Annotated in this window: 80 protein-coding genes, 3 tRNA genes, 1 pseudogene and 1 riboswitch (2 of these 85 running past the window's edge); of the genes and pseudogenes, 27 read left to right on the forward strand and 57 right to left on the reverse strand. The window is 74.0% G+C overall.

Annotated features, from left to right (window positions below; genetic code table 11):
- The 3 genes from AB2U05_RS12825 to AB2U05_RS12835 all read left to right on the forward strand — a co-directional run.
- A protein-coding gene (locus AB2U05_RS12825; protein WP_369183252.1) for an SDR family NAD(P)-dependent oxidoreductase crosses the window boundary here: on the forward strand, positions 1 to 9,645 show its 3' portion. It extends 1,002 nt beyond the left edge of the window; only the last 9,645 of its 10,647 coding nucleotides appear in the window; its start codon lies beyond the left edge, outside the window; it ends in the stop codon at positions 9,643 to 9,645.
- A gap of 150 nt (positions 9,646 to 9,795) precedes the next feature.
- A complete protein-coding gene (locus AB2U05_RS12830) occupies positions 9,796 to 17,952 on the forward strand; it encodes a type I polyketide synthase (protein ID WP_369183253.1) in 8,157 nt (2,718 codons plus the stop codon).
- 4 nt (positions 17,953 to 17,956) lie between these two features.
- Complete coding sequence (locus AB2U05_RS12835; protein WP_369183254.1) at positions 17,957 to 19,117, forward strand: acyl-CoA dehydrogenase family protein; 1,161 nt, start codon at positions 17,957 to 17,959, stop codon at positions 19,115 to 19,117.
- A gap of 73 nt (positions 19,118 to 19,190) precedes the next feature.
- On the opposite strand, the gene AB2U05_RS12840 is transcribed toward AB2U05_RS12835, so the two are convergent.
- On the reverse strand, positions 19,191 to 19,382 hold the full coding sequence (locus AB2U05_RS12840; protein WP_031076542.1) for a hypothetical protein: 192 nt from the start codon (positions 19,380 to 19,382) through the stop codon (positions 19,191 to 19,193).
- A 49-nt stretch (positions 19,383 to 19,431) separates the two neighbouring features.
- A complete protein-coding gene (mca, locus tag AB2U05_RS12845; protein ID WP_045703087.1) occupies positions 19,432 to 20,340 on the reverse strand; it encodes a mycothiol conjugate amidase Mca in 909 nt (302 codons plus the stop codon).
- A gap of 241 nt (positions 20,341 to 20,581) precedes the next feature.
- Here mca and AB2U05_RS12850 point away from each other — a divergent pair, with 241 nt between their 5' ends.
- Together AB2U05_RS12850 and greA are read left to right on the forward strand one after the other, a co-directional pair.
- The gene (locus AB2U05_RS12850) at positions 20,582 to 20,995 is read left to right on the forward strand and encodes a DUF4307 domain-containing protein (protein ID WP_045703050.1); all 414 of its coding nucleotides are present in this window, start codon (positions 20,582 to 20,584) and stop codon (positions 20,993 to 20,995) included.
- A gap of 313 nt (positions 20,996 to 21,308) precedes the next feature.
- A complete protein-coding gene (gene greA / locus AB2U05_RS12855) occupies positions 21,309 to 21,809 on the forward strand; it encodes a transcription elongation factor GreA (RefSeq protein WP_045703053.1) in 501 nt (166 codons plus the stop codon).
- A gap of 72 nt (positions 21,810 to 21,881) precedes the next feature.
- Here the strand turns inward: greA and AB2U05_RS12860 are convergent, their stop codons facing one another.
- The 3 genes from AB2U05_RS12860 to ilvA form a co-directional block, all read right to left on the reverse strand.
- On the reverse strand, positions 21,882 to 22,703 hold the full coding sequence (locus tag AB2U05_RS12860) for an ABC transporter permease (protein WP_045703089.1): 822 nt from the start codon (positions 22,701 to 22,703) through the stop codon (positions 21,882 to 21,884).
- Positions 22,704 to 22,743: 40 nt separating this feature from the next.
- Entirely contained in the window at positions 22,744 to 23,763 is a 1,020-nt protein-coding gene (locus tag AB2U05_RS12865; RefSeq protein WP_369183255.1) for an ATP-binding cassette domain-containing protein, read from the reverse strand.
- Between the two features lie 209 nt (positions 23,764 to 23,972).
- A complete protein-coding gene (gene ilvA / locus AB2U05_RS12870; RefSeq protein ID WP_045703057.1) occupies positions 23,973 to 25,184 on the reverse strand; it encodes a threonine ammonia-lyase in 1,212 nt (403 codons plus the stop codon).
- 122 nt (positions 25,185 to 25,306) lie between these two features.
- On the opposite strand from ilvA, the gene AB2U05_RS12875 reads away from it, so the two are divergent.
- Positions 25,307 to 25,795: a MarR family winged helix-turn-helix transcriptional regulator gene (locus AB2U05_RS12875; RefSeq protein WP_045703059.1), complete on the forward strand. Its 489-nt coding sequence runs from the start codon at positions 25,307 to 25,309 to the stop codon at positions 25,793 to 25,795.
- On the opposite strand, the gene AB2U05_RS12880 is transcribed toward AB2U05_RS12875, so the two are convergent.
- Positions 25,792 to 26,946, reverse strand: coding sequence for a cystathionine gamma-synthase (locus AB2U05_RS12880; protein ID WP_045703061.1), 1,155 nt, complete (start codon positions 26,944 to 26,946; stop codon positions 25,792 to 25,794). The two genes, AB2U05_RS12875 and AB2U05_RS12880, sit on opposite strands and share 4 nt — an antisense overlap.
- 169 nt (positions 26,947 to 27,115) lie before the next feature.
- On the opposite strand from AB2U05_RS12880, the gene AB2U05_RS12885 reads away from it, so the two are divergent.
- The 4 genes from AB2U05_RS12885 to AB2U05_RS12900 all read left to right on the forward strand — a co-directional run bounded on the left by AB2U05_RS12885 (position 27,116) and on the right by AB2U05_RS12900 (position 31,301).
- Positions 27,116 to 28,771, forward strand: a complete 1,656-nt coding sequence (locus AB2U05_RS12885; protein ID WP_369183256.1) for a M48 family metallopeptidase — start codon at positions 27,116 to 27,118, stop codon at positions 28,769 to 28,771.
- Between the two features lie 144 nt (positions 28,772 to 28,915).
- Positions 28,916 to 30,040 carry a hypothetical protein gene (locus tag AB2U05_RS12890; RefSeq protein ID WP_369183257.1) on the forward strand — a complete coding sequence of 375 codons (1,125 nt, stop codon included), beginning with the start codon at positions 28,916 to 28,918 and terminating at the stop codon, positions 30,038 to 30,040.
- Positions 30,041 to 30,144: 104 nt separating this feature from the next.
- Entirely contained in the window at positions 30,145 to 30,810 is a 666-nt protein-coding gene (gene msrA, locus AB2U05_RS12895) for a peptide-methionine (S)-S-oxide reductase MsrA (RefSeq protein WP_045703066.1), read from the forward strand.
- 128 nt (positions 30,811 to 30,938) lie between these two features.
- Positions 30,939 to 31,301, forward strand: a complete 363-nt coding sequence (locus AB2U05_RS12900; RefSeq protein WP_045703068.1) for a cupin domain-containing protein — start codon at positions 30,939 to 30,941, stop codon at positions 31,299 to 31,301.
- 4 nt (positions 31,302 to 31,305) lie between these two features.
- On the opposite strand, the gene AB2U05_RS12905 is transcribed toward AB2U05_RS12900, so the two are convergent.
- The 3 genes from AB2U05_RS12905 to AB2U05_RS12915 form a co-directional block, all read right to left on the reverse strand.
- The gene (locus AB2U05_RS12905) at positions 31,306 to 32,574 is read right to left on the reverse strand and encodes an Ig-like domain-containing protein (protein ID WP_369183258.1); all 1,269 of its coding nucleotides are present in this window, start codon (positions 32,572 to 32,574) and stop codon (positions 31,306 to 31,308) included.
- Between the two features lie 184 nt (positions 32,575 to 32,758).
- Entirely contained in the window at positions 32,759 to 33,097 is a 339-nt protein-coding gene (locus tag AB2U05_RS12910; protein WP_045703072.1) for a hypothetical protein, read from the reverse strand.
- 437 nt (positions 33,098 to 33,534) lie between these two features.
- Complete coding sequence (locus tag AB2U05_RS12915; protein WP_045703074.1) at positions 33,535 to 34,935, reverse strand: cystathionine beta-synthase; 1,401 nt, start codon at positions 34,933 to 34,935, stop codon at positions 33,535 to 33,537.
- Between the two features lie 240 nt (positions 34,936 to 35,175).
- On the opposite strand from AB2U05_RS12915, the gene AB2U05_RS12920 reads away from it, so the two are divergent.
- The 3 genes from AB2U05_RS12920 to AB2U05_RS12930 all read left to right on the forward strand — a co-directional run bounded on the left by AB2U05_RS12920 (position 35,176) and on the right by AB2U05_RS12930 (position 38,773).
- Positions 35,176 to 36,258, forward strand: coding sequence for an SGNH/GDSL hydrolase family protein (locus tag AB2U05_RS12920; protein ID WP_369183259.1), 1,083 nt, complete (start codon positions 35,176 to 35,178; stop codon positions 36,256 to 36,258).
- A 62-nt stretch (positions 36,259 to 36,320) separates the two neighbouring features.
- Entirely contained in the window at positions 36,321 to 37,541 is a 1,221-nt protein-coding gene (locus AB2U05_RS12925) for an acetyl-CoA C-acetyltransferase (RefSeq protein WP_045710627.1), read from the forward strand.
- A 290-nt stretch (positions 37,542 to 37,831) separates the two neighbouring features.
- Positions 37,832 to 38,773, forward strand: a complete 942-nt coding sequence (locus tag AB2U05_RS12930) for a hypothetical protein (protein WP_052706666.1) — start codon at positions 37,832 to 37,834, stop codon at positions 38,771 to 38,773.
- Positions 38,774 to 38,829: 56 nt separating this feature from the next.
- On the opposite strand, the gene AB2U05_RS12935 is transcribed toward AB2U05_RS12930, so the two are convergent.
- The 3 genes from AB2U05_RS12935 to AB2U05_RS12945 all read right to left on the reverse strand — a co-directional run bounded on the left by AB2U05_RS12935 (position 38,830) and on the right by AB2U05_RS12945 (position 40,361).
- Entirely contained in the window at positions 38,830 to 39,162 is a 333-nt protein-coding gene (locus tag AB2U05_RS12935) for a hypothetical protein (protein ID WP_045703083.1), read from the reverse strand.
- 86 nt (positions 39,163 to 39,248) lie between these two features.
- Positions 39,249 to 40,139, reverse strand: a complete 891-nt coding sequence (locus AB2U05_RS12940) for a Bax inhibitor-1/YccA family protein (protein ID WP_045703085.1) — start codon at positions 40,137 to 40,139, stop codon at positions 39,249 to 39,251.
- A gap of 140 nt (positions 40,140 to 40,279) precedes the next feature.
- Positions 40,280 to 40,361, reverse strand: a tRNA-Leu gene (locus tag AB2U05_RS12945).
- A gap of 256 nt (positions 40,362 to 40,617) precedes the next feature.
- On the opposite strand from AB2U05_RS12945, the gene AB2U05_RS12950 reads away from it, so the two are divergent.
- A complete protein-coding gene (locus tag AB2U05_RS12950) occupies positions 40,618 to 41,457 on the forward strand; it encodes an ABC transporter ATP-binding protein (protein ID WP_369185944.1) in 840 nt (279 codons plus the stop codon).
- Positions 41,458 to 41,498: 41 nt separating this feature from the next.
- Complete coding sequence (locus AB2U05_RS12955; RefSeq protein ID WP_369183260.1) at positions 41,499 to 44,048, forward strand: ABC transporter permease; 2,550 nt, start codon at positions 41,499 to 41,501, stop codon at positions 44,046 to 44,048.
- Positions 44,049 to 44,362: 314 nt separating this feature from the next.
- On the opposite strand, the gene AB2U05_RS12960 is transcribed toward AB2U05_RS12955, so the two are convergent.
- From AB2U05_RS12960 to AB2U05_RS12990, 7 genes and pseudogenes are all read right to left on the reverse strand, one after another.
- A complete protein-coding gene (locus AB2U05_RS12960) occupies positions 44,363 to 45,733 on the reverse strand; it encodes an NAD(P)/FAD-dependent oxidoreductase (protein WP_045703567.1) in 1,371 nt (456 codons plus the stop codon).
- A 428-nt stretch (positions 45,734 to 46,161) separates the two neighbouring features.
- The gene (locus tag AB2U05_RS12965) at positions 46,162 to 47,097 is read right to left on the reverse strand and encodes a Ppx/GppA phosphatase family protein (protein ID WP_045711734.1); all 936 of its coding nucleotides are present in this window, start codon (positions 47,095 to 47,097) and stop codon (positions 46,162 to 46,164) included.
- Positions 47,098 to 47,279: 182 nt separating this feature from the next.
- Positions 47,280 to 47,795 (reverse strand): annotated as a pseudogene (locus AB2U05_RS12970) (DUF501 domain-containing protein); the annotation flags it as partial.
- Entirely contained in the window at positions 47,767 to 48,249 is a 483-nt protein-coding gene (locus AB2U05_RS12975) for a septum formation initiator family protein (protein WP_052706914.1), read from the reverse strand. The gene AB2U05_RS12975 and the pseudogene AB2U05_RS12970, both read right to left, overlap by 29 nt.
- Positions 48,250 to 48,438: 189 nt before the next feature.
- Positions 48,439 to 49,728, reverse strand: a complete 1,290-nt coding sequence (eno, locus tag AB2U05_RS12980; protein WP_369183261.1) for a phosphopyruvate hydratase — start codon at positions 49,726 to 49,728, stop codon at positions 48,439 to 48,441.
- Positions 49,729 to 49,976: 248 nt separating this feature from the next.
- Entirely contained in the window at positions 49,977 to 50,759 is a 783-nt protein-coding gene (locus AB2U05_RS12985) for a transglycosylase family protein (RefSeq protein WP_369183262.1), read from the reverse strand.
- 4 nt (positions 50,760 to 50,763) lie between these two features.
- A riboswitch (cyclic di-AMP (ydaO/yuaA leader) is annotated at positions 50,764 to 50,932 on the reverse strand.
- 226 nt (positions 50,933 to 51,158) lie between these two features.
- Complete coding sequence (locus tag AB2U05_RS12990) at positions 51,159 to 52,442, reverse strand: cytochrome P450 (protein WP_369183263.1); 1,284 nt, start codon at positions 52,440 to 52,442, stop codon at positions 51,159 to 51,161.
- Between the two features lie 267 nt (positions 52,443 to 52,709).
- Here AB2U05_RS12990 and AB2U05_RS12995 point away from each other — a divergent pair, with 267 nt between their 5' ends.
- Positions 52,710 to 53,135 (forward strand): SDR family NAD(P)-dependent oxidoreductase, encoded by a 426-nt coding sequence (locus tag AB2U05_RS12995; protein ID WP_052706803.1) that lies wholly within the window; start codon positions 52,710 to 52,712, stop codon positions 53,133 to 53,135.
- A gap of 10 nt (positions 53,136 to 53,145) precedes the next feature.
- On the opposite strand, the gene AB2U05_RS13000 is transcribed toward AB2U05_RS12995, so the two are convergent.
- The 4 genes from AB2U05_RS13000 to AB2U05_RS13015 form a co-directional block, all read right to left on the reverse strand.
- Positions 53,146 to 54,177, reverse strand: a complete 1,032-nt coding sequence (locus tag AB2U05_RS13000) for a MazG family protein (RefSeq protein ID WP_045703581.1) — start codon at positions 54,175 to 54,177, stop codon at positions 53,146 to 53,148.
- Between the two features lie 498 nt (positions 54,178 to 54,675).
- The gene (locus AB2U05_RS13005) at positions 54,676 to 56,274 is read right to left on the reverse strand and encodes a protein kinase (protein ID WP_369185945.1); all 1,599 of its coding nucleotides are present in this window, start codon (positions 56,272 to 56,274) and stop codon (positions 54,676 to 54,678) included.
- Positions 56,275 to 56,333: 59 nt separating this feature from the next.
- Complete coding sequence (locus tag AB2U05_RS13010; protein ID WP_369183264.1) at positions 56,334 to 56,828, reverse strand: hypothetical protein; 495 nt, start codon at positions 56,826 to 56,828, stop codon at positions 56,334 to 56,336.
- 1,010 nt (positions 56,829 to 57,838) lie between these two features.
- Complete coding sequence (locus AB2U05_RS13015) at positions 57,839 to 60,022, reverse strand: N-6 DNA methylase (RefSeq protein WP_369183265.1); 2,184 nt, start codon at positions 60,020 to 60,022, stop codon at positions 57,839 to 57,841.
- Positions 60,023 to 60,223: 201 nt separating this feature from the next.
- On the opposite strand from AB2U05_RS13015, the gene AB2U05_RS13020 reads away from it, so the two are divergent.
- Complete coding sequence (locus AB2U05_RS13020) at positions 60,224 to 60,808, forward strand: DUF4352 domain-containing protein (protein ID WP_045703586.1); 585 nt, start codon at positions 60,224 to 60,226, stop codon at positions 60,806 to 60,808.
- A 90-nt stretch (positions 60,809 to 60,898) separates the two neighbouring features.
- On the opposite strand, the gene mfd is transcribed toward AB2U05_RS13020, so the two are convergent.
- The 6 genes from mfd to AB2U05_RS13050 all read right to left on the reverse strand — a co-directional run bounded on the left by mfd (position 60,899) and on the right by AB2U05_RS13050 (position 73,070).
- Entirely contained in the window at positions 60,899 to 64,528 is a 3,630-nt protein-coding gene (gene mfd, locus AB2U05_RS13025) for a transcription-repair coupling factor (RefSeq protein WP_369183266.1), read from the reverse strand.
- A 691-nt stretch (positions 64,529 to 65,219) separates the two neighbouring features.
- A complete protein-coding gene (locus AB2U05_RS13030) occupies positions 65,220 to 66,635 on the reverse strand; it encodes a hypothetical protein (protein ID WP_369183267.1) in 1,416 nt (471 codons plus the stop codon).
- 269 nt (positions 66,636 to 66,904) lie between these two features.
- Complete coding sequence (locus tag AB2U05_RS13035; protein ID WP_369183268.1) at positions 66,905 to 69,565, reverse strand: SUKH-4 family immunity protein; 2,661 nt, start codon at positions 69,563 to 69,565, stop codon at positions 66,905 to 66,907.
- 70 nt (positions 69,566 to 69,635) lie between these two features.
- Positions 69,636 to 70,637: an SMI1/KNR4 family protein gene (locus AB2U05_RS13040; protein WP_045705562.1), complete on the reverse strand. Its 1,002-nt coding sequence runs from the start codon at positions 70,635 to 70,637 to the stop codon at positions 69,636 to 69,638.
- Between the two features lie 58 nt (positions 70,638 to 70,695).
- Positions 70,696 to 71,841 carry a DegT/DnrJ/EryC1/StrS family aminotransferase gene (locus AB2U05_RS13045; protein WP_369183269.1) on the reverse strand — a complete coding sequence of 382 codons (1,146 nt, stop codon included), beginning with the start codon at positions 71,839 to 71,841 and terminating at the stop codon, positions 70,696 to 70,698.
- A complete protein-coding gene (locus AB2U05_RS13050) occupies positions 71,838 to 73,070 on the reverse strand; it encodes a Gfo/Idh/MocA family protein (protein WP_369183270.1) in 1,233 nt (410 codons plus the stop codon). The genes AB2U05_RS13045 and AB2U05_RS13050 overlap by 4 nt, the downstream gene beginning before the upstream one ends.
- A 365-nt stretch (positions 73,071 to 73,435) precedes the next feature.
- Between AB2U05_RS13050 and AB2U05_RS13055 the strand changes: the two genes are divergently transcribed.
- Together AB2U05_RS13055 and AB2U05_RS13060 are read left to right on the forward strand one after the other, a co-directional pair.
- The gene (locus tag AB2U05_RS13055) at positions 73,436 to 73,897 is read left to right on the forward strand and encodes a YwqJ-related putative deaminase (RefSeq protein ID WP_045710786.1); all 462 of its coding nucleotides are present in this window, start codon (positions 73,436 to 73,438) and stop codon (positions 73,895 to 73,897) included.
- A 90-nt stretch (positions 73,898 to 73,987) separates the two neighbouring features.
- Positions 73,988 to 74,518: an SUKH-3 domain-containing protein gene (locus AB2U05_RS13060; protein ID WP_045710787.1), complete on the forward strand. Its 531-nt coding sequence runs from the start codon at positions 73,988 to 73,990 to the stop codon at positions 74,516 to 74,518.
- On the opposite strand, the gene AB2U05_RS13065 is transcribed toward AB2U05_RS13060, so the two are convergent.
- Entirely contained in the window at positions 74,519 to 75,814 is a 1,296-nt protein-coding gene (locus tag AB2U05_RS13065) for a sensor histidine kinase (protein WP_045704122.1), read from the reverse strand.
- Between the two features lie 282 nt (positions 75,815 to 76,096).
- Here AB2U05_RS13065 and ppc point away from each other — a divergent pair, with 282 nt between their 5' ends.
- Positions 76,097 to 78,910, forward strand: a complete 2,814-nt coding sequence (gene ppc, locus AB2U05_RS13070) for a phosphoenolpyruvate carboxylase (RefSeq protein WP_045704124.1) — start codon at positions 76,097 to 76,099, stop codon at positions 78,908 to 78,910.
- Positions 78,911 to 78,992: 82 nt separating this feature from the next.
- On the opposite strand, the gene AB2U05_RS13075 is transcribed toward ppc, so the two are convergent.
- The 8 genes from AB2U05_RS13075 to AB2U05_RS13110 all read right to left on the reverse strand — a co-directional run bounded on the left by AB2U05_RS13075 (position 78,993) and on the right by AB2U05_RS13110 (position 85,539).
- Entirely contained in the window at positions 78,993 to 79,946 is a 954-nt protein-coding gene (locus AB2U05_RS13075) for a hypothetical protein (protein ID WP_052707730.1), read from the reverse strand.
- Positions 79,936 to 80,457, reverse strand: coding sequence for a SigE family RNA polymerase sigma factor (locus AB2U05_RS13080; RefSeq protein WP_045704126.1), 522 nt, complete (start codon positions 80,455 to 80,457; stop codon positions 79,936 to 79,938). The genes AB2U05_RS13075 and AB2U05_RS13080 overlap by 11 nt, the downstream gene beginning before the upstream one ends.
- A 114-nt stretch (positions 80,458 to 80,571) precedes the next feature.
- Positions 80,572 to 80,895 (reverse strand): hypothetical protein, encoded by a 324-nt coding sequence (locus tag AB2U05_RS13085; RefSeq protein WP_157882270.1) that lies wholly within the window; start codon positions 80,893 to 80,895, stop codon positions 80,572 to 80,574.
- A 187-nt stretch (positions 80,896 to 81,082) separates the two neighbouring features.
- Positions 81,083 to 81,661 carry an aminoacyl-tRNA hydrolase gene (gene pth, locus AB2U05_RS13090; protein ID WP_045704130.1) on the reverse strand — a complete coding sequence of 193 codons (579 nt, stop codon included), beginning with the start codon at positions 81,659 to 81,661 and terminating at the stop codon, positions 81,083 to 81,085.
- A 108-nt stretch (positions 81,662 to 81,769) separates the two neighbouring features.
- On the reverse strand, positions 81,770 to 82,357 hold the full coding sequence (locus AB2U05_RS13095) for a 50S ribosomal protein L25/general stress protein Ctc (RefSeq protein ID WP_045704132.1): 588 nt from the start codon (positions 82,355 to 82,357) through the stop codon (positions 81,770 to 81,772).
- 313 nt (positions 82,358 to 82,670) lie between these two features.
- Positions 82,671 to 83,648, reverse strand: coding sequence for a ribose-phosphate diphosphokinase (locus AB2U05_RS13100; protein WP_045704133.1), 978 nt, complete (start codon positions 83,646 to 83,648; stop codon positions 82,671 to 82,673).
- 201 nt (positions 83,649 to 83,849) lie between these two features.
- Positions 83,850 to 85,316 carry a bifunctional UDP-N-acetylglucosamine diphosphorylase/glucosamine-1-phosphate N-acetyltransferase GlmU gene (gene glmU / locus AB2U05_RS13105; protein WP_369183271.1) on the reverse strand — a complete coding sequence of 489 codons (1,467 nt, stop codon included), beginning with the start codon at positions 85,314 to 85,316 and terminating at the stop codon, positions 83,850 to 83,852.
- 149 nt (positions 85,317 to 85,465) lie between these two features.
- Positions 85,466 to 85,539 (reverse strand) — tRNA-Gln (locus AB2U05_RS13110).
- A 337-nt stretch (positions 85,540 to 85,876) separates the two neighbouring features.
- Between AB2U05_RS13110 and AB2U05_RS13115 the strand changes: the two genes are divergently transcribed.
- On the forward strand, positions 85,877 to 86,881 hold the full coding sequence (locus tag AB2U05_RS13115; RefSeq protein WP_369183272.1) for an acyl-CoA desaturase: 1,005 nt from the start codon (positions 85,877 to 85,879) through the stop codon (positions 86,879 to 86,881).
- A gap of 209 nt (positions 86,882 to 87,090) precedes the next feature.
- Positions 87,091 to 87,693 (forward strand): TetR/AcrR family transcriptional regulator, encoded by a 603-nt coding sequence (locus AB2U05_RS13120; RefSeq protein WP_045710789.1) that lies wholly within the window; start codon positions 87,091 to 87,093, stop codon positions 87,691 to 87,693.
- Between the two features lie 52 nt (positions 87,694 to 87,745).
- On the opposite strand, the gene AB2U05_RS13125 is transcribed toward AB2U05_RS13120, so the two are convergent.
- Positions 87,746 to 88,564, reverse strand: a complete 819-nt coding sequence (locus tag AB2U05_RS13125; protein WP_369183273.1) for a methyltransferase domain-containing protein — start codon at positions 88,562 to 88,564, stop codon at positions 87,746 to 87,748.
- A 110-nt stretch (positions 88,565 to 88,674) separates the two neighbouring features.
- On the opposite strand from AB2U05_RS13125, the gene AB2U05_RS13130 reads away from it, so the two are divergent.
- Entirely contained in the window at positions 88,675 to 89,172 is a 498-nt protein-coding gene (locus tag AB2U05_RS13130; protein WP_045704139.1) for a MarR family winged helix-turn-helix transcriptional regulator, read from the forward strand.
- 21 nt (positions 89,173 to 89,193) lie between these two features.
- Here AB2U05_RS13130 and AB2U05_RS13135 read toward each other — a convergent pair whose 3' ends face one another.
- From AB2U05_RS13135 to AB2U05_RS13155, 5 genes are all read right to left on the reverse strand, one after another.
- Positions 89,194 to 90,216: a LuxR C-terminal-related transcriptional regulator gene (locus AB2U05_RS13135; protein ID WP_369183274.1), complete on the reverse strand. Its 1,023-nt coding sequence runs from the start codon at positions 90,214 to 90,216 to the stop codon at positions 89,194 to 89,196.
- 283 nt (positions 90,217 to 90,499) lie between these two features.
- Positions 90,500 to 91,462: a UDP-glucose 4-epimerase GalE gene (gene galE, locus AB2U05_RS13140; RefSeq protein WP_045710792.1), complete on the reverse strand. Its 963-nt coding sequence runs from the start codon at positions 91,460 to 91,462 to the stop codon at positions 90,500 to 90,502.
- 151 nt (positions 91,463 to 91,613) lie between these two features.
- Complete coding sequence (locus AB2U05_RS13145) at positions 91,614 to 92,282, reverse strand: LuxR C-terminal-related transcriptional regulator (protein WP_045704145.1); 669 nt, start codon at positions 92,280 to 92,282, stop codon at positions 91,614 to 91,616.
- A gap of 166 nt (positions 92,283 to 92,448) precedes the next feature.
- Positions 92,449 to 92,524: transfer RNA gene (locus AB2U05_RS13150), tRNA-Thr, on the reverse strand.
- 109 nt (positions 92,525 to 92,633) lie between these two features.
- The gene (locus AB2U05_RS13155; protein WP_078860946.1) at positions 92,634 to 93,095 is read right to left on the reverse strand and encodes a helix-turn-helix domain-containing protein; all 462 of its coding nucleotides are present in this window, start codon (positions 93,093 to 93,095) and stop codon (positions 92,634 to 92,636) included.
- A 178-nt stretch (positions 93,096 to 93,273) separates the two neighbouring features.
- Here AB2U05_RS13155 and AB2U05_RS13160 point away from each other — a divergent pair, with 178 nt between their 5' ends.
- Positions 93,274 to 93,870, forward strand: coding sequence for a flavodoxin family protein (locus AB2U05_RS13160; protein WP_045710793.1), 597 nt, complete (start codon positions 93,274 to 93,276; stop codon positions 93,868 to 93,870).
- Positions 93,871 to 93,895: 25 nt separating this feature from the next.
- On the opposite strand, the gene AB2U05_RS13165 is transcribed toward AB2U05_RS13160, so the two are convergent.
- The 4 genes from AB2U05_RS13165 to AB2U05_RS13180 form a co-directional block, all read right to left on the reverse strand.
- Positions 93,896 to 95,233 carry an MFS transporter gene (locus tag AB2U05_RS13165; RefSeq protein WP_369183275.1) on the reverse strand — a complete coding sequence of 446 codons (1,338 nt, stop codon included), beginning with the start codon at positions 95,231 to 95,233 and terminating at the stop codon, positions 93,896 to 93,898.
- Positions 95,234 to 95,417: 184 nt separating this feature from the next.
- Positions 95,418 to 96,710, reverse strand: coding sequence for a S8 family serine peptidase (locus AB2U05_RS13170; RefSeq protein ID WP_369183276.1), 1,293 nt, complete (start codon positions 96,708 to 96,710; stop codon positions 95,418 to 95,420).
- Positions 96,711 to 96,806: 96 nt separating this feature from the next.
- A complete protein-coding gene (locus AB2U05_RS13175; protein WP_369183277.1) occupies positions 96,807 to 98,423 on the reverse strand; it encodes a hypothetical protein in 1,617 nt (538 codons plus the stop codon).
- Positions 98,424 to 98,460: 37 nt separating this feature from the next.
- The gene (locus AB2U05_RS13180; protein WP_369183278.1) at positions 98,461 to 98,880 is read right to left on the reverse strand and encodes a hypothetical protein; all 420 of its coding nucleotides are present in this window, start codon (positions 98,878 to 98,880) and stop codon (positions 98,461 to 98,463) included.
- A gap of 515 nt (positions 98,881 to 99,395) precedes the next feature.
- Between AB2U05_RS13180 and AB2U05_RS13185 the strand changes: the two genes are divergently transcribed.
- Entirely contained in the window at positions 99,396 to 101,315 is a 1,920-nt protein-coding gene (locus tag AB2U05_RS13185; protein WP_369183279.1) for an FUSC family protein, read from the forward strand.
- Positions 101,316 to 101,344: 29 nt separating this feature from the next.
- Here the strand turns inward: AB2U05_RS13185 and AB2U05_RS13190 are convergent, their stop codons facing one another.
- The 7 genes from AB2U05_RS13190 to rsmI all read right to left on the reverse strand — a co-directional run bounded on the left by AB2U05_RS13190 (position 101,345) and on the right by rsmI (position 109,319).
- Positions 101,345 to 103,162: an ABC-F family ATP-binding cassette domain-containing protein gene (locus tag AB2U05_RS13190; protein WP_045696412.1), complete on the reverse strand. Its 1,818-nt coding sequence runs from the start codon at positions 103,160 to 103,162 to the stop codon at positions 101,345 to 101,347.
- 131 nt (positions 103,163 to 103,293) lie between these two features.
- Positions 103,294 to 104,208 (reverse strand): 4-(cytidine 5'-diphospho)-2-C-methyl-D-erythritol kinase, encoded by a 915-nt coding sequence (locus tag AB2U05_RS13195; protein WP_045709543.1) that lies wholly within the window; start codon positions 104,206 to 104,208, stop codon positions 103,294 to 103,296.
- Positions 104,205 to 105,086 carry a 16S rRNA (adenine(1518)-N(6)/adenine(1519)-N(6))-dimethyltransferase RsmA gene (rsmA, locus tag AB2U05_RS13200; protein ID WP_045696408.1) on the reverse strand — a complete coding sequence of 294 codons (882 nt, stop codon included), beginning with the start codon at positions 105,084 to 105,086 and terminating at the stop codon, positions 104,205 to 104,207. The genes AB2U05_RS13195 and rsmA overlap by 4 nt, the downstream gene beginning before the upstream one ends.
- Positions 105,087 to 105,208: 122 nt before the next feature.
- A complete protein-coding gene (locus tag AB2U05_RS13205; protein ID WP_369183280.1) occupies positions 105,209 to 106,087 on the reverse strand; it encodes a TatD family hydrolase in 879 nt (292 codons plus the stop codon).
- A complete protein-coding gene (gene metG / locus AB2U05_RS13210) occupies positions 106,087 to 107,706 on the reverse strand; it encodes a methionine--tRNA ligase (protein ID WP_045696406.1) in 1,620 nt (539 codons plus the stop codon). Before metG ends, AB2U05_RS13205 begins: the two co-directional genes overlap by 1 nt.
- Positions 107,707 to 107,788: 82 nt before the next feature.
- On the reverse strand, positions 107,789 to 108,160 hold the full coding sequence (locus tag AB2U05_RS13215) for a hypothetical protein (protein ID WP_244178766.1): 372 nt from the start codon (positions 108,158 to 108,160) through the stop codon (positions 107,789 to 107,791).
- A gap of 289 nt (positions 108,161 to 108,449) precedes the next feature.
- Positions 108,450 to 109,319: a 16S rRNA (cytidine(1402)-2'-O)-methyltransferase gene (rsmI, locus tag AB2U05_RS13220; RefSeq protein ID WP_369183281.1), complete on the reverse strand. Its 870-nt coding sequence runs from the start codon at positions 109,317 to 109,319 to the stop codon at positions 108,450 to 108,452.
- Between the two features lie 106 nt (positions 109,320 to 109,425).
- Here rsmI and AB2U05_RS13225 point away from each other — a divergent pair, with 106 nt between their 5' ends.
- Together AB2U05_RS13225 and AB2U05_RS13230 are read left to right on the forward strand one after the other, a co-directional pair.
- A complete protein-coding gene (locus tag AB2U05_RS13225; protein WP_369183282.1) occupies positions 109,426 to 111,204 on the forward strand; it encodes a dolichyl-phosphate-mannose--protein mannosyltransferase in 1,779 nt (592 codons plus the stop codon).
- A gap of 191 nt (positions 111,205 to 111,395) precedes the next feature.
- Positions 111,396 to 113,165, forward strand: coding sequence for a penicillin-binding transpeptidase domain-containing protein (locus tag AB2U05_RS13230; RefSeq protein ID WP_052706426.1), 1,770 nt, complete (start codon positions 111,396 to 111,398; stop codon positions 113,163 to 113,165).
- A gap of 32 nt (positions 113,166 to 113,197) precedes the next feature.
- Here AB2U05_RS13230 and AB2U05_RS13235 read toward each other — a convergent pair whose 3' ends face one another.
- Positions 113,198 to 114,607, reverse strand: a complete 1,410-nt coding sequence (locus AB2U05_RS13235; protein ID WP_052706427.1) for a glycosyltransferase 87 family protein — start codon at positions 114,605 to 114,607, stop codon at positions 113,198 to 113,200.
- A 128-nt stretch (positions 114,608 to 114,735) separates the two neighbouring features.
- A protein-coding gene (locus tag AB2U05_RS13240) for an amino acid permease (protein WP_244178764.1) crosses the window boundary here: on the reverse strand, positions 114,736 to 115,343 show its final stretch. 886 nt of this gene lie beyond the right edge of the window; only the last 608 of its 1,494 coding nucleotides appear in the window; its start codon lies beyond the right edge, outside the window; its stop codon occupies positions 114,736 to 114,738.

Consider the following 115,343-nt stretch of genomic DNA (forward strand, 5'->3'; position numbering starts at 1 on the left):
GTCGAGGGCCACGGGACGGGGACCAAGCTGGGTGACCCGATCGAGGCGCACGCGCTGCTGGCGACGTACGGGCGCGAGCGGGTCGGCGACGAGCCGCTGTGGCTGGGCTCGATCAAGTCGAACATCGGTCACACCTCGGCCGCGGCCGGTGTCGCGGGCGTGATCAAGATGGTCATGGCGATGCGCAACGGCGTGCTGCCGCGCACCCTGCACGTCGACGAGCCCTCCCCGCACGTGGACTGGGAGTCGGGTCGGGTCGAGCTGCTGACCGAGGCCAGGGACTGGCCGGCGGGCGAGCGGCCGCGCCGGGCCGGCGTGTCCTCCTTCGGCGTCAGCGGCACCAACGCGCACCTGATCGTCGAGGAAGCCCCCGCGGACGAGCCGGCCGAGACCCCCGAGGCCGAGGTCGTCCGGCCCGCCGGCACGGTGCCGGTGGTGCTGTCGGCGCGCACGGACGCGGCGCTGCGGGCGCAGGCCGAGCGGCTGCGGTCGCACCTGCTGGCGAAGCCCGAACTCTCGGTCGCGGACGTGGCGTTCTCGGCGACGACCAGCCGGGCGCTGCTGGAACGGCGCGCGGTCGTCGTCGCCTCCGGGCGCGAGGAACTGCTGGAGCGGCTGTCGGCCGTCACGGCGGGGACGCCGGGTGTCGGCGGCAAGTCGGCGTTCCTGTTCACCGGGCAGGGCTCGCAGCGCACCGGCATGGGCCTGGAACTCGCGGGCGCCTTCCCGGTGTTCGAGCGGGCGCTGACCGAGGTCTGCGCCGAGCTCGATGCCCGACTGGGGCGTTCGGTGCGGGAGTTGATCGCGGCCGGTGGCGAGGAGCTGAACGCGACCGAGTTCACCCAGGCCGCGCTGTTCGCCGTCGAGGTCGCCCTCTTCCGCCTGGCCGACTCGCTCGGCCTGCGTGCGGACTACCTGGTCGGCCACTCGGTCGGCGAGATCGCCGCCGCGCACGTCGCGGGCGTGCTCTCGCTCGCGGATGCCGCCGAACTCGTGGTCGCGCGCGGCCGGTTGATGGGCGCGCTGCCCGCCGGCGGCGCCATGGTCGCCGTCCAGGCCACCGAGGCCGAGGTCGCCGAGTCGCTGGCCGGGTTCGACGGCCGGCTGGAGATCGCCGCGATCAACGCACCCACCGCGATCGTCGTCTCGGGCGACGCGGACGCCGCCGACGAGTGGCTGCCCAGGGTCGAGGGCCGCAAGACCACCCGCCTGCGCGTCTCGCACGCCTTCCACTCGCCCCGCATGGAGCCCATGCTGGACGAATTCCGCGCGGTCGCCCAGAAGTTGACCTATGCGAAGCCGCAGATCCCGGTGGTCTCCAACGTCACCGGCGCCCTGGTCGAGGCCTTCGACGCCGAGTACTGGGTCCGCCACGTGCGCCAGGCCGTCCGCTTCGCCGACGGCGTGACCACCCTGTGGGGCCTGGGAGTTCGCCGCTTCCTGGAGCTCGGCCCCGACGCGGTGCTCACCGCCATGGCCCGCCAGTGCGTGCCGGACGACGCCGACGCCGCGTTCACCGCCGCCCTGCGCGCCAAGCAGGACGACCGCGAGACCTTCGCCGCCTTCGTGGGCCAGGCCCACACCGCCGGCACCGCCGTCGACTGGGCCGCGTTCTACGCGGGCACCGGCGCCGAAGTCGTCGACCTGCCCACCTACGCCTTCCAGCGCGAACGCTTCTGGATCGCCCCGACCGCCGGGACGGCGGACGCCGCCGCGGCCGGGCTCGGCCGGATGGACCACCCGCTGCTGGCGGCGGCGATCTCGGTCGGCGACCGCGACGAGTGGGTGTTCACCGGCCGGGTCTCCACCGAGACCCAGCCCTGGGCCGCCGAACACATCCTGCTCGGCACCATCGTCGTGCCCGGCGTGGCGCTGGTCGAGCTGGCCATCGCCGCCGGCCGCCGCCTCGGCGTTCCGGTCGTGGACGAGCTGGTGCTGGAGTCGCCGCTGATCCTGGAGGACGGCGTCGCCCGGCAGCTGCAGGTCACCCTCGGCGAACCGGACGCGGACGGCCGCCGCACCGTGGCGCTCTACTCGCGCCCGGAGACCGACGCCGAGGACGGCGAGCGCGACATCACTTGCCACGCCCGGGGTGTGCTGGGTGCCGACGCGGCGCCCGTCGCGGACTGGCCCGAGCAGTGGCCGCCGCAGGACGCCGAGTTGCTGCCCGTCGAGGACCTGTACACCCGCCTCGCCGACATCGGCTACGACTACGGCCCGCTCTTCCACGGCGTCGAGGCCGTCTGGCGCGACGGCGACGAGACCTACGCCGAGGTCACCCTGCCCGAAGGCCACGAAGGCTTCGGCATCCACCCCGCCCTCTTCGACTCCGCCCTCCAGAGCGGCGTCATCCTGCTCACCGAAAACAGTTCCGGCACCCACCTCATGCCGTTCAGCTGGAACGGCGTGCAGCTCGACCGCACCGGCGCCACCCGCCTGCGAGTCCGCTCCACCATGACCGGCGGCACCTCGCTGCGCCTGGACGCCGTCGACCCGGACGGCACCCCCGTCGTCTCCGCACGCTCCCTCATCGTCCGCCCCGTCCAGCAGGCGGCCATCGACGGCACCCAGCGCGGCCGGCAGAACGCGCTGTTCCGGCTCGACTGGGCCGCGGTCGCGGCCGAGCGCTCCGCCGCGCCGCTCGACCTCGCGCTGCTGGGCGCGGGCCGGGCCCACCCGGACCTGGCCGCGCTGGAGCAGGCACTCGCCGAGGGCGCCGAGGCGCCGCAGGCCGTCGTCGCCACGATCGACTCCCCCGCCGACGCCGCCGACCCGGCCGAGGCCGCGCGGGTGACCGCCGTCCGGGCGCTGGAGTTGGTGCAGCGCTGGCTGGCGAGCGAGCGGCTGGGCGACGCCCGGCTGGTCGTGGCGACCCGGGGCGCCGTCGCCGTGGGCGAGGAGTCGCCCGACGTGGCGCAGTCCCCGGTCTGGGGCCTGGTGCACAGCGCCCAGTCCGAGCACCCGGGCCGCTTCGTCCTGGTGGACGTCGACGGCTCAGACGGCGACGGCGAGCCGGACTGGAACGCCGCACTCGCCACGGACGAGCCGCAACTGGCCGTCCGCAATGGTGAGTTGCTGGCGCCGCGGCTGATGCGCGCGGAGACCGCGGCGCCCGGCGCCGGCTGGTCCCCGAACCCGGACGGCACGGTGCTGATCACCGGCGGCACCGGCGGCCTGGGTGCGCGCTTCGCCAAGCACCTGGCCGAGCGGCACGGCGTCAGGCGCCTGCTGCTGGTCAGCCGCCGCGGCCCGGCCGCCGAGGGCGTGGCCGAGCTGGTCGCCGAGCTCGCGGAGCTCGGCGCCGAGGCCCGGGTGGCCGCCTGCGACGTCACCGACCGCGACGAACTGGCGGGCCTGCTCGCCTCGTTGGAGCACCCGCTGACGGCGGTCGTGCACGCGGCCGGCGTCCTGGCGGACGGCGTCGTCGAGTCGCTGACCGCCGAGCAGGTCGAGCACGTCATGCGCCCGAAGGTCGACGCGGCCTGGCACCTGCACGAGCTGACGGCCGGCTCCGAGCTGACGGCGTTCGTGCTGTTCTCCTCGGTCGCCGCCCTGATCGGCAGCCCCGGCCAGGCGAACTACGCCGCCGCGAACTCCGCCCTCGACGCCCTCGCGGCGACCCGCCGCGCGGCCGGCCTGCCGGCCACCTCGCTGGCCTGGGGCCTGTGGGCCGACGCCACCGGCATGACCGGCGAGCTGGACGAGGCCGAGCTGGCCCGGCTGGAGCGGATGGGCGTCGGCGCGCTGCCGACCGAGCTCGGTCTGGAGCTGTTCGACCAGGCCCTCGCCGCGGACGCCGCCCTGCTGGCGCCGGTCCGGCTGGATCCGGCCGCGCTGCGGGACCAGGCCCGGTCCGGGATGCTGCCGGCCCTGCTGCGCGGACTGGTCCGGGTGCCGGCCCGCCGCGCCGCGGCGGGCGGGTCGCTGGCGCAGCGGCTCGCCGAGGTGGCCGAGGCCGACCGGGAACGCGTGGTGCTCGAACTGGTGCAGGCGCAGGTCGCCGCCGTCCTCGGGCACGCGTCCGCGGGCGCGGTCGGCGCCGAACGGACCTTCAAGGACCTCGGGTTCGACTCGCTCAGCGCCGTCGAACTGCGCAACCGGCTCACCCAGGCCACCGAGGTGCGGCTGCCCGCCACCCTGGTCTTCGACCACCCGAGCCCGGTGGCCGTCGCCCGGCTGATCCTCACCGAGGTCGGCGCGGTCGCCGAGGCCGCCCGCCCGGCGGCCCGGCCGCGGCGGCGCACCACCACCGACGAGCCGCTGGCGATCATCGGCATGAGCTGCCGCTACCCGGGCGGGGTGACCTCGCCCGAGGAGCTGTGGGAGCTGGTCGTGTCGGGCCGGGACGCCATCTCGGGCCTGCCGACCGACCGCGGCTGGGGCGACGTCTACGACCCGGACCCCGACCAGCTCGGCAAGGTGTCCACCCGCGGCGGCGGATTCCTGGACCGGGTGGGCGAGTTCGACGCCGAGTTCTTCGGCATCAGCCCGCGCGAGGCCCTCTCCATGGACCCGCAGCAGCGGCTGCTGCTGGAGACGGCCTGGGAGGCGTTCGAGGACGCCGGCATCGACCCGACCTCGCTGCGCGGCAGCGACACCGGTGTGTTCGCCGGCGTCGTGACCACCGACTACGGCGACGCGATGACGCCGGAGATGGAGGGCTACCGCCTGACCGGCAACACGACCGCCGTCGCCTCGGGCCGGATCTCCTACACCCTGGGCCTGGAGGGGCCCTCGCTGTCGGTGGACACCGCCTGCTCCTCCTCGCTGGTCGCCCTCCACCTGGCCTCGCAGGCGCTGCGCAACAACGAGTGCTCGATGGCGCTGGTCGGCGGCGTGACCGTGATGGCCGGGCCGTACCTGCTGACCGAGTTCAGCCGCCAGCGCGCGGTCTCGCCGGACGGCCGCTGCAAGGCCTACGCGGCCGCCGCGGACGGCACCGGCTTCGCCGACGGCGCGGGCCTGCTCGTGGTGGAGCGCCTGTCGGACGCCCGCCGCAACGGGCACCGCGTCCTGGGCCTGATCCGGGGCGGCGCGGTCAACCAGGACGGCGCGAGCAACGGCCTGACGGCCCCGAACGGCCCCTCCCAGGAGCGGGTGATCCGCCAGGCGCTGGCGAACGCCGGGCTGTCGGCCTCGGACGTCGACGCCGTCGAGGGCCACGGCACCGGCACCAAGCTCGGTGACCCGATCGAGGCCCAGGCGCTGCTGGCGACCTACGGCCGCGAGCGGACCGACGGCCCGCTGCTGCTCGGCTCGATCAAGTCCAACATCGGGCACACCTCGGCCGCGGCCGGCGTGGCCGGCGTGATCAAGATGGTCATGGCGCTGCGCAACGGCGTGCTGCCGCAGACCCTGCACGTCGACGAGCCCTCGCCGCACGTCGACTGGGCCTCCGGCGAGGTCGCGCTGCTGACCGAGGCGCGGCAGTGGCCGCAGTCGGAGCGGCCGCGCCGGGCGGGCGTGTCCTCCTTCGGCGTGAGCGGCACCAACGCGCACGTCATCCTGGAGGAGGCGCCGGCCGAGGACCGGGCTCCGGTCCAGGGCGCACGTCCGCTGCCGGCGGTGCCGGTGGTGGTGTCCGGCCGGAGCGAGGCGGCGCTGCGCGAGCAGGCCGACCGCCTGCGGGCGCACCTGCTCGCCCGGCCCGAGCTGTCGCCGCTGGACGCCGGTTTCTCGGCGGCGACGACGCGGGCCCAGCTGGAGCGCCGCGCCGCCGTGGTGGCCGCCGACCGTCAGGAGCTGCTCGCCGGGCTGGCGGCCCTCGCCACGGCGGAGCCCGCCGCCAGCGTCGTCGAGGGCCAGGCCATCGGCGGCAAGCCGGTGTTCGTGTTCCCCGGCCAGGGCGCGCAGTGGGTCGGCATGGCCGTCGAACTGCTGGACTCCTCGCCGGTGTTCGCGGCGGAGATCGCCGCCTGCGGCGAGGCGCTGGCCGAGTTCGTGGACTGGAGCCTGGAGGACGTCCTGCACGGCGTCGAGGGCGCCCCCACGTTCGAGCGGGTGGACGTCGTCCAGCCGGCCCTGTTCGCCGTCATGGTGTCGCTCGCGGCCCTGTGGCGCTCGTACGGCGTCGAGCCCTCGGCCGTGGTCGGCCACTCGCAGGGCGAGATCGCGGCGGCGTACGTCGCGGGCGGGCTGTCGCTGCGCGACGCGGCCCGGATCGTGGCGGTGCGCAGCCAGCTGGTGCGCGACAAGCTCGCGGGCCTGGGCGGCATGATGTCCGTCCCGCTGCCCGTCGACCGCGTCGAGGAGCTGCTCGCGCCGTACGCGGGCCGGCTCTCGGTGGCCGCCGTCAACGGCCCGGCCGCCGTGGTCGTCGCCGGTGAACCCGGCGCGCTGGACGAGGTGTTCGAGGCCTGCGAGCGCGACGGCATCCGCGCCCGCAAGGTCAAGGTGGACTACGCCTCGCACTCGCAGCAGGTCGAGATCATCGAGGCCGACCTCCGGAAGGTCCTCGCCCCGGTCGAGCCGACCAGTGGCCGGGTGCCGTTCTACTCCACCGTCGTGGGCGGGTTCATCGACACCTCGGTGATGGACGCCGACTACTGGTACCGGAACCTGCGCGGCCAGGTCGGCTTCGAGCCGGCCATCCGGGCGCTGATCGACAACGGCACCGGCTGCTTCCTGGAGATGTCCCCGCACCCGGTGCTGACCATGGCCGTGGAGGACACCGTCGAGGCGGCGGAGGCCAACGGCCGGGTCTCGGTGGTGGGTTCGCTGCGCCGCGAGGAGGGCGGCCTGCGCCGGTTCGCGACCTCGCTCGCCGAGGCCCACGTGAACGGCGTGGCCGTCGACTGGCGGGCGTTCTTCGCCGCCAGCGGCGCCCAGCAGGTGCAGCTGCCGACCTACGCGTTCCAGCGCGAACGCTTCTGGCTCACCCCCAGCGCCGGCTCCGGGGACGCCTCGGCGGCCGGCCTCGGCCGGGTCGAGCACCCCGTGCTGGCCGCCGCCGCCCAGCTCGGCGACCGCGACGAATGGCTGTTCACCGGCCGCCTGTCGATCGACACCCAGCCCTGGACCCGCGACCACGTCGTCTTCGGCATGGTCCTCGTCCCCGGCACCGCCCTGGTCGAGATGGCCCTCACCGCCGGCGACACGGTCGGCTGCCCCGTCCTGGACGAACTCGTCATCGAGGCCCCGCTCCTCCTCGACGAGGGCACCGCGCGGCACGTCCAGGTCACCGTGGGCCAGCCCGGCGAGGACGGCCGCCGCGAGGTCGCCGTCTTCTCCCGCCCGGAGAGCGGCGGCCAGGACGACCGGCCCGAGGCCACCTGCCACGCCCGCGGCTGGCTGGCCGTCGAGGCCCGGCCCGCGACCCCGTTCCCGCTGCAGTGGCCCCCGGCCGGCGCCCAGCCGATCCCGGTGGAGACGCTCTACGCCGGGGTGAACGAGCACGCGCACCTGACCGACCTGGGCTTCGACTACGGCCCCGCCTTCCGGGCGGTGCAGGCGGCGTGGCGCCTCGGCGAGGACGTCTACACCGAGCTGGTGCTGCCCGAGGTCGCGGGCTCCGCCCAGGGCTTCGGCCTGCACCCCGCGCTGTTCGACTCCGCGCTGCACGGCGGGCTCGGCATGCTCGACCAGGGCGACAACGCCCAGGGCGGGCTGCCGTTCTCCTGGTCCGGCGTGCGGATCGAGCGCCCCGGCCTCACCCGGCTGCGGGTGCGGATCGGCCTGGCCAATGAGAACGCGCTGCGGCTGGAGATCGCCGGCGAGGACGGCCTGCCGATCGCGAGCGTGGAGCGGCTCGACGTCCGCCCGGTGGAGCAGGCGCAGCTGGAGGCCGCCCGCCAGGGCGGGCAGCGTTCGCTGTACCAGGTCGACTGGGTGCCGGTGCCGGCCGGAGCCCCGAAGCCGGCCCGGGTGGCGATCCTCGGTGAGGTGGCCGATCTGGGCGAGCGGTTCGCGGACCTGGACGCGCTGGAGAAGGCCCTCGCGGACGGCGCGGCCGTGCCGGACGCGGTCCTCGCCGGGATCGAGTCCCCCGCCGACGCCGCCGACCCGGCCGAGGCCGCGCGGGTGACCGCCGTCCGGGCGCTGGAGTTGGTGCAGCGCTGGCTGGCCACCGACCGGCTGGGCGACGCCCGACTGGTCCTGGTGACCCGGGGCGCCGTCGCCGTGGGCGAGGAGTCGCCCGACGTGGCGCAGTCCCCGGTCTGGGGCCTGCTGCGCAGCGCCCAGTCCGAGCACCCGGGCCGCTTCGTCCTGGTGGACCTCGACGGCGCGGGCGAGCCGGGCTGGGAGTCGCTCCTCGGCCTGGACGAGCCGCAACTGGCGGTGCGCAAGGGCGAGTTGCTGGCGCCCCGACTGGTCCGCGCGGAGACCGCGGAGCCGGGCGCCGGCTGGTCCGTCGACCCGGACGGCACGGTGCTGATCACCGGCGGCACCGGCGGCCTGGGTGCACGCTTCGCCAAGCACCTGGCCGAGCGGCACGGCACGCGGCACCTGCTGCTGGTCAGCCGCCGCGGCCCGGCCGCCGAGGGCGTGGCCGAGCTGGTCGCCGAGCTCGCGGAGCTCGGCGCCGAGGCCCGGGTGGCCGCCTGCGACGTCGCCGACCGCGACGACCTGGCCAAGCTGCTCGTCGACCTGGACCACCCGCTGACGGCGGTCGTGCACGCGGCCGGCGTGATGGACGACAGCCTGGTCGAGTCGCTGACCGCGGAGCAGGTCGAGCACGTCATGCGCCCGAAGGTGGACGCGGCCTGGCACCTGCACGAGCTGACGGCGGGCACGGAGCTCTCGGCGTTCGTGCTGTTCTCCTCGATGGCCGCGATGATCGGCAACCCCGGTCAGGCGAACTACGCGGCCGCCAACGCCACCCTCGACGCCCTCGCCCACCAGCGGCGCGCGGCCGGCCTGCCGGCCACCTCGCTCGCCTGGGGCCTGTGGGCCGACGCCACCGGCATGACCGGCCACCTCGGCGAGGCCGAGCTGGCCCGCCTGGAGCAGATGGGTTCGGTCGCCCTGCCGACCGAGCTCGGGCTGGAACTGTTCGACCAGGCCGGGGAGTTCGACGCGGCGCTGCTGGTCCCGGTCCAGCTGGACACGGCCGCGCTGCGGGTCCAGGCCCGGGCCGAGCGGCTCCCCGCCCTGCTGCGCGGACTGGTCAGGATGCCGGCCCGCCGGCCGGAGCCGGTGGGCGCGTCGCTGGCCCAGCGGCTGGCCGGGGTGGCCGAGGTCGGCCGGGAGCGGGTGGTCCTGGAGCTGGTCCAGGCGCAGGTCGCGGCCGTCCTCGGCCACGCCTCCGCCGCCGCGATCGAGCCGGAACGGCCGTTCCAGGAGCTCGGGTTCGACTCGCTGGGCGCGGTCGCGCTGCGCAACCGGCTGAACCAGGCCGCGGGCGTGCGACTGCCCGCGACGCTGATCTTCGACCACCCGACGCCGTTGGCGGTCGCCCAGTTGCTCCTCTCCGAGATCGGGGTCGGGGCCGAGGAGCCGCTCATCGACCAGGAGTTGAAGAAGCTCGAAGGCCTGCTCACCGCGGCCGATCCCGGCGAGCAGCAGCGGGTCGCGGGACAGCTACGCGCCCTGCTGGCCACCCTCACCGACAACGGGGGCGGCCAGAGCCAGAACGAACTGATCGAGGCGGCCACCACCGCCGACGAGGTCTTCCGGTTGCTCGACGCCGAGTTCGGCGAGATCTGACGACACCGCCCGGGTGCGGTCGCGGTCCACGCGGCCGCACCCGGGCGTCGCCGACCGCGCACCATCGCTTATCTGCTTTTGGGGACGGGGAGTTCCGAACTTATGCACGTGAATGAGGCCGAGCGTCGGCCGGATGACCGGAGGATCCCGATGGACGACCGTGCCGTCGCCGTGGTCGGGATGGCCTGCCGCGTCCCGGGCGCCGACGACATCCACGCCTTCTGGCGGTTGCTGCACAACGGCGAGGACGCGATCACCGAGGCGCCCGCCGACCGGCGCTACGACGTCCCGGAGCTGGCGCCGTTCCGCCGGGGAGGGTTCCTCGACCGCGTCGCCGACTTCGACGCCGGGTTCTTCGGGATCTCCCCGCGCGAGGCCGCGGCGATGGACCCGCGCCAGCGCATGGTGCTCGAACTGAGCTGGGACGCCCTGGAGGACGCCTACCTCCCGCCGGACAGCCTGCACGGCAGCGCCACCGCCGTCTTCCTCGGCGCCACCGGCGACGACTACGCCTCGCTGGTGCACCGGCACGGCGCCGACGCGCTGTCCCACCACTCCATCGCCGGCCTGAGCCGGGGCCTGATCGCCAACCGCGTCTCGCACCGGCTCGGTCTGCACGGCCCCAGCCTGACCGTCGACACCGTCCAGTCCTCCTCCCTGGTCGCCGTCCAGATGGCCTGCGAGAGCCTGCGTTCGGGCGCCGCCCGGCTCGCCCTCGCCGGCGGCGTGCACCTCAACCTGGCGCCGGAGAGCACGCTGGCCTTCGCCCGCTCCGGCGCGCTGTCGCCGGACGGCCGCAGCTACACCTTCGACGCCCGCGCCAACGGCTTCGTCCGCGGCGAGGGCGCCGGCGTGGTCGTCCTCAAGCGCCTCGCCGACGCCGTCGCCGACGGCGACCCGGTCTACTGCGTACTGCTCGGCGGCGCCGTCAACCACGACGGCGCCGGCCAGGCCCTGACCGTCCCCGACCGCGACGCGCAGCAGGCCCTGCTGCGGCAGGCGTACGACCGGGCCGGGGTGGACCCGGAGCAGGTGGCGTACGTCGAACTGCACGGCACCGGCACGAAGGTGGGCGACCCGGTCGAGGCGAACGCCCTCGGCGCGGTGCTCGGCACCGCCCGCGACGCCGGACGGCCGCTGCTGGTCGGCTCGGTGAAGACCAACATCGGCCACCTCGAACCGGCCTCCGGCGTGCTCGGCCTGATCAAGGTCGCGCTGTCGATGAAGCACGGGGTCCTCCCGGCGAGCCTCAACTACGAGAGCCCGAACCCGGACATCCCGCTGGAGCAGTGGAAGCTGCGGGTCAACGCCGAGGCCCGGCCGTGGCCCGAGGGCCCGCGCCTGGCCGGTGTCAGCTCCTTCGGTGTCGGCGGCACCAACTGCCACCTCGTCGTCGCCGCCCCCGAGCCGCGGCCCGCCGCGGCCCCCGAGGCCCCGGCCCAGGAAGCCCCGGCGCCCGTCGTGGTCTCGGGCGCCTCCCCCACGGCCGTCCGGGCCCAGGCCGCACGGCTGCGGCAGTGGCTGGAGGCCCGGCCCGAGCTGCGCCCGGCCGACGTCGGCTACTCCACGGTGACGACCCGTTCGGCGCTCAAGCACCGCGGCGTCGTGGTCGCCGCGGACCGCGCCGAGCTGCTGGACGGCCTGGCGGCGCTGTCCGCGGGCGAGCCGTCGGCGACGGTCGTGGCGGGCTCCACCGCCGAGACCGGCCGCGGCGTGGTCTGGGTCTTCCCCGGCCAGGGCTCCCAGTGGGTCGGGATGGCCCGCGGCCTGTGGGAGTCGTCCCCGGTGTTCGCCGCCCGGATGGACGAGTGCGAGCGGCTGCTGGGCGGTCTCGTCGACTGGTCGCTGCGGGACGTGCTCGGTGACGAGGCGGCGCTGGCCCGGGTCGACGTGGTCCAGCCCGCCCTGTTCTCCGTCATGGTCTCGCTGGCCGAGGTGTGGCGCTCGGCCGGTGTGGTGCCCGACGCCGTCGTCGGACACTCCCAGGGCGAGATCGCGGCCGCCTGCGCGGCCGGCCTGATCTCCCTGGCGGACGGGCTCCGGCTGGTCGTCGGGCGCAGCCTGGCCATCGACGCCGGTCTCTCCGGGCGCGGGACGCTGGCCTCGCTGGCCATGCCCGCCGACCAGGTGGACCAGTCACGGGTCTCGGTCGCGGCGGTGAACGGCCCGAACGCGGTCGTGATCGCCGGCGCCGTCGACGCGGTGCGCGAGGTCGTGGCCGAGTGCGAGGCGAAGGGGATCCGCGCCAAGGTCATCCCGGTCGACTACGCGTCGCACTCCTCCCACGTGGAGGCGATCCGCGACGAGGTGCTGCGGGCCGCCGAGGGCATCACGGCGACCGACAGCGGTGTCGCGTTCTACTCGACGGTCAACGCCGCTCCGGCGCGGGCGGCCGAGCTGGACGCCGAGTACTGGTACCGGAACCTGCGGCAGCCGGTGCGGCTCTCGGAGACCGTCACGGCGCTGGCCGAGGACGGCTACCGCGTCTTCCTGGAGATCAGCCCGCACCCGGTGCTGACCACGGCCCTGGAGGACACCGTGGCCGCCGCGGGCGTGCCGGGCGCCGCGGTGGTCCAGGGCACGCTGCGCCGGGGCGAGGACGAGGCCCGCCGCCTGCTGCTGTCCATGGCCGAGCTGTTCGCGCTGGGCCTGCCGGTCGACTGGCGGCCGGCCCTGCCGGGCGCCCGGCGGGTGGAGCTGCCCACCTACGCCTTCGAACGCCGGCCGTACTGGGTCTCCGGGGCGCAGGGCTCGCTGCCCGTCCCGTCCTCGGCCGGCGGCACCCCGTCCGCCCAGTCCGACCAGTCCGCTGAGCCCGTCCGGGCGGAGCCCGCCGGGATGCGCGAGCAGGACCTGTGGAAGCTGGTCCGCTCGCAGGCGGCCGTGGTGCTCGGCCACCCCGACCCGGCGCTGATCGGGGCCGACCACACCTTCAAGGAGCTCGGCTTCGACTCGGTGACGGCCGTCGAGCTGCGCAACCGGCTGAACACCGCGGCCGGCCTGCGGATGCCGACCTCGCTGCTGTTCGACCACCCGACCCCGGGCGCGGTCGTCCGGCACATGCGCGAGCAGCTGTCCGGGCCCGACACCGACCGGCCCGCCCACGAGGCCGGCGCCGCCGGCCCCGCCGCGCCGGCCGACGACCCGATCGCGGTCGTCGGCATGGCCTGCCGGCTCCCCGGCGGCGTGAACTCGCCGGAGGACCTGTGGCGGTTGGTCTCCGAGGGCGGGGACGCGATCACCGGCTTCCCCGAGGACCGCGGCTGGCAGGTCGCGCCCGGCGCGGACTTCCCCCGCCGGGGCGGCTTCCTGGCCGGTGCCGCGGACTTCGACGCCGCGTTCTTCCGGATCAGCCCGCGCGAGGCGCTGGCGATGGACCCGCAGCAGCGGCTCGTGCTGGAGACGGCGTGGGAGGCGCTGGAGAGCGCCGGCCAGGACCCGGCGGCGCTGCGCCGCAGCCGGACGGGCGTCTTCATCGGCGCCATGGCCCAGGACTACCTCCCGCACCTGGCGGACGTCCCCGACAACCTCGGCGGCCACGCCCTGACCGGCAGCGCCACCAGCGTGGTCTCCGGCCGGGTCGCCTACGCGCTGGGCCTGGAGGGCCCGGCGGTGAGCGTCGACACGGCGTGCTCGTCCTCGCTGGTGGCGATGCACCTGGCGGCCCAGTCCCTGCGCTCGGGCGACTGCTCGCTGGCCCTGGCCGGCGGTGTGACGGTGATGTCGACCCCCGGCATGTTCATCGAGTTCGCGCGCCAGAACGGGCTCGCCGAGGACGGGCGCTGCAAGGCGTTCTCCGACGAGGCGGACGGCACCGGCTGGTCCGAGGGCGTCGGCGTGCTGGTCCTCGAACGCCTCTCGGACGCGCGGCGCAACGGGCACCGCGTGCTGGCCGTGCTGCGCGGCAGCGCGGTCAACCAGGACGGCGAGAGCAACGGGCTCACCGCCCCGAACGGCCCCTCGCAGGAGCGGGTGATCCGGCAGGCGCTGGCCGGCGGCGGCCTGTCCGCGGCGGACGTCGACGCCGTCGAGGCGCACGGCACCGGCACCTCCCTGGGCGACCCGATCGAGGCCCAGGCGCTGCTGGCGACGTACGGGCAGGACCGCGAACAGCCGCTGTGGCTGGGCTCGGTGAAGTCCAACATCGGGCACACCCAGGCCGCGGCGGGCGCCGCCGGCGCGATCAAGATGATCATGGCGATGCGGCACGGTGTGCTGCCGCGCACGCTGCACGCCGACACGCCGTCCCACCACGTCGACTGGTCGTCGGGCGCGGTGGAGCTGCTGACCGAGCAGCAGCAGTGGCCGGCCGCCGAGCGGCCGCGCCGGGCCGGCATCTCGTCCTTCGGGATCAGCGGCACCAACGCGCACGTCATCCTCGAACAGGGCGACCCCGTCGAGTCGGCGCGGCCGGCCGACGAGCCGGAGCCGACCGGCCTCGTCCCGTGGCTGGTCTCGGCGCGCGGCCGGCGCGCGCTGGCCGGGCAGGCGAAGCGGCTGCACGCCGCGGCGTCCGCCGAGCCGGCGCCGCGGGTGGCCGACGTGGCGCACTCCCTGGCCGCGGAGCGGACGGCGTTCGACCACCGCGCGGTGGTGCTGGGCGCCGGCCGGGAGGACCTGCTGGCCGGGCTGGACGCGCTGGCCCGGGGCGACCGCTCGGCGGCCGTGGTCACGGGCAGCGCGGCGACGGCGCCGGGCGTCGGCGTCCTGTTCTCCGGGCAGGGCAGCCAGCGGCTCGGCATGAGCCGCGAACTGGTCGCGACCTTCCCGGCGTTCGCCGCCGCCTGGCGCGAGGTCTGCGCCGAGCTCGACCCGCTGCTGGAGCACGCGATCGACGACGTGGTGGCGGCCGAGCCCGACTCCGAGCGGGCGTCGCTGCTGAACGAGACGGCGATGACGCAGCCGGCCCTGTTCGCCTTCGAGGTGGCGGCGTACCGGCTGCTGGAGTCGCTGGGCGTCACCCCCGCCGTCCTGGTCGGGCACTCGATCGGCGAGCTGGCCGCCGCGCACGTGGCGGGCGTCTTCTCGCTCGCCGACGCGGCGCGCCTGGTCGCCGCCCGCGGCCGGCTGATGCAGGCCCTGCCCCGGGGCGGGAGCATGCTGGCCGTCCAGGCCGACGAGGACGAGGTCATCGACGCGCTGGAGGGCTACGAGGAGTCCGTCTCGATCGCCGCGGTGAACAGCCCCACCTCCGCGGTGGTCTCCGGCGCCGAGGACGCGGTCGCCGAGGTCGAGACGACGCTCGCCGCGATGGGCCGCAAGACCACGCGGCTGCGGGTCTCGCACGCGTTCCACTCGCCGCTGATGGAGCCGATGCTGGACGGGTTCCGCGAGGTGGCGCGGTCGGTGTCCTACGCGGCGCCGCGCATCCCGGTGGTCTCCAACGTCACCGGATCGCTCGCCGAGGACGGCGCGCTGGAGCAGCCGGAGTACTGGGTGCGCCACGTCCGCGAGGCCGTCCGGTTCGCGGACGGCGTGCGCGCCGCGGTGGCGGCCGGGGCGGAGGTCCTGGTCGAGGTCGGCCCGGACGGCGTCCTGTCCGCCATGGCCCGGGAGACCCTGGCCGACTCGGCGCCCGACCTGCCCGTGGTCCCCGTCGTCCGCAAGGACCGGCCCGAATCCCGGGCGGCGGCCGAGGCGTTGGCGCAGCTGCACGTCGCGGGCGTGCCGGTCGACTGGCAGTCCTACCTCGGCGCCGTCGGCGCCGCCGGGCGTCCCGTCGACCTGCCCACCTACGCCTTCGACCGGCAGCGCTACTGGGCGCAGCCCGCGAAGCCGCAGGGCGACGTCGGCGGCGCCGGACTCGCCGCGGTCGAGCACCCGTTCCTCGCCGCCGCCACCGACCTCGCGGTCGGCGACCAGCTGGTCCTCAGCGGCCTGGTCTCGGCGACCGACGACCCCTGGCTGGCCGACCACGCCATCTTCGGCAACACGGTCTTCCCCGGGGCGGCCTTCGTCGAGGCGGCGCTGCAGACCCTGGACGGCGCCGGCTGCGGGAGCGTGGAGGAGCTGACCCTCCTGGCGCCGCTGGTCCTCGGCGCGGACTCCGTCCGGCTCCAGATCATCGTCGGCGCGCCCGAGGAGTCGGGCCGGCGCCCGATCGGCATCCACTCCCGTCCGTCCTCGGCGGCGGGCTCGTGGACCACGCACGCGACCGGCTTCCTGGCCACCGGGGCGGGCCCGGTGCCCGACGCGTCCGGCTCCGGGGTGTGGCCGCCCGAGGGCGCCGCGCCGGTCGAGCTGGCCGGCTTCTACCCGGAGCTCGTCGACCGCGGCTACGTCTACGGGCCGGCCTTCCAGGGGCTGCGCGCCCTGTGGCGGCGAGGCGACGAGGTCTACGGCGAGGTCCGGCTGCCGGACGACGTCCCCCGCGCCTCGGCCGGGTTCGCCGTGCACCCGGCCCTGTTCGACGCGGCGCTGCACCCGATGCTGTCGCTGCTGACCGGCTCGGACCCGAGTCAGGTGCTGCTGCCGTACGCCTGGTCGGGGGTGACCGGGCACGCGCCCGGCGGCACGGACCTGCGGGTCCGGATCGCCCGCAAGGACGCCCACGAGGTGTCGGTGCGGATCACCGGCCCGGCCGGCGACCCGGTGCTGTCCGTCGAGTCGCTGTCGCTGATGCCCGCGTCCGTCGAGCAGCTGTCCGGCGGGAGCGCCGCCGACGCCCTGTACGCCGTCGACTGGACGGCGCTGGAGGCGGCGGCCCCCGGCGGCACCGTGCCGGAGTTCGAGTTCGCCCAGGTGGCCCCGGCCGCCGGCGGGGACGTTCCCGCCGCGGCGCGGGCGACCGCGCAGCAGGTGCTCGACCTGGTGCAGAAGCGGCTGCGCGACGAACGGACCGACCAGCGCCCGCTGGTGATCGTGACGCGCCGCGCGGTGGCCGTCACCCGGGACGAGTCGCCCGACCTGTCCGCCGCGCCGGTCTGGGGCCTGCTGCGGTCGGTGCAGGCCGAGCACCCGGACCGGTTCGTCCTGGTCGACACCGACGAGGACCAGCGGTCGCTGCGGGCGCTGGAGACGCTGGACCTGTCCGGCGAGCCGCAGCTGGCCCTGCGCGCCGGCGCGGCGTACGTGCCGCGGCTGGCCCCCGCGCCGGCCGCGCGGGCCGCGGCCCCGGCGTGGGACCCGGCGGGCACGGTGCTGCTCACCGGCGCGACGGGCGCGCTGGGCGCGCTGTTCGCCCGGCACCTGGTGGCCGAGCACGGCGTGCGGAACCTGCTGATGCTCAGCCGGCGCGGATCGGCGGCACCGGGTGCGGCCGACCTGGCCGCGGAGCTGGCCGCGCTCGGCGCGGACGTCACCCAGGCGGCCTGCGACGTGTCCGACCCGGCCGCGCTCGCCGACCGGCTGGCGCGGATCCCGGCCGGGGCGCCGCTGACCGCGGTCGTCCACCTGGCGGGCGTGCTCGACGACGGCGCCGCCGAGTCCCTGACGCCGGACCAGCTGGGCCGGGTGTTCCAGCCGAAGGTCGACGCCGCCTGGCACCTGCACGAGCTGACCAAGGACCTCGGCCTGTCGGCCTTCGTCCTGTACTCGTCCGTCGTCGGGACGCTCGGCAACGCCGGCCAGGCCAACTACGCCGCGGCCAACGCGTTCCTGGACGCCCTGGCCGCGCACCGCGCGGCCGCCGGACTGCCGGCGGTGTCGCTGGCCTGGGGCCCGTGGGAGCTGGGCATGGCCGGCACCCTCGGCCAGGCCGACCTGGCGCGGTTCCGGCGCGGCGGCCTGGTGCCGCTGGACGCCGCGAAGGGGGCCGCGCTGTTCGACGCCGCGCTCGCCCTCGACACGGCGACGGCGGTGCCCGCCGTGCTCGACCTGGCGGCGCTGCGCCAGCAGGAGTCGGTGCCCGCGCTGCTGCGCGGCCTGGCCCCGGCCCGGCCGCGGCGCGTCGAGGACCGGACGGAACCGGCGATCGCCCAGCGGCTGGCGGCCCTGCTGCCCGACGAGCAGCGCACCCAGCTGCTGGACCTGCTGCTCTCCACCGCGGCCGTGGTGCTGGGCTACCCGGACGTCGACGACATCGACGCCGACATGTCCTTCAACGAGATCGGCTTCGACTCGCTGAGCGGGATGGAGTTCCGCAACCAGGTCAAGAAGGACACCGGGGTCCAGCTCCCCGCGACGGTGATCTTCAACTACCCGACGCCGGCGACGCTGGCGGTACGGATCCAGGAGCTGCTGTTCCCGGAGGACACGCCCGACGCGGAACTTCCGGCGGACGACGAGGACTTGGCAGCGGACCAGTTGGATGACGAGATCGACGGGCTGGACCTCGACGACCTCATCCAGCGTGCGATGAATGAGTAGTGGGATGATGAAATCTGAAGACCTGAAGGCCGTGCGCGCGTTCGTCAAGCAGCACCTGGACGGCCGGTACGCCGAGTTGGACGCGTTCGAGGAGAAGCCCTCGGAGGTCTACGAGCGGTTCCGGGAGACCGGGCTGGCCAACTGGTGGCTGCCCGAGTCGCTGGGCGGCCGGGGCCTGAGCCTGGAGGACGGCGTCGAGCTCGTCAACGAACTCGCCTACGGGGACGCCGGGGTGGCGTTCACGCTGTTCATCTCGGTGCTGGGCACCAGCATGGTGGAGCTGTACGGCTCCGAGGAGCTGAAGAAGCGCTACCTGGCGCCGATGGCCGAGCGCGGCTCGTTCTGCGCCACGCTCGGCAGCGAGCGGGCGGCGGGCAGCGAACTCGGCAAGATCGACACCGTGGTGGCCGTGGACGGGGACGAACTCGTCGTCACCGGCGAGAAGTTCTTCTCCACCAACACCGACTTCGCCGACTTCCTGCTCGTCGTCGGCCGCTCGGCGGAGGACCCGGAGCAGTCGGCGATGGTGCTGATCCCGCGCGACACCCCCGGCATCGAGATCGTCAAGCGCTGGGACGTCATCGGCGTGCGCAGCTCCTACACCTACCAGGTGAGCCTCCAGGGCTGCCGCGTCCCGGCGGCCAACCGCCTGGCGGGCTCGGGCCTGCGGCTGCTGGAGATCGGCCTCAACGCCAGCCGCATCCTGATCGCCACCACCGCGCTCGGCATCGCCCGCCGCATCCGCGACCTCTGCATGACCTACGCCAAGACCAAGCCGCTGCGCGACGGCGTCCTGCTGGACAACCCCGTGTTCGCGGCCAAGCTCGGCCAGATGGAGATGCAGATCGACGTCATGAAGAGCCACCTGCTGCGCGCGGGCCGCGACTACGACGCGGTCATGGCCAGCCCGGACGCCGCCGACCTGTGGCACCGGCAGGGCACCCTCAAGTCGGCGCTGACCGCCAAGATGTTCTGCGGCCAGACCGGTTGGGACATCGCCACGGTCGGCTCCGAGATGTTCGGCGGGCTCGGGTACACCCACGAGTCGCCGATCGGCAAGCTGATGCGGGACATGCGCTACATCTCCATCGTGGAGGGCGGCGACGACGTCCTGCGCGACCTGGTGTTCAGCCGCTACGTGATCCCGGTCCCGCGCCGCTCGTAGCCCCGGCCGGCCCGCACGTCCGACAGGCCCCCGGCCCCGCGCGCATCCGCCGCGCGGGGCCGGGGGCCTCTCGTCACTCCTTGGGAGCTTCCGGCTCCTCCGTGAAGTCGACCTTCTTGAACTGCCGGTTCATCGACTTGGCCAGGAACCAGGTGGCCACGCCGAGGGCGGCGAAGACCACGAAGCCGAGCAGGCCGGGGGTGACCTTGGCGTCGTCGACGGCGAGATCGGCGGCGAGGTGGACGAGGTTCACGGGGGCACTCATATCTCTATGGTGGCCCGGCTCACGGGGAGCCGGACCATCGGGGGGTGGTTCAGTCGCGCGTGTCGCCGGCGGCCTCGGCCGCCAGGGTGGGGGTGCGCACACCGGCGAACAGGTCGTCCTCCGGCAGGTCCACATCGATCAGGGTACGGGCGAGCTCGTAGTCCTCGGTGGGCCAGACCTCGCGCTGGACCTCCAGCGGCACGCGGAACCACGGGCCGTCCGGGTCGATCTGGGTGGCGTGGGCGATCAGCGCGCGGTCGCGGGTCTCGAACCAGTCGTCGCAGCGCACCCGGGTGGTGATCTCGCGCTCCTTGCGGCCGCTCTTCTCCCAGCCCTCGATCCACTCGCCGTACGGCGAGTCGTGCCCGTGCTCGGTGAGGTACTGGTGCAGGGCCCGGATGCGGCCCATCGGGAAGCCGTGGTTGTAGTAGACCTTGAGCGGCTGCCAGGGCTCGCCGGCCTCGGGGTACGCGTCCGGGTCGCCGGCGGCGTCGAAGGCCAGCATGGTGATCTTGTGGGTCATGATGTGGTCCGGGTGCGGGTAGCCGCCGTTCTCGTCGTAGGTCGTGATGACCTGCGGCTTGAACTCGCGGATCAGCCGGACCAGCGGCTCGGCCGCCTCCTTCACGTCCTGCAGGGCGAAACAGCCCTCGGGCAGCGGGGGCAGCGGGTCCCCCTCCGGCAGGCCGGAGTCGACGAAGCCCAGCCAGGCCTGCTTGACCCCGAGGATGGCGCGCGCCTCGTCCATCTCCTTGCGCCGCACCTCGTGGATGTTCTCCTCGATGTAGGGGTCCCCCTGCAGCTTGGGGTTGAGAACCGACCCGCGCTCGCCCCCCGTGCAGGTGGCCACGAGCACGTCCACGCCCTGCTCGACGTACATGGCCATGGTGGCCGCGCCCTTGCTGGACTCGTCGTCCGGGTGGGCGTGCACCGCCATCAGTCGCAACTGCTCAGTCAACGCCTTGCGTTCCTTCCACATGTTCGGGCGTCCCGCGAAGTCCGGACTGCCCACCGTTCGAACCGCTCCGTGCGGGGCCGCGCCGCCGCGGAACCGGCCGGCGAGCCGTCGTCGGCGCGGCCGGGCCCCGCCCCCACCGGACCGGCTTCGGGCGTGCCCCTCCTATAGTGACGGACTGGAGGCGCGTCGCATTCCCCCGCACCGCCCGCGCGGCCCCTCCCCCAGGAGAGGACGGAGTCCGATGACTGCAGACACCACCGCCCAGCGGCCGCCCGAGGGCCGCTACGGCCGCAGCGGCGACGGCGAGTCGGACCGCCGCCTGAAGGTGGTCGGCGCGGTGTGCGGCGTCCTGGCGCTGGGCCTGATCGCCTGGCTGGGCGGCTCCTACCTGCTGCGCGAGTCGAAGATCAACGGTTCGGTGCCGACCTTCCAGGTGGTCTCCGACTCCGAGGTGCGACTGCACCTGAGCGTGCGCAAGAGCGACGGGACGGCCGGCACCTGCACGGTCCGCTCCCAGGGGGACGACCACGGCGTGGTCGGCGTGGCGGACTTCCCCGTCCCGGCGGACGGCTCCGGCTACGAGGCCGACGTCGTCCTGCGCACCACCGCCCGCGGCACCACCGCCGAACTGCTGCACTGCACGCCCGCCGGCTGACCCGCCCCGGGCGGGCGCCACGCGCGGGTGTCGGGGCTCGGTGCATACTCGGCGGGAGGAGCGGGCATCCGTAGGAAGTCCCACCCCGCGACCCCGTACCGGCCGTTCCCGTACACCGTGGCGCAACGCCGCCGTCAACGGCGCGCCAACGGCCCTCCCGCTTGTCGGCAGGACTTGTTAGGCTCGTGGTTTCGCCCCTTCCGCACCGGATGGTACGGGAGCGGGCGTTGCTTTGTAGTTGAGACCGAAATCACCGACAACCCTGCTGACGACTCACACCCTCAGCACCGCCCCGCACCTACGAGGAGCACCCGTGACCCAGACCAGTGAGAACGTGACCTGGCTCACTCAGGCCGGCTACGACCAGCTCAAGGCCGAGCTGGACCATCTGACCGGGCCCTGGCGCATCGAGATCGCCGAGAAGATCGAGGCGGCGCGCGAGGAGGGCGACCTCAAGGAGAACGCCGGCTACCACGCCGCCAAGGAGGAGCAGGGCAAGACCGAGCTGCGCATCCGCCAGCTGACCCAGCTGCTGGAGCGCGCCAAGGTCGGCGAGGCCCCGGCCGACTCGGGCGTGGTCGCCCCGGGCATGGTCGTCACGGTCGCCTTCGACGGCGACGAGGACGACCTGATGGAGTTCCTGCTCGCCTCCCGCGAGGTCGCCGGCTCCGACACCCTCGACGTCTACTCGCCGCAGTCGCCGCTGGGCCGCGCGATCGACGGCAAGAAGATCGGCGACGAGGCCACCTACGAGCTGCCGAACGGCAAGCCGGCCATGGTGAAGATCGTCAAGGTCGTGCCGCACGCCGGCTGACCCACCCGCGCACCGCGCCGAGGGCGGCGGTCCGGAGTCCCACGGACTCCGGACCGCCGCCCTCCGGCGTGCTCAGCCCGCGGCGGAGCGGTACTTGCGCACCGACAGCCAGGAGAACACCGCCGTGATCACCACGGACCACAGCACCGACACCAGCGCCGCGTGCTGCATCGGCCAGGCGCTGTCCACCGGCCCGACCTGGTTGCCGAAGAGGTCCCGGCAGGCCTGGACGGTCGCGCTGAACGGGTTCCAGTAGGCGACGCCCTGCAGCCAGCCCGGCATCGAGGTGACCGGCACGAAGGCGTTCGACACGAAGGTCAGCGGGAACAGCCAGATCAGCCCGGCCGAGGTGGCCGCCTCCGGGCTGCGCACCGACAGGCCGATCAGCGCGCCGATCCAGGAGAAGGCGTAGCCGAGCAGGAGCAGCAGCCCGAAGGCGCCGAGCGCCTTGAGCACCCCGTCGTGGATCCGCCAGCCGACCAGCAGCGCGACCAGCCCCAGCACGACCAGGGTGAACGCGGTCTGGCACAGGTCGGCCAGGGTGCGCCCGGCCAGCACCGCCGAGCGGGCCATCGGCAGCGAGCGGAAGCGGTCCACCAGGCCCTTGGTCATGTCCTCCGCGATGCCGGCCGAGGCGCCGGCGACGGCGAAGGTGACGGTCTGGGCGAAGATGCCGGCCATCAGGAACTGGATGTACGTGTGGGAGCTGGAGTTCGCCCCGGGGATCTTGATCGCCCCGCCCATCACGTACGAGAACAGCAGCACGAACATGACGGGCTGCATCAGCCCGAAGACGACGATCTCGGGGATGCGGGTCATCCGGCGCAGGTTGCGCTTGGCGACCACCCAGGAGTCGTGCAGCGTGGCGGCCGGGCCCCGGCGCCGGGCGGGCATCGCCGCGCCGATGGCGTGTTCGGTGGCGGTGGCGGTCATCTCACTGCCCCTTCCCGGCCGCGACGGCCTTCTGTTCCTCCGGGCCCCGGACGTCGGCCTCCGCGCCGTTCTCCTCGGCCGTCTCCGCGACGTGCCCGGTGAGGGTGAGGAAGACGTCGTCCAGCGTCGGGCGGCGCAGCCCGATGTCGTCGATCTCCACCCCGCGCCCGTCCAGTTCGCGGATGGCGTCGGCGAGCACCCGGGCGCCGCCGCTGACCGGCACGGTGATCTTCCGGGTGTTGCGCTCCACGGTCGGCTCGCCGAGCGCGTACCGGGACAGCGCCGCGACGGCGTCGGCGATCTCGCCGGGCTCGTGCACGACGAGCTCGATCCGCTCGCCGCCGATCTGTGCCTTGAGCTGGTCGGCGGTGCCGCGGGCGATCACCCGGCCGTGGTCGACCACGGCGATGTCGTGGGCGAGCCGGTCGGCCTCCTCCAGGTACTGGGTGGTGAGCAGCAGCGTGGTGCCCTGCTCGACCAGGGTCTCGATGACCTCCCAGAGCGCGAGCCGGTTGCGCGGGTCGAGCCCGGTGGTCGGCTCGTCCAGGAACATCACCGGCGGCCGGACGACCAGCGCGGCGGCGAGGTCCAGGCGGCGTCGCATGCCGCCGGAGTACGTCTTGGCGGTGCGGTTCTTGGCCTCGGTGAGGTTGAACCACTCCAGCAGCTCCAGCGCCCGGGCCTTCGCGGCGCGGGCGCTCATCTGGTACAGCTCGCCGACCATGGTCAGGTTCTCGAAGCCGGTGAGGTACTCGTCGACCGCCGCGTACTGGCCGGAGAGGCCGATCAGGCTGCGCACCCGGTCGGGGTGCTCGAGGACGTCGACCCCGGCGACCACCGCGCGGCCGGAGTCGGGGCGGAGCAGGGTGGTGAGGACGCGGACGGTGGTGGTCTTCCCGGCGCCGTTCGGCCCGAGCAGCCCGAGCACCGTGCCCTCGGGGACGTCCAGGCTGACGCCGTCCAGGGCGCGTACGTCGCCGAAGGTCTTCACCAGGTTCTCGGCTTGGATGGCTGGCGCCATGACCTGCCTCATCTCATCGGACTAATCGTGCGATCTGTCCCACTCTGCCCCGTTTCCGGGCGCGCGGGCGACTCGGTTCTCGCCCACCGAACACAGAACGCGATGCATCGTGAGTCTGGCGACTCGCGATACATCGCGTCAAGGGAATTCCGGCGGAACGCTCGGATCCGGTCGGCGGCCGGTCGGCGGGCGGCCGGTCGGCGACCGGTTCAGTCGGAGACGACGTACCCCGCGTCCCTCAACTCCCCGACCACCAGCGCGCAGTGCTCCGGCCCCTTGGTCTCCAGGTGCAGGTCCACCTCGACCTCGGTCAGCCCCAGCCGCGGGTCGATCCGCACGTGGGCGACGTCCAGCACGTTGGCGTCCACCCTGGTCAGCACGCCCAGCAGGTCCGCCAGCGAGCCCGGCTTGTCCGCCAGCCGCACCCGCAGCGACAGGTAGCGCCCGGCCGCCGCCAGCCCGTGCCGCAGCACCCGCTGCATCAGCTGCGGGTCGATGTTGCCGCCGGACAGCACCGCGACCACCGGGCCCTCGAAGGACTCCGGCCCCTCCAGCAGCGCCGCGATCGGCGCCGCTCCGGCCGGCTCGACGACCAGCTTCAGCCGCTCCAGACCGAGCAGCAGGGCCCGCGACAGCGCGTCCTCGGAGACCGTGCGGATGCCGTCCGCCAGGGTGTTGACCACCTCGAACGGGATGTCCCCGGGCCGCCCGACCATGATCCCGTCCGCCATCGTGGCGAACCGCTCCAGCGACACCGGCCGCCCGGCCGCCAGCGAGGGCGGGTACGCGGCCGCGCCCGCCGCCTGCACCCCGACCACCCGGACGTCCGGCCGCAGCGGCTTGACCGCCGCGGCGATCCCGGCCAGCAGTCCGCCGCCGCCCACGCCGACCAGGATCGTGCGCACCTCGGGGCACTGCTCCAGGATCTCCAGGCCCACCGTCGCCTGGCCGGTGACCACGTCCCAGTGGTCGAAGGGGTGGATGAACACCGCGCCGGTCGCCTCCGCGTACCGCTGCGCGGCCTGCAGCGCCTCGTCCACGGTCGCCCCGTGCAGCCGCACCTCGGCGCCGTAGTCCCGGGTGGCGGCGACCTTCGGCAGCGGCGCCGCGAGCGGCATGAACACCGTCGAGCGGACCCCGAGCAGCGCGGCCGCCAGCGCCACGCCCTGGGCGTGGTTCCCGGCGCTCGCCGCCACCACCCCGGCGGCCCGCTGCACCGGGGAGAGCCCGGCGATCCGCACGTACGCCCCGCGCAGTTTGAACGAGCCGGTGCGCTGCAGGTTCTCGCACTTCAAGTGGACCGGCGCGCCGACCAGCCCGGACAGGTACCGGCTGCCCTCCATCGGGGTCACCCGGGCGACCCCCGCGAGCATCTTCTGGGCCCCGCGGACGTCGTCGAGGGTGATCGGCCAGGTGTGCATGGCGTCAGCCTAGAGCGGCGGAGGAGTGCGATCCGGGACGCCGGGCCTGTTCCCGGGCCCGCCCGGCCCGCGTACGCTGCTGCTCCTGAGCCTCCCTCACCGCACACCGATCGTGAGCCGCGATGACGACCACCTCGCCCCAGGCCACCGACCGAACCGACCCCCTGCACACCCAACTCCAGTACCAGCTGGCGGTGTTCTCCCGCCGGATGGAGCAGGTCCGGACGTCCGGCGGCGGCGGGACCCTGGACCGGGCCGCCTACCTGCTGCTCGACCGCCTGGAGCGGCACGGGCCGGCGAACGTCAAGGCGCTGGCCGACGCCCTCGGCGTGGACTCCTCGACGGTGACCAGGCAGGTCGCCCCGCTGGTCGCGGCCGGGCTGGTCGGCCGGGTGCAGGACCCGGCCGACCGCCGCGCGGTACGGCTCGCGCTGACCCCGGTCGGCTCCGGCCGGCTGGCCGAAGTCCGCGACGGCCGGGCCGAGTTGACCCGCCGGCTGACGGCCGGCTGGCCGCCCGAGGAGCAGCGCGCGTTCTGCACCCTGCTGGCCCGCTTCAACCTCGCGATGGAGTCGTACTCGGCGGACCAGCAGGGGCAGCAACAGGCCTAGCCCAGGGCCTGGGTGAGGTCGGCCAGCAGGTCGTCGATCGACTCGATGCCGACCGAGACGCGCACCAGGTCGGCCGGCACCTCCAGCGGCGAGCCGGCCGCCGAGGCGTGGGTCATCCGGCCCGGGTGCTCGATCAGCGACTCGACGCCGCCCAGCGACTCACCGAGGGTGAACAGCCGCGCGCGGTTGCACACCTCGACGGCCGCCTCCTCGCCGCCGGCGACCCGGAACGACACCATGCCGCCGAAGGCCTTCATCTGCTTGGCGGCGATGTCGTGGCCGGGGTGCTCGGGCAGGCCCGGGTAGAGCACCTGGCTCACCTTGGGGTGGCCGGTCAGCAGCTCGGCGACCTTCTCCGCGTTGGAGCTGTGCCGGTCCATCCGGACACCGAGGGTCTTGATGCCGCGCATGACCAGCCAGGCGTCGAACGGCCCGGAGACGGCGCCCATCGCGTTCTGGTGGTACGCGACCTCCTCGCCGAGGCCCGCCTCGGCCAGCACCAGCGCACCGCCGACCACGTCCGAGTGGCCGCCCATGTACTTGGTGGTGGAGTGCACGACCGCGTCCGCGCCGAGCGAGATCGGCTGCTGCAGGTACGGGCTGGCGAAGGTGTTGTCGACCACCAGCAGCGCGCCGGCGCCGTGCGCGACCTCGGCGAGGCCGGCCAGGTCGGTGATGCCCAGCAGCGGGTTGGACGGGGTCTCCACCCACACCGCGCGGGTGGTGGGGCGCAGCGCGGCGCGGACGTCGTCCAGGTTCTGGGTGTTGGCGACGGAGAACTCGACGCCCCAGCGGGTCAGCACCTTGGCGAACAGCCGGAAGGTGCCGCCGTAGGCGTCGTTGGGGATCACGATGTGGTCGCCCGGCTTGAGGATGGTGCGCAGCAGGGTGTCCTCGGCGGCCAGGCCGGAGGCGAAGGCGAGGCCGCGGGCGCCGCCCTCCAGCGCGGCGAGGCACTCCTCCAGCGCGGTACGGGTCGGGTTGGCGCTACGGCTGTACTCGTAGCCGCCCCGCAGGCCGCCCACCCCGTCCTGCTTGTAGGTGGACACCTGGTAGATCGGCGTGACGACGGCCCCGGTCTGGGGGTCTGCTTCCTGACCCGCGTGGATGGCGAGGGTCTCGAAGCCCTGGGGAAGCTGGTGCTCGGTCATGGCTCCGAGCCTAAGCCTTGAACGCCCGTGCGCTCGCTGGAACGGCCGAGTCGGATCCCCGGTGCGCCCGCCCCCGGCGCACCGCTACCATCTCCCCCTGCCGCACACCTGTTCACCAGGCAACAACCGCGCGCCGCCCTGCCGTCGCGCCCCGGGGAGGATCGACCGCATGGGCGCGCCCCAGCGTTCCACCGGCCTGAGCACGTCCGGGCGGGCCGCCACGGCCGTCGCCCTGCTGGCCGGCTTCTACCTGCTCGCCCTCGGCATCATCGGGGGCCTGCTCGCCATCGACGTCTCGCTGTACCAGGCCTCGGACCACATGCGCCCGGCGCTGGTCAAGATCTGGGCGCTGAGCGCCGCGATCGCCTACCCGGTGCTCCGGGTGGTCTTCCTGACCCGCCGTCGCACGGACGACGACGAGCAGCCCGGTGTGCTGCTCACCCGCGAGCGCCAGCCCGCCCTGTGGGTCCTGGTGGACCGGATCGCCGAGCGGACGGGCGTGCGCGGGCCGGCCGAGATCCGGCTCGTGCCCGAGGTCAACGCGGGCGTCCGGGAGGAGACCAGGATGCTCGGGCTGGTCCCCGGCCCGCGCCACCTGGTCATCGGCGCCCCGCTGCTGATCGGCCTCACCGAGGGCGAGCTGGAGTCCGTCCTGGCCCACGAGTTCGGCCACTACAGCAACCGGGACGTGAAGCTGGCCGCGGTCACCGTCGCCGGCCGCCGCGCCGTCCTGCACACCATCGGCGGGCTGCACCGGCGCGCCGACCAGCACAAGGCCGAGGAGGCCGCCAAGCTCGCCGCCAAGGCCGAGAAGCGGCTGGCCAAGGGCCGCAAGCCGTCCCCGGCGGAGGCCACCGGCGGCGTCGACCGGGCCCTCGCCAAGCTCTTCACCCTCTACGCCAAGCTCTACTTCCGGGTCTCCGAGGCGGTCGGCCGCCGCCAGGAGTACGCCGCCGACCGGGTCGCCGCCCAGCTGGCGGGCCGGGACGCCACCGCCTCGGCGCTGCGCCGGCTGCCGGTGCTGGACTCCGCCCAGGGCTTCTACCTCAGCCGCTACGCCACCATCGGCTGGGACGCCGGCCTGCTCCCGCCGCCCGGCCAGGTCTACGGCGGCCTGCTGCACCTGCTGAGCGACCCGGAGCGGCGCAAGGAGCTCGCCGAGTTCGCGCTCGAACCGCCCGCCGAGCAGCCCGACCCGTACGACTCGCACCCGCCGATCGACCGCCGGATCGCCGCGATCGAGGCGCTGCCCGACGACGGGCGCGGCCCCGGTGCCGCCGGCCCCGCGCTGGCGCTGCTGCACGACGCCGAGGGGGTGCTGGCCGAGCTGGAGGTCGCCTCGCTGGTCCCCGAGGCGGCCGGCAAGCAGCGGCTCGCGTGGCCCGAGCTGGTCCGCGCGGCGATGCTGGCGCACGCCCGCGAAGCGGCCGCCCCGGCGTACGCGGCGCTGACCGCGCTCGGCCTGCCGGCCGGCGTGCACGGCCTGCTCGCCGCGGTCGACGCCGGGCGGGCGTGGGAGTTCACCGACCGGCTGCCGAAGAGCGAGCAGGCCGCCGCGGCCACCGGCCGGGCCGCCCGCGAGTTCGCCCGCCCGGTGCTGCGCGAGGAGCTGGCGCACGCCGCCCTGGTCGCGCTGGCCGAGGCCGGCCTGGCCGGCTGGGAGCTCTCCTGGTCCGGGCCGGCCGAACTCCGGCTGCCGGACGGCTTCGAGGACTCCTTCGACGCGGCCCTCGACGCCGCCTGCCGCGACGAGGCGGACACCGCGCCGCTGCGCGCGCTGCTCACCGCGGCCGGCCTCCCCACGCCCGCCGCCGCGACGGCCTGACCCGAGCGCCCTCGTGGGCCGGGCCCCGCCCGCCACCTGCGAGGACTCCCCGGATACCGTGCCGCTGCGCACGCCGCCCTCCGGCCCGTCCGCCCCCACGACGTCCCCACGTCCTCCCCACGTCCTCCCCCGGAAGGTTCCCCCTTGATCGGCATCATCGTGTTCGCCGTCATCGGCCTCGTCCTGCTGTTCCCGGTCGTCATGACCCGGCTGGCCAAGCGCAAGACGGCCCAGGTCGAGCAGGCCAGGGCCACCATCGCGCGGCACCGGGCGCGGCTCGCCGAGGAGGAGCGGGCGAAGAACACCATCGTCCCGGCCGACCACGGGCTGCTGCTCGGCAAGGACCTCGTCGTGTTCGGCGACCCGGGCCCCGAGGAGGCGGCCGCCCTGGACGCCGCCAAGGCCGGCGACTGGCGCCCGATCGCGGCCTACATCCGCGCGGGCGCCACCCACGACGTCCGGGGACGGCGCCTGTACGGGGCGGCCTCCCTGGCGGCCGAGGACGACACCTGGCTGCGCGCCTGGCGCGCGGAGGACCCGCAGGACCCGACGGCCGCGCTGGTGAACGCGAACGCCCTGGTCTTCCTGGCCTGGAACATCCGCAGCAGCGCCCGGGCCAGCGAGGTCAGCAGGGAGCAGTTCGACGGCTTCCACCGGGTGCTGGCCCAGGCCGAGGAGGCCTGCGCGGAGGCGGCCGCCCTCGCCCCCGAGGACCCCAACCCGTGGTCCGCCCGGATCCCCGTCGCGATGGGCCTCGGCTACCCCAACGACCGCTTCCGCGAGCTCTGGGCCGAGCTGACCGCGCGGGACCCCCACAACTGGGGCGCGCACGACCGGGCGCTGCAGTACTGGTGCCAGAAGTGGCGCGGCAGCCACGAGTTGATGCACGGGTTCATCGACGGGGCGATCGCCGCCGCCCCCGCGGGCAGCCTGCTCACGCCGCTCAAGCTGTCGGCCTTCTGGGAGCAGTTCGTCCGGGACGGCAGGAACACCCCCGCCTCGTGGCAGAGCCCCGAGGTCGGCGCCGCCCTGGACGCGACGCTCGCCGACCTGGCCGCCGCCGACCCGGAGAACATCCGCGTCACCTTCACCCGCGGCTGGCTGGCGTACGCCCTGACCAAGGCCGGCCGGCACACCGAGGCGCTCGCCCAGTACCAGGCGCTCGGCCCGGTCATCCCGCCGCCGTTCAACGGCTTCAACGACCCGCGGCAGGCCTTCGTCGACCTGCGGATCGACGCCGTCCGGGGCGCGGTCGCCGCGGCCTCCTGACCGTCACGACCGCAGGGCCCGGCCCGGACGGCCGCTCCCGGAATCCGGGGGCGGCCGTCGGCGTTTCACCCTGAGCCACCTTCCCCGACCCGCTGGAGCAGGCCGTGCTGTTCAACCGCCACAAGACCTCGCTCGTCCCCGCCGACCAGGCGCTCCCCGGCCGGGAGGCGCCCGCCTTCACCCTCACCGAGCCGCACACCGTGCTCGGCCACCCGCTGACCGGCCCGTACCCGGAGGGGCTGGAGGTGGCCGACTTCGGGCTGGGCTGCTTCTGGGGCGCCGAGCGGACGTTCTGGCGGCTGCCCGGCGTCTGGACGACGCTGGTCGGCTACCAGGGCGGCTACACGCCCCACCCGACGTACGAGGAGGTGTGCAGCGGGCTGACCGGGCACACCGAGGCGGTCCGGGTGGTGTTCGACCCGGCGGTGATCCCGTACGAGCGGCTGCTGAAGGCCTTCTGGGAGGCGCACGACCCGACCCAGGGCAACCGCCAGGGCAACGACGTCGGCTCCCAGTACCGGTCCGCGATCTACACCCACTCCCCCGCCCAGGCCGAGGCCGCGGCGGCCACCCGGGACGCCTTCCAGCCCGCCCTGACCACGCTCGGTCACGGCCGGATCACCACCGAGATCGCCCCGGCGGGCCCGTTCTACCCGGCCGAGCCGTACCACCAGCAGTACCTCTCCGACGCCAAGAACCCGGGCGGCTACTGCGGCCTGGGCGGCACCGGCGCCTCCTGCCCGATCGGCGTGGCCCGCACCGAGGGCTGAGCCGGCCGGACCGGGGGTCGGCCACCCAAGGTGAGCGATCCCCGGTCCGGGCGCAGACTGGAAGGGCCAGCAGGGCGAGCCGCGGCCGCCCGTCGGTGGCCGCGCCGCCTCGTGGAGAGGAGTGCGCCATGTCCGGTCTCTACCAGCGGAACTTCGACGATCCCGAGGAGGTCCGTCCGTTCGAGGACGGCAAGGGGGAGCTGCGGCTGGTCAACCTGGACGGCGGCCCGGTGGGCCGGGCCGTGTTCGAGCCGGGGTGGCAGTGGTCGAAGCACATCAAGCCGATCGCCAAGACCGACAGCTGCCAGGCCGCCCACGCGGGGTACGTGGTGTCCGGCCGGATGAAGGTCGTCATGGACGACGGCGAGAACGCCGAGTACGGCCCCGGCGACTTCATGATCTGCCCGCCCGGGCACGACGCCTGGGTCCTCGGCGACGACGCCTGCGTGATCGTCGACTGGCAGGGCTTCGCCGACTACGCGAAGCGCTGACCCGTCACACGGCGCTGCCGGCCTTCCAGTCGGCCCAGCCGAGGTTCCAGCCGTTCAGCCCGTTGTCCGGCGCGACGGTCTTGTCCCCGGAGTTCACCACCTCGACCACGTCGCCGATCATCGAGGACTTGTAGAACTTGTAGCCGTCCGTGCCGCTGTCCTGCGCGCCCTTGGCGTCCTGCAGCCCGACGCAGCCGTGGCTGGTGTTCTGGCCGCCGAAGATCGACGGCGAGGACCAGTAGTTGCCGTGGATGAAGGTGCCCGAGGTGGTGAGCCGCTGGGCGTGCGGGACGTCGGCGATGTCGTACTCGCTGCCGAGGTTCACGGTCTGCGAGTTCATCCGGGTCTGGGTGTACTGCTCGGAGATGACCATCTTGCCGCCCCAGGTCGTGTGGTCGGGCGCGCCGCCGGAGATCTTGTAGACGGCGCTGACCTGGCCGTCCGTGGTGACGGTGAGCTTCTTGGCGGCGAGGTCGGCGACGCTGGTCTGGGCGCGGCCGATGGTGAAGGAGACGTCCTTGGACTGCGTGCCGTAGACGCCCTTGGCGCCCTCGACGTCCTTGAGCCGCAGCTTGAGGGTGACCTTGGTGCCCTTGGCCCAGTACTGCTGCGGCCGGAAGTCGAGCCGGGTGCTGGAGAACCAGTGCCCGACGATCTCGACGCCCGGCTCGGCGGTCACGGTGATCGCCTGCTGGACGGCCTTCCGGTCGCTGATCGGCTTGCTGAAGTTGATCGACACGGGCATGCCGACGCCGACCGTCGAGCCGTCCTCGGGGGTGAAGTACCCGACGAAGGTGTTGGCCGGCGTCGCCGTGGTGAAGACGGCGTTGGCGTCCGCCTCCAGCTTGTCCTTGTCCAGGGCCGTGGCCGCGACGGTGTACTTGGTGCCGCTGGCCGGGGCGGTGGCGGAGGTCCAGCCGGTGCCGTCCGCGGAGAGCTGCCCGGCCAGCTCCTTGCCGGTGGAGTCGGTGACCTTGACGGTGCCCAGGGTGCCGCCGGTGACGGTGACCTTGACGGGCTCGCTGAAGCTGGCGCCGGTGGCGCCGTCCGCGGGGGTCACGGTGATGACGGCGGCCGAGGTCCGCGGCGAGCCGCTGCCGCCCGGCCCGGGGGTGCCGCTCGCGCCGCCGGAGCCGGAGCCGCCGCTCCCGCTGTCGGCGTTGTCGTTGCAGGCCGCCAGCAGCAGTACGGGCGCGGCCACCAGGCCCGCGAGCACTCCGCGCCGGCTCCAGCTGCCTCCGGCCGTCCGCTGCCCACCGTCCCGTGCCGTCACGTCGCGTCTCCCTGCTGATCATCCGGGCATTACGGATACAGAAACGCAATACGCCCGTTCACGGTTCCACCACCGAAGGGTAAGCGATCGTATGAGATGACCCAACTTCCCACCGAAGAGGGACAAAACGCCCGGCCTGCGTCGAACAGGCCGGGCGTTCACGAGCGGTGGGGAGGAGTGGCCGCTACTCGGCGGACTCCTCCACGGCGTACTCGTCCCACTCCTCGTTGTCGGGGTCGAACTCGGTCTGCGCCGACTCCCAGGTCGCCGAGGCGAGTTCGACGCCCGGGACGTCCCCGAGCAGCGCGACGGGGTCGATGAAGTGGGCGAGCGAGCCGGACGGGTCCACCTCGATGGCCTCGACGGACTGCGCCCGCTCGTCGTCGTCGAGGTACTCGTCCTCGACGACCTGCTGCAGCGCGGCCGCCTTGAGCGCGCCCTCGTCGGTGATCTCCGCGATGAGCTCGATCTTGACCCGGACGTAGCGCGGGGCGTCCTGGTCGGTCGTTTCAGTGCTGGTCATGCGTGCGAGGGTACGGGAAGGGCCGGCCCCTCGGAGAAGGACCGGCCCTGCCGTCTCCCCGCCGGCTCCCCCACCCGGGAGCCGCGGAGACGCGCCGTACGGCGCGTTGGTGGCCGCGGGAGCCACCGCACCCTGTCGGGCCGGTCGGAACCGGCGCAGGGTCGGGACGACGGCGCCTCCCGCGGAGGCGGGCACAGCGTGGCGGGTCAGGCCGCCCGGTGCGCCCGGAGTCGACCACGTCCGCCGGGGAGCCGCTCCCGGACGGTCGCCGCCGCCTCGCCCGGCGTCTCGCCGTCGACCACTACGATGCCGGAGCCGTGTTAACTCCCTGCTGCGGTCACGTGACGCCGGTGTACCACTTCACCCGTGGACGAAGTCCGTCGGGTTTCCACCGGCCCCTGCGCGGCGCGGCCCGCGCGGCCCGTCCGCGGCGGCGGTCAGTGCGCGGCGCGGCCGGTCAGGTAGCCGAGCAGGTCCTGGCGGGTGACGATGCCCTGCGGCTTGCCCTCCACCAGCACGACGGCCGCGTCGGCCTTCTCCAGCACGGTCATCAGGTTGGTCACCGTCTCGCCGGAGCCGACCACGGGCAGCGGCTTGGACATCACCTTGTCCAGCGTGTCGGTCAGCTCGATCTCCTTCGCGAAGATGCCCTCCAGCAGCAGCTTCTCGACGACCGAGCCGATCACCTCGCCGGCCATGATGTCCGGGTGCCCGGCGCCCGGCGAGACCACCGGCATCTGCGAGACGCCGTACTCGCGCAGCACCCGGACCGCCTCGGCGACGGTCTCGTTCGGGTGCATGTGGACGAACTGCGGGACGCCGCCCTGCTCGATGGTCTCCTTGCGGGCCAGCACCTCGCCGATGTGCGCCTCGTCGGTGGCGGAGGGCAGGAAGCCGTAGTCGGCCATCCAGTCGTCGTTGAAGATCTTCGACAGGTAGCCGCGCCCGCCGTCCGGCAGCAGCACCACGACGACGTCGTCCGGCCCGAGCTCCTTCGCCACCTCCAGCGCGGCCACCACGGCCATGCCGCAGGAGCCGCCGACCAGCAGGCCCTCCTCCTTGGCCAGGCGGCGGGTCATCTGGAACGAGTCCTTGTCGGAGACGGCGACGATCCCGTCCGCGACGCCGCGGTCGTAGGCGGTCGGCCAGAAGTCCTCACCGACGCCCTCGACCAGGTACGGCCGGCCGGTGCCGCCCGAGTACACCGAGCCCTCCGGGTCGGCGCCGATCACCTTGACCTTGCCGCCGGAGACCTCCTTCAGGTAGTTGCCGGTGCCGGAGATGGTGCCGCCGGTGCCGACGCCCGCCACGAAGTGGGTGATCCGCCCCTCGGTCTGCTCCCACAGCTCCGGGCCGGTGGAGTGGTAGTGCGAGGCCGGGTTGTCCGGGTTGGAGTACTGGTCCGGCTTCCAGGCGTTCGGGGTCTCCCGGACGAGCCGGTCGGAGACGTTGTAGTACGAGTCCGGGTGCTCCGGGGCGACGGCGGTCGGACAGACGACCACCTCGGCGCCGTACGCGCGCAGGGTGTTGATCTTGTCCGTGGACACCTTGTCCGGGCAGACGAAGATGCACTTGTAGCCCTTCTGCTGGGCCACGATCGCCAGGCCGACGCCGGTGTTGCCGGAGGTCGGCTCCACGATCGTGCCGCCCGGCTTGAGGGCGCCCGAGGCCTCGGCGGCCTCGATCATGCGCATCGCGATGCGGTCCTTCACCGAGCCGCCGGGGTTGAAGTACTCGACCTTCGCCAGCACGGTCGCGCTGATGCCCTCGGTGACCTTGTTCAGCTTGACCAGCGGCGTGTTGCCGACCAGGTCGATGATCGAGTTGTGGTACCGCACGGAGGGTCCTCCCGTTGTGTGGGCATGCAGAGGTGCATTCGGTACTGCAAAGCCTAGGCCGTGGCGCGCACCCCGGCCCGCCCTTCCCGTCCCGTCCGTCCGCAACCGCCCGTCGCGGCCCCGCACCCCCCAATGGCCCAACGCCGCCGGTACTCCCGTCGCCCGCGCGGGTAAGAGGGGTGTGCAGCACTGCCGCGGCCCCCGAGGGGGCGGCACGAGGACGCGAAGGGGGCACCGCACATGGCAGGGGCACACGACTCGCGGGCCCGGGTGGCCCGCCGGATCGCCACCGCGGCGGCCTACGGCGGCGGCGGGCTCGGCCTGCTGGGCGTGGGCTTGGTGGGCCTGCTGGTGACCGAGAGCAAGCTCGCCGTCCAGGCCATCGGCAACCTGGAGAACCCGCCCAGGGCGGACGGCGTCTACGGCGAGGCCTTCGCCGACGGCGACGCCGCCCCGCAGCGGCCGCTGGTGCTGGCCGTCCTCGGCGACTCCACGGGCGCCGGCCTCGGCGTGCTGCGCTCCCGCGAGACCCCGGGCGCGCTGCTGGCCGCCGGGCTGGCCTCGGTGGCCGAGCGCCCGGTCCGGCTGGTCAACGCGGCCCGGTCCGGCGGCCGCTCCGCCGACCTCTCCGGCCAGCTGGAGCAGGCCCTGCGGCAGCACCCCGACATCGCGGTGATCATGGTCGGCGCCAACGACGTGACCCGGCACAGCCCGGCCCAGCTGGCCGTCCGCCAGCTCGGCGAGGCGGTCGCCGCCCTGCGCGCCAACGGCTGCGAGGTGGTGGTCGGCACCTGCCCCGACCTCGGGACGATCAAACCGGTGCGCCCGCCGCTGCGCTGGGTGGCCCGCCGGCTGAGCCGGCAGCTGGCCGCCGCGCAGACCATCGCGGTGGTCGAGGCCGGCGGGCGCACCGTCTCGCTCGGCTCGCTGCTGGGCCCGGAGTTCGCCGCCCGCCCGGAGATGTTCGCCGCCGACCGCTACCACCCGTCCGCCCAGGGCTACGCGACCGCCGCGATGGCCGTGCTGCCCTCGGTCTGCGCCGCGCTCGGCCTGTGGCCGGAGGAGGAGCACCCGACCGCGCCCGTCCCCGGCGACGCGGTGCTGCCGGTGGCAGTGGCCGCCGCCGCCGCGGCCGGGCGCTCGGGCACCGAGGTGGCCGCCGTGGACCCGGAGGGCGCGGGCCGGCGCTGGGCGCTACTGCGCCACCGGCTGCGGATCGGCCTGCCCGGTGCCGGTCTGCCCGACCCGGAGGCCGGGAAGGCTGCAGGTGCGGGGCCCGGGAGCACGTCGGCCAGCTCACACGCCGGTACGGGTGACGCCTGATCTACCAGGCGGTAACTTTCCTCCCGGACGCCAGTCCGCCGTCACCCAGCGAGGAGCCCGCCATGCCCGAAGCCGTCATCGTCAGCGCCGCCCGTTCGCCGATCGGCCGGGCGTTCAAGGGCTCCCTCAAGGACGTCCGCCCGGACGACCTGACCGCCCACATCATCCAGGCCGCGCTCGCCAAGGTCCCGCAGCTGGACCCGCGCGAGATCGACGACCTGATGCTCGGCTGCGGCCTGCCCGGCGGCGAGCAGGGCCACAACCTGGCCCGCATCGTGGCCGTCCAGATGGGCATGGACTACCTGCCCGGCGCCACCATCACCCGCTACTGCTCCTCCTCGCTGCAGACGACGCGGATGGCGCTGCACGCGATCAAGGCCGGCGAGGGCGACGTCTTCGTCTCGGCCGGCGTGGAGACCGTCTCGCGCAGCGTCAAGGGCACCTCGGACGGCCTTCCGGGCACCCAGAACCCGCTCTTCGACGAGGCCGTCGCCCGCACCGCCAAGCGCGCCGAGGAGGGCGGCGGCGAGTGGCACGACCCGCGCGAGGACGGCCTGCTGCCGGACGCCTACATCGCGATGGGCCAGACCGCCGAGAACCTGGCCGCGCTCAAGGGCATCACCCGCGCCGACCAGGACGAGTTCGGCGTCCGCTCGCAGAACCTCGCCGAGGCCGCCATCAAGGCCGGCTTCTGGGAGCGCGAGATCACCCCGGTGACGCTCCCGGACGGCACCGTGGTGAGCACGGACGACGGCCCGCGCGCCGGCGTCACCCTGGAGGGCGTCTCCGGCCTGAAGCCGGTGTTCCGCCCGGACGGCACCGTGACGGCCGGTAACTGCTGCCCGCTGAACGACGGCGCGGCCGCGCTGGTCATCATGTCCGACACCAAGGCCCGCGAGCTGGGCATCACCCCGCTCGCCCGGGTGGTCTCCACCGGTGTCAGCGCGCTCTCCCCCGAGATCATGGGCTACGGCCCGGTCGAGGCCTCCAAGCAGGCGCTCAAGCGGGCCGGCCTGACCATCGGCGACATCGACCTGGTCGAGATCAACGAGGCCTTCGCCGCCCAGGTGATCCCCTCCTACCGCGACCTCGGCATCGACCTGGACCGGCTGAACGTCAACGGCGGCGCCATCGCGGTCGGCCACCCCTTCGGCATGACCGGCGCCCGGATCACCACCACCCTGATCAACTCCCTGCAGTGGCACGACAAGCAGTTCGGTCTGGAGACCATGTGCGTCGGCGGCGGCCAGGGCATGGCGATGGTCATCGAGCGCCTCAGCTGACCCTCCCGCGCCCCTCCGAAGGGTCTGGACCACCCATTTGGAGTGACGCACGGTAATTGAGGGCCGGATCACACCGCGAGGTCGATCCGGCCCTCTTTCCGTTCGTTTTCGGCTCGGAAATCGACACTGCGGAGCGGATCAACTGCACTGCGTAGAACGGGACTACCTAACAATTCGGGGACAAGAGCGAAAGTCCCGGACAAATTAGACATTCGCCACTGCGGTAACACCCCCGGATGCGGCAGTGTGGAGACGTAACCCCGTTCCGCTCCTCGCTAGGAGTACGTTCCGTGAGCGCCGTCTACACCGTCCTGCTGCTGATCCTGATCGCCGTGTCGACCGCCGTGCTGCTCCGCCTCCGGGGAATCTCCCGCCGGCTGGACGCGCAGGCCGCGGCCCCGGCCGTGCCCGCCCCGGTGGACGAGGCCGCGATACGCCGGGCCGTCACCGAGGCGCTGGCCGCCGACCGCGAGCGGGAGATCACCGAGGCCCGGGCCTTCTGGGCCGAGCAGGAGGCCCGCGCGGCCGAGGACGCGCCGCTCTTCGACTCCCCGTTCACCGGCGCCTTCTCCAGCACCGACGAGTGGCCGCTCTTCTTCCCCCGCCCCATCGGCCCGCAGGACGCCGCCGACAACGCCGGGACGATGGACCCGGAGTTCGGCGAGGCGCTGCGCTCCGCGCTGGAAGACCTGATCAACGACGACGGCACCGGCGTCGAGCCCGGCCCCGAGGGCGGCGCACCGCTGCGCCCCGGCCACCCGGCCGGCGAGACCGCCAAGGACGCCGCCCGGGCCCGCCGCGAGGCCGACCTGCTGGCCACCGGCCTGGAGGCCGGGCTGCTGGACACCGACCCGGCCGTCGAGGACGCCCCGGTCGCCGCGCCCGACCCGCGCCGCCACCCCTCGCACCCCGACTTCGTGCCGAGCCAGGCGCCGTCCCGCGAGTGGACCGACACCCGGCTGGCCACCCTCGCCGAGGAGGCCGTCGCCCTGGTCGACGTCCGCCCGGGCCCGCTCGGCACCCTCGACGTGTACGCCTTCGAGGACGGCACCACCCTGTGCGTCGCCCCCGGCGACCGGGAGGCCGCCTACCGGCTGATCGACGCCGTCCGCGCCGGTGAGCACGTCCGGCTGCTCGGCGGCTCGCGCTTCTCCGGCTCGTACTCGCTGACCTTCTCCACCGACGACGAGGCCGTCTACGTGCTCGCCGACCGGGTGGTCGCCAGCATCTGACGCGAGGTCACCAGCAGCACGCAACGAAGGCCGGCCGGATCACGGGCCGGCCTTCCTCATGCGCAGAGCGCCGCCGTCTCCCGCACCGCCGCCAGCGCCCCGGCCAGCACCGCCTCGTCACCCTCCGGCAGCGCGGTCAGGGCGGCCGCCAGATCGTGCCCGGCGACGGCCAGTTGGTCCCCCACCGCAAAGACCCCGGCGTCCGGGACCTCCCGCTCCGGCTCGCCCTCCGCCGCCAGCGCGAGCCCGGCCAGCCGCCGGGCCAGCGCCAACCCGGCCGCCGCCCGCGAGGCGTGCCCGGGCACCGCGCCCAGCAGCTTGCTCTGCGGCAGCGAGCGGAACCGGTCCGCCAGCGCTTCGACGGCTTCGACCAGGGGCTGTACGTCCATGAGGAAGAGCCTAGACGCCGCCGGAACGCCGCCGGGCCCCGGAGCGGCTGCTCCGGGGCCCGGCTGGGCAGTGCTACGGGATGCGCTTAGTCGTCGCCGCGCAGCGAGGCGATCAGGCGCAGCATCTCGATGTAGATCCAGACCAGCGACAGGGTGAGCCCGAAGGCCGCCCGCCAGGACTCCTCCTGCCGGGCGCCGCGGGCGATGGCCTGCTCGATCTCGGTGAAGTCCATCGCCAGGAAGAAGGCGCCGAGGCCGATGCCGACCAGGCCGATGCCGACGCCCAGCGGGCCGCCCCAGGTGTTGAGGCCGCCGCCGAACGCCCACGCGAGGCAGTTGACCAGCAGCAGGACCGAGAAGGCCAGGCCGATCGCCACACCGATCCGGGCGGCCTTCGCGCCGACCCGGAACTTGCCGCTCTTGAAGGCGAACAGCATCGCGCCGAAGACCAGCGCCGTGCCCAGCACCGCCTGGATCGCGATGCCCTTGTACAGGGTGTTGAGGAAGTGCGTGATCGCACCGAGCGCGAAGCCCTCGAACGCCGCGTAGGCCAGGATCAGCCCGGGGCTGATCTTCTCCTTGAACTGGACGACCAGGCCGATGACCATGGCGACCAGCGAGGCGCCGACCGCGAAGCCGAAGTTCTTGAACGGCAGCGTGAACCAGGACACCGCGCCGGCGGCGACCACGGTCAGCAGGCAGATGGCGGTGCGGGCGACCACGTCGTCGAGCGTCATCCGCCCGGTGGCCGCGGGGCCGGCCGACTGGCCGTTGTACATCACGTACAGCTGCTCGTCGGTCAGCGGCGGCTGACCCGGCGCCGGCTGCGCGTACTGCGTCCCCGCGTAGGGGTTCTGGCCGTACGGGGCACCGGCGTTGGCGCCGTACTGGGCCTGGCCGTTCGGGCCGAATCCCGCGTAACCGGAGTCGCGGGTGAAGGACCCCTCCCGCGAGAAGACCGGGTTGCTGCTTCTCATTGCTCATTCCCTCCGTGGCAGCACTGCGCCGCCCGCACACCAGGGTAATGGCAAGGCAAAAATTTCGGGATACGTCGCGAGGAGGATCCGGTGAACGACGCCCGGCGGGGACGCCGGCGGCGCCCCCGCCCGGCGAGCGGTGCCCGGAGCCGGACTCGAACCGGCACGGCCTCACGGCCAAGCAGTTTTAAGCTGCCCGTGTCTGCGTTCCACCATCCGGGCGTCCTGCGAACCACCCCTGAGCCTAGTCGCCCGGATCGCCCTTTCGCATGTTCCCAGCCAGGGAAGTTGTCATGTTTCCTTGCGATCTGACGAATAGTCCGCAATTCGGCCACGAAGGGCGCCGGTTCAGGCCATCGCGCCGCTCTCAGGGATGACGTCATACCGGAGGAGGAGGGACCGGTCCCCGCGTACGCCCAGCGGTGGTGGGCCCAACCGTCCGGCGGAGCGACGAAGGACCATGATCGCCCGACGGACCATGGAGGGGACGATTCCCACCGCCCCGACCCCGCCCCGTGATCCGCCCACAGCGAGGAGCCCTCCCGTGACCACGTCGACCGCAACCGCCGTCCGCACCGGCCGGGCGGCTGCCCGCGCCACCGGCCTGAACAAGGTCTACGGGGAGGGCGAGACCAGGGTCGTCGCCCTGGACGACGTCAGCGTCGCCTTCCCCGAGGGCGAGTTCACGGCCATCATGGGCCCCTCCGGCTCCGGCAAGTCCACCCTCATGCACTGCATGGCCGGCCTCGACACCGTCTCCTCCGGCTCCACCACCATCGGCGACACCGAACTCGTCGGCCTCAAGGACAAGCAGCTCACCCGCCTGCGCCGCGACCACATCGGCTTCATCTTCCAGGCCTTCAACCTGCTGCCCACCCTCACCGCCCTCGAGAACATCACCCTCCCGATGGACATCGCCGGCCGCAAGGCCGACCAGGCCTGGCTCGACCGCGTCGTCGACACCGTCGGCCTCTCCGGCCGCCTCAGCCACCGCCCCTCCCAGCTCTCCGGCGGCCAGCAGCAGCGCGTCGCCTGCGCCCGCGCCCTCGCCGGAAAGCCCGACATCATCTTCGCCGACGAACCCACCGGCAACCTCGACTCCCGCTCCGGCGCCGAGATCCTCTCCTTCCTGCGCAACTCCGTGCGCGAACTCGGCCAGACCGTCGTCATGGTCACCCACGACCCCGTCGCCGCCTCCTACGCCGACCGCGTCGTCTTCCTCGCCGACGGCCGCATCGTCGACGAACTCCTCAACCCCACCGCCGACACCGTCCTGGACCGCATGCGCCGCTTCGACGCCAAGGGCCGCACCAGCTGAGCCCGTTCGCAGCCCGCACCCGAACTACCCCAGGACACCCCATGTATCGCACCGCACTGCGCAACGTGCTGGCCCACAAGGGCCGACTGCTGATGACGGCGCTCGCCGTCATGCTCGGCACCGCCTTCGTGGCGGGCACGATGGTCTTCTCCGACACCTTCGGCAAGGCCATGCGGGACAACAACTCCAAGAGCTACTCGGACGTTTCCGTCCAGGTCGTCGACCGCTCGGCGGACTCCTCCCGGCGCCGCACCGAGGGCGGCAACGAGACCCTCGACGACGCCGCCGTCCAGAAGCTGGCCGCCCTGCCGGGCAGCGCCGGCGCCCGCGGCGTGGTCAGCGGCTTCACCGGCGTCTCGGACAAGAAGGGCGACCTGATCGGCCAGTTCTGGGCCGCCAAGGGCGCCAACTTCGCGCCCGGCCAGAACGGCGCCGACCCGCGCTACCCGATGGCCGAGGGCCGCGGCCCGCAGAACGCCAAGGAGATCGCGCTCGACCGTAAGACGGCCGACAAGGCCGGTTACAAGGTCGGCGACACCGTCCGGGTCGGCGCCACCGGCCCGGTGGTCGACGCGAAGCTCACCGGCATCTTCACCACCGACGACCCGGTGGCCAACAGCGGCGGCACGCTGACCCTGTTCGACCGCGCCACCGCCCAGCAGCTGCTGCTGCAGCCCGGGCGCTACAGCTCCGTCGTGCTCACCGCCAAGCCCGGCACCAGCCAGGACGACCTGCTCGCCCAGGTCGAGCAGAAGCTCGGCGACAACAGCCAGTTCGACATCGAGACCGGCGCCCAGCTCAAGGCCGACGAAGAGGCCATGATCACCAAGGGCACCGACAGCCTGCGCACCATGCTGCTGGTCTTCGCCGGCATCTCCCTGTTCGTCGGCATCTTCATCATCGCCAACACCTTCACCATGCTGGTCGCCCAGCGCACCAAGGAGCTGGCCCTGCTCCGCGCGATCGGCGCCAGCCGCAAGCAGGTCACCCGCTCGGTGCTGATCGAGGCGCTGGCCATCGGCACCGTCTCGGCGGCGGCCGGTCTGCTCGCCGGGATCGGGATCGGCGCCGGGCTGCAGTCCCTGATGGGCAGCCTGAACGAGAACATGCCGAGCGGCTCGCTGGTGATCAAGCCCATGACGATCGCGGTCACCGTCCTGGTCGGCGTCCTGGTGACGGTGCTGTCCGCGCTGCTGCCGGCCCGGCGCGCCGCCCGGATCGCCCCGGTGGCCGCGATGAGCAGCGGCGACCAGCCGGCCACCCAGAAGAGCCTGCTGATCCGCAACACCATCGGCTCGCTGCTGGCCGCCGGCGGCCTCGCCCTGATCGGCTACGGCGCCTCCACCGGCGACGACAGCGGCCGCATGCCGGTCGGCCTCGGCGCCTTCCTGGCCCTGATCGGCGTGTTCGTCCTGCTGCCGCTGCTCTCCCGCCCGGTGGTCGCGCTGGTCGGCCCGCTGCTGCGCCTGGTCGGCGGCACCCCGGGCCGGCTCGCCCAGCAGAACGCGGTGCGCAACCCGCGCCGCACCGCGGCCACCGCCGCCGCGCTCACCATCGGCCTGACCCTGGTCACCGGCCTCACCGTGATCGGCTCCTCGATCTCCGGGGCGCTCGACCGGACCCTCACCAGCAGCGTGAAGGCCGACTACCTGGTCTCGACCGCCAACGGGATGAGCCTGTCCCCGCAGATCCCGGCCCAGATCGCCAAGGCCCCCGGGGTGGCGGCCTCCTCCCCGATGAGCAGCGCCTACTGGGCGCTCAACGGCTCCTCCCAGGAGGTCACCGGCCTCGACCCGGCGGTGTTCGACCAGCTCCTCAAGGTCAAGCTGACCAGCGGCTCGACCGCCTCGCTCGCCCAGGGCCAGGTGCTGGTCGACGCCGACGTCGCCAAGAAGGCGGGCGTCACCGCCGGCGGCACCGTCACCCTGTCCTACCCCGACCGCACCAGCAGCACGTACACCGTGGGCGGGGTGTACGAGAAGGGCGGCGTGGTCGGCTCGGTCGTCCTGGCCAACAGCGAGATCGCGAAGCACGAGCCGCACCCGCGCACCCCCGACGTCCTGGTGAAGGGCGCGAACGGCGCCACCGACGCCCTCAAGCAGTCGCTCAAGGACGCCACCGGCTCCAACCCGGTGATCAAGGTCAAGTCCATGCAGGAGGTCCGCGACGACTTCAGCCAGACCATCACCTTCGCGCTGAACATGATGTACGGCCTGCTGGCGATGTCGGTGCTGGTCGCGATCCTGGGCGTGATCAACACGCTGGCGATGTCGGTCTTCGAGCGCAAGCGCGAGATCGGGATGCTGCGGGCGATCGGCCTGGACCGCCGGGGCATCAAGCGGATGGTCCGTCTGGAGTCCGTGGTGATCTCGCTGTTCGGCGCCGGCATCGGCCTGCTGCTCGGCTGCTTCATCGCCTGGGCGATCAACGGCACCCTGGAGTCCAGCCTGGCCGGCCTGACCACGGTCCTGCCGTACGGCCAGCTGGCGCTGTTCCTGGTGCTGGCCGGGCTGGTCGGCCTGGTGGCCGCCATCTGGCCGGCCCGCCGGGCGTCCAAGCTGGACATCCTGGAGAGCATCAAGACCGACTGACGGCCCCGCGCCCGACGCCGCCGGCCCCGAGCTCCCGCTCGGGGCCGGCGGCGCTTCCTGGCCCCGCGGGCGACCCCGCTCCGAGCCCCCTCCCCGGGCGAGCGGGTGACCCCGCCCCGAGCCCCCTTCCTCGGCGAGCGGGCGACAAGCACAGCAGAGCCCCTGCCGGAGGGTCACGGCAGGGGCTCTGTACTGCTGTACTCCGCCCGGTCGCACGGCCGGCTGAGCACCACGGAGGTCGTGGTCCGGCGACACTGCCGGGCGGAGGGCCTCCGACTCATACCCCGGCGCTCCCACACCGGGGTCTCAGTCGCTTACTTGCCGGCGAGTTCCTTCTCGGCGGCCGGCTTGGCAGCGGTCTCGGCGGGCTTGGTGGGCGGCGTGACCTCCTGGATCGGCAGCTGCGGCTGCTCCATCTGGGAGAGGCCGACCATCTCGCGCTTCAGGAAGACCGCGAGCGTCCAGTCCATGAAGACGCGGACCTTGCGGTTGAAGGTCGGAACCATCGCGCCGTGGTACAGGCGGTGGAACCACCAGGCGAGGCGGCCCTTGAGCTTGACCTTGCCGAAGAGGATCGCGACGCCCTTGTGCAGGCCGAGGCCGGCCACCGCACCGAGGTTCTTGTGCTTGTACTCCTTCTGCGGGAAGCCCCGCATGCCGGAGATCACGTTGTCGCCGAGGACGACGGCCTGGCGGCAGGCGTGCTGGGCGTTCGGCGGGCACCAGGCGCCCTCGCCGACGGCGAGGTCCGGCACCTGGGCGTTGTCGCCGGCCGACCAGACGTAGTCGAAGCCCTGGACCTGCAGGGTCGGGGCGGTGTCCACGTGGCCGCGCGGGCCCAGCGGCAGGCCGAAGTTGGCGAGGATGGGGTTCGGCTTCACGCCGGCCGTCCACACGATGGTGGAGGCGTCCATCTCCATGCCGTTCTTCAGCACGACGTGGCCGTCGATGCAGGAGTCCATCGAGGTCTCGATGTAGACCTCGATCTTCCGCTCCTCCAGCTTCTCCTTGGTCCACAGGCCCAGCTCCGGGCCGACCTCGGGGAGGATGCGGTTGGCCGCCTCGACCATGACGAAGCGCATGTCGTCACGGCTGACGGTCTTGTACAGCTTCGACGCGTCGCGCGCCATGTCTTCGATCTCGGCCAGCGTCTCGACGCCGGCGAAGCCGCCGCCGATGCAGACGAAGGTCAGCGCCTTGCGGCGGATCTCCTCGTCCGTGGTGGACTCGGCCTTGTCGAGCTGCGCCATGACGTGGTTGCGGAGGCCGATGGCCTCCTCGACCGTCTTCATGCCGATGCCGTTCTCCGCCAGACCCGGGATCGGGAAGGTGCGGGAGACCGAGCCGGTCGCGACGACCAGGTACTCGAACGGCAGCTCGTAGCTGTCGCCGGCCGCGGGCTGGATGGTGGCGACCTTGCGGGCGTGGTCGATGCCGGTGACGGACCCGGTCAGCACCTCCGCCTTCTTGAGGACGCCGCGCAGCGGGGCGACGAGGTTGCGAGGCGCGACGCTGCCGCCGGCCGCCTCGGGAAGGAAGGGCAGGTACGTCATGTACGACCGCGGGTCCACGACCGTGACGGTCGCTTCGCCGTAGCGCATCTTCTTGAGGATGCGCATCGCGGCATACAGGCCGACGTAACCACCGCCGACAATGAGGATGCGAGGACGCTCCGTGGTGCTCATATCGGAAAGTATCCAGCACCGTCCGGAGCAGCCTTCGTGAGCCCGGTCACAAGTTGCTGGACACCCCGTGCTACACTGCGCGGCCACAAAACCGGCCCCGAGGTCCGCGCTCACCACCCCGCGCGGGGGTGTGTGAACACGCGCCGGAGCACCACCCTGCTGAGCAGCAACGATCCGTACGACACCCGGGTTCCCGCTCGCGATTTCGATTTTCAAACCTCAGGCGAGCGCCAGCCTGCGATCCCACGGCCCCCTCCGCCGGGGAACCTTCGGTCCCACATTTCGGACGTAGCGGGCGAGCGGGTGCGACGAATGACTGGATCGCCATGTGAAGAAATTCACGAACCTTTCCGCCACGCGCCCGGGCGCGCCCCGGCCCCGGCCCCCCGAAGGGGCGCCGGGGCCGGTTCGGTAAGCCGTGCAGGGGGTCAGGAGGCCATACTCCAGGCGACCCCGTCGAGGATGTCGTGCTCGCTGACGACCACCTCGGCGGCGCCCGTCCGGTCCATGATCTCGAGCAGTTCCAGGGCCCCGGCGGCGATCACGTCCACCCGGCCCGGGTGCATCGACGGGATGGCCGCGCGCTGGGCGTGGGTGGCGGCCAGCAGCTCGGCGGCGATCTCGGCGACCCGCTCCCGGCTGATCCGGGAGTGGTGGATCCGCGCCGAGTCGTACTCGGGCAGGTCCTGGGCGATCGCGGACACCGTGGTGACCGTCCCGGCCAGGCCCACCAGGGTGGCCGCCCCCTTCAGCGGGACGACCTCCTCGGCCTTGTCCAGCTCGGCCCGCACGTGCGCCCGGGCCTCGGCGACCTGCGCCTCGGAGGGCAGCTCGGCGCCGCCGAAGTGCCGCTCGGTGAGCCGCACGCAGCCGATGTCCACCGACCGCGCCGCCTGCACGTCGTCCCCGCCGAGCACGAACTCGGTCGAGCCGCCGCCGAGGTCGAACACCAGGTAGGGCGCCGGGAACTGACCGGCCGACAGCTCCTTGGTGGCACCCGTGAACGACAGGTGCGCCTCCTCCTCGCCGCTCACCACCTCGGGCTCGACGCCCAGGATGTCGCGCACGCCGGTGACGTACTCGTCGCTGTTCTCGGCGTCCCGCGAGGCGCTGGTGGCGACGAAGCGGGTGCGCTCCGGGCCGACGCCGAAGCCGGCGATGACGTCCCGGTACTCACGGCAGGCCGCGAAGGTGCGGGCGAGCGCGTCCGGGTGCAGCCGGCCGGTCCGGTCGACGTCCTGGCCCAGCCGGTTGATGATCATCCGGCGGTCGAGGTCGGTGATCTCCCCGGTCTCCGGGTCGAGGTCGGCGACCAGCAGGCGGATCGAGTTGGTGCCGCAGTCGATCGCGGCCACGCGGGTCATGGTCACTCGGACTCCTGCTCCGGGCCGGTTTCCGGCACTCCGGCCTCGGTCTCGGACTCGGCGGCGAGCTTCTTGGCGGCCCGCTCGGCGGTCTTCTGCTGCTTGGCCGCGATGACGGCCTCGTGGTCCTGCTCCTTGGCGCGGTTGCGGGCGACCCGCTCACCGGCCGCCTCGACCTCGGCAGGGGAGACGCAGGGGCCCTTGGCCCACCAGTCCTCCAGCATGCCGATCGCCTCGTCGCCGAGCGGGTTGACGCCCTCTCCGGCGGCCAGCGAGTGGCCGACCAGCACGTGCAGGCACTTCACCCGGTCCGGCATGCCGCCGGCGCTCGGGAAGCCCTCCAGCACCTCGATGGCGTCGCGCCGGGCGATGTAGTCCTCGTGCGCCTTCTGGTACGCGGCGGCCAGCTCCGGGTCCTCGGCGAGCCGGGCGGTCTGCTCCTTCATCACGCCCTCGGCCTCCAGGGTGCCGATCAGCGAGGCGGCCTTGGGGCAGGTCAGGTAGTAGAGCGTGGGGAACGGCGTGCCGTCCGGGAGCCGCGGGGCGGTCTCCACGACGTCCGGGTTGCCGCAGGGGCAGCGGTGCGCCACACCGCGCAGGCCGCGCGGCACCCGGCCGAGCTGGGCGGCGATGGCCGCGACGTCGGCGTCGGAGACGGCGGGGTGGTTCTCAGTGGTCATGGGGGGAGGTGTCTCCAGCGGGTGGCGATGGGGTCGGACGGGGGTTGGCGGGGGCGGCCGCGGCGGTGTCGGCCGCGTCCACCGAGTCCCAGATGCCGGCGTACCAGGGCTTGGCGGCCTTCACCGGGCCGGCCGCCGTGCCTCCGGGGGAGGCGGGGTCGCTCGCGGAGGGCTTGGCGGCGGACTGCTGCCCGGCCGGGTCCACCGCGATGTACGGGGTCTCCCCCGGCACCGCGTAGTGCAGCCGGGCGCGGGCCTGCGCCTTGACGTACTCCGGGTCCTGCCAGCGGGCCTTGTCCCGGCGCAGCTGCTCGACCTGCTGGCGCGCGTGGTCGGCCTTCGCCCGCTGGGCGGAGATCTCGGCGCGCTGCGAGATGAACTGCCGCGTCGGGTAGGCGAGGATCGCCACCAGGGAGCAGAGCACCAGCACGAGGACGGTCGCCCGGCTCGTGAACCGAGGTCGGGCCGCCAAGCCCGGAATCCTCCAGCCTGCCATCTCCGGTGTCCCCCTCCTGGTCGCGACGGTGCCCCGCCGTCCACCCTACGGGGTGAACGGCGGGGCACCGGTCAGGCGTGCGCTGGCGCGGGCGCTCAGCCCTCGTACGTGCTGTGCCTACTGGTCCGCGGAGCGCCGTGCTTACTGGTCCGCGGAGCGCTGTGCCTACTGGTCCACAGAGCGGAACCGCGGGAACGCGCTGCGGCCCGCGTACTCGGCGGCGTCGTCGAGGATCTCCTCGATGCGCAGCAGCTGGTTGTACTTGGCGACGCGCTCGGAGCGGGCCGGGGCGCCGGTCTTGATCTGGCCGCAGTTGGTGGCGACGGCGAGGTCGGCGATGGTGACGTCCTCGGTCTCGCCGGAGCGGTGCGACATCATGCAGCGGTAGCCGTTGCGCTGGGCCAGCTCGACGGCGTCCAGGGTCTCGGTGAGCGAGCCGATCTGGTTCACCTTCACCAGCAGGGCGTTGGCCGTGCCGGTCTCGATGCCGCGGGCCAGGCGGGCCGGGTTGGTGACGAACAGGTCGTCGCCGACCAGCTGGACCTTGTCGCCCAGCTTGACGGTCATGGCCTTCCAGCCGTCCCAGTCCGACTCGTCCAGCGGGTCCTCGATGGAGACCAGCGGGTAGGCGTCGACCAGCTCGGCGTAGTACTCGATGAGCTCGGCGGCGGAGAGGGCCTTGCCCTCGAACTGGTAGGCGCCGTCCTCGTAGAACTCGGAGGAGGCGACGTCCAGGGCCAGCGCGACATCGCGGCCGGGCACGTAGCCGGCCTTCTCGATGGCCTCGACGATGAGGTCCAGGGCCTCGCGGTTGCTGTCCAGGTTCGGCGCGAAGCCGCCCTCGTCGCCGAGGCCGGTGGACAGGCCGCGCTCCTTCAGCACGCCCTTGAGGGTGTGGTAGACCTCGACGCCCCAGCGGACGGCCTCGGAGAAGGACTCCGCGCCGATCGGGGCGATCATGAACTCCTGGATGTCCACGTTGGAGTCCGCGTGCGAACCGCCGTTGAGGATGTTCATCATCGGGACGGGCAGGACGTGCGCGTTGGGGCCGCCCAGGTAGCGGAACAGCGGCAGGTCGCTGGCCTCGGAGGCGGCGTGCGCGACGGCCAGCGAGACGCCCAGGATGGCGTTGGCGCCGAGCGAGGACTTGTCGGGGGTGGCGTCCAGGTCGAGCATGGCCTGGTCGATCAGGCGCTGCTCGGTGGCGTCGTAGCCGACCAGCTCCGGGCCGATCTGCTCGATGACGGCCAGGACGGCCTTCTCGACGCCCTTGCCGAAGTAGCGGTTCTTGTCACCGTCGCGCAGCTCCAGCGCCTCGAAGGCACCGGTGGAGGCACCCGAGGGGACGGCGGCACGGCCGGTGCTGCCGTCGTCGAGGCCGACCTCGACCTCGACCGTGGGGTTGCCGCGCGAGTCGAGGATCTCACGGGCTACGACGACATCGATGGACGGCACGAGGCATCTCCTTGCGGAAGCAGGGTCCGGCTGACGGGGTGGTGACAGTCGGCGGGACGATTGCGGAGTCGTTACGACCAGAGCCTAACCGCCCGGGCTCGCGGGGCCACGTCCGCCTCGGCACCGTCTCAGCGTGTGGCCCCCTACCCACCGGTAGTTCACCTCGTCGACCCGGTACGTCCCCCCGGACCGGGGCGATCGCGGACGAAGGGGGCCGGTGCGGACGACCCCCTCCCCGGCGCGCCCGGTCAGCCGAGGTGCAGCACCTGGCCGGGCATGATCAGGTTCGGGTCGCCGCCGACCGTCGCCTGGTTGTGCTGGTACAGCGCCTGCCAGCCGCCGGAGACGCCCTGGGCGGCGGCGATGTTCGACAGCGTGTCGCCGGCGCGGACGGTGTAGTCGTGGCCGGTCGACGCGGAGGGGGCGGCCGGGGCCTGGTCGGCGCGCGGGGCGGCGTGCTTGGGGACGTACTGCTGGGCGGACGGGTCGACCGGCTTCTCGGCCCGGCTCGGCGCGGCGTGCTTCGGCGCGGACGGCTGGGCCGGCTTCGCGGCGGGCTTGGCGGCCTTCGGGGCCTGCGCCTTCGGGGCCTGCGCCTTCGGGGCCGACTGGGCCTTGGTGTCCGAGGGGTCGTCGACGGACGCAGCGGCGCCGCCCTTGCTCAGCCCGGCCTTCTGCGAGCAGACCGGCCAGGCGCCCGGCCCCTGCGAGGCCAGCACCTTCTCGGCGACGGTGATCTGCTGCGCCCGGCTGGCCTGGTTGGCCTGCGGCGCGTACGCGGTGCCGCCGTACGCCTTCCAGGTGCTGGAGGTGAACTGCAGACCGCCGTAGAAGCCGTTGCCGGTGTTGATGCTCCAGTCGCCGCCGCTCTCGCACTGGGCGACGGCGTCCCAGCTGGAGGCCGGGGCGGCGACGGCGCCGCCGGCGGTGAGCAGCGGCAGGGCGAGTCCGACGCCGGCCACGCCGGCGACGGCGATGACCTTCTCGGCCTGGGTGCGGCGGCGGTGACGGCCAGATCCAACGAGCAGCATGAAGAGTCCCTCTCCGCACGCCTGCGAGGTGAGCTGTCGGGTTCGGACCGGGAGGTGGCCCGGCCGCCGTGCGCGGAGACGATCCCGCTCGGGCGGCTTCACCCCAAGCCGTGGAGGAAACGGCAACGAACCTGGTTCCCCCGCCCCTGCCCAGGGTCTGGTCGGTTTCCCGTGGCGCGGCGGACAGGATTCGGCGTTCCGCGCACGAGGTCCGCAGCTGCGAACTCCAGGGAGAGTAGACAGATCATCATGTGGATCACAAGCTCATATCACCGACATCACACCGAAATCACGGCACGTGATCAATCGCCTACCAACGGCACCGGTTTGTCCGGATTGATAGGTGTTCATACCGGCGCCAACGGCGCGTCGGCGACGGCGCGTCAGCGTGGCGCGGTCTCAAAAAGGCGCATGCGGTGACCGGATCTCAGGGGTGAACTCGACCGGAAGTTCACGCAGCCCCCGCATGATCAGGCCACCCCGCCAGCGCAGTTCCTCCGGCTTTTCGGCCAACCGCAGATCGGGCAGCCGGGACAGCAGCGTGGCCAGCGCGGCCCGCCCCTCCAACCGGGCCAGCGGGGCGCCGATGCAGTAGTGGATGCCGTGCCCGAACCCCAGGTGCGGATTGTCCGCCCGGGCCAGGTCCAGGGTGTTCTCGTCGGCGAACCGGGCCGGATCGCGGTCCGCCGCCGCCAGCACCACCAGCACCGGATCGCCCACCGGGATGTCCACCCCGCCGATCGACAGCGGCTTCGTCGCGAACCGCCACGTCGCCAGCTCCACCGGCCCGTCGTAGCGCAGGAGTTCCTCGATCCCGGTCTCCAACAGCCCGCTCTCGCCGCGGGCCACCGACTCCTGCAGCAGCCGGCGCTGCTCCGGGTTGCGCAGCAGCGCGTACGTGCCGTTGCCGATCAGGTTGACGGTCGTCTCGAAACCGGCGAACAGGAGGATGAACGCCATCGCGGCGGCCTCGTTCTCGGTCAGGTGCTCACCGTGGTCGCTCGCCCGGATCAGGCCCGAGATCAGGTCGTCCCCGAGGTCCGCCCGCTTGCGGTGGATCAGCTCCAGCAGGTACGCGCGGATCTGCTTCACCGCCCGCCCCACGCCGCCGCGTTGGCCGCCGCCCTGGCCCGGCTTCGTGTGTCGCAGCATCATGCCGGCCCAGTCCCGGAAGTCGTCCTGGTCCTCGGCCGGCACGCCCAGCAGGTCGCAGATCGCATAGATGGGGAGCGGGAAGGCGAACTCGTGGATCAGGTCCGCCGAGCCGCGCTGCGCGAAGCCGTCGATCAGCCGGTCGGTGAGCTGCTGCACCCTCGGCTCGAACTCGGCCACCCGGCGCGGGGTGAACGCCTTCGACACCAGGCGGCGCAGCCGGGTGTGGTCCGGCGGGTCGATGTTCAGCAGGTGCGTCATCAGGTCCGCCTGCCGCTCCCCCGGGATGCCCACCCGGCCGGTGCGGTGCGCCTGCTCGCTGTGGTGCGCCGGATTCTTCGACAGCCGGCCGTCCGCCAGCGCCTGCCGGGCGTCCGCGTACCGCGTCACCAGCCAGGCCTCCACCCCGCTGGGCAGCGTGGTGCGGTGCACCGGGGCGTGCTCGCGCAGCCAGGCGTAGGCCGGGTACGGATCGGCGGCGAACTCCCAGGTGAAGAGCTGCGGGGCGGGGGCGTCGGGCTGAGCAGGCATGGGTCGACGGTATCCGGTGAGCGGGGCGCGGACGGCGCGCGAACGGCGCGCGGACCGTCCGCGAGCCGTGTGCGGAGCGCGTGCGGGGCACGCCTCGACACCCGGTGCCGGGCCGTGCCCGCTTCTTGGACAGCTCTTGGAGTTACGGCGGGCGTGAGTCTGGTCACCTGCGGGGTAATTCCTGTTGCGGAGGGTCAGGACGTGCCTACGATCCTCCGCAGTACGCGTGGGCGCCGGTGCGGTGTCGCCCACAGGGAGGAGCAGACCATGCGGGTCGCCGGGGCAGTCGTCGTCATCGCGGTACTCGACGGCGGGTCGGGGTCCGACCTCGCCCGCCGGCTCACCGCGGCCGGCGCCGCCGGGATGCTGATCGCCGACCAGCACGTCGGCGTCGCCGAGGACCTCGCCGCCGAGCTCGACCGCACGGGCTGCCCCGTCGTCGGCGTCAGCGGAGACGTCCGCCGGCCCAGCGACGTCGCCGCCATCGTCGACACCGCCGAGAAGCACCTCGGCCCGATCGACCTGTTCTGCGTCGCCGGCCCGGACGGCGAGCGGATCGTCTCCCTCGCCGACCTGCCCGCCCACCTCGACCTGGAGCGGCTGGCCGAGCTCCTCGCCCTCGTCGGCGACGCCATCGCCGAGGTCGTCCCGCCGCAGCGGCGCCCCGCCGGGCGCACCGCCACGGCGGCCTGACTCCCGCTCGCTACTCCGCCGGCTCCAGGCCCTCGGCCGCGCGCACCGCGTCCCGGTAGCCGCGCGCCGCCGAGCGCAGCGCCGCGTCCACGTCCACCCCGGCGTCGTGCGCCCGCTGCGCCACCGCGAGCAGCAGCCGGCCCGCCGACTCCGCGGTCAGCTCCGCCTCCGCCGGCAGCTCGTACGGCTCGTCCGGCACGCCCGTGAAGCCCGCCCGCCGCACCCGGGACACCAGCTTCGCCGCGTACGCCAGCGCCGGCAGCCCGGCCGGCACGCCGTCCAGGACGGACTCGCGGTCCGCCTTCTCGGCCGCCTTCAGCTGCTCCCAGTTCGCCTCCACCTCGGCGGCGCCGTCCGCCTCGACGTCCCCGAACACGTGCGGGTGCCGGTAGACCAGCTTGTCCACGATGTCCCCGGCCACGTCGTCGACCGAGAACGGCTCCTCCGGGTGCTCCTCGGCGATCCGGGAGTGGAAGAACACCTGCAGCAGGACGTCGCCCAGCTCCTCGCGCAGCGTCTCGCGGTCCCCCGCCTCGATCGCCTCGACCAGCTCGTACGCCTCCTCCACCAGGTACTTCACCAGGCTCTCGTGCGTCTGCTCGGCGTCCCACGGGCAGCCGCCGGGCGACCGCAGCCGGTCCATCACCGTCACCAGGTCCAGCAGCCGCGAGCCCGGCAGGTCGTACGAACCCGGCAGCACCTCGATCTCCGGCACCTCCCCGGCGTGCTCCACCGCGAGCCGCGCCAGGGCGTCCGTCAGCCCCGGATCGCCGTCCACGCCGCCCAGCCACACCGTGGGCCCGCCCGCGGCCGGCTGCCCGGTCAGCAACCGGGCCAACGACGGTGCCGACTCCGCCGCCACGACCTCCACCTCGACCCCGGCCTGCCGCACCGCCGCAACCTGCGGATGCCCGGCGTCCCCCACCAGCACCCGCCCGGCCGACCGCAACGCCTCCCACGCCGGCCACGACAACAGGCCAGGAGCCACCCGGTGGGTGGTGGTCAGCAGAATCAACTTCGCGCCCGGAACATTCGTCGTCACCCCTCGAACCTACCCGCCCCCAGCGGAAGTCGGCCCGGCCGACTTCCTGTTCCCCGGGCCCGCCGCATCCGGGCGCTGCCCGGCACCGGCTTCACAGGACGTCGGGCCCACCGACCTCCCACTCCCGGGCTCGCCACTCCCCGGCACACGCCCAACGCACCCAAGCCCGGGCCACGACCGGCAGGGCCCGCTCGGCACAGGAAGTCGAACCGGCCGACCTCTCGCGCACGATCCGAACGGGGCCGGGCCGGGCCCGACCGGGCTGGCGCAGGAAGTCGGCCCGGCCGACTTCCTACTCCCCGGGCCCGCCACACACGGGGGCTACCCCGCTTCACAGGAAGTCGGGCCCACCGACTTCCCACTCCCGGGCTCGCCACTCCCCGGCACTGACCTCTCCCCCTCCGCGCGCTGAGCGCACCCAGGCCCGGGCCACAACTGGCAAAGCCCGCGCGGCACAGGAAGTCGGGCTGGTCGACTTCCTGTGCCGCGCGGGGTTCGTCAGTGAGGGGTCGGGGGCCAGGGGGTGGAGTGGTGGGGGTGGAGGGTGTCGAGGGATTGGCGGAGGCGGCGGACGGCGGGGTGGTGGGGGCCGTCGCGGCGTTCGCGTTCGAGGAGGAGCTGGAGCAGCCACTGCCAGGCGTGCTGGGGGTCGCCGGCGGCGGCGAGGTGGAGGCCGATGCGTTCGCGCAGGTCGTAGGCCCGTTCGGGGTCCTGGTCCTCGGCGTGGGCGGCGAGCAGGGCCTGGTACTCGGCGAGGGCTTCCGGGCCGTGGCCGAGCTGGTCGAGGCAGATGGCCGCGCGGTAGCGGTGGTCGAGGCCCTGGGGCCCGTGCGGTCCGCCCTCGGCGGTGGCGGCGAGGCGCCGGTACTCGGGGAGGGCCTGCTGGGGGTGCCCCTGGTGGAGGAGGGTGCGGGCGTAGATGGTCCGGATGGTGCGGACCAGCGGTGCGGCCGCGCCCTGCTCGGCCTCGGCCCGGGGCAGCAGGCGGGCCGCGAGGTCGAGGACCTCGGCGTGGCGCCCGGCGTCGACCAGGTCGGAGAGCCGGGCGCACTCGGCCGCCAGGTCGGGGCCTGCGGCAGCGCCGGACGGAGGCGCCGGAGGCGCCGGGGGAACAACAGGGACGGGCGGCACCAGGAACGGGCGCGGCTCCGGCGGGGCCGGCGCTGCGGCCGCCACGGCGGCCGGCTGCGGCTGGTGCGGGTAGCGGAACGGCCGTACGGGGTCGGGCAGCGCCGTGAACCGGGGCTGCGGGGCTGCGGCGGCCGGGGGCAGCAGCGGGAGCAGCCGCCCGTACACGGCCCGGGCGTCGGCCGGGCGGTCGGCGGGCTGCTTGGCGAGCAGGTCGAGGACGAGCCGTTCGAGCGTCGGCGGCACGTCCGGCCGCAGGTCGCGCAGCGGGACGGGCGGTTCGTCGACGTGCCGGCGCAGGATGCCGAGGGCGGTGGGCGCCCGGAACGGTTCCTCGCCCGAGAGCATCTCGTGCAGCAGGCAGCCCAGCGCGTACAGGTCGCTGCGCGGGTCGGTGGTGGCGGCGAGGGCCTGTTCGGGGGCCATGTACGCGGGGCTGCCGATCGGCACCCCGGTGAGGGTGAGGCGGGTGGTCTCGGTGTCGAGGGCGGTGGCGATGCCGAGGTCGAGCAGGACGGTGCGGCCGTCCTCCCGGACCATCACGTTGCTCGGTTTGAGGTCGCGGTGGACCACCGGGACGGCGTGGACGGCGGCCAGCGCCGCGCACAGCTGGGCGGCGACGGCCACCGCCCGCTCGATCGGGAACGGCGCGTCCTCGGCGATGAGGTCGGCGAGGCTGACGCCGGGGACGCGCTGCATGACCAGGTACAGCTCGCCCTCCTCCTCCCCGGCGTCGAAGACGGTGACCAGCCCGGGGTGGTCGAGCGCGGCCGTGACCCGGCACTCGCGCAGGAACCGGCGACGCAACTCGTCGCCGTGGCGGCGGCGTTCGGAGGCCGTACCGGTGCCGGTGACGGTGCCGATACCGCTGCCGGTGCCGGTGCCGGGCAGCAGGTGCTCGGGGCGCAGCAGTTTGACCGCGACCGTACGGTGCAGGCGCTCGTCCCGGCCGGCCCAGACCTGGCCCATGCCGCCGTGGCCGATCTTCTCGGTGAGCCGGTAGCGTCCGGCGATCAGCCGGGGAGCGGTCACGACCGGCCCTCGCGGGACTGACGGCGCAGCAGTTCGCCGAGCTCCCGCAGGTCGTGGGCGGTCTCGGCGGTCGGCGCGGCGGGGGCGGCGGGCGGGGGCGGAGTCTGCGCGTAGGGGGCCGCCGGGGCGCCGTAGCCGGGCACGGTCGGCGCGTACGGCGAGGCGTAGGGCCGGCCCTGCGGCGGCGGGTACGACGGGAACGCCTGCGGCGTGGGGCGGCCCGCCTCCCAGACCGCGCGGCGGTCCATCAGCAGGAAGTGCGGCGTCGGCGTCAGCCACAGCACGATCAGGGTGATCTGGCCGGTGAGGTCGGCGGTCGGGTCCTTCAGGCCGCCCGCGATCCCGGCGGAGACGAAGAGCGTCAGCAGCAGCCCGCAGAACACGACGGCGCCGAGGACGTCGTACGCCCGCCGCCGCCGGACCGCCAGCAGCAGGGACGGGACGGCGCCGAGCAGGCCGGCGGTCAGCAGCGGGGCGAGGGCGCAGAGCACGCGCGCGACCGTCCCGAACCGGCCCGGTATCGGCGCCGGTACCGCTGCCGGTGGAGCGGGCGGCCCGGCGGTCGGGAGCGGCCCCGGAGCGTACGGCGTGCCACCGGGCGGCGATCCGAACGGCCCGGGGTACTGCCCTGCCATGTGCGCTCCTGAGCTGGTGGGAACCGATGCCGACCGTGGTGCGGACGACCCGGCCCACCGTACCGCCCGGCCGGGCCGCCACGGAGGGCTTCCGTCCGGTCGACACCTCGCCGATACCGAGCCGGTGTTGAGCCGGTGTCAGCCCCGCCCCGACCGGCAACGGTTCAGGCCCCGGCGGCGCCACCGGTGCGCGGTCGCCAGGGCGCCCGTCCCGGCCCGGGCGGGGTCGCGGGCGAGGGCGGCGCCCCGACCGGCGCAGGCTCAGACCTCCGGCAGCGCCACGGCACCGGAGGCCACGGCGTCCATCGTGACCCGGGCGAGGGCGCGGGCGGAGGCCTGGGCGAGAGCCCGGCCCGCAAAGCACGCGCCGAGACACCGCCGGGCAGAGAACACAAGCCGCGCCCCAGCCCGCGCCGACTCAGACCTCCGGCAGCGCCACGGCACCGGAGGCCACGGCGTCCATCGCAGCCGGGCGACGGCGCAAGCCCGAGCACGGCCCGGCCCACCACTCCCGCGACCGAGCCCGTGCGTGGGCAAGGACGGTAGCCCCGGCGATCGACCGGCCCGCAAAGCACGCGCCGAACACCGCGGAGCGGAGAACAGGAGCTGCGCCCCGGCCCGCGCCAACTCAGGCCTCCGGCAGTGCCGGAGCGCCGGTCGCCAGGGGCGTCCGGCGCGACCCGGGCAAGGGCGACGCACCAGCCGACGTTGGCTCAGGCCTCCGGCGGCGCCAGGGTGCTAGTCGCCAGGGCGTCCGGCGCGACCCGGGCGGGGGCGACGCGCCAGCCGACGCAAGGTCAGGCCCCCGGCGGCGCCAGGGCGCCCGTCCCGGACCGGGCGAGAGCCGCGCCCCGGCCGGCGCCGGGTCAGGCCTCCGGCGGCGCCAGGGTGCCGGTGGCCAGGGCGTCCGTTGCGGCCTGGGTGAGGGTGCGGGCGAGGGTGGCGGCGCGGGTGAGGGTGGAGTCGAAGGCGGCGAGGCGGGCGAAGGCGGCGCCGAGGTGGTGCTGGGCGGGGAGGGGGAGGCGGGGCAGTTCGACCCGGCGGATGTCCAGGCGGGCGGTGGTGGTGGCGTGGCTGGCGGCGCGTCGGGTGCCGGCGGTGGAGCGGAACTGGCCGGCCAGGAACTCGGGGTCGAGGACGGCCGGGTCGGGCCGCAGCAGGTGGAGTTGACGGCCGAGGGCGGCGCCGACCAGCGGGCCCTCGGCGGGGACGACGCGGGCGGTGCCGCCGCCGAGGGCGGGGACGAGGACGTCGCCGGGGCGGGTGCGGACGTCGCCGGCGGGGCCGGTGGCGGCGGCCAGGACGGCGCTGGGCGGGGCGTCGGCGGCGAGGTCCTGGTCGGTGACCACGGGGGTGCCCCCCGGGTCGGCGCCGGCCGGGCGGGTGGCGACGCCGGTACCGGAGGAGTACACCTCCAGTGCCCCGCCGCGGACCAGTTCGCCCACGGTGACCACACCCACCGTGCCCGCGCCGGCGCCGGCGCCGGCGCCCGGGACGGCCGGCCCGGCCTGCGGGAGCAGCGTGGCCGGGTCGGCCAGCCCGGCCAGCATTTCGGCCAACCGCCCGCTGAGGTGCGAGAGTTCGGCCGCGCCGCCGACCGGGGCGGCGGGCGGGACGTGCCGGGCCGGGGAGAGGTCGGTCTCGTCGTCCAGCAGGTCGATGGCGGCCATGGCGCGGTGGACGCCGGGGCGGTCGGCCGGGACGGGCAGACCCTCGCGGGCGGCGAGGTCGAAGCCGCGCCAGGCATCGAGGACGGTGCGGTGCAGCGCAGGCCAGTCGACCCTGTCCCGGCCGCCCTCCGGCCCCGCCGCGGCGGGGCCGGTCGACGGGCCGGCCGAGGCGCCCGTGGAGCCCGCCGCCCCGGCGTCGACCAGCAGGACCTGGCGGAAGTCGTCGCCGGGCCGGGGCGCGCGGAGCACCCAGAGGTGCAGCGGGACGCCGTACGGCGGTGCGGCGCCGGCGGGCAGGGCGATGACGGCCCGCAGCGCGCCGGAGCGGAGCAGTTCGGCGCGGATGCGGCGGCCCGCCCGGCGGGCGGCGACGGTCGGCGGGAGGAGGAGGGCGGCGAGGCCGCCGGGGCGGGTGCGGGCGAGGCAGTGCAGCACCCAGGCGAGCTCGGACTCGCCGCGCGGCGGGACGAGCCCGCCGGGCCAGCGGGTGTCGAACTGCAACTCGTCGTGGCCCCAGTCCCGTTCGTTGTACGGGGGCTGGCAGAGCACCGCCTCGAAGGTGTCGCCGGGGTAGGCGTCCGCGCGCAGGGCGTCGCCGGTGCGCAGGTCGAGCGGGAGCGGGCCCGGGTCCTCGGCGGGGGTGTGCAGGGCGAGGCGCAGGCGGGCGAGGGCGGCGGCGACCGGGTCGGCGTCCTGGCCGTAGCGGCCGGTGGTCGGGGGGTGGGCGAGCAGGACGGCGCCGAGGCCGGCCGCCGGGTCGAGCACGGTGGCGGGGACGCCGGCGACGGCCGCGAGCAGCCGGGCGGCCTCCGGCGGGGTGGGGCTGAGCTGACGGCTGTTGGCCTCGGTGTGGCGGGTGAGCAGCTGCTCGTACGCGCCGGCGGGACCGGCCTGTGCGGCGAGGGCGGCGAGCAGGCGGGCGAGGTCCAGCTGGGTGCTGCCGAGCAGGTGGGGCAGCCGGAGGTCGCGGGGGGCGTCCGGGCCGAGGGTGTGAACGGCGGTGTCGGCGACGGCCCGGGGCAGCGCGGTGGCGAGCCGGGTGTCGGGCTGGTCGGCGAGCTCGGCCCAGCGGGCGGGGGCCCGGTGCAGCAGGAGCAGCAGGGCGCCGGCCTCGACCAGCGGGGCGGCGGCGTGGCCGGCCGGGTCACGGAGGGTGTCGACCAGCTGCCAGGCCCGTTCCAGCAGCGGGAGTTCGGCGATCTTGCCCTGGGCGCGCAGCCAGCTCTCGACCTCGTCGAGGGCGAAGGTCGGGCTGGCGTCGGTGCCGCCGACCGGTCGCGGGAAGTCGGGGTGGCGGCGGCGCCAGTTGCTGACCGCGGCCCGGCCGACGCCGGCCAGCCGGGCGATCTCGGCGGCGGTCACTTCGGGGCGGTCCGGCACGGGGGCTCCTTCGGTGGCGCGGTCAGGCCGGGATGTGACCACACAGCATAGCGAGGCATTCGCTCAAGCCTGTTCACGGTGTGAACAGAGCTCTTTTGTGAATTGCTGTTGACACCATTCACGGCCGGATGGTGTGATCTCTCCGTCGCCACGAAGCGAGGGCGACAGCCGAAAGACCGTCACAGACACCGGGAGACAGCCATGTCCGCCACTGCCCGCCGCACCGCCGCCCTGCTGCTCGGCGCCACCCTGGTCACCCTCACCGCGACCGCGTGCAACTCCACCGGCGGTGCCTCCGTCTCGACCGAGGCGAAGCAGACCGCGTCCGCGAGCACCACCAAGGCCGCCGACGCTCCCCACGCGCCGGCCCCGGCCAAGGTCGGCGACACCATCGCGCTCAAGGGCATGGACAAGGGCAACACCGCCGACGTCACCGCGGTGAAGGTGGTCGACCCGGCCGAGAGTGCGAGCGAGTACCTCAAGCCCGCGGACGGCAAGCACTACGTCGCGGTGCAGTTCCAGATCAAGGCCACCGGTGCCCAGGCCTACAGCGAGGTCCCCGCGAGCAGCGCCAAGGTGGTGGACACCCAGGGCCAGGCGTACGGCCCGAACCTCGAGGAGACCAAGGCCGGCCCGGCCTTCCAGACCCCCACCAACATCGCCCCCGGCGACACCGGCAAGGGCTTCGTCACCTTCGAGGTCCCGGACGGCACGAAGCTCGACAAGGTCCAGTTCGCCCTGGACAACGGCTTCTCCCAGCAGACCGGGCAGTGGAAGATCGGCTGACAGCCCCGTTCACAGGCCGGGCGCACCCCGGACAGACGGAACGGCGGCCCCGGGCCGAAGCCCGAGACCGCCGTGCACCACCGAACCGCGCTACTTCTTCGCCCCCGCCAGGTCGTCGAACATCGACGACAGGAACTCGCTGCACCAGCCGAGCAACTCCCGCCCGACCAGCGGCTTGCCGCCGATCCGCCCGGTGCTCGGCCGCGGCACCAGCAGCTGCTGCGAGGCGGCCTTGACCTGGCTGCGCGGGTAGAGCCGGTTCAGCCGCAGCTGCTGGGACTCGCGCAGCTCCACCGGCCCGAAGCGGACGAAGTTGCCCTGCAGGGTGATGTCGGCGACCCCGCACCGCCGGGCGTACAGCCGCAGCGCCGCGACGAGCAGCAGGTTCTCCACCGGCTCGGGCAGCTTGCCGTAGCGGTCCACCAGCTCGTCCCGGACCTGCTGGATGTCCGCCTCCGAGTTGACCGCCGCGATCGAGCGGTACGCCTGCAGCCGCAGCCGCTCGCCGGGCGCGTAGTCGTGCGGCACGTGCGCGTCGACGGGCAGCTCGATCTTCACCTCCAGCGGCTCCTCCTCCGGCTCGCCGCCGTTCGCCAGTGACTCGCGGAACTCGGCCACCGCCTCGCCGACCATCCGCATGTAGAGGTCGAAGCCGACGCCCGCGATGTGCCCGGACTGCTCGCCGCCGAGCAGGTTGCCGGCGCCGCGGATCTCCAGGTCCTTCATCGCGACGTACATGCCGGCGCCCATCTCGGTGTGCTGGGCGATGGTGGCCAGGCGCTCGTGGGCCGTCTCGGTGAGCGGCTTCTCCGGCGGGTACAGCATGTACGCGTAGCCGCGCTCGCGCCCGCGCCCGACCCGGCCGCGCAGCTGGTGCAGCTGGGAGAGGCCGAAGGTGTCGCCGCGCTCGACGATCAGGGTGTTGGCGTTGGAGATGTCGATGCCGGACTCCACGATCGTGGTCGACACCAGGACGTCGAACTCCTTCTCCCAGAAGTCGACGACGACCTTCTCCAGCTGGTTCTCCCCCATCTGCCCGTGCGCGGTGGCGATCCGCGCCTCGGGGACGAGGTCCTTGAGCCGGGCGGCCGCCTTGTCGATCGACTCGACCCGGTTGTGGATGTAGAACACCTGGCCCTCGCGCAGGAGTTCACGCCGGATCGCGGCCGAGATCTGCTTCTCGTCGTACGGCCCGACGAAGGTGAGCACCGGGTGCCGCTCCTCCGGCGGGGTGGTGATGGTGGACATCTCGCGGATGCCGGTGACGGCCATCTCCAGGGTGCGCGGGATCGGCGTCGCGGACATCGTGAGCACGTCCACGTTGGCCCGGAGCTTCTTCAGCTGCTCCTTGTGCTCGACGCCGAAGCGCTGCTCCTCGTCGACGATGACCAGGCCGAGGTCCTTGAACCTGGTCTCGGAGGAGAACAGCCGGTGGGTGCCGATGACGACGTCGACCGAGCCCTCGAACAGCCCCTCCAGGACGGCCTTGGCCTCGCTGTCGGTCTGGAAGCGGGACAGCGCCTTCACCGTGACGGGGAAGTTGGCGTACCGCTCGGCGAAGGTGGAGTAGTGCTGCTGCACCAGCAGCGTGGTCGGCACCAGGACCGCCACCTGCTTGCCGTCCTGCACCGCCTTGAACGCGGCGCGCACGGCGATCTCGGTCTTGCCGTAGCCGACGTCGCCGCAGATCAGCCGGTCCATCGGGACGGACTTCTCCATGTCCGACTTGACCTCGGCGATGGTGGTCAGCTGGTCGGGCGTCTCCGCGTACGGGAAGGCGTCCTCCAGCTCGCGCTGCCACGGGGTGTCCGGGCCGAAGGTGTGGCCGGGCGCGGCCATCCGGGCCGAGTACAGCTTGATCAGGTCGGCGGCGATCTCCTTGACGGCCTTCTTGGCCCGCTGCTTGGTCTTCGCCCAGTCGGCGCCGCCGAGCCGGTGCAGGGTCGGCGCCTCGCCTCCGACGTACTTGGTGACCTGGTCGAGCTGGTCGGTCGGCACGAACAGCCGGTCGCCGGGGTGGCCGCGCTTGGCGGGGGCGTACTCCAGCACCAGGTACTCGCGGGTGGCGCCCTGGACGGTGCGCTGCACCATCTCGACGTACCGGCCGACGCCGTGCGCCTCGTGCACCACGTAGTCCCCGGCGACGAGCGCCAGCGGGTCGATCGCGTTGCGGCGCCGGGACGGCATCCGGCGCATGTCCTTGGTGGAGGACTTCTGGCCGGACAGGTCGGTCTCGGTGATGACGGTGAGCTTCAGGGCCTCGTCGACGAAGCCGTGCTCGATCGAGCCGCAGGAGACGTGGACGACGTCCCGGGTGGGCGCCTCGGCGAGGTCGGCGACGAGCCGGGCCGGGATGCCCTCGTTGCCCAGCACCTCGGCCAGGCGGGAGGCGGGCCCGTGGCCCTCGGTCACCATGACGACCCGCCAGTCGGCGGCCAGCCGCTCCTTGGCGTCGGCGATGGCGCGGGCGGTGTCGCCCCGGTAGGCCTCGACGGCGCGCATGCCCAGGGACAGCGTGTTGGCGTCGAACTCCAGCAGGCCGTCGATGCTGGACTCGCTGGTCGCGAACGGGCTGACCGACCACCAGGGCAGCCCGATCTCGGCGGCGTGCTCGCGCACCTCGGCGAGCGAACGCAGCGATGCGGCGGAGACGTCGATCGCCTCCAGGTCGATCGGCCGGTCCCCGCCGGCCGCGGCGGCGACCCAGGAGGCGTGCAGGAACTCCTGGCTGGTCGCCACCAGGTCGACGGCCCGGGTGCGGACCCGCTCCGGGTCGCAGACCACCGCGACCGAGCCGAGCGGCAGCACGTCCAGCAGCAGCTCCATGTCGTCGACCAGGACGGGCGCCAGCGACTCCATGCCCTCGACCGCGATGCCCTCGGCGATCTTGTCCAGGATCTCGGCCAACCCGGGCTGCTCGGCGGCGAGTTCGGCGGCCCGGGCGCGCACCTCGTCGGTGAGCAGCAGCTCGCGGCAGGGCGGCGCCCACAGGCCGTGCTGGGCGATCTCCAGCGAGCGCTGGTCGGCGACCTTGAAGTACCGGACCTCCTCGACCTCGTCGCCCCAGAACTCCACCCGCAGCGGGTGCTCCTCGGTCGGCGGGAAGACGTCCAGGATGCCGCCGCGCACGGCGAACTCGCCGCGCTTCTCGACGAGTTCGACCCGAGCGTAGGCGGCGGCCGAGAGCCGGCGGGCCACCTCCTCCAGGTCGTGCGACTCACCGCGCAGGACGGCCACCGGCTCCAGCTCGGCCAGCCCCTTGACCTGCGGCTGCAGCACCGAGCGGACGGGCGCGACGACCACCTGCACCGGCCCGGCCGCCGGGTCGTCCGCCCGCGGGTGCACGATCCGGCGCAGGACGGCCAGCCGGCGGCCCACGGTGTCGGAGCGGGGCGACAGCCGCTCGTGCGGCAGGGTCTCCCAGGCCGGGTACTCGGCGACGGCGTCCGGCGGCAGCAGCGAGCGCAGCGAGGCGGCCAGGTCCTCGGCCTCCCGGCCGGTCGCGGTGACGGCGAGCACCGGGCGGCCCCGCTCGCCGGCCGCCTGCCCGGCGAGCGCGCGGGCGAGGGCGGCGATGGCGAACGGCCGGGCGGCGGGCGGCCCGACCAGGTCCAGGTGGCGGCGGCCGCCGGCCGGGGCGCCGGCGGCGGTGGCCGCCTCGATCGCCTCGGCGAGCGCCGCGTCCCGCGCGACGACATCGAGCAGTCCGGTCAGGCTCATCTGGGGTCTCTTCTTCGTCCCGTGACTGGTGCTGCCTCCGGGCGGCGAAGGCCCGCCGGGGCAACGCGAACGACCCGGCGCGCCGAGCGGCCGGGGGTTCCCAGCCTACGCCGCGGCACGGACAGGCACGCGGTGTACGGCCCCGGCGACGCCGGGGCCGCGGAACGCGCCCGAACGGAGCCGGGGCGGGCCGGGAGCGGACGGCGCCTGTCAGGAACACGGCCGCAGACGAACGACTGGACGGATCACCGCGTCGCCGGCGGGCGAACCGGTCGGGCACGGGCCCGGAACCGGCTCGGCGATCCGCCACGAACTGGACATACTCCTGTCACTGCCCGTCCATGGAGATCGCGCACCATGGTGAATGTGCCCGCCGCACCCAACCGTGGGGGATGGCTGTGGGGGCATGTCGCACCCCCGATGGGGGTCGGTGGTGCGAGGCCGGGCGACCCTGGGTGGGGGCGCCCGCCCAAGCGCCGGGAACCGTGGCGCCCTTTCCTGGAGGGCGCCACGGGTCTCGGCCTCACTCGTTTCCGGCGGCTGTCCCCGGCGTTTCCCGGAACTGTTTCCGGCGACCGCGCCCGGACCGCTCGGCCCGGCCCCGCACACGCCGGGACCCCGGCCGCCCGGAGCGGGGCGGTCGGGGCCCGGAACGCGAAGCGCGCCGCCCGCCAGTCACCCGGACGAGCGGTCAGCGGCGGCGGTAGGTGACGGTGTTCGGGGTGGCGTAGTCGCTGCCGTCGTCCACGATGACGATCTTCGGAATGATCCGGGTCTCCTCCTCGGGCTCCTTCGCCGCTGCACCGGCCGGGCCCCCGCCGTCCCCGTCCGCCGCCGGCCGGGGCGGCGTGGACGGCTTCGGCGGCGCCGCGACGGGCGCGACCGGGCCGGTCACCACGCCGGACGGCGGCCCGCCGGCGTCCGCCTTCCGCTCCGACCCGCCGCCGCCGACGACCGGCATCCGCAGCACCGCGGTCGCCTTCTCCCGCGCGCCCGGCGCCGGCTCCTTGCGCAGGTTCGGCAGCGGGACCTCCCCGGTGTCCGCCTCCGAGTCCACGACGCCCGCCGGTGCGGCGTACACCGGCGCGGCGTCCACCGGCGCGGCGTCCCCGGGCACGGCGTCCGCGGGCACGGCCTGGGCGGAACCGGCGTCCGCGACACCGGCGTCCTCCGCGCCCTCCGCCTCGTCCGCGCCGTCCGTGTCCTCCCCGAGCTCCACCGCTTCGATCTGGCCGACCGCCGCGCCGGTGAGCGAGGCCAGGGTGGCCTTGATGTGGTCGAGGTGCTGCTGCACCGTCTCCAGCCGGGCGTCGAACTCGCGCTGCTCGCGCTCGCTCGCCGCGTTGATCTTCTCGGCCTCGCGGCGGGCCTGCTCGACCAACTGGTCGGCCTTGGCCTGGGCGTCGGTCTCCAGCTGCTTGATCTGCGAGAGCACGGTCTCCCGGTGCTGCTCGGCCTCCTTGACCCGGCGCTCGGCGGTCGAGGAGACCTCGGCGTCCTCGGCGTCGGCCTTGGCCTGCGCCTCGGCGAAGGTCTCGTCGGCCTTGCGGCGCTTGGCGGCGAGGTCGGCCTCGGCCTGCTCGTTGGCCTCGGCGGCGGCCACCCGCACCTTGGCGGCGTAGGCGGTGGCGGCGTCGCGGGCGGCGCGGCTCTCCCGGTCGGCGTCGGCGCGCAGCCCCTCGGCCTCGGAGCGGGTGCGCTCCTCGGTGCGGCGGGCGGCCGCGTCGGCCTCGGTGCGGGTGGTGGCGGCGTACTCCTTGGCGGCCTTGTCGAGCGCCTGCCCCGCCTCGTAGACCTCGTCGCGCAGGTCCTCGGCGAAGCGCTCGGCCTTGTCCCGGACGGCCCGGGCCTCGTTCTCGGCCATCGCGGCCAGTCCGGCGGCCTGCTCGCTGAGCACCTGGTAGTCGGGTTCCGGAGCGTCCTCGGCGGCTCGGCGGACGTCGGCCAGCCGGGCCTCCATCTGCCGGATCCCGGCACCCAGGACGCTCAGCCGTTCCCACGCCTCGTCGCGCTGGGCGGTCAGGGCCGCGAGGGCCCGGTCGACCTGCTCGGGCGCGTAGCCGCGCCGGGCCTGGGTGAAGCCGTACTGGGGGACGGCGTCGCTCATGGGCTCTTCCCCTCGTTTCGCGGGCTGGGCTGCGGAGCCCATGATCGGACGGAGCGGACGAATCCGGAACCGGTTCCGACCACGGGGCCGGATTCGGTCGTCCTACGGACCGGAAAGCGTCAAGGACGGACGAATAGTCCATCCTCTTGACCTATTTTGCGCATATCCGGAGGAATCCCCAACGAGGCACCGCCGCGGCGGTACGCCGGAGGGGCCGCTCCGGACCCCGGAACGACCCCTCCCCACCTGCGAAGACCGTCGACGGACCGCTACAGCAGGCCGTCCCAGAACTGCTCCAGCAGCACGGCCCACCACGTGTCCGCGTCCTGCAGGGCCGCCGGGTCGATCGCGGCGAGCTGGGCCTGGAAGTCGGTCGTCCAGCGACCGGCCTGGTCCGGCGTCAGCCCGTACCGGAGCCGCCACATCCGGCCCAGCAGGGCCAGCGCGCGGACGAACTCCGGCACACCGCTGTTGACGAACCGGGGCTGCTGACCGGTTCCCTCGATGTCCACGGCCACCACGTGCGCGGTGCCGTACTGGACGCACAGCTGCCGGCCGTAGTCGTTGCCGAGCACCAGGTAGCCGCCGAAGTCCGGCGCCGCGGGCAGGCCGCGCTCGGCGGCCAGCTCGGCGAGCGTCGGGATCGGACGGCCCTCCTGCGCCTGGGCCCAGAAGAACGGCCCGAAGTCGCGCGGCAGCCCGGCCCACATCAGCGACTGCGACACCGGCTCCGGCACGCCCTGGCGGGAGACCGCGCGCTGCTCGTAGCGGAACAGGTTCTGCCCGAAGGCCGCGCCGATCTCCTGGGCCAGCTGCTGCGGCGCCACCGGCGGCAGCGGCTGGACACTGCCCGGCGCGGGCAGCGGCACCCGGAACGGGCGGACCCGCTGGGCGCCGGCGGCCTGCTGGTGCAGCTCGTCCAGGTGGTCCAGCAGCTCGGCCATGCCGGCCTGCCGGGAGGCGTGGTCGTGGCCGTACGGGGCGGTGTGGGTGAGCCGCACGTTCGGCCAGGAGGCGGCGATCATGCGGTTGCAGTAGCCGCCGGGCAGATCGCACGACTCCAGCTCGGTGTACAGCTCCAGCACCTGCTCCGGCGGCACGTTCAGCCGGCGCAGGTCCTGAAGGATCTTCCACTCCGGGTGCGGGGTGCCGGGCTCGCTGCGGTGCAGCAGCTTCTGCTCCGAGCCGTCCGGGCCCCGGTAGCTGAGCGCGGCGAAGTACCCCGGGCCGACCGCGGGCACGCCGGGCGGCACGGCCGCGGCCGCCGGCTGGCCGGCCACCGGCGCGGGCGGGACGACACCGGGCGCGGCGCCCCCGGCGTTCGGGTAGCCGTACCCGGCCGCCTGCGCGGCGGGGGCCGCCGGTCCACCGGGCGGCGGCGGGACGGCGGGGCCGCCGGACGGCGGGGTGCCCGGGTCGGCCGGGGCCGGGGCGGCACCCAGCAGGGCCGGGTCGATCGCGCTCGCCAGCTGCGTCGCCTCGTACGCCACACCGGCGCCGGGCGCGGCGGCCGGCGGCGGGGTCGAACCCGCCGGAGCGGCGGGGGTGCCGGCGCCCGGGGTGCTCCGCAGCGCGGCCGGCGGGGGCGGCGGCGGGGCCGAGGCGGCACCCCGGCCGAGCCCGCCCGAGGACGAGGGGCCGGACGAGCCGCCGCGCAGCGCGGCCGGCGGGGGCGGCGGCGGGGCCGAGGCCGCGCCCCGGCCGAGCCCGCCCTGCGGGGCGGCGGCCGGCGGGGCGGCGGGCGCACCGCCGGCGGGCGCACCGCCGGCGGGCGGGGTGGCCGGGGCGCCGGGCAGGCCGGCCAGGCCGGGCAGCGAGCCGGGGGCGGCCAGCATGGTGGGCGCGTACTCGACCGGCGTGCCACCGGCGGGCGGCACGGGCGCGGGCGCCGCGGGGGCGGCGGCCGGCTGGCCGTCCGGCACACCGTCCGGGGCACCGGGCAGGCCCATCAGGCCGGGCATGGCGTCCGGCGGCGCGAGCAGCGTCGGCGCCGGCTCGCCGGGCGCCGGGGCGGGCGCGGGCGCCGGTGCGCTGGGCGCGACCGGCGGGGCCTGCGGGGCCGGCGCCGCAGGCGGCGGGACCGGGGGCAGGACCGGGCCGTCGCCCCCCGGCGGCATCAGCATCGTGGCGGCCTCGGCACCGGGCGGCGGGGGCGTGTCGGGCAGGTCGGAACCGCTGGTCCACAGGCCCTCGGACATCAGCACGGTCGCCGCCTCGGCCCCCGGCTGCGGCGCGGGAGCGGAAGCGGGCGCCACCGGCGCGGCGCCGACCGGCGGCAGCGGCGGGGCGAACGGCTCCTCGTGGCCGGGCGGCGGGGCGAGCATGGTCGGCGCGTCCCCGGCGGGCCGGTCGGAGACCGGCGGCGTGGTCAGCACGGCGGGCGCGGGCGCAGCCGCCGGCTGGTCGACCGGCGCCGGAACGGGCGCGGGCTCGACCGGCGCGGGCGCCGGCTCGACGGGCACCGGCGCGGGCGCCGCCGGAGCGGGCGCGGGCGCGGCGGCAGCGGCCGGGGCCGCCCCCAGCCGCTCCGACTCGGCCGCGATCGCCGCGGCCCCCGCCTCCTGCAGCCACTGCGGCGGGCTGAGCAGGAAGGAGGTGGCCTCCACCGGCCCGGGCGCGGGCTTCGCCGCCCCGGCGGGGTTGGCCGCGACCGGCCGGCCGTACACCTCCTCGTACTGCCGGACCACCTCGTTCACCGGCAGCGCGGGCCACAGCGTGCTGGCGCCGGAGTCCCGGGCGATCACCAGCCGCGCCTCGCCCGAGCCGGCGGAGCCGACCGAGCCGTCCGTCCCGCCGTCCGCGGGCGGCACCGCCCAGCAGACGAAGCCCAGGTCGAACTCCCGGACCCGCACCTCGCGCTGCTGCGCGCGCGGCACCCCGCCGTTGATCCACTCCTCGGCGAGCTCCTGCGCCTGCGCGTACGTCACCACGCCCGGTTCACCCCTGTTGTCCGCATCCTCGTCGTCCCCCGTTCCGCCTGTGCCACCGCACCCACCCCGGTCAGCCCACCGGGACGGCGCGGGCGAACCCGCCGTCCACCATCAGCTTCGCGACCGTCTCCAGCTCCGGCGGGCTGCCGGCCAGCCGGAGCAGGAAGGCGTCGAAGTCGTCCCCGCAGGGCAGCAGCAGCCGGGCGCAGCGGTCCTCGGGGGCCTCCGGCGCGCCGGTGTCGCGGGCGTCGTCGTACAGGTGGAGCCAGACCGAGCCGGCCCGCTCCCCGCGCACCTTGAGGGCGACGATGCCGCCCTGTGCGTAGGCGATACCCAGGTAGTCCTTGGTGAGGTGGTCGCGCAGGCACTTGTTGGCATAGACCACGTCGTCGGTGCCGTACTCCTCGCTGAGGGTGAGGAACGGCTGGTCGAGCAGCAGGCCGAGGTCGGTGTCCAGCGCCAGCCCGACCGGGGCGCGGCCGCCGGCCACCTTGAGGAAGGTGCGGTAGGCGCCGGGCAGCCGGTAGCCGAGGCGCTCCTCGGCGCGCTGCACCAGGTCCTCGGGGACGCCGACCGGGTCGCCGCCGTCCCGGGCGAGCGAGAAGTGGACGGGCCGGTGCTCCTGGAGCGGGCGGGTGCCGCGGCGGGAGTGGTCGGCGGCGGAGGTGGCCAGGCCGCCGTGGTGGCGCAGCAGGGCCTTCACCTCGACCGGGACGAGCTCCATCCGCCGCCAGCCGGGGGCGGCCCGGCCGACCACGTGGTGCCAGGTCCAGCCGGGCGGGGTGGCGACGGCGGTGTCCAGGTCGGCCCAGAGCGGGTGGCCCTCGATGAACAGCGCGGCGTTGGCGGAGACGTAGTCGGTCAGCCGCAGTTCGTCCACGCCGAAGCCCTCGGGCGGGTCGGCGACCTCGGCCGCGGCGGCCGCGTACGGGCTGAAGTCCGGGTAGCCGTACTCGTCCACCCGGACCCCGGCGGGGTGCCGCTCCGCGCGGACCGGGTCCGGGAACTGCACCACCTGACCTGCGTACGCCGCGTTCGGTGCGGCGGCGACGCCGGGCCGACCTGTCGTCATCTGGAAGCCCCCACTGCTGCAACTTCTCGGTGCGCTTGCTGGGCACCAGCCTAGGGGGTCATTCCGGGGACCGAACCCCCGCACCCAGCGCCCGCCGCAACTCCTCCACGACCCGCGTCTGCTGCCCCTCGGTGAGGTGCGGGTGCAGCGGCAGGCTGAGCAGTTCGCGGGCGGCGCGCTCGGCGACGGGGAACGACCCGGCGCGGTGGCCGAGGTGGGCGAAGGCGGGCTGCAGGTGGACCGGCACCGGGTAGTGCACCCCGGCGCCGATCCCGGCGGCGTGCAGCGCGGCGAGGACGGCGTCCCGGCCCCTTCCGGGGGCGATCCGCACCGGGTAGAGGTGCCGGACGTGCTCGTTGCCGGGCGCGGTGCCCGGCAGGGTGAGCACCCCGGCGTCGGCCAGTGGGCGCAGCAGCGCGTGGTAGCGGTCGGCGGCGGCGCGGCGGGCGGCGTTCCAGGCGGGCAGCCGGCGCAGTTTGGCGCGCAGCACGACGGCCTGCAGGGCGTCCATCCGGGAGTTGAAGCCGAACCGTTCGTGCCGGTACTTCCCGCGTGCGCCGTGGTCGCCGATCCGCCGGACGGCGTCGGCCAGTTCGGGGTCGTCGGTGAGCACGGCCCCGGCGTCACCGTAGGCGCCGAGGTTCTTGCCCGGGTAGAAGCTGGTGGCCGCGATCCGCCCGTACGCCGTGCGGCCGTGCTGCCGGGCGCCCTGGGACTGGGCCGCGTCCTCGACCACCGGCCGGCCGTCCGCCACCTCCAACAGCGGCCCCATCGGCGCGAGTTGGCCGAACAGGTGGACGGGCAGCAGCGCCACCGCGGCGGGCAGCGCGGCGGCGGCCCGGTCCGGGTCGATCAGCAGGTGCTCCGGGTCGACGTCGACCGGCACCGGCCGCAGCCCGGCCCGCTGGACGGCCTCGGCGGTGGCGACGAAGGTGTTGGCGGGTAGCACCACGCCGCCGCCGGGCGGCAGGTCGAGGGCGCGCAGGGCGAGTTCGAGGGCGTCGGTGCCGTTGGCGGCGCCCACGCAGTGCCGGACGCCGGTGAACCCCGCGTACTCCCGCTCGAACGCGGCCACTTCGGGGCCCTGGACGAAGGCGCCACTGGCCAGCACCCGGTCGAAGCCCGCCCGCACCTCGGCCGCGACCTCGGCGTGCGCGGCGGCCAGGTCCACCAAGGGGATGCCCGCCCGGTCGGGGGCGCTCACCGGGCCGCCGCCCGGTCGTCCGCCTCGACGGCTCCGGCCGCCTCGACGGCTCCGGCCGCCGCAACCGCTCCGGCCGCCGCAACCGCTTCGGCCGCCCCGGCCGCGGCCCCCACCGGGACGGTGGCGCCGCCGAGTTCGAGGCTGAGCGAGGCGGCCTCCAGCAGCCGCAGCACCCGCACCCCGGCCCGGCCGTCGGTCAGCGGCGCCCGGCCCTCCAGGATGGCGGCGGCGAACTCGGCCATCACGTTGCGCAGCGCCTCCTGCTCGACCAGCGCGGGCGCGACCATCTCGCCGACCCGGTAGGAGATCAGCGCCCGGTGCCGGATCGCGTCGGTCAGTTCGTCGGGCGGGGTGAGGTCCACGCCCCGGTCGTGCACGGCGAGGCGGGCCTGCGGGTTGAGGTCGTCCCAGACCAGGGTGCGCCGGGAGCCGCCGATGAGCGTGGTGCGGACCTTGGTCGGGGAGAGCCAGTTGACGTGGCAGTGCGCCAGCGCGCCGTTGCTGAGCCGCAGCGTCAGGTACGCGACGCAGGCGCGGCCGGCCCCGATCGGGTCGGCGCCCTGGGCGGACACCCCGACCGGTTCGACGCCGGGCGGCAGCACGAAGTCCAGGATCGACAGGTCGTGCGGGGCGAGGTCCCACAGCACGTCCACGTCCGGCTGGACCAGGCCGAGGTTGATCCGCACCGAGTCGAAGAACTGCACGTCGCCGATCTCCCTGCCGTGCACCAGCTCGCGGATCCGGCGCACCACCGGGGTGTAGCAGAAGGTGTGGTCGCACATCAGCACCAGCCCGGCCCGCTCGGCCAGGTCGACGAGTTCGGCGGCCTCGGCGGCGGAGGTGGTGATCGGCTTCTCCACCAGCACGTGCTTGCCGGCCTCCAGCGCGGCCCGGACCAGCCGGTAGTGCGCGCCGGCCGGGGTGGCCACCGCGACGGCCCCGACCCGGTCGTCGGCCAGCACCTCGCGGTAGTCGCCGGTGGCCCGGACGGTGCTGTACTCCCCCAGCACGGCACGGGCCTTGGCCTCGTCCAGGTCGCACAGCCAGTGCAGCCGCAGCGCCGGGGTGTGCTGGGCGTTGCGCACCAGTTTCGGGCCCCAGTAGCCGGCGCCGACCACGGCCAGCCCGACCGGGCGTTCCGGCACCGGCTGCGGCGGGGCGCCCGGGGTCGGCACGTGGCCCCCGGGTGCCTGGTTGGCGGTCTCGGCCTGGGACGGCTTCCACGTCATCGCTCGGGCCCCCTCGCTCCGGCGCCGGGGGCGGGCCGGACGACCCAGCCCCGCCCCCGGCGGCCCCAACGTCCGGCGCGGGCACCGGAGTCGGCCCCCGCGGGGGCCGCGGCCCGCTGCCGGAACGGTACCGGCCGCGGCCCGCGCCCGGGGTCGTTTTCCGGAAATCGACGGACAAGTCATGACGGCGGTGTGCGGATTCGGCCAGCATCGGGTGAGCGCCCGGCCGCACCGGGTCGCCCAGCACCCCGGTTGTGCGGTTGTCGGTGTCGTTTGACAGGCTTGCCCCGGAACGGTCGGCCCCAGACCAGCGGGGGCCGGACCAACGGGAACCGAACCGACAGGAACGAGGAGGGAGAGGACGGATGACCACCGGTGAGCCGGCGGGCCCGCCCGTGCTGCGCCACCTCCGCGACAGTCTGCTGCCCGCCGTCGCCGCCGCGCTGTCGCTCAAGGCCGGTGACGTGCACACCCTGGCCGGCGACAAGGACGAGCGCCTTCCCGTCCTGCACCCGCTGGTCCGCGACTTCCTGGACGCGCTGCCCGTCGAGGCCCGCGAGCGGTTCACCGGCCGCTGCCCGGAGGCCGTCCTGCTCTCCCGGTACCTGCTCTCGGTGGACGGCAAGCGCTCCAAGCGCGCCGCCCGCAAGCCGATGACGGTCCAGGAGGCGCGCAAGGCGCTGAAGGGCGCGCGGATGACGACCGTGCGCATCCGCGAGGAGGGCGACCCGGCGCACGGCACCCACGCCCCACCGTGCCGCTCCTGCACGCCGATGCTGGAGCACTTCACCGTCCTGAGCGTCGTGGTCGGTCCGCCCGCGCACTGACCCGACCGCCCGCGGCCGTACGCCCCCTGTCCCCGAACCCCGGAGCCCGTCCTGAATCCGCCCAGCCCGCCCCCGCCCCCACCGGCCACCCTGTCCCCGGCCACTGCGTCCCCGGCCGGGCTCGGGCGGACCCGCCCACGCTTCCCCGCCCAGGTCGCCGCCGAACTGAAGGCGGCCGGCTGGCACCCCGGCCGCTGGGAGATCCGGCAGGCCGAGGAGTGGGCCGACACCCTGGTCGGGCACGGCGGTCCGACCGGCCCGGGGCACACGGTGTTCCCGGCGGCGGTCGAGGCCTGGGCCGAGTTCGGCGGCCTCGCCTTCGACCTGGTCGGGCCCGGCCGCCAGCTGGCCCGCAGCCCGTTCCTGCTCGACCCGCTGTGCGGACTGCACCTGCCGCGCACCCTGTCCGACCTCGGCCGGGCGCTCGGCACCCGGCTCGCCCCGCTCGGCGAGGAGGCGCACGGGCAGTCATTGCTGGCCATCGACGAGGAGGGCCGGGTCTACGGCCTGGACCACACCGGCGAGTGGTTCCTCGGCCACGGCATCGACCAGGCGATCACCACCCTGGTGCAGGGCACCGCCCCGGAACGGCTGCGCACCGCCGACGGGTACGACGCCTGACTAGGGCGCCGCGCCCGGCCCCGGCCGCCCGAGCCGGTCCGCCCGGACGGCCAGCCGGGACGGCAGCACCGCCTCCACCCGGAACCCGCCGTCCGCCTCCGGCCCGGCCGAGAAGGTGCCGCCCAGCGCGATCACCCGCTCCCGCATGCCGACCAGCCCGTTGCCGCCGCTGGGCAGCTTCGCCGCCCCCAACTCCGCGCCCGGGCAGGCGTTCACCACGCTCACCCGCACGCCGTTCGGCGCGTACGCGAGCAGGACGGACACCTGTGCGCCGCCCGCGTGCTTGTGCGCGTTGGTCAGCCCCTCCTGGACGACCCGGTAGGCGGTCTGCTCGGCCTCGCCGGTGAACTCCTGCCGGCTGCCGCTGACCGTCAGCGTCACCGCCATCCCGGCCGCCCGGGACTGGTCCACCAGCCGGGGCAGCCCGGCCAGCGAGTCCGGCTCCGGCTGGTGGCGGTCCTCGTCCATCCGCAGCACGCCGAGGATCTCGCGCAGTTCGTTCAGCGCCTGCCGGCCCACCTCGCCCATCAGCTTGGCGCTCTGCGCGGCCTTCGCCGGGTCCTTGGCGACGATCCGCTCCAGCGCCCCGGCGTGCACCACCATCAGCGACACCCGGTGCGCCACCACGTCGTGCATCTCCCGGGCGATCCTGGTCCGCTCCTCCAGCCGGGCCCGGCGGGCGCGCTCCCGGGCCTGCTCGGCCAGCAGGTCCAGCTCGGTCTCCAGGCCGTGCGCGCGGTCCTTGAGCGACTCGATCAGCCGCCGCCGCGCCCCCACGTACAGGCCGGTCACCACCGGCGGGACGGTGAGCCCGACCGCCACCAGCACGGCCACCAGCACCTGGACCCACAGGGCCGGCTGCTCCACCGCCGTGTCGCCGGGCGTCAGCATCGACACCATCATCACGGCGACCGCCTCGGCGAAGGCCAGCACCGACAGCGACACCAGCCGCCGGCGCCGCGAGGGCCACTCCCAGGTCTCCGCCAGCGTGTACAGCGACACCACCAGCAGCAGCACCCCGAGCATCCCGGGCAGCACCGCCAGGGTCACCAGCACCGGAACGGCCGGCCACCGCCGGCGCAGCACCAGCGAGCCGCCCGCCAGCGTGCCGACCACCGCGACCGCGGCCGTGCCCGCGGCGGACAGGTCCACCCGGGCGCTCAGGAAGGCGACCGTGCTGACCGCGCACTCCAGCGCGGCCAGCAGCGCCAGTCCGATGTCCAGGAAGGCGCTGCGCGGCCGCTTCCACCACCAGAACGGGTTGACCGGCGCGCGCTCCCCAGGCGACTTGCTCATGCCCCACAGCCTAGAGCGTGCCCCTCGGGCACCGCCGGGCAAGGCCTCCCACCCTTCCCACCGGAACCACCCGTCACACCTCCCGCGCACCTCAAGTGGTCCATACCACAAGCCGTTCCGGTCGCGCTGTCCGCCATCCGGCCACCTCGCGGACAGCGACCGCCCCGACACCTATGCTGGTCGCGTCGGACAGCGCGGTCCGCACGCGTCACACCCGCCACTCTGCGCGTGGACCTGTGACGATGAGCCGTTGCCGAACCCCACCACCACAGGGAGCCAGCCGTGACCGCTCCGGTCCCCAACCAGGCGGACAGCACCACCTCAGTCGGAGCCGCCGGCTCGGAAGAAGACAACGCAGCACTGCGCGCGGACATCCGCCGCCTCGGCGACCTGCTCGGCGAGACGCTGGTCCGCCAGGAGGGCCCCCAGCTGCTGGGCCTGGTGGAACAGGTCCGCCTGCTCAGCCGCACCAACGGCGAGGCCACCGCCGAACTCCTCTCCGACATCGACCTGGAGACCGCCGCCCGGCTCGTGCGCGCCTTCTCCACCTACTTCCACCTCGCCAACGTCACCGAGCAGGTGCACCGCGGCCGCGAGTTCGCCACCCGCCGCGCCCGCGAGGGCTCCCGGCTCGCCCAGGTCGCGGACCAGCTCGCCGACGCCGACCCCAAGCACCTCCAGGACACCCTGGCCCACCTGTCGGTCCGTCCGGTCTTCACCGCGCACCCCACCGAGGCCGCCCGCCGCAGCGTGCTCAACAAGCTGCGCCGGATCGGCGAACTCCTGGACCGCATCCACCGCGAGGAGATCACCTCCGGCCTGGCCGCCGCCGACCCGGCGCGCACCAGCAGCGCCCGGCGCTCGGCCGACCGCCGCCTCGCCGAGGTCATCGACCTGCTCTGGCAGACCGACGAGCTGCGCATCGCCCGCCCCGAGCCCACCGACGAGGCCCGCAACGCCGTCTACTACCTGGACGAGCTGTACCGCGAGGCCGTCCCCGAGGTCCTGGAGGAGCTGCACGAGGAGCTCTCCCGGGTCGGCCTCGACCTGCCCCCGGGGGTGCGCCCGCTCACCTTCGGCACCTGGATCGGCGGCGACCGCGACGGCAACCCCAACGTCACCCCGCAGGTCACCTGGGACGTCCTCAACCTCCAGCACGAGTACGGCATCAAGGACGCCCTCGCCGCCGTCGACGACCTGCGCAACACCCTCTCCACCTCCGAGCGGCTGGCCGGCGCCTCCGTCGAACTGCTCGCCTCGCTCAACACCGACCTGCACCGGCTCCCCGAACTCAGCCCCCGCTACAAGCGGATGAACGCCGAGGAGCCGTACCGCCTCAAGGCCACCTGCGTCCGGCTCAAGCTGGAGAACACCCGCGAGCGGCTGGCCGGCGGCACCCCGCACGTCGAGGGCCGCGACTACCTCGGCACCCGCGAGCTGGTCGCCGACCTGCGGCTGATCCAGGACTCGCTGCGCGCCCACCGCGGCGAACTCATCGCCGACGGCCGCCTCGCCCGCGCCATCAACACCGTCGAGGCCTTCGGCCTCCAGCTCGCGACCATGGACGTCCGCGAGCACGCCGAGGCCCACCACCACGCCCTCGGCCAGCTCTTCGACCGCCTCGGCGAAGAGGCCTGGCGCTACGCCGACATGCCCCGCGAGTACCGGCAGAAGCTGCTCGCCAAGGAGCTGCGCTCGCGCCGCCCGCTCGCCCCCACCCCGGCCCCGCTGGACGAGGCCGGCACCAAGACCCTCGGCGTCTTCAACACCATCCGCGAGGGCTTCGAGCGCTTCGGCGACGAGATCGTCGAGAGCTACATCATCTCGATGTGCCAGGGCGCCGACGACGTCTTCGCCGCCACCGTGCTGGCCCGCGAGGCCGGCCTGATCGACCTGCACGCCGGGATCGCCAAGATCGGCATCGTGCCGCTGCTGGAGACCACCGACGAACTCCAGCAGGCCGACCGCATCCTCGACGAGATGCTCTCCGACCCCTCCTACCGGCTGCTCGTCTCGCTGCGCGGCGACGTCCAGGAGGTCATGCTCGGCTACTCCGACTCCTCCAAGTTCGGCGGCATCACCACCTCCCAGTGGGAGATCCACCGCGCCCAGCGCCGGCTGCGCGACGTCGCCCACCGCTACGGCATCCGGCTGCGCCTGTTCCACGGCCGCGGCGGCACCGTCGGCCGCGGCGGCGGCCCCTCGCACGAGGCCATCCTGGCCCAGCCCTGGGGCACCCTGGAGGGCGAGATCAAGGTCACCGAGCAGGGCGAGGTCATCTCCGACAAGTACCTGCTCCCCTCCCTCGCCCGGGAGAACCTGGAGCTGACCCTCTCCGCCACCCTCGCCGCCTCCGCGCTGCACACCTCGCCGCGCCAGGCCCCCGAGGAACTGGCCCGCTGGGACGCCGCGATGGACCAGGTCTCCGAGGCCGCCCACACCGCCTACCGCGCCCTGGTCGACCAGGAGGACCTGCCGAAGTACTTCTTCGCCTCCACCCCCGTCGACCAGCTCGCCTCGCTGCACCTCGGCTCCCGCCCGTCCCGCCGCCCCGACTCCGGCGCCGGCCTGGACGGCCTGCGGGCCATCCCGTGGGTCTTCGGCTGGACGCAGTCCCGCCAGATCGTCCCCGGCTGGTACGGCGTCGGCTCCGGCCTCGCCGCCGCCCGCGCGGCCGGCCTCGGCGACGTCCTGGACGAGATGTACGGGCAGTGGCACTTCTTCCGCAACTTCCTGTCCAACGTCGCCATGACGCTGGCCAAGACCGACCTGCGGATCGCCCGCCACTACGTCGAGCAGCTGGTGCCCGCCGACCTGCGGCACATCTTCGACCAGATCGTCGCCGAGCACGAGCTCACCCTGCGCGAGGTGCTGCGGCTCACCGGCGAGAGCGAACTGCTCGAACACAACCCGGTGCTGAAGCAGACCTTCACCGTCCGCGACGCCTACCTCGACCCGATCTCCTACCTGCAGGTCGCGCTGCTGCGCCGCCAGCGCGAGGAGGTCGCCGCCGGCGGCCACGAGGACCCGCTGCGCGCCCGCGCCCTGCTCCTCACCGTCAACGGCATCGCCGCCGGCCTGCGCAACACCGGCTGACGGACGGCACGAACGGCGAAGGGGCCGTTGTCCATCCCCCCGGATGGACAACGGCCCCTTCGAGCTTCTTCCGGGGCCGCTCCTACAGCGGGACCCCGTCCACCAGCAGCGGCCCGTACCGCCGCTTGAACTCCGCCGTCAGCTGCGGCATCCGGTCCCGGAGGTAGCCCGGCCAGACGACCTTCACCCCGGCGCCGCCGTCGAGCAGCCGCCAGTGCCAGCTCTCGACGTTCTGGGACTTCCAGTAGGCGGCGTCCGCCCTGGCCTTCTCGGTGACGGCCCGCAGCTCGGCGAACGAGTGCTCCGCGTCCTCGAACACCAGCCTGGTGGCCGGCCACGGCCGGACCGCCGCCCGCACCGCCTCGTCGAAGCCGCCGTCCCCGGGGACGCGCTTGACGTGGAGCGTCTGCGCGCCCGGGTCCCAGCAGAAGCCGAGGTAGCGGTCCGCGAACTGCTTGGCCCCGAGCTCGTCGACGGCCTTGGCCGCCTCGTGCGGGGCGATCGTCTCCTGCGCCGTGCGCGGCACCCCGGGGGTCGGGAACGGCGCCTCGGCGAACTCCCGCCAGGAGGACGACCCGTGCCACTGGGCGTCGATCCAGAAGTCCCCCGTGCCGTCGCTCTTCGCGGGGTCGCAGGAGGCGACGGGGCTGCCGGGGAGGTCCGACACCGGTGGTGGAGTCCACGGCGGCCCGGTGCGGAAGCCCGTGGAGCTTCCGGACGGCGAGCCGGACGGAGCCCCGGTCGGAGAAGCGGACGGGGAGGCGGAGGCGGACGGGCTCGCCGGTGCCACCATCGCCGTCTCCGACCCGCCGCCCCCGCCGAGTTGGGCCAGTCCGCCCATCCCGACCGCCAGCACCACGACGACCGCCGACCCCCGTACGGCAGCCCGACGCCGCGCCCGGCGCGCGCCCGCCTTCCTCAGCCCGGCCAGCGGCACGGCGCCGCCGGTCACCCCGTCCGCCCGCGCGCCCAGCCGGACGACCAGCTCCCGCTCGAACTGCCCCGATGCCCCGCCGGTGTCGCCCTCAGTGGCCATGTGCGACCAACTCCCTCTCCCCAGCCAGTTCCTGGCGAAGCGCCTTGACGGCCCTGGCCAGGTGCGTCTTGGCGGTCGGCAGCGAGCAGCCCAGCTCCTCCGCCACCCGTGCGACCGGGAGGTCCACGTAGTAGCGCAGCACCACGGCGGCCCGCTGACGCTTCGGCAGCGCCCGCAGCGCCTCCGCGAGCCGCTCGTCCCCGGCGTCCGCCGGGTCCTGCGGGGCGTCCGGCAGTTCGGAGGTCAGCACCTCCCGCCGGGTCCGCCGCCAGCGGGAGACGTGCGTGCGGACCATCGCGGTCCGCACGTACCCCTCGGCCGCCTGCGGGTCCCGGATGGCGAAGCGCTTCGGGTACACCCGGGTCAGCGCGTCGTGCAGCAGGTCCCTGGCGTCGTGCAGGTCCCCGGTGATCAGGAAGGCCCCGCGCAGCAGTGCGTGGTACCGCGCCGCGACGAACTCGTCGAACGGGTCCCCGCCGACGCCCCCGGGGGCCACCGCATCACGCTTCATACCCACAGGACGCACCGCCCGTCGAAAACGGATGACAAACCGAACGACGGATTTTCAGACCAACACGAAGGGCCGGCGCTCACCGAGAGCACCGGCCCCTTCCGTCCCACGTTCCTACTCCGCGGGCTCCCCCGCGCGCCTGCGCCGCAGCCACAGCGCGGCACCGCCGGCCGACACCAGCAGGCCGCCGCCGACCGCGAGCAGCCCCGCGTCCGGCCCCATCGAGTCACCGAGCACCGGCGCGAACTGCGCCGCCGCGGGCTCCGGGGTGACCGCCGGGTCCGGCTCCGCGACCGGGTCGGCGTGCGCCATCGCGCCGCCCGACAGCAGCGCTCCCGCCACCCCCAGCGCGCCGGCCGTGCCGACCCGTCGCCCGAGCTGCACCAGCCGGACCACCCGGCGCCGCCGAAGCCGGCGGACCGGACGCAATCTCCGCATCGAGAACTCCCCAGGACCCGTTCGCGTACCAGGGCGACGCTATCCGATCGCCCACAGGGTTCTCACACGGATTCAGGTGTGGGCGGGCAAGCGTTGTACGACCGTTGCGTACGCCGCTCAGTACGCCGCTCAGTACGCCGCGCAGTACGCCGCACATCCCGCCGCCGGGCCCGCCCGTGACGGCTCGTCAGGAGTTGTACGTGCCCTGCGCCCGCTCCAGGCCCTCGGACAGCAGCGCCTCCACCGCGTCCGCCGAGCGGTCCACGAACCACTCCAGCTCCTTGCGCTCGGTCGAGGAGAAGTCCTTCAGCACGAAGTCCGCGACCTCCATCCGGCCCGGCGGCCGGCCGATCCCGCAGCGCACCCGGTAGTAGTCCGGGCCGAGCGACTTGGTGATCGACTTCAGCCCGTTGTGGCCGTTGTCCCCGCCGCCCAGCTTCAGCCGCAGCGCCGCGTAGTCGATGTCCAGCTCGTCGTGGACGGCGATCAGCGCCGAGGCCGGCACCTTGTAGAAGTCCCGCAGCGCCGTCACCGGCCCGCCGGAGAGGTTCATGAAGGACATCGGCTTGGCCAGCACCACCCGCCGGCCCGCCAGCCGCCCCTCGGCCACCTGCGCCCGGCTCTTGTGCGCCTTGAACTTGGCGCCGATCCGCTGCGCCAGCAGGTCGACCACCATGAAGCCGATGTTGTGCCGGTTCCGGGCGTACTGCTCGCCCGGGTTGCCCAGCCCCACCACCAGCCAGGGGCCCTCGTACTCGTCCGCCATCCTTCACTCCTTCGCGCTCGACGCCATCATCCCGGACACACCGCTGCCCCGGCCGCTCCAGCGGGAGCGACCGGGGCAGCGGCCTTCAGCTACGTGGTGCTACGAGGCTCAGGCCTCGGCGCCCTCGGCCTCGGCGGCCTCGTCCTCGGCCGGGGCGGCCTGGGCGGCGATGACCTGCAGGACGACGGCGTCGGCGTCGACGGCCAGCGAGACGCCGGCCGGCAGGACGATGTCCTTGGCGTGCACCGAGGCACCGGCCTCCAGGCCGGCGACGGAGACGGTGACGGCCTCGGGCAGGTGGGTGGCCTCGGCCTCGATCGGCAGGGCCTGCAGGACGTGCTCCAGCAGGTTGCCGCCCGGGGCCAGCTCGCCCTCGGTGTGGACCGGAACCTCGACGGTGACCTTCTCGCCACGCTTGACCAGCAGCAGGTCGACGTGCTCGATGTCGCGCTTGATGGCCTCGCGCTGGACGGCCTTCGGCAGGACGTACTCGTCCTTGCCCTCGATCGGCACGACCAGCAGGGCGTTCGGGGTCTTCAGGGCCATCATCAGGTCGTGGGCCGGCAGGTTCAGGTGAACCGGGGCGTGGCCGTGGCCGTAGACGACACCGGGGACGAAGCCGGCGCGACGGGCGCGACGGGCGGCACCCTTGCCGAACTCGGTACGGGTCTCGGCGGCAAGGCGGATCTCGGACACGACTGCACTCCTCGTGAAAATGGCGCGGGGGTGCAGGCAACGCGAAAAACCGCCGGGACCACACCCTCAGTACGTTCGGGGGTCACTCGGCGGCAACGGCCTCTGCCGGCGGACGGAATCCGCTACCGGCAGCGCGTCGATCACGGAGCGGGCGCCCGTCCAGCGGGCACACGGCATCCCTCGCCGAGCAGTTTCACGAGTCTAACCGCACCGGGGCCCTCCCGCGAAATCGGCGGCGGCCCCGGCCCGTCCGGACCGGGGCCGCCGCGGGGCCCTCGTCAGTGCACGCCCGCCGGGGCGGGCGCCGATCGGCTCAGTGCACGCCCTCGAACAGGCTGGTGACCGAGCCCTCCTCGAACACCTCGCGGATCGCGGCCGCGATCGACGGGGCGATCGACAGCGTGGTGATCTTGTCCAGCTGGAGCTCCGCCGGGGTGGGCAGCGTGTTGGTGAACACGAACTCGCTCACCCGCGAGTTCTTCAGCCGGTCCGCGGCCGGGCCGGAGAGCACGCCGTGGGTCGCGGCCACGACGACGTCCGCCGCGCCGTTCTCGAACAGCGCGTCGGCCGCGGCGCAGATGGTGCCGGCGGTGTCGATCATGTCGTCGACCAGGACGCAGACCCGGCCCTTGACGTCACCGACGACCTCGGCCGACAGGATGGTGTTGGCCTGGGTCATGTCGCGGCGCTTGTGGATGATCGCCAGCGGGGCGTCCAGCCGGTCGCACCACTGGTCGGCCACCTTCACGCGGCCGGCGTCCGGCGAGACGACGGTCAGCTTGGAGCGGTCCACCTTCTCGCCGATGTAGTCGGCCAGCAGCGGCAGCGCGAACAGGTGGTCCACCGGGCCGTCGAAGAAGCCCTGGATCTGCGCGGTGTGCAGGTCCACGGCCATCAGGCGGTCGGCACCGGCCTGGCGCAGCAGGTCGGCGATCAGGCGGGCGGAGATGGGCTCGCGGCCCAGGTGCTTCTTGTCCTGGCGGGCGTACCCGTAGAACGGCAGGATCGCGGTGATGCTCCGGGCGGAGGCCCGCTTCAGAGCATCGATCATGATCAGCTGCTCCATGATCCACTGGTTGATGGGAGCCGTGTGGCTCTGCATCACGAAGCAGTCCGCGCCGCGCGCCGACTCCAGGAAGCGGACGTAGATCTCGCCGTTGGCGAAGTCGAGGGCCTTGGTCGGAACCAGCTCGGTCCCCAGCGCCTCGGCAACCTCCTTCGCCAGCTCCGGGTGGGCACGGCCGGAGAAGAGCTTGAGCTTCTTCTCACCCGACGTCGTGATCCCGCTCACTGCACCGTCTCCTCGCGTTGCGGACGCTGAACCCCGCACCCCGCCCGGGCAGGCGCAGCCCGCACGCGACAGGGATCGGGGAATTGTCGGTACGCCTGGACACGGGCGGTAAGCCCAGTGGCGCACGTATGTCCCCCAGGTTACGCGCCCGCGCAGAAACCGTCCGCCCCGGGACCGCCCCCAGGATTCCCGCCCGTCCCGTCAGGCCTGCGCCGCACCCTGCGCCGCACCGTCGGTCGCGGCCTGCGCGGCCTGCGCCGACGCGGTCCCGGGACGCTTGCGCTCCACCCAGCCCTCGATGTTGCGCTGCTGCGCCCGGCTCACGCCGAGCGCGCCCGGCGGGACGTCGGAGGTGATCACCGAGCCCGCCGCGGTGTAGGCGCCGTCACCGACCGTGACCGGGGCGATGAACATGTTGTCCGAGCCGGTCCGGCAGTGCGCGCCGATGACCGTGCGGTGCTTGCGCACGCCGTCGTAGTTCACGGTGACCGAGGCGGCGCCGACGTTGGTGCCCTCGCCGATGGTGGCGTCCCCGATGTAGGAGAGGTGCGGCACCTTGGCGCCCTCGCCCAGCTCGGAGTTCTTCACCTCGACGTAGGTGCCGACCTTCGCCTTGCGGGCCAGCTTCGCCCCCGGCCGCAGGTAGGCGTACGGGCCGGTGACGGCGAGCTCGCCGATCTCGGCGCGCTCGGCCGTGGTGTTGCTCACACGGGCGCCGGCGCCGACCAGGGTGTCGGTCAGGGTCGAGTTCGGGCCCACCTCGCAGCCCTCGCCCAGGTGGGTGGCGCCGTGCAGCTGGGTGTTCGGCAGCACCACGGCGTCCGGCTCGAAGGTCACCTGCACGTCGAACCAGGTGGTCGCCGGGTCCACCACGGTGACGCCCGCGCGCATCGCCCGCTCCAGCAGGCGGTCGTTCAGCAGCCGACGGGCCTGCGCCAGCTGCACCCGGTCGTTGATGCCCAGGATGTCGCGGTGGTCCTCGGCCACCACGGCGCCCACCCGGTGGCCGGCCGTGCGCAGGATCGCCAGGGTGTCGGTCAGGTACTCCTCGCCCTGCGAGTTGTCCGTGGTCAGCTCGGCCAGCGCCTCGGCGAGCAGCTTGGCGTCGAAGGCGAAGACGCCCGAGTTGATCTCGGCGATGGTGCGCTGGGTGTCGCTGGCGTCCCGCTCCTCGACGATCGCGGCGACGGCGCCGTCCTCGTCCCGCAGGATCCGGCCGTAGCCGAACGGCTCGGGGACGACGGCGGTCAGCACGGTGACGCCGTTCTGCTGCGCCTCGTGCGAGGTCGCCAGCCGGTGCAGGGTCTCGCCGGTGAGCAGCGGGGAGTCCCCGGCGGTGACGATCACGGTGCCGTCCAGCGTCACGCCGTCCGCGGCCAGTGCCTCCAGCGCCGTCCGCACGGCGTGCCCGGTGCCCTTCTGCTCCTCCTGCACCACCGGACGCGCGGCCGGGTGGTGCGCGGCCAGGTGCTCGACGACCTGCTCGCGCTGGTGCCCGACGACCACCACGAGGTGACCGGGGGTCAGTTCACCGGCCGCCGAGACGGCGTGGCCCACCAGGGAGCGTCCGCACACCTCGTGCAGCACCTTGGGCAGCTTGTTCGACTTCATCCGGGTCCCGCCACCGGCGGCGAGCACGACAACGGCGGCAAGCGACTTGGCACCCAAGGGGAGGCTCCTCAGTAGGTTCACAGCGAGGGCAGAGCGGCCAGGGGCGCGGATCCGCACAGATGCCCTGGCCGTTCGAGGATAGTGCGAGGCTACCTGCGGGAACGCCGGGGCCTCGGCCCGCGGATGTCCGCCCCTGGCCGTTCGGATGGCTCCCGGAGGAGGATTCGAACCCCCATAAGCTGGACCAAAACCAGCTGTCCTGCCCTTAGACGATCCGGGACCGCGCACCCCGCTCGCAGGACTCCCGGCGGCGCGCTCGCCCAAGACTACGGGTTGGCGCGGCTCACATCTACCACCTGTCGCCAACCGCCCCCGCCGCTCCCGGCCGTGGTCGCGGGGCGCGCGGCGAGGGGCCTGCGGCGGCCCGTCCCCCGATCGGGTGCGACCGGCCCGCTCACCGGACGGGCCCCGGGTTCATCCATCCAGTCGGGTGAATTCACTCAAGCGCCGCGCGGCGGTGTGTTCCCCTGGCGACGGAGCGCAACCTACGATGCCGTAGGTTACGCCGACGTAGCCTCCGCTCCTCTCCCGTACCGGGACGCCGCAAAGGGACGCCCATGACCATCCAGGCAGGCGAGACGCGCGCGGGGAACGCCGCGTCCCCCACCCCACCCGCCGACACCGCCGCCGATCCGGCCGCCGACGCCGCCACCCAGCTGTCCGCCACCCGCGGCGGGGAGCGGCAGGGCCAGGCCGAGCGGATCGCGCTCCTGCTGTTCATCCTCGTGCCGTTCGCCGCCCTGCTGGCCGCCGTCCCGGTGGCCTGGGGGCACGGGCTGGGGTGGACGGACGTCGCGATCGCCGTCGTCATGTACTTCCTCACCTGCCACGGTGTCACCGTGGGCTACCACCGCTACTTCACCCACGGCGCGTTCAAGGCCTCCCGCCCGATCAGGCTCGCCCTGGCGATCGCCGGCAGCCTGGCCGTCGAGGGCCCGCTGGTGCGCTGGGTGGCGGACCACCGCCGGCACCACCGGTTCAGCGACAAGGAGGGCGACCCGCACTCCCCGTGGCGCTACGGCGAGAGCGTCCCGGCGCTGATGAAGGGCCTGTGGTGGGCGCACATGGGCTGGTTGTTCGACGAGGAGCAGACCTCGCAGCTCAAGTACGCCCCCGACCTGGTCCGGGACCCGGCCATAAGGCGGATCTCCCGGCTGTTCTGGCTCTGGACCCTGATCTCCCTGCTGCTGCCCCCGCTGGTCGGCGGCCTGGTGACGCTCTCGTGGCAGGGCGCGCTGTCCGCCTTCTTCTGGGGCTCGCTGGTCCGGGTCGCGCTGCTGCACCACGTCACCTGGTCGATCAACTCGATCTGCCACGCGGTCGGCCGGCGCCCGTTCCGCTCCCGGGACCGCTCCGGCAACGTCTGGTGGCTGGCCGTGCTGTCCTGCGGCGAGTCCTGGCACAACCTGCACCACGCCGACCCGACCGCGGCCCGGCACGGGGTCCTGCGCGGACAGATCGACTCCTCGGCCCGGCTGATCCGCTGGTTCGAGCTGGCCGGCTGGGTCCGGGACGTCCGGTGGCCGGACGCTCAGCGGATCGCCGCCCGCCGCGCCGCATGAGGCGGCGCTTCCAGCATGATGTAGGGGTGAACGGGAGCAGCGCAGACAGCACAGGCGGTCACCTCAGCGCGCGGACGGACGCGGCGCCCGATGCGGCGCCGGTCCGTCCGCGCGCCGCTGCACCGGGGGGCGGGGCGGCCGACCGGCGCCCCGGGAGCGACGGTCCGGCCGCCGCCCCCGCACCACGCCGCCGCGGCGGCCGGGTCCGGATGACCGGCAAGCAGCGGCGGGAGCAGCTGCTGGAGATCGGCCGGACGGTCTTCGCGGAGCGCGGCTACGACGGCACCTCGGTGGAGGAGATCGCGGAGCGCGCCGGGGTCTCCAAGCCGGTGGTGTACGAGCACTTCGGCGGCAAGGAGGGGCTGTACGCGGTGGTGGTGGACCGCGAGATGCAGCTGCTGCTGGACATGGTGACCGGCGCGCTGACCGGCGGGCACTCGCGCGAGCTGCTGGAGCAGGCGGCGTTCGCGCTGATGGACTACATCGACACCTCGACGGACGGCTTCCGGATCCTGGTCCGGGACTCGCCGGTGGCGCAGTCGACCGGCACCTTCGCCTCGCTGATCAGCGACATCGCCACCCAGGTCGAGGACATCCTCGGCCTGGAGTTCAAGTCCCGCGGCTTCGACGCCCGGCTTGCCCCGATGTACTCGCAGATGCTGGTCGGGATGGTCGCGCTGACCGGCCAGTGGTGGCTGGAGGTCCGTAAGCCGGACAAGGCGACGGTGGCGGCGCACCTGGTGAACCTGGCCTGGCACGGGCTGGAGGGCCTGGAGCGGCACCCGAGGCTCGTCGGCGACCGCACGGGCTGAGCCCGCGCCGGGCTCCCTGTCAGCGCTTGGCCCCGGCCTATTCGACCCCGGCCTACTTGGCCCCGGCCTGCTTGACCCCGCCCTGCTTGACCCCGACCGCGAAGATCCGCCGGAACGGGAACACCGTCCCGTACGGCCCCGCCGGGTAGGCCTCGCGCAGCAGCCGCCCGTACTCGGCGAGGAAGGCGGCCCGGTCGGCCGGGTCGGTGAGCCGGGTGAGGACCGGGCGCAGGGCGCTGCCCTTGACCCACTCCAGGACGGGCTCCGGCCCCGCCAGCAGGGTGGAGTAGGTGGTCTCCCAGACGTCGGGCCGGCAGCCGGCGGCGGCCAGGGCGTCGAGGTAGCGCTCGGGCGGGTGGACGCCGGCGCGGACGGCCCCCGTGCCGAGCGCGTCGCGCCAGCGGGCGCTGCGGCGCAGGTCGGCGAGCAGGGTGTGGCTGGGGGCGTCGAAGTTGCCGGGCACCTGGAAGGCGAGGACCCCGCCGGGTTCGAGGGCGTCGGCCCAGCGCGGCAGCAGCGCCAGGTGCCCGTCCACCCACTGCAGGGTGGCGTTGGAGACGATCAGGTCGGGCCGCACCGGGGCCGGGTCGTAGTCGCGGGCGTCGGCGAGCAGGTACGCGGCGGTGGGCTCGCCCTCGGTACGGGCGGTGGCGAGCATCGGGGCGGAGCTGTCGACGCCGGTGAGGCGGGCGTGCGGCCAGCGCTCGCGCAGGGCGGCGGTGGAGTTGCCGGGGCCGCAGCCGATGTCGATCACCACCTCGGCGCCCGGGTGCGGGAGGGCGGGGACCCGGGCCAGCAGCTCGTGCAGCGGGCGGGTCCGTTCGTCGGCGAAGCGCAAGTACTGGGTCGGGTCCCAGACGGGAGCGGCCATGGCTCACCTCTCAGGTATCTCGACATCAAGATATCTCCGTTAGCCTCACTGGCACATTTCTCGATGTCAAGAGACTTCACATCGACACATCCACCGATACACTGATCGTCATGGAGGACGAGGTCGACAGGCTGGTCGCAGCGTGGCGCCGAGAGCGCCCCGACCTCGACGTGGAGCCGCTCGAAGTGCTCAGCCGGGTCAGCCGGCTGGCCCGGCACCTGGACCGCGCCCGCCGCACCGCCTTCGCCGAGCACGGCCTGGAACCCTGGGAGTTCGACGTGCTGACCGCCCTTCGGCGGGCCGGCTCCCCGTACCAGCTCTCCCCCGGCCAACTGCTCACCCAGACCCTGGTCACCTCCGGCACCATGACCAACCGGATCGACCGCCTCACCGGCAAGGGCCTGGTCAAGCGCCTGCCCGACCCGGACGACCGGCGCGGCGTGCTCGTCCGGCTCACCGACGACGGGCGGGACCGCGCCGACCAGGCGCTCGCCGGACTGCTCGTGCACGAGCGCGAACTGCTGGCCCAGCTGACCCCCGGCCAGCAGGGCGAACTCGCCGGACTGCTCCGGCTGCTGGTCGCCCCGTTCGACAACATCCCGGGCTGAGGGCCTGCGGGGCCGTGCCGCTCAGCCCCGCTCGGCGGCGCCCGCCACCGACTGCGGCGGCGCCGGGACGGCCGGCTCGGCCGGGCCGACCCCGGCCCGGCGGGCCACCGCGACGGCCGCCAGCGTGGAGTGCACCCCGAGCTTGCCCAGCACGTTCTGCATGTGGGTCCGGACGGTGTGCGGCGACAGGTACAGCCGCTCGGCGACGGCCTGCCGGCCGAGACCCGCGACCATGCAGCGCAGGATCTGCTTCTCCCTCGGCGTGAGGGTGTCCACCAGCCGCTCGCTCTCGGTGCGGTCGCGCCGGGCGGTGGTCAGCTCCCGGATCACCCCGGTCAGCAGGGCCGGCGGCAGGTGCGTCTCGTCCCGCAGCACGCCGCGGATCACCGCCAGCAACCGGGCCAGCGAACTCTCCTTGGCCACCCACCCGGCGGCGCCCGCGTGCAGGGCGCGGGCGGCGCGGTGCGGGTCGTCGGCGACGGCCAGGACGACGGCGCGCAGCCCGGGGTGGGCGCGGCGCAGCCGGCCGAGCAGGGTGATGCCGTCCGGCGCCGGGGCGACGGGTCTGAGCTGGTCCGGGCGGTGCTGCGGGAGGCGGTCGGGGCGCTCGTCGAGCAGCGGGCGGGCGCCGGGCGGCGGCGCCGACACGGCCGCGGGCGGCAGGGCCGGGCGGCGGGGCTGCGGCACGTCCGGGGTGGGGCGGCGGCGGGCGGCCGGCTGTCCCGGCTGACCGGCCGCCGCGCCCGGCTGCGGGGGGTGCGCCGTCCGGGCCGCCGGGGCGGCCTGGTTCGTCTGCGCCGCCTGTGCCGCCTGCGCCGCGACTGCCGCCTGTGCTGCCTGCGCTGCCTGCGCGCCGAGGTCGGCGTCGACCAGCACCACGTCGTAGGCCCGGCCCTCGGTGGCGGCCCGCTCCAGCGCCCGCTCGGCGGCGGCCGCGCTGCCGGCCGCGCCCACCTCCACGTCCGGCTCGGCGGCGAGCGCCGCGGCCAGCGCCTCGGCGAAGATCCGGTGGTCGTCGACCACCAGGACGCGGATCCGCCCCATCGTCAGTTCCCCCTGCTCAGACCATCCCCGCCAGCCCGGAGCCGACCCGGTCCGGCCCCGGGGCCCGTCGTCGAGCCCCCGCCCGCAGGGCGGCGCCGGGGCCCGGGCGCTGCCGATACCGCCCTCAGGGTACGGGCCGGGAAAGACGCTCGTGGTGGTTTGGTGAAGTTTCGCCAGGAGGTGCGCGGGTGGCCGGAACCACCCCCTGTGCCGCTCCCCACCCGCGAACGGCGCGGGCGCCGCCCCCCGGGTGGGGAGCGGCGCCCGCGGCGGTCGTCACGGCCTACTGGCCGGCGCGCTCCAGGGTGAACTTCCAGGCGTCGGCGACGATGTCGTCCAGGTTCGCCCGGCGCGGCTGCCAGCCCAGCGCCTGGTGGGCGCGCTCGGCGGAGGCGACCAGCACGGCCGGGTCGCCGGCCCGGCGGGCGGCGACCTGCACCGGGATCTCCCGGCCGGTGACGCGCTTGACCGACTCGATGACCTCGCGGACCGAGAAGCCGTTGCCGTTGCCCAGGTTGCAGATCAGGTGCTCGCCCGGCTTGGCCGCGTCCAGCGCCAGCAGGTGCGCGTCGGCGAGGTCCGCGACGTGGATGTAGTCGCGGATGCAGGTGCCGTCCGGGGTCGGGTAGTCGTCGCCGTACACGGCGATGTGCGGGCGCTGCCCGAGCGCGGCCTGGAAGACCAGCGGGATCAGGTGCGACTCGGGGTCGTGCCGCTCGCCGTAGGAGCCGTACGCGCCGGCCACGTTGAAGTAGCGCAGCGAGACGGCGGCCAGGCCGTGCGCGACGGCCTCGCTGGTGATGATGTGGTCCACGGCGAGCTTGGTGGCGCCGTAGGTGTTGGTCGGCGCGGTGCGGGCGGTCTCCGCGATCGGCACGACCTCCGGCTCGCCGTAGGTGGCGGCGGTGGAGGAGAACACCAGCTTGCGCACGCCGGCCGCGCGCATCGCGCAGATCAGCTCCAGCGAACCGGCCACGTTGTTGCGCCAGTACTTCTCCGGGTCCGCGACCGACTCGCCGACCTGGGAGGAGGCGGCGAAGTGCAGCACGCCGTCGAAGGAGCCGTCCAGGACCTTGCCGGCCTCCTGGATGCGCCCCTCGACGAACTCGGCCCCGGCCGGAACGCCCTCGCGGAACCCGGTGGAGAGGTCGTCCAGGACGGTCACCTGGTGCCCCGCCTCCAGCAGGTGGGCAGCGACCACGCTGCCGACGTAGCCGGCCCCACCCGTGACCAGGTACTTACTCATGTTGAGACCTCCAGCGGGCGACGGCACCCGCCCGGTCGGCGGCGCCGTCGACTGAGATGCGAACGACTGGGGCCATTCTCCCTTCCCGCCGGTGTGCTCCGGACCACGGTTGCCGCCCGGACGATCCCGTCCCGCACCGTTCACCTGCCGCTCAGCCGTCCGCCATCCGCTCCAGCAGACCGGTGCGCGCCGCCACCGCGGCCGCCTCCAGCCTGGTCCGCGCGCCGAGCTTCATCAGCACCCGCTGGACGTGGGTACGGGCGGTGCTCGCGGCGATCCGCATCCCGGCCGCGATCGCCGCCGTGTCCTCGCCGTCCGCGATCCGGGCCAGCACCTGCACCTCACGGCGGGTCAGCAGCCGCAGCAGCCGCGCCGCCTCGTCGTCCGGCTCGACCGCCGGGCGCAGCAGCTGGTCGAAGGCCCCGCGCAGGACGTCCACGGCGACCGCCGCCTCCCCCGCCCGGGCCCGCCCGATCGCCCGCTCGACCACCTCGATCCGCTCGTCGCTCGGCACGTACCCGGCCGCGCCGGCCGCGAACGCCCCTGCCACGCCGCGCAGTTCACCCACCGGCCCGAGCACGATCACGGCCACCCCGGGGCACTCCCGGCGGATCCGCCGCAGCCCGTCGAAGGCGCCCGGCCCGCCCGGCGCGGCCACCCCCAACAGGCACACCTCCGGTCGCCGCCCGACCACCAGGTCGGCCGCCACCGCGGCCGGGGTGCCGACCGCGAGGACCCGGTGCCCGCGCAGCTGGAGCGCGGTGGCCAGCGCCTCGGCCAGCAGACGGTGGTCGTCGACCACCACGAGTCGAACACCCATGACGCCCTCCCGGTCGGGGTCCGGCTCGCGCCCGCACCCCTCGGGCGGACGGCCGATGACGCACCATCAGAACGCATTCCGTGCCCGACCCGCCAGACCTCCCGGCCCGGCTCCCCCGAACGGGGAACGCGAAAGACCCCCCGCCATCAGGCGAGGGGTCTTTCCGTGGAGCCCCCATGCGGAATCGAACCGCAGACCTTCTCCTTACCATGGAGACGCTCTACCGACTGAGCTATAGGGGCTTGCCGGGCTTTTCGCCGGGCCGGTCGAACAAGGAAGACATTACACGGCCGCCGACCCGAAAGGGAAATCGGCCCCGGTCCGCCGACCGCACCGGCACCGCCGCCGGCCTCAGCCCTCGGCGTGCGCCGCGTCGAACTCCTCGCGCGCCGCGACGATCCGCCCGGTGCACCGCTCCGTCCAGCGGCCGATCGGCGCGAGCAGGGCGGCCAGCTCCCGGCCCAGCGGCAGCAGGTCGTAGACCACGCGCGGGGGCGTCTCCGGATGGACCGTCCGCAGCACCAGGCCGCTGCGCTCCAGGGAGCGGAGCGACTGGGTGAGCATCTTGCGGCTGACCCCGTCGATCCCGCGCTGGAGCTCGGAGAACCGCTGCGGGCCGCAGAGGGCGAGGTCCATCAGGATCAGCATCGACCACTTGTCGGCCAGCTCGGCGAACACCTCGCGGCTGGGGCAGAGCTGGGCGAAGACGTTGTGCCCCTGCTCCCCGTGCTCCTGCTCCCCGTGGTCCCGCTCCCCGCGCTCCTGCTGCCCGCCCCGGACGGACGCGGCCCGGGCCACTTCTTGCGTCGTCATGCCCTCCAGGGTAGTCCGCCGGTCTCCAATCCATCCCTGGTCTCTTTTCGCTTCTTGGTCTCCGATGGAGACCTGGTCTATATTGGAGACCGTTCGACGGACCGGCCCCCGCACCACGGCCCGGTCCGTTCCCCGCCGCCTTCCCCGGCCTTCGCCCGTCCCGTACAGGAGTGCCCGCATGACCGCCGTCCGCCCCACCGTCGCCCTCGCCTACCACTCCGGCTACGGCCACACCGCCGTGATCGCCGAGGCCGTCGCGCGCGGCGCCGCCGCCGCGGGCGCCGAGGTCGTCCAGATCGCCGTCGACACCATCACCGACGAGCAGTGGGCCCAGCTCGACGCCGCCGACGCGATCGTCTTCGGCTCCCCCACCTACATGGGCAGCGCCTCCGGTGCCTTCCACACCTTCGCCGAGGCCACCAGCAAGCGCTGGTTCATCGACGCCTGGCAGGACAAGGTCGCCGCCGGCTTCACCAACTCCGCCTCCAAGAGCGGCGACAAGGCGAGCACCCTCGCCTACTTCCAGACCCTCGCCGCCCAGCACGGCATGAGCTGGGTCAACCTGGGCCTCAAGCCCGGCTGGAACGCCACCACCGCCAGCGAGAACGACATCAACCGCCTCGGCTTCTTCAACGGCGCCGCCGCCTCCTCCCCGTCCGACGCCGGCGCCGAGGCCGTCCACAAGGCCGACATCGCGACCGCCGAGCACCTCGGCGAGCGCGTCGCCAAGCACACCGCGATCGTGCTGGCCGGCCGCGCCGCCCTGGCCGGCTGAGCCCCCGCCCCGCCCGTACGCGCGGCTACGCCGCCGGGTCCGCCCCCAGGGCGGGCGCCCGGCGGCGTCCGCCGTCCGCCGCCTGATCCGCCGCCTGATCCGCCGCTCGGTCCACGGCCGCCAGCTCGACGGCCGTCGTGTCCGGCAGCAGCCGCAGGCACCCCAGCGCCAGCACCCCCAGCCCCGCCAGGTACCAGCCGACCGGCTGCGCCGTCCCGTACGACTCCGTCAGCCTCGTCGCCACCAGCGGCGTCGTCGCCCCGCCGACCACCCCGCCCAGGTTGTACGTCAACGCGGCACCCGTGTAGCGCACCCGTGTCGGGAACAGCTCCGGCAGGAACGCCGCCATCGGCCCCAACAGGCACCCCAGCACCACCATCGCGCCCGCCAGCGCCGTGAACATCAACGGCCGGCGCACCGTCTCCAACAGCGGGAACAGCACCAGCGACCACACCGCCGCCAGGCCCGTCGCCCGCTGCAGCGTCCGCAGCCGGCCCCACCGGTCACTGAGCGAGGCGCTCACCCACACCATCACCCCGCCGCCCACCGCGCCGACCAGCAGCATCGACAGCAGCAGCGTGCTCGCCACCCCGAGCCCGGTGGTCCCGTACGCCAGCGCGTACGTCGTCGTCAGGTAGAACAGCGCGTACCCCACGGTGAGCGCCCCGGCCCCCGCCAGCACCGTCCGCCAGTGCCCCCGCACCACCTCCACCACCGGCGGCCGCTCCCGCCCCTGCGCCGCCCGGAACAACGGCGTCTCGTCCAGCCGCAGCCGCACCGCCAGCCCCACCGCCACCAGCGCGAACGAGGCCAGGAACGGCACCCGCCAGCCCCACTCCCGGAACGACCGCTCGTCCAGGCCGAGTTGGAGCGCCAGGAAGACCCCGTTCGCCAGCACGAACCCGCCCGTCGGCCCCAACTGCAGGAACGCCCCGTAGCGCCCCCGCCGCCGCGCCGGCGCGTTCTCCGCGATCAACAGCGCCGCCCCGCCCCACTCCCCGCCCAACCCCACGCCCTGGCACACCCGCAACACCACCAGCACCGCCGGCGACCACCACCCCCACGCCGCGAACCCCGGCAGCACCCCCACCGCCGCCGTCGCCGACCCCATCAGCAACAGCGACACCACCAACGTCGCCTTCCGCCCCACCCGGTCCCCGAAGTGCCCGAACACCACCGCCCCCAACGGCCGGGCCAGGAACGCCACCGCGTACACCGAGAACGCCGCCAACAACGCCCCCACCCCGCCCAACCCGGGGAAGAACACCGGGCCGAAGACCAGCGCCGCGGCCGTCCCGTAGATGAAGAAGTCGTAGAACTCGATCGCCGTCCCGATCAGCGCCGCAGCCGCCGCACGCCGCAACTGCCCATCCCGCCAAGCACCTTCCGCACCCATACCACCACCCTCCCGACCCACCCCGGCAGCCCACCAGCCCCCACCCGGGTGACCCCAGCGCACACCGCAGGCCCGCACGCCCCCCACCGCACAACGCCCGGGCCGCCAGGGAAACCTGGCAACCCGGGCGTCGCGCCCCGCCTGCTCCTCACTACACGTACGGATGACCCCCGGGCGGCACCGCCGCCCCCCTCCTACGCCGCACCACGACGAACACCACACCCGCCACCACCACCAGCCCGGCCACCACCCCGCCCACAACCGGCAACGCGCTGCCGCCCCCGGAGCCCGACGACACCTCCACCTTCGGCGGCGCCGCCGGCGCACTGCTCGGGCTCGCGGAGGCGGACGCGGACGCGCTCGACGGCGCGGCGGGCGTCGGCGCGGCAGACGCCGCAGCCACATCGGCCGGCAGCGGGGAGACATCCGCGGGCCCGGGGTCACCGGGATTGCTCAACGCGATCCGCGGCCGCACCGAACCCCAACCGGCAGCGTCCGTACGAACGGTCCCGCCGTCCGCCCGACCAGCCGTGTTGATGAGGACGCGCAGGACCTGATTCGGCGACCAATCTGGGTGCGCCGACCAGACCAACGCAGCCGAGGCAGAGGCCAGAGCAGTTGCATCCGATGTTCCGTGACCGTCGCAGTACCCAGACGGAGTTGTGCACGGCGCCACCGTGTCCTTCCCCGGGGCCACCAGCGCGACCTGCGGTCCGGTCTCGGACTCGGCGGTAATGTTCCCGTCCCGGTCGAAAGCCCCGACGCCGACAACGTTCGGAAGGGCCCCTGGGTATTCGACGGGATTTCCGGATTGCGCCTCATTTCCCACCGCCGCGAAGACCAATGCCCCTCTCGCCCTCGCAGATGCAAGAATGCGGTTCAACTTGGCCACATCTTCCGGCCAGGTCCTACCTTCGCCGATGCCCTGCGAAATACTGATGACCTTGGCGCCATGTTCGACCGAGTAGTCGATGGCCTGACCGATCTGGCCGAGGAATTCCTTCGATTCAAGGCTTCCCATCCCCACCGAGCCATTGTTGATCTTCACGGGAAGAATCTTGACCCCCGGGGCGAGCCCATAGGCCCCCTTGCCTCCATTGGCTTTGCCCGTCCCGGCAATGAGACCAACCATCGACGTCCCATGTGGATCGGAATAGGAACCCACCCCGCCCGGGCTCTCGCTGAAATCCTTGCCGGGCAGAAACTGTCCCGCCAGGTCAGGGTGATCCAGCTTAAACCCGTCGTCGATCACCGCAACCGTGATGCCCTGCCCCGTCGACGTCTTCCACATCTCCGACGCAGACATGAAGTCCAGGTGCCATTGATCATTCCGAATCGAGCCATCCGCGGCAGCCGGAAGGGCAGCCGGGCCGACCACAATCCCCATGGCCAGGACCGCCGCAGCGAACCTCCGCCCTCCTGCCCGCGCCTTCGTCCGCCCCATCACAGCTCCTCGTCAACGTCCCTGCCAGTAAGCCCGCGCCCGAACAGAACTGCCCGGCCACTGGGAAGGCCCAGTGGCCGGGCAGCCGTTGTCGGCCTACTCAATCACGTCCGGGTTGCTGTGCGGCGTACCGCTCGTCCAGGTCTCCTCGTCCTCGTGCAGGTAGTCCGCACGCTTACGGCGATCCCGCTCGTTGCGCCCCGCGTGACCTGCACCTCCAGGCGCCATCATGCCGTTCTGGCCCGACCTGCCCCTGCCCTCGGCGGCACCGGCCCCCGCGCGGTTGCGCAGGCCCGTGCCCCCCGGCGTGAACTCACCGCCGGCGGCAGGCCCCTTGCGGCCACCGATCGTTCCACCGCTGGTCGAGGTCAGGCCCCGCCCGCGCGAACCACGCGAACCACCCGAGCCGCCGGCACCATGGCCTCCCATGCCCGGGTGCATGCCACCCATACCGCTCGTGTTTCCCGCGCGGCCTCCGGCAGGGACCTCACGACCGCCGACGACAGGACCGGTGGGCAGGCTCGGGTTGGCAGCCTTCCCCGGCATCGGACCGGCACCGAACGGAGTCGTGCGAGGTGGGATCGAGCCGGTCCGACCAGGGCCGGAGCCGTTCCTAGCCGGAACCGAACCCGGAAGCCCACCGGGAATGTTGGTCATCGGGAGGCCGTTGGGTCCGCTGGGATCTCCGACCGGGACACTGGGGTACCCAGGGTTCAGGCTCGGGCCGCCCGAGGGCACAGGTCCGGTCGGGCCGGTCTGGGTCGGCAGGGTCGATGTCGGCGGAAGGCTGTCGAGCCCGGTCCCCGGCCGGTTGGTCGGGTCGGACGGGTGGGACGGCAGCGAGGAACCCGGGTCCTGCGGCGTGGACGGGAGTTGTCCGCCACCGTGCGAGGAGATCGGCTCGGCGCGAGCGGGGTCGCGCCAGTCCGCGCCCGAGCCTGGGTGACGCGGAACGCTTGAACCGTCGACGTAGTTGGCCACGGGCTGGCTGTAGCTCCCGCCCGTGCTGCCGCTGCTGATGCGAGGGCTGTGGTACGAACCGCCGGAGTAGCCGCCCGAACCACCACTTCCCGGGTGATCCGTGCTTCCGCCCCTGCTTCCGTCACCTCCAGGGGTACCCGGCAACACCACGTTGGTGTCGATCCCGTTCAGCGTCGTGGTCGCCGCACTGTAGGCCTGCGCCAGCTTCTCCAGCTGGTGAACGGCTTCCTGCTTCTCCTTGTCGATCAAGGCCTGAGCCTGCTTGGCCTCGTCCTCGGTCACCCAGTCCTTGTTGATGCCCTTCATGTAGCCGTCGATCGTCCCCCCGACCGCGAGCTTGGACTCCACGTTCGCGGGGATCATGACGGCCTGCTTCTTGCGCTTGTCCACCGTGACGATCGCGTCGTTCGGGGGCAGCGGCACAGCGGACCGGGCGGTGGTGAGAGCCTCACCGGCCTGGTTCATCGCGTCGCCGGCCGTCCAGGAGTGCTTCGCGATGATCGCCGCCGACTTGTACAGGTTCCCGACCCACGTCTTGAAGCCCTCGGCCGCATCCCCCTCCCAGTGAACCTGGCCGAGGTGGGCCTGCAGGGCCGTGCTCAGATCCGACAGGACGCGGCCGGCCTGCTGGAGTTTCAGCGCTCGGGAAAGCACCTCCTGCGACTTGGCGCCGTCAACCATTCCCTTGAGCGTGGAGTGGGAATACTGATTGAAGTCCGTCGTTCCTGCCATGGTTTGCTCCCCGTCTCCCCGTGTTTTCTCACCGCTGTCAGCGCGGCACATTGCCCTTCGGTGCTGCCCCGCTCGACCCCGCGGACGGCGGAGTCAGACCCGCGCCCTTCGCCACCGAGTTCTGGGCATCCACTGCCTGGCCTTCATTGGTCGAATACCGGCTGTGCGTGTCCTTGACCGCGTCCTTCATCGCCTCGATCTGAGCCGCGAAGTCCTTGTGCAGCTTCACCAGTTGGCCGTGGACGTTGTTGTAGGCCGTGTTCAGGGCCACCGCTTCCGGGAACTTCGCGGTGTCGAACATGTTCACAAAGCTGTCCGCGGTGACCTTCTGCGCCTCGAGCTTGTACGGTGCGGCCTCCGAGCCGTCCATCGCGGCGAGCAGTGCCTCGACCTGCTGGGCGAACTTGGTCAGCGTCTGCAGCTCGATCTCGACGTCGTGCTTGCCGAAGGCGTCCACCAGGGAAAGGGCACTGTCCGACGTCTGCTTCTGGCTGGCAGTGGGGCCGTAGTACCCCCCTGGAAGACTGGGCAGCGTGTAGGGGTTGTCGGCAGGCGATCCCGGAGGATTCGGCGCCGTATTCGGCGCCGAAGTCGTCGCCCCCGAGCTCGGCACCGGCGTGTTCCCCGAACTACCTGACACAGCAGTTCACCTCTCCCCCGTGCGGGCGGTCGCCCCCTGGGGGACTCCCGGTGGCCGCCTGCCCGCAATACTCCGTCAGCTTCCGGGCCGCGCGGCCCTGGTCGGCGAACCCGCCCGCCCTGAGGCGGATTTCGCCTCCGTCATGGTAGCCATCGCCCCTGTCGGACCGGCAGGGACCTTGGCCCGCCCGTGCACGATCGGTACGAACCTGACACGTACGCGCCCGCCGAACTCCCGTCCCGGGGCCCGCGGCTAGAATGACCATGTACGCCCCATCTGCCGCGCAATGTCGCACAGCAGCGACCCCGAGGCCGCAGAACGGACGTGACCGCATGCCTTCCCCCGAGCTCGCACCGCCCGCCGCCTGGTGGGCGCGCGCCGCGCGTCCGGCCCGGCCGCCGTGGCCGGTGGCGCTGATGGTGCGGGCCGCGGTGGGCATGGCGGTGCCGTTGGCGGCCGGCCTGCTGACGCACCGCCTGGACCTGGGGACGTTCGCGGGGCTCGGCGCGATGCACGCGACGATGAACGACCGCGTCGAGCCGGCCCGGCTGCGGGCCGCGCGGATCGGGACGGCCGCGCTCGCCTCCGCCGTCGGCATGCTGGTCGGCACCGGCCTCCAGCACGCGCACGCGGGCGTCCTCGCCCTGGGCACCGCCCTGACCGTCACGGCGTTCGTCTCCGGCGCCCTGAGCGCGACGGGCCCGCGCGGTTCGGCCGCCGGGATGCTGCTGCTGGTGTCGGCGGCGCTGGGCAGCGGCATGCCGCTGCCGCGTCCGTGGTGGGCGGCGGCGCCGCTGCTGCTGGCGGGCGCCGTCTTCGTCACGCTCCTGGGCCTGCCCGGCCGGGCCCGTCACCGCCCGGCCGCCGACCCGCGCAACCGCGCGCTCGCGGCCGCGTACGAGGCGCTGGGCCGTACCCTGGCGGACCTCGGCACCCCGCGGGGCGTGGCCTCGCGCCGGGTGCTGACGGCCCGCCTGAACCAGGTGCAGGACCTCCTGCCGGGGAGCGGCGGCCCCCGCGCCGCCCGGCCGCGCCGGATGTACGAGGCCGCGCTCGCCGCCACCGAGGCGGCGACCGGCCTGCTGTGGGCCCGGCGCCCGGTCCCGCCGGAGGTGGCCGAGGTCCCGGCCCGTCTCGCGGCGGCCGTCCGGCGCGGGGGCGGCGAGGTGGCGGTGCCGCACTGGCGGCCGGACACGCCAGCCCGGCGGGCGCTGGACGCCGCCCTGCGCGCGGCCGCGGACACCGTGGCCGGCCGGGAGCCGCGGCTGGGCACCGCCCCGGCGCCGCCGCCCGACCCGTGGCGGCTGCGGGCCCGGCCGCTGTCCCGGGCCTCGGTGCGGTACGGGCTGCGCGTGGCCCTGTGCATCGCGGCGGGTGCGGCGGTGACGGCCGGCTACCCGCTCAGCAAGAGCTACTGGGTGCCGATGACGATCGCCTTCGTGCTGAAGCCGGATCTGGGCTCGGTGTTCCTGCGCGCGGTGAGCCGTTCGGTCGGCACGGTGCTCGGTGTGGCCCTGACGGCGGCGCTGCTCCCGCTCACCACGAACGAGTGGGCGCTGACGGCGATCGCCGCCCTCTGCGTCGCCCTGCTCCCGTACGCGACGGCCGCGCACTACGGCCTGAACACCGTGGCGATGACCCCGATGGCGCTGGTCCTGCTGCAACTCGGCGGCCAGAGCGGCGCGGCGGAGTTCTGGCCGCGCGTGCTGGACACCGCGCTCGCGAGCGCGGTCGTGCTGCTCTTCGGCTACCTGCTGTGGCCGGAGCGCCCCCGCCACCGGATCGAGCCCCGGCTGGTCACGGCGGCCTCGGCCCTGCGCGCCTACCTCGACGCGACCACCCACGAAACCGCGACCACCCACCCGGGAGGGGCCCGCCCCCAGGCCCAGGTGTGGCTGCGCCGCACCGCGTACCGGTCGCTGGCGGACGCCCGCCAGGAGGTGCAGCACGGCCTGGCGGAGCCGCCGCCGACCGGCCGGCTGGCCGAGCGGTGGCTGCCGGCGACGGCCGCGCTGGAGCGGCTGGGCGGCGCGGTGGCGGCGTACTCGGCGCAGGTCCGCTACGGCGGCCGGGTGCCGGATCCGGCGGAGACCGACCGGGTCCGCCGGGCGCTGGACGAGCTGACGGCCGCGGCCCGCGAGCACCGCCCGCCGACGACACCGGCCGCCCGCCCGACCGCGCCGCACGACCCGGCGCTCAGCGCCCTGGGCCGCGCGGCGGACGAGCTCGAACTCCTCCTCAAACCGAGCTAGCCTCGAACTCCCCCTCGGGCAGCGGAGGTTCAGACCTGCTCGGCCAGCTCCAGCCAGGTCATCTCCAGCTCCTCCTTCTCCTCCCGGACGGCCCGCAGCTGCCCGTCCAGTTCGGCGACCTTGGAGAAGTCGGCGGCGTGCTCGGCGAGTTGGGCGTGCAGCTTGCTCTCCTTCTCGTCCAGCTTGGCGATCTGCCGCTCCAGCTTCTGCATCTCCTTCTTCGCCGCCCGCAGGTCCCCGCCGGACAGCCCGGCGGCGGCCTCGGCCGCGGGGGCGGCAGGAGCGGCGGCAACCGCGGAAGCCGCGTCGGCGGCCATCCGGGCCCGCCGCTCCAGGTACTCGTCGACGCCGCCCGGCAGCATCCGCATCCGCTTGTCCCCGAGCAGCGCGTGCACGACGTCCGTGGTGCGCTCGATGAAGAAGCGGTCGTGGCTGATGACGATCATCGAGCCGGGCCACCCGTCGAGCAGGTCCTCCAGCTGGTTGAGCGTCTCGATGTCGAGGTCGTTGGTCGGCTCGTCGAGGAACAGCACGTTCGGCTCGTCCATGAGCAGCCGCAGCAGCTGGAGCCGCCGGCGCTCGCCGCCGGACAGGTCGCCGACCGGCGTCCACTGCTTGTCCTTGCCGAAGCCGAACTGCTCGCACAGCTGCCCGGCGCTCATCTCGCGGCCCTTGCCGAGGTCGACCCGCGAGCGGATCTGCTCGACGGCCTGAAGGACCCGGGTCTCCGGCTCCAGCTCGGCGATCTCCTGGGACAGGTAGGCGAGCCGCACGGTCTTGCCGACCTTGATCACGCCCGACGCCGGCTGCACGTCCCCCTCGCTCGCGTACGCGTCGCGCAGCGCCCGCAGCAGCGAGGTCTTGCCGGCGCCGTTGACGCCGAGCAGGCCGATCCGGTCGCCGGGGCCGAGCTGCCAGGTCAGGTTCTCCAGCAGCAGCTTGGGGCCGGCCTTGACGGTGACGTTCTCCAGCTCGAAGACCGTCCGGCCGAGCCGGGCGTTGGCGAACTTCATCAGTTCGCTCTTGTCGCGCGGGTCCGGCACGTCCGCGATGAGCGCGTTGGCGGCCTCGATCCGGTAGCGCGGCTTCGAGGTGCGGGCGGGGGCGCCGCGGCGCAGCCAGGCGAGCTCCTTGCGGGCCATGTTCTGGCGCTTCTGCTCCTCGACGGCCTCGATCCGGGAGCGCTCGGCGCGGGCGAAGACGTAGTCGGAGTAGCCGCCCTCGTACTCGTGCACCTCGCCGTGCTGGACGTCCCACATCCGGGTGCAGACCTGGTCGAGGAACCAGCGGTCGTGGGTGACGCAGACGAGCGCGGAGCGGCGCTTCTGGAGGTGCTGGGCGAGCCAGTTGATGCCCTCGACGTCGAGGTGGTTGGTGGGCTCGTCGAGGATGATCAGCTCGGGCGAGCCGAGCAGCAGCTTGGCGAGGGCGATCCGGCGGCGCTCACCGCCGGAGAGCGGGCCGATGACGGTGTCCAGGCCGTCCGCGAAGCCGGGCAGGTCGAGGCCGCCGAAGAGGCCTTCGATGATGTCGCGGATGCGGGCGTCGCCGAGCCACTCGTGGTCGGCGCGGTCGGCGATGACCTCGTGCCGGATGGTGGCCTCGGGGTCGAGGGAGTCGTGCTGGGTGAGGACGGCCGGTTCGAGGCCGCCGTTCCAGGTGATCCGGCCGCCGTCCGGCTCCTCGAGCTTGGCGAGCATCCGGATGAGGGTGGTCTTGCCGTCGCCGTTGCGCCCGACCACGCCGATCCGGTCGCCTTCGCTGACGCCGAGGCTGACTCCGTCCAGCAGGGCGCGGGTGCCGTAGACCTTCGTGACGGACTCGATGGTGGCGAGGTTGACGGCCACGTGTGCTGCGCTCCTGGGTTCGGCGGTCGCGGGGCGGGCTCGGCCCGCTCCTGTCTCGGGGACACCCCGATCCACCCCAGCCTAATGGGCTCGCGGATCACCCCGAGCCGCACGGCGCCGCCGCCGCCCCCTTACACCACCGCCGCCCCCGGCACCGGCCCGTAGGTGGCGTGCGCGGTCCGGCAGGTGCCGGAGGCGCGCAGCGCCCGGGCGACGGCGGCGGCCGCGTCGGCGTCCTTGGCGAGGAAGGCGCAGGTCGGCCCGGAGCCGGAGACGAGCGCGCCGAGCGCCCCGGCCTCGGTACCGGCCCGCAGGGTGGCGGCGAGCGACGGCCGCAGCGAGACGGCCGCGGGCTGCAGGTCGTTGGCCAGGGCGGCCGCGAGGGCGACGGCGTCGCCCTCGGCGAGGGCCGCGAGGAGCGCCGGGTCCGGGTCGGGGGTGGCGACGTCGGTGTCGCCGGAGCCGGTGCCGGCCTCCTCGCGCAGCCGGTCGCACTCGCGGAAGACGGCGGGGGTGGACAGGCCGCCGTCCGCGACGGCGAACACCCAGTGGAAGGTGCCCTCGACCGGGAGCGGTTCGAGGATCTCGCCGCGGCCGCGGCCCAGCGCGACGCCGCCGACCAGGGCGAACGGCACGTCGGAGCCGAGTTCGGCGGCCAGCTCCAGCAGGGTCTCGTGCGGCGTGTCGAGCTGCCACAGCGCGTCGCAGGCGACGAGCGCGGCGGCGCCGTCCGCACTGCCGCCGGCCATGCCGCCGGCGACCGGGATGGCCTTGTCGATGTGCAGGTGGACGCCGGGGTCGGCGATCCCGTGGTGGGCGGCGAGCAGCCGGGCGGCGCGGGCGGCGAGGTTGCTGTCGTCGAGCGGGACGACGGCGGCGTCCGGCCCGGAGCAGGTCAGCGTGACGCCCTCGCCGGCGCTCGCGGTGACCTCGTCGCCGAGCGCGACGGCGAAGAAGACGTTGGCCAGGTCGTGGAACCCGTCGGCGCGCAGTCCGCCGACGCCGAGCTGCACGTTGACCTTGGCCGGCACCCGTACGGTGATCACTCGCTGTCCTTCGCGGGCTTGTGCTCGGCGATCGCGGCGAACTGCTCCACCGTCAGCATCTCGCCGCGCAGCTTGTGGTCGATCCCGGCGGCCGCGAGCGCCTGCTCGGCGCCGGCGGCGGAGCCGGCCCAGCCGGCGAGCGCGGCCCGCAGGGTCTTGCGGCGCTGGGCGAACGCGGCGTCGACCACCGCGAACACCTCCTCGCGGCTGGCGGAGGTCTTCGGCGGCTCGCGGCGGATCAGCGAGACCAGCCCGGAGTCGACGTTGGGGGCGGGCCAGAACACGTTCCGCCCGATGGCGCCGGCCCGCTTCACGTCGGCGTACCAGTTGGCCTTGACCGAGGGGACGCCGTACACCTTGTTGCCGGGCTTGGCGGCGAGCCGGTCGGCGACCTCGCTCTGCACCATGACCAGGGTCCGCTCGATGCTGGGGAAGGTCGCCAGCATGTGCAGCAGGACGGGCACCGCGACGTTGTACGGCAGGTTGGCGACGAGCGCGGTGGGCGCCGGGCCGGGCAGCTCGGTGACCTCCATGGCGTCGCTGAACACCAGGTCGAAGGAGGCCGCGCGGGAGGGCATCCGGGCGGCGACGGTGTCCGGCAGGTGCTGCGCGAGCACCGGGTCGATCTCGACGGCCGTGACGTGCCGCGCCACCTCCAGCAGCGCCAGGGTGAGCGACCCGAGCCCCGGCCCGACCTCCACCACCGCGTCCTGCTCGGTCACCTCGGCGGCCCGGACGATCCGCCGCACGGTGTTGCCGTCGATGACGAAGTTCTGCCCGCGCTGCTTGGTCGGCTTCACGCCGAACGCGGCCGCCAGCTCCCGGATGTCGGCGGCGCCCAGCAGGTGGCTGTCAGGGGTGGGGTCGGTGGTGCTCACGCGCCAAGGATACGGGCGCACGGGGCTCCGCCCGGACCGGACGGCGCCCCGCGGCACCCGAACAGGACGGGGCTCGGCGCCCGAAGGCCCGGCGGTCGCGGCGCCCGAAGGCCCGGGCGGTCTCAGTACCCGAAGGCCCGGGCCGTGTTCTGCGCGACGGCCGTCGACAGCTCGTCCTCGTGCAGCCCCAGCGTCGCGGCCATCGAGCGCACGGTGACCGGGATGAGGTACGGCGCGTTGGGCCGCCCCCGGTAGGGGTGCGGGGTGAGGAAGGGCGCGTCGGTCTCGACCAGGATCCGGTCGAGCGGCGTGGCGAGCAGGGCGTCGCGCAGCGGCTGGTTGGCCTTGAAGGTGACCGGGCCGGCGAAGGAGAGGTACCAGCCGTGCTCGGCGCAGACCTTCGCCATCTCGGCGTCGCCGGAGTAGCAGTGGAACACCACGCGCTCCGGCGCGCCCTCCGCCAGCAGCACGGCGATGACGTCCTCGTGGGCGTCGCGGTCGTGGATGACCAGGGCCTTGCCGTGCCGCTTGGCCATCTCGATGTGGCGGCGGAAGGACTCCTTCTGGATCTCCACGCCCTCCGGCCCGGTGCGGAAGTAGTCCAGGCCGGTCTCGCCGACCGCGCGGACCTGCGGCAGCGCCGCGAGCGCGTCGATCTCGGCGAGCGCGGCGTCCAGCGCCGCGGCGCCGCCCGCCGGGCGCTGCTGCCCGGACCAGCCGTCCGGGTCGCCGAGGAAGATCCGCGGCGCCTCGTTGGGGTGCAGGGCGACGGCCGCGTGCACCTGCTCGAACCGGGCCGCCAGTTCGGCGGCCCAGCGCGAGCCGGGCACGTCGCAGCCGACCTGGACGACGGTGGCGACCCCGACCGAGGCGGCCTTGGCCAGCCCCTCCTCCGGGGTGCCGGACTGCATGTCCAGGTGGGTGTGCGAGTCGGCCACCGCCACGGCCAGGGGTTCCGGCAGCGGCGGCGGGGTCGACCGGTCGTCGTCCTTCCTGGCCATCAGGCGGCGGGCTTCTCTTCGAGGCGCGGGAAGAGGATCTCGCCCTTGGTGACGGTGGACCCGGCGGGCAGCCGGCCCCAGTCGGCGACGGTGGCGACGGTCTGGGCCGACAGCGCGCCCAGCCCGGCCTCGGCGCCCAGGGAGACCCACAGCTTCTCGGCGGTGGACGGCATCACCGGGTTGAGCAGGACGGCGGTGGCCCGCAGCGCCTCGGCGGCGGTGTAGAGGATGGTGGCCAGGCGCGCCCGGCCCTCCTCGGAGTCGTCCTTGGCGACCTTCCACGGCTCCTGCTCGGTGAGGTAGCCGTTGACCTGCTTGACGAACTCGAAGATCGCCGCGATGCCGCCGGCGAAGTCCAGCTCCTCGCCGATCTTCAGGTCGGCGGCGGCGACGGCCTTGGCCAGCCCGTCCGCGACGGCCTGCTCCGCGTCGCCGGAGGCGACGGCGGCCGGCAGCGACCCGTCGAAGTACTTGCCGACCATGGCGGCGACCCGGGAGGCCAGGTTGCCGAAGTCGTTGGCGAGCTCGGAGGTGTACCGGGCGGTGAAGTCCTCCCAGGAGAACGAGCCGTCGGTGCCGAACGGGATCGCCCGGAGGAAGTAGTACCGGTAGGCGTCCACGCCGAAGTGCGAGGTGAGGTCGGTGGGCGCGATGCCGGTCAGGTTGGACTTGGACATCTTCTCGCCGCCGACCATCAGCCAGCCGTTGGCGACGACCCGCTTGGGCAGCGGCAGCCCGGCGGCCATCAGCATGGCGGGCCAGATGACGGCGTGGAACCGCAGGATGTCCTTGCCGACCAGGTGGACGGAGGCCGGCCACAGCTCGGCGAAGCGCTCCGGGTCGCTGCCGTAGCCGGCCGCGGTGATGTAGTTCTGCAGCGCGTCGACCCACACGTAGAGGACGTGCTTCTCGTCCCAGGGCAGCGGAACGCCCCAGTTGAAGGTGGAGCGGGAGATCGACAGGTCCTTGAGGTCCTGCTCGACGAAGCGCAGCACCTCGTTGCGGGCCGAGGCGGGCTGGATGAAGTCCGGGTTGGCCGCGTAGAACTCCAGCAGGCGCTCGGCGTAGGCGGAGAGGCGGAAGAAGTAGTTCTCCTCCTCCAGCCACTCGACCGGCCGCTTGTGGACGGAGCAGAGCTTCTCGTCCTCGGTGGCGCCGTCGAGCAGCTCGGAGGGGAGCTTGAACTCCTCGCAGCCGACGCAGTACGGGCCGGAGTAGCCGCCCTTGTAGATCTCGCCCTTGTCGTACAGGTCCTGGACGAACTCCTGCACCCGGGCGGTGTGCCGCTCCTCGGTGGTGCGGATGAAGTCGTCGTTGGCGATCTCCAGGTGCCGCCAGAGCGGCTTCCAGGCTTCCTCGACCAGCTTGTCGCACCACTCCTGCGGGGTGACGCCGTTGGCGTCGGCGGTCCGCATGATCTTCTGACCGTGCTCGTCGGTGCCCGTCAGGTACCACACCTTCTCGCCGCGCTGGCGGTGCCAGCGGGTGAGCACGTCGCCGGCCACGGTGGTGTACGCGTGCCCCAGGTGCGGACGGTCGTTGACGTAGTAGATCGGGGTGGAAACGTAGTACGCCGGGGCGTTCGCCCCGGTGGTGCTGTGGTCTGTGGTGTCCGCCATGGTCGGAAAGCTTAGTCGCGCGCGGGGGCCGCCCTCGACCGCGTTTCGCCGCGGGAGGGCGGCCCCGGCCCGCACCCCGGTGTCAGCCCAGCAGCCGCGACCAGAACCGGGCCCAGCGTCCGCGCGGCTTCGAGGGCCCGGGCACCGGGGACGGCCCGGCCGGCTCGGCGTGCGCCGGGTAGCCGGGGGCGTGCTGCCAGGGCTGGTCGGCGACGGCCACCCGGCCCTCGCGCATGATCCGGACGGTGTGACCGCCGCACCCCGGGCAGGTCGGCTTGAGCAGCGGCGACGGCACCCGGACACCGTTGGCGTGGTACTCGAACACGACGTGCCCGTCCTTGGCGACGTGGTGCTCGATGTCGTACGCCTGCTCCCAGCCGTACCCGCAGCGCAGGCACGCGAAGGAGTAGGCCTCCCGTACGGTCTCGACGGGAGGGTGCGGCCGGCCGGCCAGGCCTGCGGTGCTCAGCGCGTTGCCGCCGAGGGGGCTACCGACGATGTCACTCATAGCCGTCTCCCAGCGCCCGCCGGACGCTCGCCCGGCTGGGTCTTTCCGTTCCAGGAAATGCCCGGACCGCCCCGTTGGACGCCCCTCTTGTGAAGACTTGGACGCGGATTGGAGAGCCCTATACGAAAGGCCCGTCGAGTTCCGGAATCCGCGACCAAAACTTCAGCTCAGTGGGTGTTTACCGGGGCCTTCACTCCAAGGTACGACTCCCCGGGCGCCACGCAACCCCCGGAATTCACCCGTTCTTCCGGGCCTCCGGCGCACTCTCCTTCTTGGCCGCCACGACCGCGTCGAAGACCTCCCGCTTGGGCAGCGCGAGCTGCGCCGCGACGGCCGCGATGGCCTCCTTGCGCCGCTCCCCGGCCTCCTCCCGGACGGCCACCAGCCGGGCCAGCTCGGCCGGGGTGTGCTCCTGCGGCGCGGCCGGCGGGGCGCCGGCGACGACGACGGTGATCTCGCCCTTGACGCCGTCCGCCGCCCAGGCGGCCAGGTCGCCGATCGGGCCGCGCTTGACCTCCTCGTAGGTCTTGGTCAGCTCCCGGCACACGGCGGCCGGCCGCTCCGGGCCGAACGCCTCGGCCATCGCGGTCAGCGCCTCGGCGATCCGGTGCGGCGCCTCGAAGAAGACCATGGTGCGCGGCTCGGCCGCGATGGTGGCGAGCTGCCGGGCCCGGTCGCCGGTCTTGCGGGGCAGGAAGCCCTCGAAGGTGAAGCGGTCGACGGGCAGCCCGGAGAGGGCGAGCGCGGTGAGCACGGCGGACGGCCCGGGCACCGCGGTGACCTTGACGTCGGCGGCGACGGCGGCGGCGACCAGCCGGTAGCCGGGGTCGGAGACGGACGGCATCCCGGCGTCGGTGACCAGCAGCACCCGGGCGCCGCCGAGCAGCGCCTCGACCAGTTCGGGGGTGCGGCCGACCTCGTTGCCCTCGAAGTAGGACACCACCCGCCCGGCCGGGGTCACCCCCAGCGCCTGGGTGAGCCGGCGCAGCCGGCGGGTGTCCTCGGCCGCGATCACGTCCGCCGTGGCGAGTTCGGTGAGCAGCCGGGGCGGGGCGTCCGAGACGTCGCCGATGGGGGTGCCTGCGAGAACGAGTACTCCTGTCACGGGCCCCATCCTCCCAGCTGCCGGGGCGCCGGGGCGTTTGGTGACGATTCGGGCAGCTTCCGAGGGAGCGCTCACGCGTGCGAACGGCGCGCCTACGATGTGGCGGATGAACGGCGACACGGCGGCGCAGACGCCCACTGGTACGGACCACACCGCGCAGGGCGGCGTCGGCCTGCCGTCCCCGCGCCCGCCGCTGGAGGCGTCCCCGGGCTGGCGCGAGCGCCTGTCCCGGTTCGGCCGCCCGGGCCGCGCGCCGGTGCCGCTGACCGAGCGCCTGGTGCCGCCGATGCCGGACGGCCCGCGGGTGACGCCGCGCGACGTTCCGCAGTCGCCGCTGCTGCTGCGCCTGGGCCTGTCGCTGCCGCAGGGCCTGTGGTGGTTCCTGTGCCGCTGGTCCGGCTGGCTCGGCCCGATCGCGGTGGCGCTGTTCGCCGCCGCGCTGCGCTTCGTCCACCTCGGGCAGCCGAACGCGATCATCTTCGACGAGACGTACTACGCCAAGGACGCGTACGCGCTCTGGCACGGCGGCTACGAGATCAACTGGCCGGAGGACGCCAACGCGCAGATCATGTCGGGCGCGGCCGTCCCGTACCGCCCGATGGCCTCGTACGTGGTGCATCCGCCGGTCGGCAAGTGGATCATCGGCGCGGGCGAGCAGCTGTTCGGGATGAACCCCTTCGGCTGGCGGTTCTCGGTGGCCCTGCTCGGCACCCTGTCGGTGCTGATGCTGGCCCGGATCGCCCGCCGGATGTTCCGCTCGACGCTGCTGGGCTGCGTGGCCGGTCTGCTGCTGGCGGTGGACGGCCTGCACCTGGTCCTCAGCCGGGCCGCGCTGCTCGACCTGGTGGTGATGTTCTGGACGATGGCCGCCTTCGGCTTCCTGCTGCTGGACCGCGACCGCACCCGGGCCCGGCTGGCCGCCGCGCTGGGCGGCGTGGAGAACGCCGAGCTGGCGCAGCGGCTGCGCCTGGGCTGGCGCCCGTACCGGATCGCGGCCGGCGTCTGCATCGGCCTGACCTGCGCCACCAAGTGGAGCGGCCTGTACGTGATGGCGGCCTTCGGCCTGATGTCGGTGCTGTGGGACGTCGGCGCCCGCCGGCTGGCCGGCGCGCCGCGCCCGTACGCGGCCGTGCTCACCCGGGACGTGCTGCCGGCGTTCGTGTCCGTCGTGCTGGTCTCGACGGCGACGTACGTCGCCTCCTGGTGGGGCTGGTTCGCCAGCAGCAACGCGCCCGGCCAGGGCGGCTGGGGCCGGGACTGGGCGGTCGGCCGCACGACCGACTACCCGTGGATACCGGAGGGCCTGCGCGCCCTGTGGCACTACCACTCGACGGTCTACGAGTTCCACACCAACCTGCACGACCCGCACGTCTACCAGTCGAACCCGTGGTCCTGGCTGGTGCTGGGCCGACCGGTGTCCTTCTACTACGAGTCCCCCAAGCGGGGCGAGGCCGGTTGCACGGCGGCCGACTGCGCCCGCGAGGTGCTGGGCATCGGCACCCCGCTGCTGTGGTGGGCGGCCGTGGTGGCGCTGGTGTACTGCCTGTGGCGCTGGGCGTTCCGCCGGGACTGGCGGGCCGGCGCGCTGCTGTGCGGCCTGGCGGCCGGCTACCTGCCCTGGTTCCTGTACCAGGAGCGGACGATCTTCCTGTTCTACGCGGTGGTGTTCGTCCCGTTCCTGGTGCTGGCGGTGACGATGCTGATCGGCGCCCTGATCGGCCCGGCCGGCGCCTCCCGGGACCGCCGGATCATCGGTTCGGCGGCGGCCGGGCTGCTGGTGCTGATGATCGTGTGGAACTTCCTGTACTTCTATCCGCTCTTCACCGGGCAGACCATCCCGCTGGACGACTGGCGGGCCCGGATGTGGTTCAACAGCTGGGTCTGACCCCCGGCCCGGACATGTGCGCCGCGGGGGCGGGAATCGTCCGTACACGGTGCACGACACGTACCAGATCCGTCACAAGTCCCCGGCGTTTCGTCGGCGCACCGACGGACGCTGCCTAGGGTGGGGGGCGTACAGCGTTTCCGGCCCCCGCCGGTTGCGCCCGGCCGCGAGACCCCTGGGGGATTTGCACCATGCGCAGAGGCGCCAAGATCGGGATCATCACCGGCGTGTCCGTCGCCGTCCTCGCGGGCGGCGGTTACGGGGCGTACAGCCTGATGGGCTCGGACTCCGGGTCGTCCGACGCCAAGAAGCCGCGCACGGTGGTGGCCGAGCCGCCCACGGCGGACCAGGCCGCGAGCGGCGCGAAGGACTTCCTGGCGGCCTGGGCGGCCGGCGACCTCGCCAAGGCGGCCTCGCTGACCGACGACCCGGCCTCCGCCGAGAAGGCGCTGACGGCGTTCCGGGACAACGTGAAGCCGAGCGCGCTGACCCTCAACCCGGCCGGTCCGGCCACCCCGCAGGCCTTCGCCTCGGCCACCGGCACCCCCTCCCCCACGGCCAAGCCCTCGGCCGGCGCCTCCGCGACGCCGTCCGCGAGCGGCACGCCCGGCGCCGGCGACTCCCCGTCCGCCTCCGCCACCCCCGGGCCCACCGGGGTGCTGATGGGCTACAAGGCGCGGGCCGAGTTCGCGGGCACCAGCCGGGTCTGGGACTACAACGGCTTCCTGAACGTCGTGAAGATGAGCGACGACACCCCGGCCGTGCACTGGGCGCCCACGGTGATCCACCCGCACCTGAACGGCACCGAGACGATCGCCGTGCAGCCGGTGTTCGCCCCGCCGTCCACCGTGGTGGACCGCAACGGCAAGGTGCTGCAGAGCCCCTCGCTGACCTCGGCGCTGATGACCTCCCTGCAGGACAACGCCCACAAGCTGCTGCCGCCGGACCCGAACAAGGACCAGGACGCGGGCAGCGCGGTCGTGATCAGCGACCCGAACGGCAAGGGCAGCCAGGACAAGCTGTTCACCATCGTCGAGCCGAAGCCCGCCAAGCCGTTCAAGGTGACCATCGACGGCGCCCTCCAGGCCGCCGCCGAGAAGGCGATGACCGACCTGGGCGGCAAGTCCGGCTCCATCGTGGCGATCGAGCCGAGCACGGGCCAGGTGCTGGCCTTCGCCAACTCCCCCGCCAACGGCCAGAACCGGGCCTTCAACGGCCTGCTCGCGCCGGGTTCGACGATGAAGATCGTCACCTCGACGGCCCTGCTGGAGGCCGGGGTCAACCCGGACACCGTGGTGGCCTGCCCGGAGAAGAGCAGCAACCCGGTGGCGATCCCGAACGACTTCCCGGGCGCGTTCCCCAACAACACGCTCCAGCAGGACTTCATGGTGTCCTGCAACACGGCCTTCATCAACCAGGGCCTGACCAGCCTCAAGCCCGAGACGCTCGCCGGCACCGCCAAGGACGTCTACGGCATCGGCCTGGAGTGGAAGACCGGCCTGCCGAACGCGGACGGCAAGATCCCCGCGACGCCGGGCAGCAAGGACGAGCAGGCCATGAACTACATCGGCCAGGGCAAGGTCCAGATGAACCCGCTGGCCATCGCCTCGATCACCGCGACCGTCCAGAGCGGCGCGTTCAAGCAGCCCATCCTGGTCGCCGGCCTGCCGCAGCAGGCGGCGGCCCGGCAGATCTCGCCGGACGTCGCCGGCAAGCTGCGCGCCATGATGAACGCCACCGCGGTCGGCGGCACGGCCAAGGAGGTGATGGCCGGGATCACCGACAACGCGGGCGCCAAGACCGGCTCCGCCGAGGTGCAGGGCGCGTCCACCACCAACAGCTGGTTCACCGCGTTCCGCGGCAACCTCTCGGTCGCCGCCGAGGTCCAGGGCGGCGGCCACGGCGTGGACGCGGCCGGCCCGGCCGTCGCCTCGCTCCTGAAGGCGTACGGGGTCAAGTAGTACGGCCCGTCCGGAGCCCGCCCAGCCGCGTGTCAGCCGCGCGGCAGGGCGGGCTCCGGCGTCTCCCGGCGCCGGCCGGGCGGCAGCGGCCGGCGGCTGCTCCAGCGCCGGGCGGCCAGCCGGGGCCAGATGAGCAGTACGGCCGGCAGCCCGAGGTAGCCGAAGCGTCCGGCCGGGGCGAGCATGAACGCGATGGTGAGCCCCACGGCCAGCAGGTCGGCGGCCGCGATCGCGGTGACGGGCGGGCGGGCCAGCAGCCAGATGGTCACGCCGACGGCGCCGATGGTCACCAGCGCGAGCGAGATGCTGTGGCCGGTCGGCCCGATGCCGGCCAGCACCTTGCCGGGCAGCGGGCTGCCGGCCGGGGTGCGGATCGCGGTGAGCCCGAGCGGGAAGCGCACCACCTGGTCGCGCAGCGCGTCGCTCTGCCGCAGCCAGGCGGGCAGCATGACGGCCACGCTGGTGCCGACCGCGATCAGCGCCGTCCGGGCGGCGGGCCGGCGCCCGTAGAGCCGCCAGAGCAGCAGGACGGCCACCGGCAGCGCGGGCCAGGCGGTCCACTTGAGGGTGCAGGCGAGGGCGAGCACCAGCCCGGCGCCGACCGTGCGGCCCCGTTCGGCGAGGGCCATGGCCAGGCAGCAGACCCCGATCAGCGGCAGGTCGATCCCGCCGACCACCAGGGCGAGCGCTATCAATGGCGAGGCGGTGAGGACGGCCAGCGGCAGCAGCGGCGCCCGGTCGCGGCTGGGCCGCAGCAGCCGCCAGGCGGCCAGCAGGCAGACGAAGAAGGCGAGCGCGAACCAGATCCGGGCGTCCCCGGCGACCCTGGCGAAGGCGGTGGAGCTGCCGAACAGTTGGCGCGGCAGCCCGAACAGGGACATCGCCGGCAGGTAGGGGTTGTAGTCGGTGACCACGGCCGGGTGCGGGAGGTAGACGTCGCCGGTGGTGAGCAGCAGGTGGGCCGAGCGTTCGACGACCATCACCTCGGACTGGTGGCGGCCGGTCAGGGCGAGCAGTCCGAGCGGGGCGAGGACGGCGCCGACCAGGGCGACGGCGGCCGCGGCGTGGGCCGCGACGCGGCGCGGCAGGGTGAGGCAGAGGAGCCCGGCCAGGGCGTAGGCGGGAGCGGCGATCAGGCCCCAGATCCGCTGGTTGGGCAGGTCGGAGACGAGCGGGAAGGCGGCGGCCCAGCCGGCCGCGATCAGACAGCCGATCAGCTGGACGGAGCGCAGGGAGGCGAGCCGGGCGGGATTCAGCCGATCGGGCGTGGGCGGAAACGTGTTCTCGCCACGCTGTCGGGGGAACGGCCGGGTGGAGAAGCCCCGCGGGGGCCGTCCGGGTCCGGCCGTGGCCTGGGCCGCGGTGGTCTGGGCCGGCGTTCTGCCGCGGCCGGTGAAGCGGCCGCGCGGGCGGGAGAAGCCGGGCGTGCGGGTGCTCACCATGGTGGAAGGTTAGGGGTGCGGGCCGGGCGCTGTCGCCATCGCCTCGGGCGTCGGATACGGGGTGGCACGCGAAGGGCCGCCTGGAGCTGTGCAGTTCGGCGGCCCTTCACGATCGGGTAACGGCGGAGTCAACGCGCGTCGACCTCGACGGCCTCGGCCTGCGCGGCCGGTCGTTCGAGCCGGGAGTGCTTGATGCTGTAGCCGAAGTAGACGACCACCGCGACGACGAGGGCGACGGCGCCGGCCCGGAAGGTGTCGGCGTGCAGGCCCTTGATCAGGTAGGCGCAGAAGCCGATGCTGAGCAGCGGGACGACCGGGTAGAGCGGGACCTTGAAGCCGCGCGGCAGGTCGGGCTGGGTGCGGCGCAGGACGATCACGCCGACCGAGACGACCGAGAACGCGATCAGGGTGCCGAGGCTGGTGATGTCGGCGAGGACGTCCAGCGGGACGAAGGCGGCCAGCGCGCCCACGCCGAGCCCGACCACGATGGTGTTCCAGACCGGGGTGCCGGTGCGCGGGGAGACCTGGGCGAAGCGCTCGGGCAGCATGCCGTCGCGGCCCATCGAGTACAGGATGCGGGTCTGGCCGTAGATCACCACGAGGGTGACGCTGAAGATCGAGATGATCGCGCCGACCGCGAAGATCATCGCGGGCCAGCCCTGGCCGGTGATGTCCTGCATGATCTGGGCGAGGCCGGCCTCCTGGCCCTTGAACTGGTCCCAGGGCTGGGCGCCGA

Origin of the sequence: Streptomyces sp. Y1, assembly GCF_041053115.1 — a bacterium.
GTDB lineage: Bacteria > Actinomycetota > Actinomycetes > Streptomycetales > Streptomycetaceae > Kitasatospora > Kitasatospora rubellomurina.

What these genes read in the sequence shown, in the direction of transcription:
- AB2U05_RS12995 (WP_052706803.1), top strand. Translation starts at nt 52,710, where the DNA reads ATGCGGGTCGCCGGGGCAGTCGTCGTCATCGCGGTACTCGACGGCGGG.
- AB2U05_RS12875 (WP_045703059.1), top strand. Translation starts at nt 25,307, where the DNA reads ATGACGACCACCTCGCCCCAGGCCACCGACCGAACCGACCCCCTGCAC.
- AB2U05_RS13085 (WP_157882270.1), bottom strand. Translation starts at nt 80,895, where the DNA reads ATGCGGAGATTGCGTCCGGTCCGCCGGCTTCGGCGGCGCCGGGTGGTC.
- AB2U05_RS13125 (WP_369183273.1), bottom strand. Translation starts at nt 88,564, where the DNA reads ATGGCCGCTCCCGTCTGGGACCCGACCCAGTACTTGCGCTTCGCCGAC.
- AB2U05_RS13160 (WP_045710793.1), top strand. Translation starts at nt 93,274, where the DNA reads ATGACCGCCGTCCGCCCCACCGTCGCCCTCGCCTACCACTCCGGCTAC.
- AB2U05_RS12950 (WP_369185944.1), top strand. Translation starts at nt 40,618, where the DNA reads ATGGAGGGGACGATTCCCACCGCCCCGACCCCGCCCCGTGATCCGCCC.
- AB2U05_RS12865 (WP_369183255.1), bottom strand. Translation starts at nt 23,763, where the DNA reads ATGGCGCCAGCCATCCAAGCCGAGAACCTGGTGAAGACCTTCGGCGAC.
- AB2U05_RS12840 (WP_031076542.1), bottom strand. Translation starts at nt 19,382, where the DNA reads ATGAGTGCCCCCGTGAACCTCGTCCACCTCGCCGCCGATCTCGCCGTC.
- AB2U05_RS12965 (WP_045711734.1), bottom strand. Translation starts at nt 47,097, where the DNA reads ATGACCCGCGTGGCCGCGATCGACTGCGGCACCAACTCGATCCGCCTG.
- AB2U05_RS13080 (WP_045704126.1), bottom strand. Translation starts at nt 80,457, where the DNA reads ATGAAGCGTGATGCGGTGGCCCCCGGGGGCGTCGGCGGGGACCCGTTC.
- AB2U05_RS12885 (WP_369183256.1), top strand. Translation starts at nt 27,116, where the DNA reads ATGGGCGCGCCCCAGCGTTCCACCGGCCTGAGCACGTCCGGGCGGGCC.
- AB2U05_RS13135 (WP_369183274.1), bottom strand. Translation starts at nt 90,216, where the DNA reads ATGGGGCGGATCCGCGTCCTGGTGGTCGACGACCACCGGATCTTCGCC.
- AB2U05_RS12985 (WP_369183262.1), bottom strand. Translation starts at nt 50,759, where the DNA reads ATGCTGCTCGTTGGATCTGGCCGTCACCGCCGCCGCACCCAGGCCGAG.
- AB2U05_RS12960 (WP_045703567.1), bottom strand. Translation starts at nt 45,733, where the DNA reads ATGAGCACCACGGAGCGTCCTCGCATCCTCATTGTCGGCGGTGGTTAC.
- mfd (WP_369183266.1), bottom strand. Translation starts at nt 64,528, where the DNA reads ATGAGCCTGACCGGACTGCTCGATGTCGTCGCGCGGGACGCGGCGCTC.
- AB2U05_RS13055 (WP_045710786.1), top strand. Translation starts at nt 73,436, where the DNA reads ATGACCACCGGTGAGCCGGCGGGCCCGCCCGTGCTGCGCCACCTCCGC.
- AB2U05_RS12925 (WP_045710627.1), top strand. Translation starts at nt 36,321, where the DNA reads ATGCCCGAAGCCGTCATCGTCAGCGCCGCCCGTTCGCCGATCGGCCGG.
- AB2U05_RS12990 (WP_369183263.1), bottom strand. Translation starts at nt 52,442, where the DNA reads ATGCCTGCTCAGCCCGACGCCCCCGCCCCGCAGCTCTTCACCTGGGAG.
- AB2U05_RS13205 (WP_369183280.1), bottom strand. Translation starts at nt 106,087, where the DNA reads ATGGCCAGGAAGGACGACGACCGGTCGACCCCGCCGCCGCTGCCGGAA.
- AB2U05_RS12955 (WP_369183260.1), top strand. Translation starts at nt 41,499, where the DNA reads ATGTATCGCACCGCACTGCGCAACGTGCTGGCCCACAAGGGCCGACTG.
- AB2U05_RS13005 (WP_369185945.1), bottom strand. Translation starts at nt 56,274, where the DNA reads ATGGGCCAGGTCTGGGCCGGCCGGGACGAGCGCCTGCACCGTACGGTC.
- AB2U05_RS13030 (WP_369183267.1), bottom strand. Translation starts at nt 66,635, where the DNA reads ATGAGCGACGCCGTCCCCCAGTACGGCTTCACCCAGGCCCGGCGCGGC.
- AB2U05_RS12940 (WP_045703085.1), bottom strand. Translation starts at nt 40,139, where the DNA reads ATGAGAAGCAGCAACCCGGTCTTCTCGCGGGAGGGGTCCTTCACCCGC.
- AB2U05_RS13185 (WP_369183279.1), top strand. Translation starts at nt 99,396, where the DNA reads ATGCCTTCCCCCGAGCTCGCACCGCCCGCCGCCTGGTGGGCGCGCGCC.
- AB2U05_RS13075 (WP_052707730.1), bottom strand. Translation starts at nt 79,946, where the DNA reads ATGGCCACTGAGGGCGACACCGGCGGGGCATCGGGGCAGTTCGAGCGG.
- AB2U05_RS13175 (WP_369183277.1), bottom strand. Translation starts at nt 98,423, where the DNA reads ATGGCAGGAACGACGGACTTCAATCAGTATTCCCACTCCACGCTCAAG.
- AB2U05_RS12850 (WP_045703050.1), top strand. Translation starts at nt 20,582, where the DNA reads ATGACTGCAGACACCACCGCCCAGCGGCCGCCCGAGGGCCGCTACGGC.
- AB2U05_RS13040 (WP_045705562.1), bottom strand. Translation starts at nt 70,637, where the DNA reads ATGACGACAGGTCGGCCCGGCGTCGCCGCCGCACCGAACGCGGCGTAC.
- pth (WP_045704130.1), bottom strand. Translation starts at nt 81,661, where the DNA reads ATGGCGGACGAGTACGAGGGCCCCTGGCTGGTGGTGGGGCTGGGCAAC.
- AB2U05_RS13235 (WP_052706427.1), bottom strand. Translation starts at nt 114,607, where the DNA reads ATGGTGAGCACCCGCACGCCCGGCTTCTCCCGCCCGCGCGGCCGCTTC.
- AB2U05_RS13145 (WP_045704145.1), bottom strand. Translation starts at nt 92,282, where the DNA reads ATGGGTGTTCGACTCGTGGTGGTCGACGACCACCGTCTGCTGGCCGAG.
- AB2U05_RS12830 (WP_369183253.1), top strand. Translation starts at nt 9,796, where the DNA reads ATGGACGACCGTGCCGTCGCCGTGGTCGGGATGGCCTGCCGCGTCCCG.
- AB2U05_RS13120 (WP_045710789.1), top strand. Translation starts at nt 87,091, where the DNA reads ATGACCGGCAAGCAGCGGCGGGAGCAGCTGCTGGAGATCGGCCGGACG.
- AB2U05_RS13115 (WP_369183272.1), top strand. Translation starts at nt 85,877, where the DNA reads ATGACCATCCAGGCAGGCGAGACGCGCGCGGGGAACGCCGCGTCCCCC.
- AB2U05_RS12910 (WP_045703072.1), bottom strand. Translation starts at nt 33,097, where the DNA reads ATGACCAGCACTGAAACGACCGACCAGGACGCCCCGCGCTACGTCCGG.
- AB2U05_RS13170 (WP_369183276.1), bottom strand. Translation starts at nt 96,710, where the DNA reads ATGGGGCGGACGAAGGCGCGGGCAGGAGGGCGGAGGTTCGCTGCGGCG.
- AB2U05_RS12880 (WP_045703061.1), bottom strand. Translation starts at nt 26,946, where the DNA reads ATGACCGAGCACCAGCTTCCCCAGGGCTTCGAGACCCTCGCCATCCAC.
- AB2U05_RS13225 (WP_369183282.1), top strand. Translation starts at nt 109,426, where the DNA reads ATGAACGGCGACACGGCGGCGCAGACGCCCACTGGTACGGACCACACC.
- AB2U05_RS13155 (WP_078860946.1), bottom strand. Translation starts at nt 93,095, where the DNA reads ATGACGACGCAAGAAGTGGCCCGGGCCGCGTCCGTCCGGGGCGGGCAG.
- AB2U05_RS13050 (WP_369183270.1), bottom strand. Translation starts at nt 73,070, where the DNA reads ATGACGTGGAAGCCGTCCCAGGCCGAGACCGCCAACCAGGCACCCGGG.
- AB2U05_RS12835 (WP_369183254.1), top strand. Translation starts at nt 17,957, where the DNA reads ATGATGAAATCTGAAGACCTGAAGGCCGTGCGCGCGTTCGTCAAGCAG.
- ilvA (WP_045703057.1), bottom strand. Translation starts at nt 25,184, where the DNA reads ATGCACACCTGGCCGATCACCCTCGACGACGTCCGCGGGGCCCAGAAG.
- AB2U05_RS13230 (WP_052706426.1), top strand. Translation starts at nt 111,396, where the DNA reads ATGCGCAGAGGCGCCAAGATCGGGATCATCACCGGCGTGTCCGTCGCC.
- AB2U05_RS13065 (WP_045704122.1), bottom strand. Translation starts at nt 75,814, where the DNA reads ATGAGCAAGTCGCCTGGGGAGCGCGCGCCGGTCAACCCGTTCTGGTGG.
- AB2U05_RS12900 (WP_045703068.1), top strand. Translation starts at nt 30,939, where the DNA reads ATGTCCGGTCTCTACCAGCGGAACTTCGACGATCCCGAGGAGGTCCGT.
- AB2U05_RS12920 (WP_369183259.1), top strand. Translation starts at nt 35,176, where the DNA reads ATGGCAGGGGCACACGACTCGCGGGCCCGGGTGGCCCGCCGGATCGCC.
- AB2U05_RS13130 (WP_045704139.1), top strand. Translation starts at nt 88,675, where the DNA reads ATGGAGGACGAGGTCGACAGGCTGGTCGCAGCGTGGCGCCGAGAGCGC.
- galE (WP_045710792.1), bottom strand. Translation starts at nt 91,462, where the DNA reads ATGAGTAAGTACCTGGTCACGGGTGGGGCCGGCTACGTCGGCAGCGTG.
- metG (WP_045696406.1), bottom strand. Translation starts at nt 107,706, where the DNA reads ATGGCGGACACCACAGACCACAGCACCACCGGGGCGAACGCCCCGGCG.
- AB2U05_RS12860 (WP_045703089.1), bottom strand. Translation starts at nt 22,703, where the DNA reads ATGCCCGCCCGGCGCCGGGGCCCGGCCGCCACGCTGCACGACTCCTGG.
- AB2U05_RS13020 (WP_045703586.1), top strand. Translation starts at nt 60,224, where the DNA reads ATGTCCGCCACTGCCCGCCGCACCGCCGCCCTGCTGCTCGGCGCCACC.
- AB2U05_RS12935 (WP_045703083.1), bottom strand. Translation starts at nt 39,162, where the DNA reads ATGGACGTACAGCCCCTGGTCGAAGCCGTCGAAGCGCTGGCGGACCGG.